A 115,343-nucleotide genomic window follows, 5' to 3' on the forward strand; every position below is an offset into this window, starting at 1 on the left:
TACTGCATTTTGTGGGAGAGTATGTCGTCGCCTTTCTTTAATCTGAAATCATTTCAGATTCTTCTAAAACCCTGTTTTGTATGAAACAGGGTTTTTTGTTTTTTATAACGTTTGAATGATTTTTAAATACTAAATTGAATATCAAATGCAGTTGCTTTATTTTTAATGCAAGTGATTCATTTTAATCTAGTTGGTTTTTATACTAATAAAGAAATAACATGAGTAAAGAAAATATAGTGGATATGACAAAAGGGCCAATTGCTCCACAAATCATCCATTTTACTTTGCCATTAATCATTGGTAATTTTTTTGTGCTAACCTATAGTGCTGCCGATTCGATAATTGTTGGTCGTTTTGTTGGTCCCAGTGCATTAGCTGCTTTAGGAGCGGCAAGTCCGGTGATGAACATAATGTTATTTTTAATTATTGGAATATGTTTAGGAATGTCGGTATTGATGGGTAATTTCTTTGGTGAAGGAAATATTGATAAACTGAAAAGTGTTATATCTACTTCAATCATAACAGGGGGTGTTTTTACTTTAGTACTTGTTATATTGGGTTTCTTTTTATCGCATTCAATTCTCTCTATAATGCAAACCCCGGCAGAAATTATAGACGATGCAACAAAGTACCTTAGGATTATTTTTATCGGTCTTATTTTTACTTTCATTTATAATATTTATGCTTGTACTTTAAGGAGTATGGGCAACTCTAAAGTTTCGTTGTATTTTTTAATAGTTTCTGCGATTTTGAATATCCTAATGGATTTATTATTTGTAGTTGTTTGGAAGCAAGGAGTAGAAGGTGCCGCTATAGCTACCGTTATTTCAGAAGCCATTTCGGTTATTTTCTGTGTTATTTACGTACGTGTAAAAGTTCCCTTTTTAAAATTTAAGAAAAATGAATTTGTTTTTGATCGTGTATTATTACGAACTATAATGAGTTATAGTTCTGTTGCAGCGATGCAACAAATTACATTGCATTTAGGAAAATTTCTTATTCAAGGTGCGGTAAATCCATTAGGAGTTGTAGTTATTGCCGCATTTAATGCTGTGACCCGAATTGATGATTTTGTAATGATTGTACAGCAAAACATTGGTCATGGTACCACCGGTTTTTTAGCGCAAAATAATGGAAAAGGGAATTCCATTAGAATACGAAAAGGATTTTTAGTTGGGGTAAAAATGCAATTTGTTTACACTGTTATTGCTATGATTATCATTTTTATTTTTGCAAAAGAACTCATGGCTTTGTTTACAGGAAAAGAAGAACAAGAGGTGGTAGATGAAGGAGTGAAATATCTTAGAATTATGTCCTGTCTTTATTTATTACCGGGTTTAACCAATATTATTCAAGGTTATTTTCGAGGTTTGGGTAAAATGAAAATTACCTTGAATGCTACGTTTATTCAAATTATTGTGCGGGTAATTTCGGCTTATTTAATTTGTTCTTATTTCGGAATAGAAGGTTTTGCATGGGCTTGCATGATCGGTTGGATTTTTATGCTGGCATATCAATTTTATGTTTTTAGAAAACTGTGGTTCAAAATATAAGTTGTGGTTATAAGATAAAAGAACTTTTTAGTATTACATTTATTGTGATAAAATCGATGGATTAATGAGAATTAGAATGGGTAAGTATATCTAGAAATTTTGCTATGAAAGAAACAAATAAAATTACAAAATCAAATTTACACCCTCGTAACTTGCATAGCGGTCATTATGACTTCGAGGAATTAGTAAAGCAAAATACCAATTTAAAATCATTTGTTTTTACCAACAATTACCAAATTACCACTATCGATTTCAGTAATCCTACTGCTGTAAAAGAACTTAATAAGGCTTTACTACAAACTTTTTATAATATTGAAAATTGGGATATTCCTCATAATTATTTATGTCCACCCATTCCTGGAAGAGCCGATTATATTCATTATATAGCCGATTTACTGGCAGAATCCAATAACGGTATAATTCCTAAAGGAGCAAATGTAACAGGATTGGATATTGGAGTAGGTGCTAATTGTATTTATCCTATTTTAGGAAATGCTCTTTATGGATGGCATTTTGTTGGAACAGATATTGATGCTAAGGCATTAAAAAATTCGGCAGAAATTATAAACAATAATGCTCATTTAGTCAATTCTATTAATTTACGTTTGCAATCTGAATCACGTTTTATTTTTAAAAATAATATTGATAATGACAGTCGTTTTTCTTTTGTACTATGTAATCCGCCCTTTCATAAATCGGCCGAAGAAGCTACAAAAGGTACTTTACGCAAAATAAGGAACCTTAATTCAAAAAAAACAACTGAAAAGATTTTAAACTTTGGTGGGAAAAGCAACGAATTGTGGTGCGAAGGGGGAGAACTTAAATTCATTACTGATATGATTTACGAAAGCAGAAAGTTTAAAACTAACTGTTTATGGTTTACCTGTTTGGTTTCTAAAAAAGAAAATCTAAAACGAATTTATAATGTCTTCAAAAAAGTAGAACCAAACAGAATAAAAACGATAGAAATGGCGCAAGGAAATAAAGTAAGCCGATTTGTAGCGTGGACTTTTTTAAACGAAGCAGAACATCAAAACTGGAAAATTTAATAGAAAATCTTAATTGATTGCATAATTCCTGAATGAGGAAATGCTGTGTTGAAATTATTGTATTTTAAAGGTAAATATTGAAACTTTTTAGGTAAAGATTAGGGTAATTTAGTAGAAATATAATTTTATTCCTATGCCTAAAATAGCCTTTCCTTTATTCTTATTATTTTTGATTGTCGGTTGTGCATCTTCTAAAAATCAAAAATTTGATGATTACGTTTTTAAAAATAAAAAAGAAAAACAAGTTTATATCGATTCCTATGATGCCTCTTTAAAAACGTGGGGTGTGGATTATGTAGAAGAAGATATTGTGACCGATTTTGGTAAGGCACATGTCATTCAAGCGGGACCTAAAAACGGCAAAAAACTAGTTTTATTACATGGTATGGACGCCAGTTCAACGATGTGGATTCCCAATATAAAAGCCCTAACTAAAAATCATCGCATATATGCAATTGATTTTTTAATGGAACCAGGAAAATCAACTCTAAAGTCAAAAGCTTTATCAAAAGAGGAAATTGTACAATGGTACTCTGAAATATTTAAGCATTATCAGTTGGAGAATTTTGAAGTAGTAGCTGCTTCTCGAGGAGGATGGATGGTAACTTTGCTCGCAATCACTAATTCCAATTCAATTAAAAAAATGGTGTTGTTAAGTCCGGCGCAAACCTTCGAATTTATTGATAAATTCGGGAAAACCAGTAATGCGCTTTTTCTAAAATTATTCCCTAGTGAAAAGAAATTTTATAAAACACTCAATACGTTTTCAACACATCCCGAAAAAATCAATTCGGTATATAAAAGACAGTTTTATTTGGCCAATAAATATGCAAAATCCAACACCAGTATGTTGCAAATGACGCCTTTTTCGGATGAAGAGTTGGCAAAAATTACAATTCCGGTTTTGGTTTTAATTGGCGATGAAGATGTAATCAATTCGGAAAAAAGTATCGAAAGGGCCGAAGAGTTACTTCCGAAAGGGCAAACAAAAATCATTAAAGATGCAGGCCATTTTTTATCAATAGATCAAGCAACAACTGTAAATAAAGCGATGTTGGATTTTTTAGATTAACCGAATTCTGCTAACGAATTCAAAGTTCGTATCTTTACCATTCTATTATTTACAGCTACTCACATGAAATTTCAAGTTGTTTCTGATTATAATCCAAAAGGCGATCAACCTCAAGCCATCAAAAAATTGGCAAAAGGAATTGAGGAAGAAGAAAAATACCAAACGCTTTTGGGAGTTACGGGTTCTGGAAAAACGTTTACCATTGCTAACGTAATTCAGGAAGTTCAGCGTCCTACTTTGGTTTTAGCGCATAACAAAACGTTAGCAGCGCAATTGTATTCAGAATTCAAACAATTTTTTCCAAATAATGCGGTAGAATATTTTGTTTCGTACTACGACTATTATCAGCCTGAAGCTTTTATGCCCGTAACGGGTGTTTTTATCGAAAAAGATTTATCAATAAATGAAGAACTTGAAAAAATGCGTTTAAGCACCACCTCTTCATTACTTTCGGGGCGACGTGATATTTTGGTCGTGGCCTCCGTTTCTTGCTTGTACGGTATCGGAAATCCGGTTGAGTTTCAAAAGAACGTGATTGCTTTAGAGCGCGATCAAGTTATTTCTAGGACAAAAGTGTTGCACAGTTTAGTACAAAGTTTATATGCCCGCACCGAAGCTGATTTTAATCCGGGCACTTTTCGAATTAAAGGCGATACCGTCGAAGTGTATCCAAGTTATGCTGATGATGCATACCGAATTCATTTTTTTGGTGATGAAATTGAAGAAATAGAATCGTTTGATATTAAAACTTCACAAGTTATTGAGCGTTTTGAAAAGTTAACGATTTATCCGGCCAATATGTTCGTGACTTCGCCAGATGTATTGCAAAATGCCATTTGGGAAATTCAACAAGATTTAGTTAAGCAAGTTGATTATTTTAAAGAAATTGGTAAGCATTTAGAAGCTAAAAGACTAGAAGAACGAACCAATTTTGATCTAGAAATGATTCGCGAATTGGGTTATTGTTCTGGAATTGAAAATTATTCGAGGTATCTCGATGGAAGAGAAGCTGGTACAAGACCCTTTTGCTTGCTGGATTATTTCCCTAAAGATTATTTAATGGTGGTAGACGAAAGTCACGTTACAGTTTCGCAAGTGCACGCCATGTATGGTGGCGACCGAAGTAGAAAGGAGAATTTGGTAGAATACGGTTTCCGATTGCCTGCAGCGATGGATAATCGACCGTTGAAATTTGAAGAATTTGAAGCCATGCAAAATCAAGTTATTTATGTTTCTGCCACTCCAGCCGATTATGAATTGCAAAAATCAGATGGGGTTTATGTAGAACAAATTATTCGTCCCACAGGCTTGCTTGATCCTATTATAGAAGTTCGTCCAAGTTTGAATCAAATTGATGATTTAATAGATGAAATTCAACAAAGATGTGAATTGGATGAACGTGTTTTGGTCACGACTTTGACTAAAAGAATGGCTGAAGAATTAGCCAAATATTTAACCAAAGTGAGTATTCGTTGCCGTTATATTCATTCTGATGTTGATACTTTGGAGCGAATAGAAATCATGCAAGATTTACGAAAAGGTTTATTTGACGTATTAATTGGTGTTAATTTACTTCGTGAAGGTTTGGATTTGCCCGAGGTTTCGTTGGTGGCAATTTTAGATGCCGATAAAGAAGGTTTTTTACGCAGCCATCGATCTTTAACGCAAACGATTGGTCGAGCTGCCCGAAATTTAAACGGGAAAGCCATTATGTATGCCGATAAAATTACCGACAGCATGCAAAAAACAATAGATGAAACCAATTATCGCAGAACCAAGCAAATTAATTATAATAGCGAGCATGATATTATTCCGCAAGCCTTAAATAAAAAAATAGAAAGTGCATTTACTAAAAATACTTTGGTAGATTATGAATTAGGAAATACACTAAATACTGCAGCAGAACCGGATACTACGTATGCTTCTAAGGCAGAAATAGAAAAAATGATTCGGGAGAAAAGAAAAGCAATGGAAAAAGCAGCGAAGGAACTTGATTTTCTGCAAGCGGCCAAATTGCGTGATGATATAAAAGCGCTGCAGGAACAGTTAACTTAAGGATTAAAGCTATTTATGAAACTTACTTTACACGCTTTTGATTTACCGCTAAAAGATACCTTTACCATTTCCAGAAAATCAATTGATAGTCAGCCGACTTTAATTGTGCAGCTTTCAAAGGACGGTTTTTCTGGCTTTGGAGAAGCGACTTCTAATCCGTATTATAATGCTACTATTCCCAATTTAATAGAAACGATTGAGAAAATTCGACCAGAAATTGAATCTTCTGAGGATTTGTCTCCTGAAAATTTTTGGTTTAAAATGAATGAATTGTTGCCTGATAATAAATTTGCGCTTTGTGCTTTGGATAATGCCTACACCGATTGGTATGCTCGTCGTCAAAACCTAAAATTATACGAATTGTGGCACTATAAAATGAAGACGAATCCCATAACGAATTATACTATCGGAATCGATTCTATCGAAAACATGATTCAGAAGATGAAAGCAAAACCATGGCCACTCTATAAAATTAAATTGGGCACCGCAGATGATTTAAAAATAGTGCAAGAGTTGAGAAAACATACAGATGCTATTTTTAGAGTTGATGCAAATTGTGCTTGGACTGTGGAGCAAACGATTCATTTTTCTGAAAAATTTAAAAAATTAAGCGTAGAATTTATTGAACAACCTTTAGATGCTGCAAATTGGGAAGGACAACGCGAAGTATTCCAACATTCTGTTTTGCCTATCATGGCGGATGAAAGCTGTATTTTAGAATCGGATGTTAGCAAATGCAAAAATTATTTTCATGGAGTTAATATAAAATTGATGAAATGTGGTGGCGTTACGCCTGCGCGAAGAATGATAAAAACAGCCAAAAAGTTACATCTAAAAACAATGGTAGGTTGCATGACCGAATCGACAATCGGAATTTCGATTATAGCGCATTTGTTACCCGAACTGGATTTTGTTGATATGGATGGTGCGCTGTTATTGTCTAAAGATATTGCTACAGGCGTTACGATTTCCAATGGTATTGTTCATTATAATACTGAAAATGGTTCGGGAACAGAATTAATTGCTTGATTTTTTAGCTCAGAAGAAATTGAAATTAGCATCTGAATTAACCTTACCTTTGTAAAAAATAAAAACGATGACCAATAACGATATTTTAAAAAAATTACGTGTGGCTTTAATGCTTCGCGATGATCAAATAGTAGAGATTTTAGAATTAGTAGATTTCAGAATTTCCAAATCGGAATTAGGCGCTTTTTTTAGAGCCGAAAATCATCCGAATTACATGGAATGTGGCGATCAAGTTTTGCGTAATTTTTTGAATGGTTTGGTGATTTATTTAAGAGGGACGAAGGAAAATCCTAAAAACCCTACAGATGTTTTGAATAAGCAAAAATCGGAAATCAAAAAAGATCATTCTCTAAAAGAAAAAAATGAATCGGATAAAAGCATAAAAAACAATTCTAAAAAGAAACCCACTTTTAAAGCTAAAAAGGCCACTCCTAAAATACAAGTTGTAGAAAAAGTAAAATTCAATAACGGAAAGAATAAAAAATCTTAAGGAAACTTAAGATTTTTTATTTTGTAATCGGTTTCGTTTTTCAATGTTAAAGTAAAGTCAATTCTTTATTTCCTCTATACTATAAATTAGTTTATTGCGTGTTAATCTGTATTTTTGTTACAAATTTTATTGAAAACATGAAAAAAAGTATTGCTTTGGTAACTTTCTTATTGGTTACCGCTTTTAATGTAAAAGCACAAGAACGACCAAAATTAGTCGTTGGAATTGTAGTCGATCAAATGAAAATGGAGTATTTATACCGTTTCTCAGATGATTTTTCACCAAATGGTTTTAAACGATTAATGGCTGATGGTTACGTTTTTCAAAACATGCATTACAACTATATGCCAACCTATACAGCTCCAGGTCATGCTTCTATTTACACCGGCACAACGCCTGCCACACATGGAATTGTGGGTAATGAATGGTTTAGCCGAAAACTAGGAAAAGATATGTATTGTACCGATGATGCAGCTGTTACCACAATAGGTGATGGCACGGCAGAAGAAGGTGCTATGTCTCCAAAAAACCTATTGTCAACCACCATTACGGATGAAGTTCGTATGGCTACCAATTTTAAAGGTAAAGTAATTGGAATTAGTATAAAAGATCGTGGTGCAATTTTACCAGCGGGTCATTTCGCCAATTGGGCCTTTTGGTTTAGTAAAACAGGATCCTTTATTTCGAGTTCTTTTTATGGTGCCGAATTGCCTAAATGGGTAACCAAGTTTAATTCTCAAAAAAACTACCTTCCTTATCTTAAAAAAGGTTGGGACTTATACAAACCCGAAAGCACTTACAACGAGAGTTTAGCCGATAACAACCCGTATGAAGGTAAGTTATATAAAAGCGAAACGCCAACAATGCCGTATGATTTGAAGGATATGTACGAAAAAAATGGACCGAGTATAATCAAATCGACTCCTTTCGGGAATGATTTATTGGCCGATTTTGCCAAAGAAGCTATTGCAAACGAAGATTTAGGAAAAGACAATATTACTGATTTTTTAACGGTTAGTTTTTCTTCAACGGATTATGTGGGGCATTTATTAGGGCCACGTTCTAAAGAATTACAAGATACTTATTTGCGTCTGGATCAAACGTTGGCTGACTTTCTAGCGTATTTGGATAAAACAGTTGGAAAAGGTAATTATTTGCTTTTTTTAACTGCAGATCATGCCGGAGCCGAAAATGTTAGCTATTTAAAAGATAACAAATACAACGTTTCTTATATTAGTCCAAAAGACATTCGTAATGGGTTAAAAGAATTTTCAATGCAAAAATTTGGTACCGATTTGTTATTGGATTATTCTAATTTTAATGTGTTTTTTAATAAAGAAATGATTAAAAGTAAAGGATTGGATTTAGCAATTGTTAAAAAAGAGTTTCAAAACTATTTGATGAAATTGGATTTTGTGAAACGTGTTTATTCAGAAGAAGAGATTTTGAATTCTTCTAGTGCTGATTATTATTTGAATTTTATTCGTAAAGGATATGATGGCACTCAAAATGGGGATTTGGTAGTTTTGGAGAAGCCAGGTTATTCAGAACACGGGGCTTTAGGAACCTCACACGGAACGGTATATAGTTATGACACACATGTACCTGCTATTTTTTATGGATGGCACATCAAAGCAGGCGAATCGTACAATAAAAAAGAAATTACTGAGATTGCGCCTACAATTGCCCAAAAAATTAAAGTGACTTTTCCGAACGGTACAGCAGCCAATGTTTTAGAAGAAGTTCTTGATAAATAAGAAAAAAATGATGATATAAAAAAGGGGAATCAAAATGATGTTGATTCCCCTTTTTTTATAACTATTTAGAGTTTTATACAGTGCCTACCGTTGTTGGCAAAGGAATTTGATTTCGTAATAAATCATCAAAAGTTTCGTGTGCACGAATTAAATGTCCTTCTCCTTTAATCCACAAAACTTCGGCTGGTTTGTAACGTGAGTTGTAGTTGGATGACATAGAGAAGCAATACGCTCCTGCATTTCTAAAACATAAAATATCACCTTCAGCAATTTCTGGAATTCTACGGTTGCTAGCAAAAGTATCTGTTTCGCAAATGTAACCCACTACCGAATAGAAACGCTCTTTTCCTTTAGGATTAGAGATATTTTCAATATGATGTTGTGAACCATAAAACATAGGTCGAATCAAATGATTGAAACCACTGTCAATTCCTGCAAAAACAGTTGATGTAGTTTGTTTTACCACATTTACTTTGGCTAAAAAGTAACCGGCTTCACTTACTAAAAATTTACCCGGCTCAAAAATTAAAGTTAGATCTTTACCGTATTCTGTACAGAATGCATTGAATCTTTTAGATAATTTTCTACCCAATTCTTCAATATCAGTTTCGATATCGTCTTTTTTGTAAGGAACTTTAAATCCACTTCCGAAATCTAAAAATTCAAGATTTTTGAAGTTTTTGGCAGCATCAAACAAAATTTCAGCAGCGTATAAGAAAACCTCAATATCCAAAATATCAGAACCCGTATGCATATGAATACCAACAATATTAATGTTAGTGTTCTCAACAATTCGAACCAAATGTGGTAATTGGTGTACCGATATACCAAATTTACTATCGATATGACCAACCGAAATATTTTCATTTCCACCCGCCATTACGTGCGGATTTATACGAATACATACAGGAGCATTTGGGTATTTAGCACCAAATTGTTCTAATATAGAAAGGTTGTCAATGTTGATTTGCACCCCTAATGCGGCAACTTCTTCAATTTCTTCTAAAGAAACACCGTTGGGAGTAAAAAATATTCTATCTGGTTCATATCCAGCGTGTAAGCCGAGTTGTACTTCTTGGATAGAAACTGTATCTAAACCAGACCCCATATCTTTTAAAAGTTGTAAAATAGCCACATTCGATAATGCTTTCATAGCATAATTAATGCGTAAATTTTCAACTTTAGAAAAAGCTTTGGTGAGTCGGTTATATTGGGATTGGATTTTTTCCGCATCATATACGTATAACGGAGATCCGAATTGTTCTGCTAATTGCAGTAAATCTTTTGATTGCATTTTTTGAGTATTTTCAGCAAATTTATTACTCTTTTGATGAACTGCAAACAAAAAAAAAAAAAATAACAAATTGTAACAAATTGTTCAGAAATAAACAACTTGTGAGCTTTTGTCATGTTTTTATAAAAAAAGCCTTTGATGTCAAATCAAAGGCTTTTACTGTTTTATAAATTATAGTGCAGGCAAATCACCATTTTCTTTAGTTGGTAAATCGGATTTACCCATTAAATAAATGTCTAATTGGCGAGCTGCTTCTCTACCTTCTGAAATAGCCCAAACAATTAAAGATTGTCCGCGACGCATATCTCCAGCAGTAAAAATATTTGGAACATTGGTTTGATAATTACTAGCTTTATAATTACTTCTAAAGTCAGTTTCCAATCCTAATTGTTCGCTGAGTGTTTTTTCTGGTCCTGTAAAACCTAATGCTAATAAGGCCAAATCACAAGGCCAAATTTTCTCTGAACCTTCAATTTCGACTAATTCAGGACGTTGACCTGGAACAATTTTCCATTCTACATTTACTGTTTTTAAAGCAGTCAATTTACCAGAAGCATCTTTTATGAATTCTTTGGTATTGATTAACCAGTTTCTTTCACAGCCTTCTTTGTGAGAAGTTGATGTTTTAAGTTGTAAAGGCCAATAAGGCCATGGAGTTGAAGCGCTTCTTCCTACTGGAGGTTTTGGCATAATTTCAAAATTGGTAACTGATTTCGCACCGTGACGGTTAGAAGTACCAACGCAGTCAGAACCTGTATCACCGCCACCAATAACAATAACATCTTTACCAGTTGCTAAAACTTGATTTTCGATTTTTTCTCCAAAAACCACTTTTGTTTGTTGGGTTAAGAAATCCATAGCTTGTACCACACCCTCCGCATCAGCTCCTGGCGTTGGCAAACCACGTCTTTCGGTTGCACCTCCACAAAGCATGATAGCATCAAATGCTTTTAAATCGTTGATATCATAATTAATACCAACGTTTGTATTTACTTTAAATGTAATTCCTTCAGCTTCTAAAATAGTCACACGTCTGTCAATAATTCCTTTTTCTAATTTGAAATTCGGAATACCATAACGCAATAATCCACCAATAGCATTATCACGTTCAAAAACAGTTACCGTATGTCCAGCTCTGTTTAATTGTTGTGCGGCAGCCAAACCAGCAGGTCCTGAACCTACAACAGCAACCGTTTTACCTGTTCTTGTTTTAGGTGGTTGTGGTTTAATCCAGCCTTCTTTAAAGGCACGCTCCACAATATTTTTTTCAATATTTTCAATTGAAATTGGATCTTCAATAATTCCTAAAACACATGCTTTTTCGCATGGAGCAGGGCATAAACGTCCTGTAAATTCAGGAAAATTATTTGTAGAATGTAAAATCCAAGAAGCTTTTTGCCATTCTTCTTGATAGACCATGTGGTTGAAATCTGGAATCAAATTTCCCAGAGGACAGCCACTATGGCAAAACGGAATTCCACAATCCATACAACGCGAACCTTGAGTTACAATTTCAGATTCGGATAACGGAATAGTAAATTCGTTATAATTTGTTACACGCTCTTTTACTTCAATATATGATTCGTCTTGTCTTTCAAAATCTTTAAAACCTGTTACTTTTCCCATTGTATTATGCTGTTAATTCTTCTACCATTTGTTCTTCTGTCTCTAAACGTTTAAGTGCTTTTTTGTATTCAGTAGGCATTACTTTTACAAAATTTTGCAAGCTGTTGTTCCAATCATTTAACAACGCCGCTCCTTTGCTACTTTTGGTGTAAAGAACATGTCTTTCAATCAATTCTTTCAAGTCATCAGCATCGCTGCCTTCTACTGTTTCAAATTCGATTGTTTCAGTATTGCACAATCCGTTTTTAAATTTGTTTTCTGGATCGTAGATGTAAGCGATACCTCCGCTCATTCCCGCAGCAAAGTTTCTACCTGTATTACCAAGTACGACAACTTTTCCGCCAGTCATGTATTCACATCCGTGATCTCCAACTCCTTCAACAACAGCAATTGCACCAGAATTACGTACGGCAAAGCGCTCTCCAGCGATACCGTTAATGTAGGCTTGTCCTTCAATAGCTCCAAACAAGCACACATTTCCAACAATGATATTTTTATCGGCCTCAAAAGTGGCTTTTGCAGGTTTTTTGATAATAAGTTTGGCTCCAGATAATCCTTTTCCTAAATAATCATTCGTATTACCCTCTACGGTAAAAGTCAATCCATGAGCACTAAAAGCACCTAAACTTTGTCCAGCAGATCCTGTGAAATTAATATTTAAAGTATCTTCTGGTAAACCTAAGTGACCGTAAATTTTAGAAATTTCGTTACTTACAATAGCTCCAACAGAACGGTTGATATTATTAATTGGATAGGCTAAAGTCATTTTTTCTTTTCGGTACAAAGCACGGTGAGAATCTTTTAAGATTTGGAAATCAAGAACGTTATCCAAACCATGATCTTGTTTCTCGGTGTTACGAACTACCATTCCTTTATAACTTGCAGGTCTGTGTAGGATAGAAGATAAATCCAATCCTTTTGCTTTATAGTGATCAATTGCTTTGTTAGCGTTAATCTTATGCGTTTGACCAATCATTTCTTCTAAAGTTCGGAAACCTAGTTGCGCCATAATTCCTCTTAATTCTTCCGCAACATAGTAGAAGAAGTTAATAACGTGCTCTGGAGTTCCTTTGAAATTTTTACGCAATTCTTTGTCTTGTGTAGCAATTCCAACCGGACAGGTATTTAGATGGCATTTACGCATCATAATGCATCCAGAGGCTACTAACGGAGCTGTTGCAAAACCAAACTCTTCAGCACCCAATAAAGCAGCAATCGCTACGTCACGACCTGTTTTTAATTGACCGTCACATTCTACCACAATACGGCTCCTTAGGTTGTTTAGTACCAATGTTTGTTGGGCTTCTGCCAATCCAAGTTCCCAAGGAAGTCCTGCGTGTTTTAATGAGGTTAATGGAGAAGCTCCTGTACCACCATCGTAACCCGCAATTAATACTACATCCGCTTTCGCTTTGGCAACACCTGCAGCAATGGTTCCTACACCAACTTCCGAAACTAATTTCACATTAATGCGCGCTTCTCTGTTGGCATTTTTTAAGTCAAAGATTAATTGAGCTAAATCTTCAATAGAATAAATATCGTGGTGGGGTGGAGGCGAAATCAATCCCACAAAAGGAGTCGAATTTCTAGCTTCGGCAATCCAAGGTAAAACTTTTTCACCTGGTAATTGTCCACCTTCTCCAGGTTTAGCACCCTGAGCCATTTTGATTTGAATTTCTTTAGCACTTGAAAGATAATGGGAAGTTACACCAAAACGTCCCGATGCAACTTGTTTAATAGCAGAGTTTCGGCTGTCTCCGTTAACATCTGGTTGAAAACGTTTTCTGTCTTCTCCACCTTCACCCGAATTGGATTTTCCTCCAATACGGTTCATTGCAATTGCTAAGTTTTCGTGTGCTTCTCTTGAAATCGATCCGTAGGACATCGCACCCGTTTTAAAACGTTTTACAATGTCAGTCCAAGGTTCCACTTCTTCTAACGGAATAGGATCCAGATTGTCAAATTCAAATAAACCACGAATCGTCATCAAATTTTTTGCTTGATCGTTTACGGTATTCGAATACACATCATAACTATCCTGATCACTCAAACGAACGGCTTGTTGCAATTTGGCAATTGTTGTCGGATTAAACATGTGTCTTTCTCCGTTTCTTCTCCATCGGTATTCACCACCAATGTTTAATCCCAAACGATTTGCTACTAACGTATCTGGGTAAGCATATTTGTATCTTTCTGTGATTTCTTTTTCAATTTCATACAAGCCAATACCTTCAATTCTTGACGTGGTATAAGGGAAGTATTTTTGAACAAATTTAGAGTTGAAACCAACAATTTCGAAAATTTGCGAACCTCTGTAAGAATGTAATGTCGAAATTCCAATTTTGTTCATGATTTTTAATAAACCAGAACCAATTGCTTTGTTGAAATTGTCAACCGCTTTTTGTTCGCTAATTCCAGTTATAAAACCTTCTTGAACTTGAACGCGAATGATTTCGTTAACCATGTACGGGTTGATAGCACTTGCACCATAACCGAACAAAGTAGCAAAGTGATGTGGTTCGCGAGGCTCTGCAGATTCGATAATGATATCAAAATAAGAGCGTTTTCTCAAACGGTTCATTTGGTGGTTCACATACGAACAGGCCAATAAAGATGGAATAGGAGCAAATTCTTTGTTTACACCTCTATCAGATAAAATAATGATATTGGTTCCTCTTTCAACAGCTTTGGTAATTTGAACAATGATGGCATCTAACGCATCTTCAAGACCATTTAAACCTTGCGCTTTTGGATACAAAATTTCAAAAGTTTCGGCTTGAAAATGTTCGATAGAGATGTTTCTGATTTTTTCTAAATCATCATTTGAAATAACGGGATTCTGAATTCTTAATTTCAGACATTGTTTGCTAGAGATGTCAAAAATATTACGGTCTTGACCTAAAGCCAAACTAATATCAGTAACAATTTCTTCACGAATACCATCCAATGGTGGATTGGTTACTTGAGCAAATAATTGTTTGAAATAATTCGAAATTAGTTGAGGACGATCAGACAATACGGCCAAAGGTGTATCGGTACCCATTGATCCTAAAGCTTCTTTTCCGCTTTGTGCCATTGGAGTAATGACGTCTTGTATGTCTTCAAGCGTATAATTAAATAAACGCTCTCTTGTTTTTAAATCGATAGTTTCAATTGGACATACTTCCGAAGTGGTAGGAACATCTTTTAAATGCAAACGATGTTGATTTAACCATTCTTGATAAGGTCTTTCCGAAACAATTTTACTTTTAATTTCTTCGTCGTTAATGATGCGTCCTTTGTTCATGTCTACCAAGAACATTTTTCCTGGCTCCAATCTTCCGTGACTTTCTACATCTTCAGGGTCTATATTGACAACTCCAATTTCAGAAGCCATAATTAATTTACCACTTTTGGTAACCGTGTAACGAGACGGGCGTAAACCATTTCTGTCCAATAAAGCACCAATGTAGTCACCATCGGTAAAAGGTACCGATGCAGGACCATCCCAAGGCTCCATAATACAAGCATTGTACTCGTAAAATGCTTTGCGCTCAGGTGACATAGTTTTGTGTTTTTCCCAAGCTTCAGGAATCATCATCATCATTACTTCAGGTAATGAACGACCAGTGTGTGTTAAAAGTTCCACTACCATATCCATCGAAGCAGAATCCGATTTTCCTGGTAAAATAATAGGGAATAATTTTTCAATTTGAGGTCCAAAAACCTCACTTTTCATGATTTCTTCACGAACACGCATTCTACTCACGTTTCCGCGTAAGGTGTTAATTTCACCATTTTGGCACATGAAACGGAAAGGTTGAGCCAATTCCCAAGTAGGCATGGTGTTGGTAGAAAAACGTTGGTGTACTAAGGCCAAACGAGTCACTAAATCAGATTGTTGAAGATCGGTATAATACGGACCGATATCTTCGGGCATTATTACTCCTTTATATATTATAGTTGTAGTAGACAAACTTGGAACATAAAAATAACTGCTTTGAGATATTTTAGAGTTGGCTACAACGTGTTCTGTAATTTTACGTCCGGCATATAATTTTGCTTTGAAAACATCATCCGAAATAGCGTCTTTTTTTTCAATAAAAATTTGTTCAATTTTAGGCTCAGAAGCCGAAGCAATTTCTCCCAATTGAGAAGAATCAACAGGAACTTCTCTCCATCCTAAAACAGAAAGTCCTTGTGCTTCGATTTCTTTTTCAAAAATTTCTTTACAAAAATCGTATTGATTTTCGATTTGAGGTAAAAAAACCATACCAACAGCATATTCTCTGGCAGCAGGCAATTCAAATCCACATACTCTCACAAAATAATCGTGAGGAATATCAATTAATAATCCAGCTCCATCACCAGTCTTTCCATCCGCACTTACGCCTCCTCTGTGTTCTAATTTGACCAGAATTTCGAGAGCATCGTGTATAATTTGGTTTGTTTTTTCTCCTTTGAGGTTACAGATAAAACCAGCTCCGCAGTTTTCATGCTCAAATTCGGGCAAATAAAGGCCTTGTTCTTTAACTTTCATTCTTAATATTTTTTTTTTACAAAAATAAAGATTTCGTTAAACATAATGCATCAAAAAGAGGGTAAGGGGTTAATTTTTACAGTTATATTAGAAAACACGTTATTAAACATCAATATTATTAAATATACATTCCTGTATTGATAAATTAACAAACAAACCAAATTACTTAGGATAATAAAATGAAATTTTAACAATAAAAGACTGTAAAATATTGACTTATTTTGCCGTTATTGATGCTTATAACTAACATTTTAATAAAGTTTAAGAAGCAATAAAAAAACATTAAATTAAAAAAAATCACAGTTCGATAGTTATATGTATAAATTCTAAAAAGATTTCTGATTTAAGTACATTTTTGCTACTTTTGTGGCACTTTTAATCTGAAAAATTCAGAACCAGACAAATTCTATATTATGAACATACACGAATATCAAGGAAAAGAGATTTTAGCAAGCTACGGAGTACGTATACAAAGAGGTATAGTAGCTAATAGTGCAGATGAAGCTGTAACTGCTGCAAAACAATTAACTGCCGAAACAGGAACAGGATGGCATGTAATCAAAGCGCAAATTCACGCTGGTGGTCGTGGTAAAGGTGGTGGTGTAAAATTGGCTAAAAATTTGGAGCAAGTACAAGAAATTGCTGGACAAATTATTGGTATGCAATTGGTAACCCCTCAAACTTCTGCCGAAGGTAAAACTGTTCACAAAGTTTTAGTAGCTGAGGATGTTTATTACCCAGGTGAAAGCGAAACTTCAGAGTTTTATGTGTCTGTATTACTAAACAGAGCTACAGGTCGTAACATGATTATGTATTCTACTGAAGGAGGAATGGATATCGAGGAAGTAGCAGAACATACACCACACTTAATTTTTACAGAAGAAATTGATCCTGCTGTTGGTTTACAAGGATTTCAAGCAAGAAGAGTGGCTTTTAATTTAGGTCTTTCTGGAAATGCTTTCAAAGAAATGGTTAAATTCATTGATGCTTTATACAAAGCGTATATCGGTTCGGATGCTTCAATGTTCGAAATTAACCCAGTTTTAAAAACATCTGATAATAAAATTTTAGCGGTTGATGCTAAAGTTAATATTGACGATAACGCTTTATACAGACAACAAAAAATCGCTGAAATGCGTGATGTTCGTGAAGAAAATCCAATTGAGGTTGAAGCTAAAGAAGTTGGTTTGAACTATGTAGATCTTGACGGTACTGTAGGTTGTATGGTTAACGGTGCTGGTTTGGCTATGGCAACTATGGATTTGATTAAATATGCTGGTTTTGAGCCTGCTAACTTCTTAGACGTTGGAGGAACTGCTGATGCAAAACGTGTTGAAACTGCTTTCCGTATTATCTTAAAAGATCCTAACGTAAAAGCAATCTTAATTAATATCTTTGGTGGAATCGTTCGTTGTGACCGTGTTGCTCAAGGTGTAGTAGATGCTTATAAAAATATGGGTGACGCAATTAAAGTGCCAATCATTGTTCGTTTACAAGGTACGAATGCAGAAATTGCAAAAGAATTAATCGATAATTCAGGAATGCCAATTTTATCTGCTGTAGCTTTCCAAGAAGCTGCTGATCAAGTTAAAGCTGCGCTTTCTTAATTTAAAGAATAACAAAATCCAAAAGCTGCCTTGTTTTATTATGAGGCAGCTTTTTTTTTTGTTTGAATATCAATTTGAGAATAATCAAAAGAGCTATTAATAAATAAATAGAGCAGTCTATTAGGTCAAATAGGTTCATACAAAAAAACCAAGTTCAATTTTTCTTGAACTTGGTTTTTTTGTATGCTAAATAGAAAAAATTATTTACTCAATCGGTGTAGTGTATAGGTCATGGCACTTAATAAAAAGAAAGCCATAATTTGATGAATTAAGCCCAATGCCAAAGGAACTCTGAACAATAAGGTAAAAACGCCTAAAGCAAACTGTAAGAATACAAAAACTACTAAAGTTTTAATTCCTTTTGTCTGAGTAGTGGATAGGGTGTACTGGTTGCTTTTAAAATACAAAAACAAAATCATGGCTACTACTACATAAGCAAAAGTACGGTGCACAAATTGAACACCACTTTGTCCTTCAATTAAACCTAGAAATAAAGTGGGTTTTTCAATAAATACCGAATCGTGAATAAATTGACCATCGCTCATCATAGGCCAGTGATTGTGAATTAATCCGGCATTTAATCCGGCCACAAAACCACCATAAATTATTTGAATTAATAAAACGACTAGAGCCACTCTAGCAATGTTGCGTAAGGGAATAATTCGCGTGTTACGTTCAGGATAAATCAAATCGAGAGCAACCCAAAGTGTGTACGCAAAGGTGATAAAGGCAAAAGTTAAATGTAATGATAATCGAAAATGACTCACATCAGGATTGTCTATCAAGCCACTTTTAACCATAAACCAACCTAAAAATCCCTGAAATCCGCCCATTGCCAAAAGGATAATACATTTTTTAATGGTTGCCGAATCCAATCGTTTTTTGAATAAAAAATAGATAAAAGGAACCAAGAAAACCAGTCCGATAATGCGGCCAATAAAACGGTGAAACCATTCCCAGAAATAAATAAATTTGTAGTCAGCTAGCTGAAAATCATTATGAATGTTGGTTTTTTGATATTCTGGAAATTTCTTGTACTCTTCAAAAGCGGCTTGCCATTTGGCTTCGGTTAAAGGTGGAAATGTATCGGTTACCAAATGCCAATCGGTCATGGATAAACCCGAATTGGTTAAGCGGGTAATACCGCCCACGACCACCATTAAAAATAATAAGACACAACCCGAAAGCAACCAAATGATTACTGAATTATCTGTTTTTTTCATTCTGCTAGGTGTTTTGCAACACAGGAATTGGTTATTTAATTTGTTTTAATCCTAATTTTTCAGCTTTCTTTTGCATAAAAGTGTAAGCAGCTTGATATTCATTCGGAATTTCACCTTCTAAAATGGCTTCTTTAATCGCTTCTTTCAGGATACCGATTTCTCGGGAGGGTTTTAAATCGTAAATGGCCATAATTTCTTCTCCCGAAATAGGCGGCTGAAAATTGCGAACATGATCTCGTTCTTCAACCTCCACCAATTTTTTGCGGACAATAGCAAAGTTTTTATGGTATTTTTTGAATTTGTTCGGATTTTTGGTGGTTATGTCGGCCTCGCACAATGTCATCAAATTATCGATGTCTTCGCCGGCATCAAATGCTAATCTGCGTACCGCGCTGTCGGTTACGCTTTCTTGCGCAATCACTATAGGGCGCGAACTCATAATGACCATTTTTTGTACAAATTTCATTTTATGATTAAGTGGCATGTGCAAACGTTCGAATATTTTTTTGACCATTTTGCCACCCAAAAATTCGTGGCCATGAAATGTCCAGCCTTGCTTTTTGTTGAATCGTTTGGTTGGTGCTTTGCCAATATCATGTAATAAAGCGGCCCAGCGCAACCAAACATCGTCTGTGTTTGGACAAATATTATCTACAACTTCGAGTGTGTGGTAAAAATTGTTTTTATGTGTATGACCTTCGATTTCTTCAACCTGATTTAAAGCGGTTAATTCGGGTAAAATAAGTTCTAAAAGGCCTGTTTTAAATAATAATAAAAAGCCGATGGAGGGTTTATCAGTCGAAAGGATTTTGTTGAGTTCGTCTACTATTCGTTCTCCCGAAATGATTTTGATTCGCGCTGCATTTTTAGAAATTGTCGCCAATGAATTTTCTTCGATGTTAAAATTCAGTTGATTAGCAAAACGGATGCCTCGCAACATTCGGAGTGGGTCATCAGAATAGGTAATGTCGGGATCAAGTGGCGTTCGGATGATTTTATTTTCTAAATCAACTAATCCATTGAAAGGATCTACTAACGCGCCAAAACTTTCTTTGTTTAAAGACAAAGCGAGCGCATTAATGGTAAAATCGCGTCGGTTTTGGTCGTCTTCTAAGGTGCCGTTTTCCACTACCGGATTACGACTTTCAAAATGATACGATTCTTTTCGAGCCCCTACAAATTCAATATCAGTATCTTCAAAACGCAACATGGCCGTACCGTAGGTTTTAAAAACCTGTACTTTTGGATTGTTAGGCAACAATTCCGAAACTTTTAGCGCCAAATCAATGCCACTTCCAACAGCTACAATATCGATATCTTTTTTAAAATCCCGTTTTAAAATATAATCGCGAACAAAACCACCGATAACATAACTAGATAAATTAAGTTCTTGAGCAGCTTGAGAAACGATTTCGAAAATTTTATGATGTAATGCCGGCTTGTAGTTCATTTTTAAAATTAGGAGTTGGTCCAAAATAACCCAAAATACTTCGAGTAAAATCGACTGCAAATTTACAACTTCCAATTGGCGAATTACAATTTATCAACTGGTTTTTTTTGATTTTAAGATATTTCTAACAGCTCTAGTTTTGGTTTTTATTTCGGTTTGTTTATTTCGCTATCAAACAAATCAATTGCAATACTGTTGGTTTGTGCTGTTCAATTTGTATTTTTGGTCGCATTGAAAACTGTATAAAATGAAAATTGTAATATCTCCCGCTAAATCTTTAAATTTCGAAAAAGAATTACCTACAAAACAATATTCGGAAGCCATTTTGTTGAAAGAAGCGCGCAAAGTACATAAGGAAATCAAACCTAAAAAACCGAAAGATTTAATGGAATTAATGTCGATTTCGGATAAATTAGCCGAACTCAATTGGCAGCGCAACCAAGATTGGAAAACGCCATTTACACCGGAAAATGCACGTCCGGCAGTTTATACTTTTGATGGGGATGTGTATACGGGTTTGGATGCTTATACAATTCCGGTAGATAAATTAGATGACTTACAACAGAAACTCCGAATTTTGTCGGGACTGTACGGATTCTTAAAACCTCTTGATTTAATGCAAGCCTATCGATTGGAAATGGGCATTAAATTACCAGTAGGCGAAGCCAAAAGTTTGCACGAATTTTGGAAACCCATCGTAACTAAAGAGCTCAATAAAGAACTAGCCAAAAACGAACTTTTTGTTAATTTAGCTAGTAATGAGTATTTCTCGGCAGTAGATGAAAAAAAATTAAAAGTTCCAGTACTTACACCAGAGTTTAAAGATTATAAAGATGGAAAACTAAAAATGATTAGTTTTTTTGCCAAAAAAGCTCGTGGTATGATGGTGCGTTATATTATAGATACCAACGCAGAAACCATTGAGGATTTAAAAGGATTTGATTACGAGGGCTATCGTTTTGATGCGCAGTTATCCAAAGGGAATAAGCTGGTTTTTACACGTTAAATTTTAGCTTTTATAAAAATCAAATAAGCCGTATTTTCCAATTAGGAAATACGGCTTATTTTTTTGAGGCTTAGTAAGCACTTAAATTAATGCATTGCGTCTGCAGGATTAATTTTATTTTTGCCCTTTTTAATTAAGAAAATAAAAGGGATGCACAGTAAAAACATAATTCCTAAATACCAAAATACATCTTGGTAGGACAATAGCGTAGCCTGGGTGATTACTTTATAATCGAGCGCTTGGTAGGCTTTGGCTAAAGCTTCGTTCATGGTGTATCCTTTTGACATAAAGCCCATTTGCAACCCATGAATGGTTTGTTGCACGTTATAATTGCTCGGATCTAAGTTGGTAACTAAATCCACTCTGTGATTTTGTGTTTGACGTGTTATAAAAGTGGTTATCAAAGCAATTCCGAATGAACCTCCTAATTGTCGAGTCATACCCGTAAAAGCAGCTCCTTCTCCGATTCCTTTTCCCGAAAGGGTAGATAAGGATAAAGTAGTAATAGGCACGAACAATAATCCTAAGCCGACTCCTCTTAAAATTAAAGGCCAAAACATATGTTCTCTTCCTGTATCACTAGTTAATACATTATGCATCATAAAAGTGAAGAAAAAGAAAATTAAAAAACCAGTGGCAATCATGTAGGCTTGAGGAATTCCTTTTTGAATCATTTTTCCGATAAAAGGCATCATAAAGGCAGTTGTTAGTGAACTGGGTATTAAGAACATACCAGCCTGTAATGCTGTCCATCCTAAAATGGATTGGGTATAAATCGGAATAACAAATGTAGAACCATATAATCCAAAACCTAAAATGAATGTTAAAATGGTTCCTATTCTAAGATTAGTATCCCGCAAAACTCTCAGGTTTACAATAGGATGCTCGAAGGTAAGTTCTCTCCAAATGAAAAATAATAGCGAGAAAACGGTAACCACAGCAAGAGCTACAATTAAACTATCATTAAACCAATCGTCTTGTTGCCCGTGTTCAAGTATAAATTGCAAGGAACCAATGAAAGCTGCAAGAAAAATAATTCCCAACCAATCTACTTGATTGGCTTTTAATTTATCACCGTATTTTGGACTTTTTACAAAGGACAAGGTTAATATAGTAGCAATAATTCCCAAAGGAATATTGATGTAAAATATATAAGGCCATGAGTAGTTATCAACTAAATAACCTCCTAAAGGTGGTCCTAGCGTTGGACCTACAATAACCCCCATTCCGTAAATAGCTTGCGCCATTCCACGTTTGGCTACCGGATAACTTTCGGTAATAATGGTTTGAGCTGTAACCAATAGAGCGCCTCCTCCCAATCCTTGAATAAATCGAAAAGCTACTAATTCCCAAATATTGGTGGCATTACCACATAAAAACGAAGTTACCGTAAAGACCACAATGGAAACGGCAAAATAATTACGGCGACCGAATTGTTGCGACAACCAACTCGTCATGGGTATTACGATTACATTTGCAATAGCATAAGCAGTAACCACCCAAGCCACATCGGTAAGTGTAGCACCAAGGCTACCACGCATATCGTTAAGGGCAACGTTTACAATTGTTGTATCGACAATTTCGAGCAATGCGCAAAGAACAGCAGTAATGGTGATAATCACCCTTCTAAAACCGTATTCTACTAAATCGTCATCTCCAGTTTGTACCATTTTGTTTTAGTATTGTTATGCTGTAGGGAAACTTTATATGTTTCCTACAGCAATAAAAATTATTTTAAATGCACGTCTACGTCAACATTCATTCCTGAACGAAGCAATTCGATTTTTTTAGGATCATTCGATTCGTCAAAATTGATTCGAACTGGTAAACGTTGGATGGTTTTTACAAAGTTTCCTGTTGCATTATCAGGAGGAAGCAATGAAAAACGAGCACCTGTAGCTGGTGAAAACGATGCTACAGTTCCTTTAAATTCGTAGTCAGGGTAAGCATCCACTTTGAGGCTTACTTTTTGTCCTACCACCATTTTGTTTAATTGGGTTTCTTTAAAGTTAGCTACCACCCAAGCTTCGGTGTTGTTGATGATGTAAAATAAAGATTGACCTGGTTGAACCAATTGACCTGGTTGAATATCAACTTTAGAAACTTGTCCGTCTATAGCAGCAGTTACCACGGTATACGATAAATTTAAATGAGCAACATCAAGCATGGTTTTAGCGCGTTGAATGTTGGCAGCAGCTACTTCGGTTTGTTTATCTGAGGCTTTCGATTTAGCTACGATCGCATTTTTTTGATACGAGCTGGCTTTTTGTTGTGCTTCTAAAATACGAACTTGTGCTTCTGCTTCTTGTTTAGCTGTTAAGGCATTTTCGTACTGTTGTTTAGTAATGGTATGTGTTTTATATAAATTACTATAACGATTAAAGTCGTTGGTTACTTGTTTCAAACGAATTTTAGCTGTTTCAATATTTCCCGATGCAGATTTGATGTTCGCATCCGAAACCGAAACGCTCGCATAAGCACTTCCAATATCAGCTTTAGCTGCGGCGTATTGTCCTTCGGCTCCTAATAAAGCTGCTTTGGCTTCTTCAATTTTTAACTGAAAATCTCTTTTGTCAATAGTAAATAAAGTATCTCCTTTTTTTACAAACTGATTGTCTTTTACATATACTTTATTGATGTATCCGGGAACTCTTGCAATAATCGGATTCATGTTTTTCTCAATTTGAGCATCGTCGGTTTCTTCATGTGCTAATGAGTGTAAATATTTGTATGTACCATAAGTTCCACCTAAGACTACCAATAGAACTAGTACGATTATAAATTTGGTATTTGATTTTTTCTTTTCCATGATGGTTATGATTATTTTTTAGAAATAGTGAAAGATTGAGAAATTTGTCCGGTTGCCGAAAGCAAATCGTAGTATTTTTGAATGATAGTGGCTTTAGAGACCGCTTTGTTAATTTGAGCCGTTAATTGGTCTACATCGGCTTCTAGCAAATCATTGGTATCTGCCAAATCATTATCATACTTGTCTTTTACAATTCGGTAATTTTCTGAAGCCTGAGCCAAAGCTTGATCGTATACGACATCTTGGTTAATAGCCAAGTCATAATCTTCAGCAGCTTTTTGAACCTGAACTTTAATATTGTCGGTTAAAATGGCTTCTGTTTGTTTCACTTCATCGGCCTTACTTTGCGCCAATCTTACATTATTGTTGTTTTTAATAATGCCCGATAAATCGTAAGTTAAACCTACTCCCACATTGGTAAGGTTAGTCGCTTCTACAAAATTTTTAATATCTAAAACCGCATAACCACCCAACAATACAATCGAAGGGTAATAATTTCCTTTTGCAATTTGAATGTTTTCTTCGCTGGCTTTTTCTTGTAAACGAAGTGCCTCTAAATCTTTTCTGTTTTCTAAAGCTACATTGGCATCCGACTGTAAAATTTGAGGTTGAAATTGATCTAAATCCGTTTCATTTACAGCGATTTTAGTATTTGGATCCATTTTGAGTAAGGTAACCAAATAATAATTTACAATGTTTAAATTGTTTTTAGCTTCGTCTACCGAAAGCTGAATTTTAGAAACCTGTAATTGTGCTTTTAACAAATCGTTTTTCGGTATAATACCGTTTTTTTCCAATTCGGTAAAATCAGTTACACGTTGTTGCGCGCTTTTTAAGTTTTCTTCCAGTAGCTCGACTGTTTTTTGCGCTTTGTACAAATTAGTGTAATATTTTACCACACGTACTGTTACATCTTCTTTTGTTTTCAAAGCATTGGCACTTTCCGATTCGTACAAATTGTTGTATAAATCGATGCTGTTTTGGATTTTAAATCCTGAAAAAACAGGTAAACTAACTCCAGCTTGCGCAAAGAAAATTTGATTCATTTTTGGAGCTTCACCAGAGGCTTCTCCGCCGCTACCCGAATCTTCTCCGGACTGATTTAACATTTTAATATTTGCCGTTGGAAAATATTGGTACTGCGACGATACTTTTAAATCCGGGTACTGCTTGTGTTTAGCATTTTCTAACTCGTATTTTGATGTGGCCACTTTTGTATCAGCAAGAGATGATTCGTTACTTTTTTCCCATGCCATGGTTACGGCATCTTGCAAAGAAACGGTTGTTTTCTCTTGGGCGGCAACTGATGTAATTCCGGCAAGAAATACACCAAAGAGCATAATTGAATTAATTTTCATAAACCAGGAGCGCTTTTATAGTTTGTTGAATGTGTTTTGTTAAATTGTTATTGATATAAGCATTGAACTTTTTCTCTGTTTTCAAATCCAAAAGTTCTTCGTAAAATTCTTTATTGATAAAGAAATTAAAATAAGTTCCTAAAATTGTTGGCGTTAATAACGGAATGACAATGTCTTTTCTAAATACCCCTTTTTCTTGCCCTTCTCTAATGATGCGCTCGATAATTTCGAGGTTATTCATTTTAATTTCGGTAAAAACTTTTTTTCTATCAGAACTTTTTTTGGAAGTCATTTCAAAGTGCATAATTCTGAAAACCCCTCTGTTACAGTTGATTCGGTTAATGTAAAGTTCGATTAATTTATTTACTTTATCAACAGGTTGTAAGTTTTCTTTTGATAAATTTTCAAGTTCTTGCTTTAAATCGGAGATTTTATAAAGAATTAACGATTCCAATAAACTTTCTTTAGAACCGAAATAATACGAAATCATGGCAATATTAATCTTTGCCTCTTTAGAGATGCTTCGTATGGAGGTGCCTTCAAAACCTTTTTCAGCAAAAAGTTTTTCGGCTACCTTAAGAATGTGGATTTTTTTTTCGTTGAGTTCGTTTGTTAACATCATTCTAATGGAAATCGATTACAAAATTAAACACTTGTTTAATTTAAACAGCTGTTTAATTTTTAATTAACATAATATTAACGTAGTTCGATAAAAACAAAAAACGCAACTCTTGTTGAAAAGTTGCGTTTGAATTTCTTAGGAAAATGAAAATTATAAAACGTGATGGGCTAATAATTTTTGCACTTCGTATACATTTACCGATTTGTTAAATTGCTTGCGAATACTCGGATTTTGCTCGCTCGAAACCCAAATTTTTAGCTCGGCATCCAAATCCAAAGTTCCGGCTGTTTCAATACTAAAACGCGAAATGCTTTTGTACGCAATCGAAGTATATTCAATTTTTGATCCGGTAATGCCTTGTTTGTCAACTAAAATTAAACGCTTGTTCGTGAAAATAAAAGTGTCTCGAATCAATTTAAAACCCAGTTCTATGGTTTCGGTATCGGTTAAAAGTTGCCCGTATTTTTTTAATAAATCGTCTTGATTTACTGTGCCAGCATTGCCCAAAAGAGCAGAAAATAGTCCCATTTTGATAATAATTATTGAAAGTTAAAACGTTTTAAAAGTACTGTTTTTTCTGATTTTTGATACCAATCGTTGTAAACTAATTCGAGTTCAACTACCGAAAATTTTCCGAATTCAAAATCGCGAAATTTTGCCATAGTCAATTCTAATTTTTCAATATTCGAAAGTGGTTCTTGATACCGGCAAACGGTACTATGGGCTGTTTCGAGTGTGTATCTTTTATTGATTGATTGTTTGAGTTTTGTTTGTTGGAAAGCCAGTTGCAGTGATGCCCTAATTTGTTGTAAAACATCCGAAGTTGGAAATCCTTGAATCATAATAGCCGAACTTGAAGCGGTGATACCTTTTAAATGAATTTCGAAAGGCGAAAATCTAGCTAGAGTTTCGGTTATGATATTGATGTAATTTTCGAGATCGATACTATTCAACTTAAAATTTTCTTCACAAGAAATGATCGAAAGAACCGTGATGTGTAAATCAGAATCGGGATAAAAATATTGTTCGTAATTGTCCCTTTGCAATTCGGTAATAAAAAGTTGGATTTGATTTCGTATGGTTTCAGGGAATCGCAGTAATAAGGTAAGACCAAATCGATTATCGTTTTTTTCTTTTAAAAAAGAATCTATTTGATAGTCATTTTTACGTAATCCGCTAACCGCATCTTCGTAGAATTGGTTGTATTTAGAAATCAAATCCAAAGGTTGTTAGTTTCGAATGGAACGAACAAAATCAGCTATTTTTTCATTTCCACTTTGGGTTAAATGTTGAATAAAAGCGCTTCCAATAATAGCTCCCTTAGCAAATTGCGTAGCTTGCTGAAAAGTTTCTTGATTGGAAATTCCGAAGCCTACAATTTGTGGGTTTTTTAAATTTAAATCGGCTATGCGTTTGAAATAATTTTCTTGAGTAGAACCAAAGCCACTTTGTGAGCCCGTTACGCTTGCCGAACTTACCATATAAATAAAACCATCCGAAACCGAATCGATAAAACGAATACGCTCGTCGGAGGTTTGTGGGGTGATTAAAAAAATATTCAATAATCCGTATTTTTCAAAAATGGCTTTGTAATTTTCGGCATATACATCTACTGGTAAATCGGGTATGATAAGACCGTCGATTCCAATATCTTGGCATTTTTGACAAAATTTTTCTACGCCATATTGCAACATCGGATTAAAATAACCCATGATAATCAACGGAATTTGCACTGATTTTCGAATGTCATGAAGTTGTTGAAACAAAATTTCGGTGGTCATTCCGTTTTCTAATGCTTTTGTAGAACTAGCTTGAATGGTGGGGCCATCGGCCAAGGGATCGCTAAAAGGCAATCCAATTTCGATTAAGTCGACCCCATTTTTTTCTAAATCCTGAATCAACGAAATCGTTCCATCCAGCGTAGGATAACCGGCCGAAAAATAGATAGAAAGGATTTTTTTATTTTCTTGTAATTTGGTTTTGATTCTGTTCATTTTGAGTGTTTTTTCAAAAGTAATCTTAAATAGAATAATGCATTAGGTGGTAATTACATACGCCCAAGCCTTGGTGTTCGATTGTAAGGTTACTTCAATGCGTTTGTAATGTCGGCCTTCGTAGGTGTCTACTTTTTCTAAATCGAAAGCACTAATTTCATATAAAATACCTTCAATTACAGTAGAAGCATCATCTGAAGGAACAATAATCGGGTATTCTTCCATGCCAAATTCTTCTTCAATACTGATTTTTTGAATGGCGTAACCGTGTAACGAATCGGGTGTTCCTTTTAATAAACGGCCAAATATGGTTTCTTGAATGTTTTTATCTTTTAATGTTCCGTATGCAAATAAATATTCCATAATCGATTTTGTAATATGTTGGTTATCATTTTTGAGTTTTTCAAAAGTAGACAGTTTACAGTTTGAAATACTCAATGTACGTGTTTAAATCTTTATCTCCTCGTCCAGAAAGGCAAATTACGACAATATCATCGGGTTTGAAACGGCGTTCTTTGAAAACAGACAAGGCGTGAGAGGATTCGATGGCCGGAATAATGCCTTCTAATTTACACAATTCCAAACCGGCTTGCATAGCATCTTCATCGGTAATCGAAAAGAATTCGGCTCTGCTCGAAGTAGATAAATACGCGTGCATAGGACCCACTCCTGGATAATCCAAACCAGCCGAAATGGAATACGGTTCAGTAATTTGTCCATCGGCAGTTTGCATCAAAAGGGTTTTACATCCGTGAATGATACCCATTTTTCCGAGTTTACTAGTAGCGGCACTATGACCACTGTGAATTCCTTTTCCGGCTGCTTCAACCGCAATAATGTTTACATCGGGTTCGTGAAGAAAATGGTAAAAAGTTCCTGCAGCATTACTTCCTCCGCCAATACAGGCTACCACATGATCTGGATTTTCTTTTCCTTCTTTTTCTTTTAATTGCCATTTGATTTCTTCCGAAATAATGCTTTGAAAACGTGTCACCATGTCGGGATACGGATGAGGTCCAATGGCTGATCCGATGATATAATGCGTATCTACAGGATTGTTAATCCAATCGCGAATGGCTTCGTTGGTGGCATCTTTTAAGGTTCTTGAACCCGACAGAGCGGCACGAACTTCGGCACCTAACATTTTCATTCGAGCTACATTTGGCGCTTGACGAGCAATATCAATTTCGCCCATGTAAACAATACATTCTAAACCCATTAAGGCACAGACTGTAGCAGTTGCAACGCCATGTTGTCCGGCGCCGGTTTCGGCAATGATTCTTTTTTTACCTAAACGTTTGGCAACCAAAATTTGTCCAATGGTATTATTTATTTTGTGTGCTCCTGTATGGTTTAAATCCTCACGTTTTAAATATATTTTGGTATTGTATTTTTCAGATAATCTTTTGGCAAAATACAACGGACTAGGGCGACCAACATAATCTTTTAATAACTGGTTGAATTCCGATTTAAACTCGGGTTCGTCCATTATTTCTAAATATTTACTGCGTAATTCCTCAACATTAGGATACAACATTTCAGGAATGTAAGCGCCTCCAAACTCGCCATAATAACCTTTTTCGTCAACGTTATAATTCATTGTGTAATTCTTTATAGTTTAAAGTTTCGGGTTTTAATTTTTTCTGAAACTCTTGTAAAAGTTGCTTGTTTTTTAATCCAGGTTCTATTTCAAACCTACTGTTAACATCAATTGCAAAAACAGGCAATTTAAGATTTTTTATCGTAGGTATTTCTTCTATTCCGATGCCTCCACTTAAAAAAAAAGGTTTTTGTGAGGGATATTTTTTTAAAAGATGCCAATCGAAGGTGGTACCGTTTCCTCCAGGTAATTTTCCTTTGGTGTCAAACAAAAAATAATCGCATACTTTTTCATAAGGTTTTAAAACATCAAAATTAAAATTTTCATCTACAGAAAATACTTTGATGATTTCTATATTTTCTGAAAGCTGTTGTTTAAGTGCTAAACAAAATTCAACCGATTCTTTTCCGTGTAATTGAACGGCTTGCAAATTGTATTTCGTAATTTTAGTAACGATGTTTTCAATGGTTTCGTTTACAAAAACCCCTGTTTTTTTGATGGTTTTGACCAACTCTGGAATTTCTCCTTCAAAATAACGAGCGGACTTTTCCCAAAAAATAAATCCCATGTAATCGGGTAGGAGTGCACCTACTTCAAGGATATTTTCAGGATGTTTCATTCCGCAAATTTTGAGTTTCATTTTTCTATGCTTTAGGCGATAAGCTTTAAGTTTTAGGCTTTTAGTACTTATGCTGAATTATTATTATGTGAGTTGCTCTAAGCTTATAGCGTCAAGCTTAAGGCTTACAGCCTATTTATGAATTCCGTTGCAGCCTGCCCGGCGTTATCTGTTTTCATGAAATTTTCCCCAATTAAAAAACCTTGGTAACCGTAAGGTTTTAATTCGTTGATGGCTTCAATAGAACTGATTCCGCTTTCGGAAACCTTTACAAATTCGTTCGGAATTTGAGAGGCTAATTCTTTACTGAAATCCAAACTTACATCAAAAGTTTTTAAATTGCGATTGTTCACTCCAATCATATTCAAGGAGGGCATAATCGATTTTTCCAGTTCTTCTTGATTGTGCACTTCTAAAAGAACTTCCAGTCCTAAACTTTGAGCAAATTCAGATAAGGATTTGATTTCTTCACGTGTTAAAACAGCGGCAATCAGCAAAATTAAGTCGGCTCCAAAAGCTTTTGCTTCTAATATTTGGTATTCGTCTACGATAAATTCTTTTCGTAAAAGTGGAATGTTTACTGAGGCTCGTGCCAAAAGTAAATCATCTAACGAACCTCCAAAATATTTGCCATCGGTTAAAACCGAAATACCACAAGCGCCCGCATTTTCGTATCCTTTTACGACTTCTTCTACTGTAAAACTTTGGTTGATAATGGCTTTTGAAGGCGAACGGCGTTTGTGTTCGGCAATAATTCCGGTTGAACTTGCTTGTAGTTTTTGACTTAACGAGATTGTTTTTCTTTCAAAAAAAACAGACGATTCCAATTGAGAAACCGGAATGATGGATTTTTTGAGAACAACTTCTCTTTTTTTATCGATGATGATTTTATCTAGGATGTTCATTTTTTTAAGTTACTAAGTTGCAGAGTTGCAAAGTTGCTAAGGTTTTGATTTGTTTGACAAAAATAATCAGTGTAAATCGGTGAAATTTGTGTTTACCGACTCAATTCTTTCAATTTATTTAAAGCCCCTAATCCTTTTCCTGAAAGTAAACTTTCTTTTGCTTTTTCAAATCCTTCAAAAGTCGTGCAGCCCGTTACGGTTGCAATAGCCATAGCGGCATTGGCGCACACTACATTATTTTGTGCTTCGGTACCTTTTCCAGAAATGATATTCATAAATATTTGTGCGGATTCTGTTACTGTTTTTCCGCCTTCGATATCGCTTTGTTGAATTAAATTCACGCCAAAATCCTCCGGATTTAACATGCGTTCGGTATCATGGGTGATGATTTTGGTTGGACCCGTTAACGAAATTTCATCATAACCATCTAATGCATGAATAATGCTAAAATCACTCTCGGTATTTTGATACAAATAGGCATACATACGAGCTAACTCTAAATTAAAAACCCCCAACAATTGATTTTTAGGAAACGATGGATTAATCATCGGACCTAAAATATTGAAAATGGTTCGAACTCCTAATTCTTTTCGAATAGGCCCTACGTTTTTCATGGCAGGGTGAAAAAGCGGCGCGTGCAAAATACAAATTCCAGCTTCTTCAACACATTTTTTTAGAAAACCTTCGTCATTGCTGAATTTTACTCCCAAACTTTCCATTACATTACTGGATCCCGAAATAGAGGAAACGCCGTAATTACCATGTTTGGCTACTTTTACACCCGCTCCAGCGGTAATAAACGAGGCCAAAGTGGATATGTTAAAAGTGTCTTTTCCGTCGCCTCCAGTTCCTACCAAATCAATGGTATTATAGTCAGATAAATCAATACGAAGGCATAATTCTTGAAGCGCTTCTCTAAAACCTGAAAGTTCTTCGATGCTGATACTCCGCATCATGTAAACCGTTAAAAAAGCAGCAATTTGACTCTGATTGTAATTTCCGTTTGAAATGTTAACCAATACTTCTTTCGCTTCTTCACGAGAAAGCCGTTCGTTATTGATTAATCTATTAAGTATGTTTTTCATTTTTTAAGTCTTAATGTCGCAAGTCAAAAGTCTTAAAGCCCTTGACTTTTGTAATTGGTGTTTGAGTTGATTTTTAAGTTTTAAAATGCTGAAAGCTTAAGTATTTAACTTTACAACTTTCAACTTTAAAACTTTCGGCTAACTTTTAAGCCAATTTTCTAAAATTTGTTTTCCGTTTGGTGTTAAAACACTTTCAGGATGAAATTGAACGCCTCGTACATCGTAAGTTTTGTGGCGTAACGACATAACTTGTCCGTTTTCTTCAAAAGAGGTTGCTTCTAAAACATCAGGCAAATTGGCGTTTACTACCCACGAATGGTAGCGTCCTACTTCAAATTCTTCGGCAATTCCATCAAAAAGACTTTCATCAGTAACTGATTTTTTTACTTTGGTCGCTACACCGTGATAGACTTTGTCTAGGTTGGATAAACTTCCGCCAAAAACTTCGCCAATGGCTTGTTGCCCTAAGCACACGCCCAAAATACTTTTGGTAGGGGCATAATACGCAATAACTTCTTTTAATAAACCCGCTTCATCCGGAATACCCGGACCTGGTGAAAGCAATATTTTGTCGAATGATTTTAAATCTTCCAATTCAAATTCATCGTTTCGGTACACTGTTACTTCACAATTTAAATCTTCTAAATAATGGACTAAATTGTATGTAAAACTATCGTAATTGTCTATGACTACTATTTTTTTCATTTTTTTATTTTTTATTGAAAAATTTAAAGATTGAAAAATTCTAATTTTCTGATAATCTTTAAATTCTTGAATCTTTAAATTAATTTTCACGAACGTATTTTTCAATTATAGTTCGGTTGATGCCTAATTTTTCTATTTTTTCAATTCCCTTTTGAATGAGAGTATCATTTTTAATATTGATGACAAATTCAAACTGATTATTTTCCCATTCTCTATTATTGAAAAATTCTAAATGTTCCGTGTAAATGCTATCTTTTAAACTGTATTTTCCGCCACCAGCAAAGAAAATCGCGGTACTGTCTTTTCCGTTTTTCAAATCATGATTGAAAAAAGCAAAATGAGTATCGTTGATAATTTTAATCATTTTGGTAGAAGCATCAAAAGTCGAATATGAACTGTCTTTTTCCGTAACCTCGGCCGAAATTAAGCGCCAAGTTCCTTTTAACGGAATATCATATACTTCTTTTTTGTTTTCGCAAGCCATAAATAATAAAATTGTCAGTAATAAATAAATGGTATTTTTCATTTTAAACATTAATATTATAATTTAAGCTTAATTCATCAGCACTTTTTCCTCTAATTCCCCAATTGTATAAAGGTGTTTCAAATAAAGTTATTTCAAGATCCATTGGAGTTATTTTTAATTGATTTTCTAATTTTTCAAAAAGCAATTGATAAAGTTTTTTTTTGCTTTCAATACTTCTTCCTTCAAAAAGACTAATTTCAATAAGAGTATGTTTGGTTGTTCTTCCTTCAAAATAAAAAAAACTATCTTCCTCTATGTAAATAAACCGATGAGCCTTTTTTTCTTTTGGAAATTGAAAAGATTCAAACATACATTCGCTCAGAATTTCTGATAATTTTTCTCTGATAGGATGAAGCACTTTATGAATCCCAAAAATTTTTATTTGTCCCATACTTAAATTTTTAAATCATTCAATTTTTAAATCCTCTCCGCCATATCAAGCGCTGTATTCAAGGCTCTTAACTTATTGTACACTTCTTGCATTTCGCTTTCTTCGTCGGAGCTTGCTACAATTCCGGCGCCTGCTTGACAGTGCAATTGATGGTTTTTACTTAAAAAAGTTCGAATCATAATGGCGTGATTAAAATTGCCTTCAAAATCCATAAAACCGATAGCACCTCCGTAGAAATTACGATTGGTTTTCTCGTAATCTTCAATTAATTGCATGGCGCGGTGTTTGGGAGCGCCACTTAGCGTTCCGGCAGGAAACGTATCGGCAACAACTTGCATCGTGATGGCGTTATCGTGCAAATGCCCTGTGACTTTTGAAACCAAATGAATAACATGCGAAAAAAACTGAACTTCTCTATAACGTTCTACCGTTACGTCATGTCCGTTTCGACTCAAATCATTACGCGCCAAATCTACCAACATAACATGCTCGCTGTTTTCTTTTTTATCTTCGGATAATTGTTTGGCTAGAACCGCATCCTGCTCATCATTTCCGGTTCTTTTAAAAGTTCCGGCAATCGGATGGATTTCGGCTTTTCTGTTTTTTACAATAATTTGGGCTTCTGGCGAAGAACCAAAAATTTTAAAATCGCCATAATCAAAAAAGAAGAGGTAAGGAGAAGGGTTAATGCTTCGTAAAGCTCGGTAAACATTGAATTCGTCTCCTTTAAAACCCTGTGTAAAGCGTCGGGAAAGCACCAACTGAAATACATCACCTCTAAAACAATGTTTTTTAGCTAAGGCCACATTATGCTTGAATTCTTCGTCGGTTAAATTCGAAAAACCTTCGCCATCTTTACTAAATTGGTATTCGGCAATATTGCGAGATTGCAGCAATTGTTCAATTTCGGCAATATTATTTTTTCCATCTACACTATGACAAAAAATATAAGCTTCGTTTTTAAAGTGGTTGATGGCAATAATATTTTGGTAAACGGCATAATACAAATCCGGAATAGACGTAGCCGTATCTTTTTTAGCAATGGCCACTTTTTCGAAATAACGAACGGCATCATACGAAATGTAACCAAACAAACCGTTGTTGATGAATTTGAAATCGTTTTTCTCAGTAGTAAACAAACGCGAAAAATCGTTAATAATGGCTGGAATATCCGATTCGGGCGTAATGTCCGTTTTTTCAGTTAAACCATTTGGGAATGTTTTGATAATGCTTTCATTCTCTATTTTAATACTGGCTATCGGGTTGCAACAGATGTACGAAAAACTGTTGTCGTTTCCATGATAATCGCTACTTTCTAACAAAAGACTATTGGGGAATTTATCACGGATTTTGAAATAAATACTAACCGGCGTATTGGTGTCCGCCAGAATTTGTTTGTATTGTGTTTTGAGTGAAATTGTTTTCAAAATACTTGTTTATTTATAGTTGTTAGTTGAAATTGAATGTAAAAAAAAAGGCTTGTCGTGATGACAAGCCTTTTAAATTTATAGTGTACTAATTATACCATAGGAAGCTTTGTTCACGACTATCGACGTAAATTGCTCCACCACCATGTATTGTTAGTAATTGTTTTCATAACTGCTTTTTATTGAGGACAAATATAGAAAGGTAAATTGAGTTATCAAACATAAATTTTCAAAAAAAATTACCGTTTCGGGTTTCTTTTGTTAGATTTTTTTGAAAAATACGTGGTTTCTATAGTTGTTTGGGCTATTTTAAATTTTAATTTCCGGCTAGCACATTGTTCATACGTAACCTAAAATCGGGTGTGTTTTTTAGGCTAATATCAGCAAATAAATCGGTTTTTTGAATGCTGGTAAAATCCGTTTTAAAAGAGTTAGCCGAGTACCAATTGTCTATTTCGGGGTTATATTCTGGGCTTTCGCTCACAATTTTTCCCGTGCAATTGTTAACCAAAACATCTTGCAGTTTTATTTTTCCTAAGTTAACCGACAAATACCCCATTTTTTTATCTAGTAGCATAAACGGACTGAATCCAGAAACAACACTATTGTTCAAAGATAATTCGCTTTTTTCTTTAATGTAAATGGCCTCGCGCACTAAACCTTGTTGGTTTTCTTCCATATTAACCAGTGTCATGTTGTTGGCCGTTATTTTGGTCATTTTTTGGGTAAAATCGGCATTTTCGGCTTTATCAAAGGAGTCAATTTCAAAACATCGGGAACCCGAAATGTCCGACGAAAAAGGGTATCTAATGGCAATACTATTGTTAATTTGGGCTTGAACGCCTTGCGTAAAATCAAAATCATCATCGGTAGTTCGGTAGGAAATTAAGTTATTCAAAATCACGTTTCCACCATAACATTCGAACGAATCGTCATTAGAAAAACTGATTTGAATACATTCCAATTTGGTTTTGTTACCGACTCCCGCCATCGATAAACCGTTTAATTCTTTCAACGCATTTAATTTTCTACCCGAGAATTCAATGCGAACATATTTTAAAATCCCGGAATTGTCCTCCGGATTTCCGCCACCGTACTGACTAAAAGCGGGTTCTAAATTGAAATCTAAGAATCCCATACCACCAATTTTATTGATAGGAGCTTGACCTAATAAAATAAGACCACCCCAATCGCCAGGTCTTCTATTGGCTGTGTTTTTGTTAGAAGTAAAAACGATTGGATCGGTTTCGGTACCTTCTGCTATTATTTTAGATCCTTTTGTTATCACCAATGTACCACAGGTTTTTTCGTCTCCTCGAATAACGGTACCAGGTTCAATTGTAAGTATAGCATTGTTGGTTACATACACAACACCAACTAGCTCGTAAGTGTTTTTTTTGTAAAGTGTGGTGTTTTTATCAATTACGCCCGCAATGATATTAGTGGCCTCGTTGTAATCGGTTTGCGCAGGTTTAAAATTGGTCCAAATATTCATCCAATTGGTGGCACCGAAAATACCTTTAGGTTGTTGTGCAAATAGCGTAACAGAAAAGAATAAGAAGAGCAATGTAGTGCGTAGTTTTGTAGTCATGGTAATGCCTATTAAAAAGATTATTTTTTTCGATTTTTAATTGGTTCAAAGCTAGACTTACAGTGTTAATGAATTTTAGTGACTTCGTTAGGAAAGTGTTAGTTAAAGTTTAAGAAGGTTATTTTTTATGTATTTGGTAGAAGAAAGCAAGCATTTTGTCGGCTTTTTACATAAAAAATCCCCCGATAAAAAATGTACCGAGGGATTTTTATTGAATTAGTAAGCTGGTTTTTTTGTCTTTTTTAGAAAACTAAAGAAACAGTTAATTCGAAGTCATCGTAAATCGTTTTATCACCTAAACCATCAAAGAAACTTCCTGAGTTGTATTTGATGTCGTATTTGGTACGATCTACTTTAAAGCTTGTAGTTGCGGTATTGTCTTTTACAGCAATTTCGAACGAAACTGGTTTGGTAATGCCTTTAATGGTCAAATCAGCAGTTACGGAATAAAGGTCTTTGCTTTTTTCAGAAATGGTTTTGAAAACCAATTTTGCAGTTGGAAATTTATCCGTTCCGAAAAAATCATCGGCTTTTAAGTGCCCATTTAATTTTTGTTGGTAATCACCTGATAAATCGGTTGCGTTGATGCTCGTCATATCAACAGTAAAGCTTCCGCCTTTTAATTTATTTCCTTTTAAAACGACAGCGCCATCTTTAAATTTTACTTCTCCAGAGTGTTCTCCCGTTACTTTTTTTCCTACCCAGTGGATAGTACTTTTGCTAACATCGATTTTTTTAGTTTGCGCGTTGGCGGTTACAGCTGTCACAGCTACTACGAAGGCTAATGCCAATGATTTCAAATTTTTCATTTTTGTCTGATTTTGATTGTTTGTAAATAATTTATAGGGTGATGAATAAATCCTGTTCTGGTTTGCGTACTTTTTTCAAGTGTTGCGTGGCATCTTCTTCGTGGCGATACCCAACTGTTGCAATAAGGCTTGCGTTAAGTCCAAGAGCATCTAGACCAAGAATTTCGTTTACTTTTTCAGGCGAAAAGCCTTCCATTGGCGTAACGTCAATTTTAAGTTCGGCTGCGGCATTTAACAAATTACCCATTGCCAAGTACGTTTGTTTAGAAGTCCAAATGTTTTGCGTTTCTTGTGGTAAACCTACAATTTTGTCTTTCATAAATGCTTGATAACCCGATAATGCCTCTAAAGGAATTTCTCTGGTTTTGCTGATGTTTTCTACGAATTGATCAATTTCGGAATCGCCAACACTTGTTTTATTAGCAAAAATAAGCAAATGTGAGGCGTCTACAATTTGTGTTTGTCCCCAAGCTGCAGGTTGAATTTGAGCTCGTAATTCCGGATTTTCAACGATGATGACTTTGTACGGTTGTAGGCCATAAGAAGAAACACTTAAACGGATAGCTTCTTTTAAGGAATTTAAATCGTCTGTTGAGATTTTTTTGGTGGCATCAAATCGTTTGGTGGCATATCGCCAATTTTGATTTTCTATAAAAGCGGTCATAAAAGATTATTTTAAAATTATAATGTTCGGTATTTTTCTAATAAAAAATTGAGTTGTTCTAGTTCGTCTTCTTGTAAATGTTGCGCAAATTCGTTTTCATGTTGATCTACTTTTGGATCCAGTTCGTTTAAAAGAGCCAAACCTTTTGCGGTGATGAGAACTTCAATTTTACGGCGGTTATCCGGACAAACATTCCGAGTTACCAATTCTTTTAAAAGTAATTTATCAACTAATCGAGTGGTGTTGCTGGTTTTCGCTAACATTCGTTCCTGAATCACACACATATTAGCCGGATTGCCTCGTTGACCTCTTAAAATGCGCAACACATTATATTGCTCTCCTGAAAGATCATACGGTTTCAAAATCTCATTAAAGCGGTCTTGTAATACGTTTTGCGTATACATAATGTTGAGAATCACTTTTTTGGGATTATCGATTTTTACGGTACTTTTTATTACATCTTCAATTGTCATAGTTGTATGTGTAACGTTTGTAGGTACAAATGTATAGCTTTTTATATTTGTATATACAAATGTTGATGTTAAAGTTTTCAAAAATAAAAAAACACTACAGGATTTGCAGTGCTTACGATTTATCTTATTGGTAAAAGTTTATTCCGGCAATTTATCTTTAAAATAACCATAACACCAAGTTCCCACGATAGCACTCAATAAGGTTATAATAATTACGGTAACTCCCGTTCCTATTTGGGCAAACAAAGGTCCAGGACAAGCTCCCGTGATGGCCCAACCCAATCCAAAAAGCAATCCGCCGTAAATTTGTCCTTTTTTAAAGGTTTTAGGCTGAATCTCAATTTTTTCTCCCGATAGGGTTTTTATATTAAATTTTTTAATGATAAAAACAGACAGCATGCCCGTTGCTACAGCGCTACCAATAACACCATACATGTGAAACGATTGCAAACGAAACATTTCTTGAATTCGGAACCAACTGATAACTTCGGCTTTTACAAAAATAATTCCGAATAAAATACCAACGACTAAATAGGGTATGTTTTTCATAATTTTTAGATTTAAAGGGCTAGTATAAAAGGTAATAGTAAATTGGCCATAATAAATCCGCCAATCATAAAGCAAATGGTAGCTACGAGTGAGGGCCACTGCAAGTTTGAAAGTCCCATAATGGCATGACCACTAGTACAGCCTCCTGCCCAACGGGTTCCAAAACCAACTAAAAACCCACCTACAACCATCAGGATAAACCCACGAAGTGTAAACAAACTTTCCCACGAAAACAAGTCGGTGGGTACTAAATTAGAATAATCTGTAACACCATAGTGTGCTAAGTCACTAGCCAATTCAGGTGCTACTTGAATGGGTTTTGGATCGGTCAAAAAAGAGGCAGCTATTACTCCGCCCAAGAAAATGCCGAAAACAAAAAATAAATTCCAGCTTTCCTTTTTCCAATCGTATTTAAAAAAGGTAATGTTAGCCGGAAGGCACATAGCGCAAATATGGCGCATCGAGGAACTAATTCCAAAAGCTTTGTTGCCAATTAAAAGTAAAACCGGAACGGTTAATCCGATTAAAGGCCCAGCGATATACCATGGCCAAGGCTGTTTGATGAGGTCTAGTAAGTTCATTTTTTATAAGAATTGCTTTTTTTTTAAAGATTCAAAGATTCAAAGATTTACAGGTTTATAGGCTAAGGTTTAGTTTTTTAAAAAACCTTTGTAACCCTGTACCTCTGCAACTTTGCACCTTATTTTTTATTCTTTTTACTTGGACAAACAAAATTAGTTTTTGGAATTTCCGTTTTAACAATAGCGTTAAAACCGCCTTCAATTTCTTTAAAATTTCGGAAGCCTCTCGCTTGTAAAATTGAAGCGGCAATCATACTTCGGTATCCACCGGCACAATGCAAAAAGAAGGGTTCTTTCGGATCCAAATCTTTTATCCATTCATTCAAAAAAGCCAAAGGTTTGTTATACGCTTCGGCTACATGTTCAGCATCGTATTCGGTCTCTTTTCGAACATCGATAACCAAACTGTCAGGAGTGAATTCCTGAGCAAAAATTTCCGGTGTAATACGATTAACCGTATCGATTTCGTTACCTGCTTTTTCCCAAGCTTCAAATCCACCGTCTAAATACCCTACGATATGGTCAAATCCCACACGGCTTAAACGCGTTACGGTTTCTTCTTCAAAACCAGGATTGGTAACCAAAATAAGCGGCTGGTTTACATCGGCAATTAACGTGCCTACCCAAGGCGCAAAATCGCCCGAAATACCAATGTTGATGGATTGCGGAATAAACCCTTTGCTAAAATCGCTGCTATTACGGGTGTCTAAAATTAAAGCGCCTGTTTCGGCTACAACGGCTTCAAAATCATTCACACTAATAGCATGTAATCCTTTTTCGAGTACCTTTTCAAAAGTAGTATACCCCTTTTTGTTTAGCGCGACATTCATACCAAAATAGGCGGGAGGCGGCAATAAACCATCGGTTACTTCTTTAATGAATTCAGCTTCAGACATATCTGCACGTAAAGCGTAATTGGTAGCTTTCTGATTTCCTATAGTAGAAACGGTTTCTTTACTCATATTTTTGCCACAAGCGCTTCCGGCTCCGTGCGCTGGGTATACCACTACATCATCGGGCAGCGTCATGATTTTATTTCGAAGGGAATGATATAAAATTCCGGCTAATTCGTCTTGCGTCATCGAAGCTGCTTTTTGAGCCAAATCAGGGCGACCTACATCGCCAATAAATAAAGTATCACCCGAGAAAATAGCTTCTTCTTTTCCTTTTTCGTCGAGCAACAAATAGGTTGCACTTTCTAAAGTATGTCCCGGAGTATGCAAAACTTTAATTATGTGATTTCCTATTGTAAAAGTTTGTCCATCGGTTGCTACAATGCAATCAAACTCGGGTGCTGCATTAGGCCCATATACTATTGGCGCTCCCGTGGCTTTGCTTAAATCAACATGACCCGATACAAAATCGGCATGGAAATGCGTTTCAAAAATATATTTCAATTCTACCTTATCACGTTCCAAACGATCCAAATAGGGTTGGATTTCGCGAAGCGGATCAATGATAGCGGCTTCTCCATTCGAAGTGAGGTAATAAGCACCTTGCGCCAAACATCCAGTGTAAATTTGTTCAATTTTCATAATTGATTGCTTAATGAGAGTAACAAAAATACGCTTGTTTTTCCTTAAAAAAGGTGACTTAGGTTACAGAGTCCTTTTTTTTAACGTAAAAAAACTCCATCCTTGAAAAATAGTAAAAAATAAAACGAAAAAAGAGTTCGGTTTGGTCAAAATGCCAAGGAAATCGGAAAAGAGAGCTAGTGAAAATAAGTATTATTTTTCTGAAATAAACACAAAAAACAGGATTCTCATTCGGAGATTAATGGGTAAATTTGTACGACCTCGCCAAATTAAAATAGCCAATATGGAAGAAATGCTCTTTTACGATCGAATGCAATTTGCCTTCACGATTACATTTCATTACCTTTTTCCGCAACTCACTATGGGACTTTCGCTCATCATTGTGTACTTTAAGTGGAAATTCCTCAAAACAAATGACGAACAATACAACCACGCCACTCATTTTTGGATGCGTATTTTTGCGCTGAATTTTGCAATGGGTGTGGTAACGGGAATTCCGATGGAATTTCAATTTGGAACCAATTGGGCCAAATTTTCCGAATTAACAGGCGGAATTATTGGGCAAACGTTGGCCATGGAAGGCATGTTTTCGTTTTTTTTGGAATCCTCTTTTTTAGGATTGTTTTTGTTCGGAGAGAAATTACTCGGGCACAAGTGGCATTTTGTTACCGGACTTTTAATTTGTTTGGGGTCATGGGCCAGCGGGTTTTTAATTATTGCAACCCATTCGTGGATGCAAAACCCAGTAGGGTACGAAATTCTGGAAAACGGAAAATTTGTACTGAATAATTTTCAAGCACTATTTCTAAATCCGTGGCTTTGGCCTTCGTACCTGCACAATCAAGCAGCTTCAATGGTAACGAGTGCTTTTGTGGTGGCAGGAATTGGGGCATTTTATATTTTAAATAAACAAAAAGTTGCCTACGGAAAATTATTCCTCAAAACAGGTGTTGTTTTCGGGTTGATTTCGAGTGTGTTGGTAGCGGTTCCTACAGGAGATTTACTGGCTAAAAATGTGGTGCGTTTCCAACCGGTAACTTTCGCAGCCATGGAAGGGATTTTTCACACCGAACAAAAAGGTTCTGAAATTGTGTTAATTGGTCAGCCCGATGTAAAAGATAAAAAATTAGATAATAAAATTGCGGTGCCTAATATTTTGAGTTTTCTAACCTATGGCAATTGGAATCAGGAAATTCAAGGCCTCGACCAATTTGAAGAAGATTTACATCCCACCAATATTTCGGGTTTGTATTATGCCTATCACATCATGGTTGGGCTCGGAACCGTATTTATTGGATTGATGTTGGTATCGCTTTTTCAGTTGATTAGAGGGAAATTATTTCAAACCAAATGGCTTTTATGGTCGCTTATGTTCATGATGCCGTTTCCGTATATCGCCAACACCACGGGTTGGTACACGGCCGAATTAGGAAGGCAGCCTTGGTTGGTTTTTAATTTATTGCGAACGGCTTCGGGTGCCTCGCCAACCGTATCTTCGGGAAACACGTTGTTTACCTTATTAGGTTTTATTGGCTTGTACCTACTGCTAGGCGTTTTGTTTTTACTTTTAGTGGGAAAAATTATTCATAACGGACCGCATAAAACTGCGGGACATTCAGATAAAATATAAATCATGGAGTTTTTTTGGTATGTTGTTTTAATGGGAATTTTGGCTATTTATTTGGTTTTAGATGGCTATGATTTTGGTGCAGGAATAATTCATTTGTTTTTTGCCAATACAGAAAAAGATAAAAAAGCAATCACCAACGCCATTGGTCCGTTTTGGGATGCAAACGAAGTATGGCTTATTGCTGCTGGTGGTGTTTTATTTTTTGCTTTTCCGACTTTATATGCATCTTCTTTTAGCGGATTTTATTTGCCTTTAATCATGATTTTATGGCTTTTGATTTTCCGAGCTATCGGATTAGAAATGCGCGGTCAGTTACACCATCCCATGTGGGAAAGTATTTGGGATAAAGCCTTCGGAATAGCAAGTTTACTTTTGGCTTTATTCTTTGGGATTGCCTTAGGAAATATTGTGAGAGGGGTTAATTTAGGGATGGTGCAAAATGGAGTAGCAACGCAAGAAGCGCATTATTTCTTTTTGCCATTATGGAATCCAACCTTTAGTCCGCAGGCAAACGAATTGGGAATTATTGATTGGTTTACCCTTTTTCTTGGAATTGTAAGTGTGGTAGCACTAACGATACACGGAGCCAATTGGATTATTTTTAAAACCAATTCCGATTTAAATCCCAAGTTAAAAAAGGTGGTTTTTAAATTGAATATGGTTTTGTTGGTTTTGGTATTAATTTCACTTCAAGTGTGGCATTTTATCGAAGAAGAACCGTTCCATAATTTTGTAGAAAATCCCATTCTTTGGTTTTTCCCGCTGTTGACTTTTGTGGGGATTTTGGGTTTGTTTAAGGTGAGAACTTTTCAAAAAGACGGTTACGGATTTCTATTTTCGACTTTGTTTTTAGTTGGCGGATTTGCTTCAACGGCTGTTTCTATTTTTCCGAATGTATTGCCTTCTACTAATAGTATAAACCCTTCTTTAACCATTTACAATACCGCGGCAAGCGAATACGGTTTAAACGCTGGTTTGAGCTGGTTTTTTATCGCTTTGTTTTTGGTAATCGTTTATTTTACGATTCAATACCGGGTTTTTAGTGGAAAAATGGATGATATTGGCTATGGCGAACATTGATATTTAGCGATATAAAAGCGATCAAAAGAAAACTTCTTTTGTAATAATATAAAATCCCATTAGTAAAACAAACCAGCCAAAAAGCGGTTTCAGTTTACTACCATCCATTTTTTGAGAAAGTTTGGTCCCTAAAAACATACCCAAAAATGCCATAGCAGCAATGCTAAGTAAAAAAGAGTATTCGATGGGAGTACCTATATATACATCGCCTAAAAAACCGATAGAGGAGTTTAATGCAATGATGAATAAGGAGGTGCCAACGGCTTGTTTCATGGGTAAATTAGCGAAAAAAAGCAAGGCTGGAATGATTAAAAACCCACCGCCTGCACCTAAAAATCCCGTTACAATTCCGACCAAAAAACCAATAAACGCTAATTTTCCATAATTGGTTTTGGCATGAGGTGTGGCGGTTACTTTTTTTCGAATCATGGATACCGAGGCCAAAATCATCAAGCCCGAAAAAACCACCATGATCAAAACATCTTTAGAAACCGAGTAGGAGGCGATTGTAAAGAGTGTATTGGCAATTTGAGGAAAAATAACTTCTCGAATGATTAGAATAGAAATGACCGACGGAATGGCAAAAAACAAGGCCGATTTGAGCTCTAAATTGCCCATTTTAAAATGACTATAACAGCCCGAAATAGAGGTGATGCCCACTATAAAGAGCGAATAACTCGTGGCCAAATCCGGATTAATCTGAAAAAGGTAAACTAAAATCGGAATAGTAAGAATAGAACCGCCACCGCCAATCAATCCTAAAGAAAGTCCGATAATGATAGAAGCCAAATAGCCGAGTAAAAGCATGTTGATTTTTTTTAACAAAGATGTAGTCTTCAACTCTTACCCACAGTAACATTTATCACATACCGTTTTGTTTAGACAGAATGTTGGGTTTTTTAACAGATGAAGTTTATTGGAGTAGTTCTATTTGATTGCGATTGAGTTTAACCAAACCACGTTGTTCCATTTTTTTGAGCAAACGAGAAACGACTTCTCTCGAGGTATTCAATTCGTTAGCAATTTCTTGATGCGAAAGCTTGATTTCTTGACAGCCACAAGCGTCTCGATGCCGCTTGATGTAAAACTCAAGTCGTTCATCCATAGAACGGAATGCAATGCTATCGACAACTTCTAAAATTTCTTCAAACCGATTTCGATACGATTCAATTACAAATTCGTACCAGCTTCTGTGGTGCATCATCCATTTGTCCATAGAAGGTAGCGGAATCATCAGTAAAGAAGCGTCTTCAACTACCTTGGCCATAATTTTGCTTTTTTCGTTTCTTGTAGCACAAATCATCGATAAAGCACAAGCTTGACCCGGTTGCAGGTAATACATAAAAAACTCATTACCGTCGTCGCCTTCTCGGTAAATTTTAATCTTGCCTTGAGTGACTAAGACCGTGTTTTTAATATATTGTCCGGTTCGCATTAAAGTAGTTCCTGCCTCAGCTTCTTGCAGAAACGCCTCTTTTTCTATTTCGGCAATCAATTCTTTCGAAAAGTTTGGAAATAATAAACTTAGGTTGGTGGGCATAAAAAGTGTTTTTTGAGTTATCGTAAAGATACTTCAAATTAAAGCAACAAAAAGTTAAAATTAGGGCATCTAAGCGGAGTTAATTAAAAAGGTTTAATTTTATATTTTCTATTTTAACAATGTTTTACTACTCTTTTTTTCATTTTTTCTAATCGAACTGAAAATTAATTGTATAAAGTAGTTTTACTAAAACGTTTTCATAGAATTATATAGTAATTTCGAATTTTGCCTTATTTTTTTTAACAGAAACATCGTAAATTTACAAAAAATATAAAAATTATGAATTTATCACAAGAAGACTGGGTTGCTCAGTTAGCAGCTGACGAAAATGCAGTAGTACTTGATGTACGAACTGAAGACGAATTTAATGACGGTTATATTGAAAATGCAATCAATATCGATATTCATAAAGGGCAAGGCTTTATTTATGAGCTGGAGCAATTGGATAAATCTAAAAATTACTACGTATACTGTCGTTCTGGTGCTAGAAGTGCCAAAGCATGCCAAATTATGAACGAACTAGAATTTGCAAATGCCTATAATTTATTAGGTGGAATTCTAGATTGGGAAGGCGATGTAGTAGAACCATAAAAGAGAGGCCAAGAGCCTCTTTTTTCGTTAACGATCAATAATAACCAACAAATTATAACGAACCAATGAATGTAATTCCCGAAGAATATAAAATCATAGACCCCATAATGCAAGATACCTATCTTGTAAATGGGGAGTTAAAAAAATGGACAGGGCAAACCACGCCTGTTTTTTCTACTATATCTTCTACCGAAAAATACGCCCCAACTTTATTAGGCGCTATTCCGTATATGGGCGAAAATGAAGCCAACGAAGTGGTAGAAGCAGCAACAGCAGCCTATGATAAAGGTCAAGGTTTATGGCCGACAATGAAAGTAGCCGACCGTATTAAGTGCATGGAAAATTTTGTTTTTCAAATGAAGGAAACCCGTGCTGAGGTGGTGAAGTTGTTAATGTGGGAAATCGGTAAATCACTACCCGATTCGGAAAAAGAATTCGATAGAACGGTAGAATATATTTACGATACCATCGAAAGTTACAAAGAACTCAATACCCAAAGTGCACATTTTTCGAAGGTACAAGGCGTGAATGCTATGGTGAGAAGAGGTCCGTTAGGTGTAGTATTGTGTTTAGGACCTTATAATTACCCTTTGAATGAAACCTTTTCGTTGTTGATTCCGGCCTTAATTATGGGGAATCCCGTTATATTCAAACCAGCTAAGCATGGGGTATTGTTAATCACACCTTTATTAGAGGCTTTTAGAAGTAGTTTTCCAAAAGGTGTAATTAATATTGTGTACGGTAGAGGTCGCGAAGTGGCTTCTCCTATAATGAAATCTGGTAAAGTAGATATTTTGGCCCTTATTGGAAATAGTAAATCGGCTATTGCTTTACAAGACCAACATCCAAACAAAAACAGATTGCGGTTAATTTTAGGTTTAGAGGCCAAAAATCCAGCCATTATTTTGCCAGATGCCGATTTGGATTTAGCCATACAAGAATGTGTTACGGGTACCTTGTCGTTTAACGGACAACGATGCACGGCGCTTAAAATTTTATATGTGCACGAATCAATTGCAGCCGAATTCAACAAACGTTTTGCGGAAAAAGTTGATAGTTTGACTTTTGGAAATCCGTGGGAAAAAGGCGTTGCCTTAACACCTCTTCCAGAGAAAGAAAAACCGGCATATATAGAAGAATTGATAGATGATGCTACAAGCAAAGGGGCTTCGGTTATCAATGAAAAAGGAGGGTTGCAAACGGAAAATTATATTTTTCCGGCAGTGCTTTTCCCTGTTAATAAAGAAATGCGTGTGTACCATGAAGAGCAATTTGGACCGGTAATTCCAATTTTAACCTTTTCGGATATTCAAGAACCCTTGCACGATATGGCCGAATCTAATTACGGTCAACAAGTAAGTTTGTTCGGAAAAGATATCAAAACCATCGCACCTTTAATTGATACTTTAGTGAATTTGGTGTGTAGGGTAAACTTAAATAGTTCGTGCCAACGAGGACCAGATGTATTTCCATTTACGGGTCGAAAAGATTCGGCGGTAGGGACTTTAAGTATTCACGATGCGTTGCGTTCTTTTTCGATTAGAACGTTTGTGGCATCCAAAGACAACGATTATAACAATCAAATTTTGCAAGAATTACTAAACAGTAGGGCTTCAAATTTTGTCAATACCGATTATATTTTATAATACTTGTAGTGTTATTTAATAGGCCTCATCTTAACGGATGAGGTTTTTTTATGCTAAAAAAGGAATCCAATACAGATTCCTTTTTTGTTTGTTTATGCAGTCTTTTTGTTTAAAATTTAAAACCAAGGGTAAAGTTCGAAATGCCTGTTTTAATTTCGTTAGGCGAATCATCTAAATCGCTTACACCAATTAAATAACGATAATCTAAAGTAAATTTCCATAAATCAACTCCAGCTCCAGCAATGACACTGCTGTTGTTTTTTTTGAAATCAACCGGACTTGCGTTATTATTAGCATCAATACTGCTGTAGTTTTTCCAGTTGTAGCCACCAAACAAACGAACATTTCCTAGTTTGCCCAACGGAAGGATTTTAAAACCAGCTAATAAAGTGAAATCAGTTCCTGATAAATCGTATTCGGTTTTACCAAAACCATCATTTACGCTAAATTGTGTTTTACCAAAACCAATTTCACCTTGTCCATAAAAATTCAACAAATTAACACGGGCAAAAGCGCCAAATCCAATCGTGGTATCGGCACTGTCATCGGCGTAGCCTTTGGTTGAAATGTTGGTACTGTTGGTAGAAATTTGTGGCCCAAATTGGATCAATTGAGCAAAACTGGTAGCAGAAAAACAAAAAAGCGCTACGGCAAGAAATTTTTTCATAAAGGGAGTGCTAAATTAAAAGTAATTATAAACGCGTAAAATTAACGCATTATTTTGTAGTGTCTCTTATTTTTTTGTAGTTCTTTTCGTGATTTTTGTGAAACTCGAAATAAGGTAGTTTAGGACTAAAAAAACTATTGTGCTATTAAGGTGACTAAGTCATGAGGTAAAAAATAACCCAAGTACTTATTAAGTGGGCACTTGGGTTAAAAATTTAATTTTCTAAAGTGGCATCAACCGAAATCCGTGTGTCAAGCAATTTGCTAATAGGACAATTAATTTCGGCTTCTCGTACACTTTGGTTGAAAACATCATCGGGAATTCCAGGAATTTTAGCTTTCAGAACCAAATGAGAATTGGTTATGGCACCGTCTTCAAAAGTAATGTAACATTTTGTTTCAAGCGTGTCGGCTGTAAAACCTGCTTCGTTTAAAACAAAAGATAACTTCATAGTAAAACAGCCCGAGTGAGCTGCGGCAATTAATTCTTCGGGGTTAGTTCCCTTTCCTTCTTCAAAACGGCTTTTAAACGAAAGTGGCGTTTCTTGTAAAACGGTGCTTTCGGTAGTAAGGTTACCATTTCCTTCTTTTCCAGTTCCGTGCCAAACGGCAGTTGCATTTCTTTTCATAATCGTATATATATTAAGGTGATACTTTTTTCTTTTTTAAAGTTAGAAAAACCATTCTTATTTAAAGTATTTGAAAAGCTAAAAAAGACACGATAGTAAGATTATATAAACATGAAATAAAATTCTATAAGGCAAAGCATCGACTTATAACCGAATTTTGGACTGAAACTAAAATAAAAGAAAGATGAGCACCACAATAGCAACAGTGAAATTTTCAAATTTTGAAAAACAATATATTAAAAGAGTACAATATTTAATGGCGTTGGTAGATGAACTTAAAAAATCACGTTACCGATTAATTACCGCTTCTCAACTTCATAATAGCGAATTGTATTTTGAATTAGCCAAAAATCGAATTGTGAGCATCATCCAATTGCAAAATCAAATTAACAAATACAGCAAACCTATTTTAGAGGCAGCCTATAAATTGAATTTTGAACAAGAAGATTTGGATGCGGAAGAATTTCAAAATAAAGAATTCACTATTATCAATGCGTTAGACGAAACACAATTAATAGATTTGTATCAAAAAGCTATAACCGAATTACCGTTACCTTCTCATTTAGAATTATTGTTGTGCCAACAATTAGTTTCGATAGAACAAAGTATATTAGCCTTGCAAGACTAGGACTTACACACCTTAATAATTTAGAAATCATAGCTGTTCATTTTTTGAACGGCTTTTTTTGTTTGCAATAGAAAGTATATATCGCGTATAGTGTTAAATTTTAACATTATTTTATTTACTTCTATCCTTAAGATGCTAAAAAGAACCACCTTTGAAATCTAATATTAAGTATTTTTCAATGAATGGAGTCTCTAGCGTTAATTTTTTATTAAATAAATATCGTTTCACAGTATTATCAAATGAAATTCTCGTTTTTTTTAAAATTTTAATTGCATAAATCATATAAAATCTTTGGTTTTTTTTTGATATATATGGTTTTGTTATGAAATTTTTAAGAGAATGCATTTTTTATTTCAAAAAAAACTTTATGTTTGTGTAATCGATTGCATCAATTACGCAAACGTTGTAATTATTTATTCATTAAAAAATCAAATACACACAAATTTAAAAACAACAACTTAAAACCAATTAATAACAACTTAAAGAGTAAACAATGAATTTAAAAGGATTATTTGAAAAAGGAACTAATTATTGCGCAGCTATAGTTCTGTTTTTAAGCCTATTGATGAGCACTCAGATTTATGCTCAGGGTCAGGTAGTAGGAGGTACTGTTAATGACGCGGGAGGCTTAGGCTTGCCAGGGGTTAACGTAGTTGAGAAGGGAACTACTAACGGAGTTTCTACCGATTTTGATGGAAAATACGAAATTAAAGTTTCGAACCCAAAAGCAGTTTTGGTATTTTCTTTCATCGGATTTAAAACACAAGAAATTCCAGTAGGAGGAAAATCAAATGTGAGTCTAGTTTTAGAAGAAGATGCTAATACCTTAAATGAAGTTGTTGTTGTTGGGTATGGTACTGTAAAAAAATCAGATTTGACAGGAGCGGTTGCTACTATTTCAGGAAATGATTTGAAAAAGGTTCCGGTTGCCAATGTGGCCGAAGCATTAACAGGTCGTATTGCTGGGGTGCAAGTACAATCTACAGAAGGTTCACCTGATGCGGAAATTCAAATTAGGATTCGTGGTGGAGGTTCTATTACACAAAGTACCTCTCCTTTAATTATTGTTGATGGATTTCCGGTAAACAGTATGAATGATATTTCATCATCGGATATTGAAACCATGACAGTTTTGAAAGATGCTTCTTCTACGGCTATCTACGGTTCTCGTGGTGCTAATGGAGTTATCATTATTACTACTAAAAAAGGTAAAGATGGTAAAATGGCTGTAAGTTTCAATATGTTCTACGGAATGAAAACGATGGCGAATAAAAAAGATGTATTGTCTCCAGAGGATTATACCAAATGGCAATACGAATATGCATTATTGTCGCAAACAACGAATCCAGTAACGTCTAATCCGCCATCATATACTAAATATTTTGGAAATTGGGAAGATCATGATTTGTATGAAGGGTTACAAGGTGACGATTGGCAAGAGCAAATTTTTGGGCGTACAGGTGAGGTTCAAAGCCGTGATTTAGGAATTCGTGGAGGAAACGATAAATTAAATTACAACTTCAATTACGCGCATTTTGATGAAAAAGCGATTATGATTGGCTCTAAATATAGAAGAAATAACTTATCGTTAGCTTTAAAAAATAAAGTAAACGACAAAATAGATTTAGCCTATACGATTCGTTATTCAGATACAGAAATTAATGGGGGAGGTGTTAATGAGAAAAATGAAGCGTCTGCATCAGATTCACGTATGCGTACCATTATAGGTTATGCACCAATTCCGGTTCCAGGATTAACATCTGGTACAGTGAATACCAACGAAGATGATCTTTTGGTGAATCCATTTGCTTCTATTTACGATAACGATCGTGAACAATTGCGAAAAAACTTCAATATGTTAGGTGGTTTTGGTTGGGAAGTTGCTGAAAACTTAAAATTGCAAGTAGATTTAGGTTTGGATAATTATATGTATCAAGACTATCGTTTTTACGGACCAACTACCTACTACGTGCGAAATGCTCCACTAGCTGAAAATCAAGGAGCACCTGCAATGATTATGAGTGATCGTAAAGACAGACGTTTTAGAAATGCGAACACTTTAAACTATGATTTCAAAAAAATATTGGGAGAAAACCATCATTTAACAGCATTGGTTGGAGAAGAGTCTATTAATTATACTTCAAATGAGGTTACTAATACCGTTCATGGTTATCCAATGTCATTTGATTTCGATCAAGCTAAGCGATTAACTACTCAAGGGACGCCTTTCTCGGTTGAGAATTTTTATAGTGCTGATGATAAATTATTGTCATTTTTTGGACGTCTAAATTATGATTATAAAGAGAAGTATTTGTTAACAGGTACGTTCCGTGCCGATGGTTCAAGTAAATTTTTAGGTTCAAACCGTTGGGGGTATTTCCCTGCTTTTGCAGCTGCATGGAAAATTTCAGAAGAAGATTTTTTGAAAGACCAAACCTGGTTAAGTCAATTAAAAATTAGAGCAAGTTATGGTGAGGCTGGAAATAATAACATCCCAACTGGACAACAAGTACAGTACTATTATGGTTCAAACACGGCTTGGATTAATGGTGTAGGTAGTTTTTACGCACCTTCAAAAGTAATGGCAAATCCAGATTTAAAATGGGAAACGACTATTACACAAAACATCGGTTTGGATTTTGGATTTTTTAACAACCGTTTGAGCGGTAATGTCGATTTATATAAAAATTTAGTTCAAGATTTGTTACTTAATTACCCAATTGGAGGAGTTTATGATACACAATATCGTAATATGGGAGAAAATCAAAATACTGGTGTCGAAATTGCTTTGAATGTAAATGCAATTCAAAAAGAAAAATTTGGTTTAGATTTTTCATTTAACATTGGTTTTAATAAAAACAACGTGAACTCGTTGGGTATTATGAATGATTTCGGAACTCCTTCTGGATGGGCTTCAACTCAAATTGGTAGTGATTATTTAGTGCAAGTAGGAGCTCCAATTGGGCAAATGTACGGGTACAGAAATGACGGTCGTTACGAAGTGTCTGATTTTGACTGGAACGGAACAACCTATACATTGAAATCGGATGTGGCAAATGCTTCTTCAGTGGTAGGAACAGTAAGACCAGGAACTTTGAAATTAAAAGATTTAAACGGTGATGGTGTTGTGGATACAAGCGACCAAACTATTATTGGTAACGCAAATCCTAAAACATACGGAGGTTTTGTATTAAATGCAAATGCGTATGGTTTTGATTTGATGGCTGCTTTTAATTTCAGTTTAGGAAATGATGTTTACAATGCGGATAAAATTGAATTCACTACCACGCAAGCAGGAGGAAATGGTCAATATAAAAATCTTATTACAACAATGGCAGATGGTAACAGATGGACTAATTTAGATCCTATTTCAGGTGAATTAGTTTCAGATCCTGTTGCTTTAGAAGCCCTGAATGCCAATACGACTATGTGGTCACCTTATATGAGAAGTAACATTTTTAGTGATTGGGCTGTAGAAGATGCTTCATTCTTGCGTTTGAATACCTTAACCTTAGGTTATACAACTCCAGAGTCGTTTACGTCAAAAATGGGTATAAACAAATTAAGATTTTACATGACGGCAAGTAATGTGTTTGTAATTTCAGATTACTCAGGCTCTGACCCAGAGGTGTCAACTAGAAGAAAAAATAACCTTACACCAGGTGTTGATTCGTCTCCATATCCAAGAAGCAGACAAATGATTTTTGGAATGAACCTTAATTTTTAATTTTTAAATTGCTTTCAGAATGAAAAATAAAATAATAGTAGCAGGATTAATCATTTCAAGTCTCTTTACTTCTTGTCAGGAGTTCGGCGAAGATTACTTAGAAGCACCTGCACAATCAACTACAGAAGAATCAGTATTGTTTTCTGTTCCAGAATTAGCAGCAGGGGCAGTAGATGGAATTAAAGTTCCATTTGCAGAAACCAACTCATATAGAGGTCGTTTTTTACCATATTACGGTTTAAATACCGATATTGAGTGGTATGCAACGTCACAAACAGCGGGAGATAAAGCCGATTTGTGTGTGTACGACGCCAAACCAAACAATACAGAAATGAATACAACCAATAATGCTTGGGCTATGATGTACCAAGGTATTGAGCGTGCGAATTTATGTATTCAAGGATTGCGTTTGTATGGCGATCCACAACCAGGGAATACCATGGGACAATTGCTTGGGGAAGCACTTACGTTAAGAGCAATTTATTATGCTGATTTGTTGAAAGCATGGGGTGATGTTCCAGCTCGTTTTGAACCAACTACAAACGCTACTTTATATCTGCCAAAATCAAGTCGTGATATCATTTACAAGCAATTAATTGCAGATTTAGGTGAAGCGTCTAATTTAGTAGCTTGGCCAAATGAAACTACGTATACCAGCACAGTAGAGCACGTAAATAAAGTTTTTGTGAAAGCGTTTAGAGCGCGTTTGGCAATGGTGGCTTCAGGTTACCAACAATATCCTGATGGTGTTCGCAGAAGCACGGATCCAGAATTGTCGGTTGCCAATATGTACAGTTTAGCACTTAGCGAAGCGCGTCAAGTAATTCAAAGTGGTCAAGCGCATTTAGAGCCTACTTTTGAAGGATTATGGAAAAAATACAATCAAGAAAATACGAGCGCAGGTGGCGAGTCTTTATGGGAACTTCCTTTTGCTGACGGACGTGGACGTATGTTGTTTACTTTCGCTGTAAGACATACTGCAAATGACCAATTTCACGCCAACGGAGCTAACCGCGGTGGTGTAGCTGGACCTCTACCATTTGTATTCTATGATTACGATCAAGCAGATACTCGTAGAGCGGTGACTTGTGTGCCTTACAAGTGGGGAGCTCCTGTAAATGGTATGGCTAAACAAGAATTAGGATCTTTGGATACTTGGTATTTTGGTAAATACCGTTATGAGTGGATGACACGTTTTGTAACTTCAACTAATGATGATGGTGTTAATAAAATGTACATGCGTTATGCAGAGGTGTTGTTTATTGCTGCGGAAGCTGCTAATGAATTAGAAGGACCAGCTGCAGCTGCACCTTACTTAAAACAAATCAGACAAAGAGCTTTTGCAGCGGCAGACCAAGCTACTAAAGTGGACGCTTATGTAGATGCGTTAACTTCTAAAGATGCTATGTTTAATGCTATTGTGGAAGAGCATAAGTTTGAATTTACAGGTGAAATGGAACGTAAACAAGCTTTAATTCGTTGGAATTTATTAAAAGTAAAATTAGACGAAGCAAAAACCAAAATGGCTGATTTAAAAGCACGTACCGGTACTTATGCTGATGTGCCTAAAACGTTATACTACAAATACAATACAGACGATGTTTCTTTAATCGTTTTTGGTTTAAATCGTGGAGAGGTTACTAACCCAGGAGCTGATTATACGTCAGTAACTTGGGATAAATTAGAAGATACCAAAATTAATTCCCTGTATAAAGCAGGTGTTGATCCTAACAACAGACAATTTTGGCCAATTTGGCAAAATTTCCTTGATTCAAGTAACAATAGCTTAACTAACGATTACGGTTATTAATCTTTTAAAAATAAAGTAAAATCATAAGCATATAAATTATGAACGGAAAACATATATTGAAATACCTAACCGCAATCCTACTAGTAGTAGGATTGGCAGTTAGCTGTGAAAGTTATAACGAGCCATTATTGGATGGATTGGGTAACAGCAGACAGTTTTCGCCTACGGATGTAACGGCTAAGATTAGAAATCAAACCAATGTCGAATTGAATTGGATGACCCGCGAGAGTGATGATCACTATGTGGTAGAATTCAGTGCCGATGACACTACGTTTGGAACCATTTTTAAAACCGTAGAAGTGACGGCTGCCCAATTGCCAGTTACAGTAGCTTTAGAAGGAGAAACGTTATATTCTATTCGTGTTAAAGCGGTAAGCGCTTCTGGTTTAGAAGATTCAAAATGGACAGTGGTTACAGCAACTACGCTTTCAGAACAATTATTCTTGCCTATTCAAGATACCGATATTGCGTCAAAACAAGCTACTTTACGTTGGACTGCAGGAAGTAATGTAACTAAAATTGTAGCTAATCCAGGTGAAATTACGCATATCATTACGGCTGAAGAAAAAGCGGCAGGTGTAGCTGTGGTTACAGGATTAAGCCCAGAAACCAACTACCAAGCCGATTTATTTAACGGTACTAAAAGACGTGGAGCTACTACCTTTACAACAGGTGTTGATATCGGTGATGGAATCTTAGTTAAAAATGATCAAGACTTGATTGATGTTGTTAAAAATGCTACTTCAGGAGCTAAACTATTCTTAGAACCTGGAGAGTATAAAACGTTAAATGCAGATAATACGTATAGTACAGAAATAAAATTTGATAAGTCTATCACAATTAGTGGTATTCCGGGCAAAGAAAAACCTTTGTTACGTTATAAGTTTACTGCTGAAGCAGGAGTGAGTAATGTTTCTTTGTTAAATCTTGAGTTAGATGGTAGAATTTATGGAAAAGAAAATAAACTTGAAAATATAAACAATGCTGCATTACTAACGCTTACTGGAGCTGGAAGCAATTATTCAGATATACTTATTAGCGGTTGTAAAGTTCATGATTATTCGAGAGCTTTAGTGTCGGCAAGTAATGCTACCCTCTCTAAAATTGCATCCATAACTGTTGAAAATTGCGAAGTAACAAATGTAAATACAAATGCAGGTGCAGATTTTATTGATGTAAGAACTGCTTATGTGGCTAGCATCGTACTAAAAAATTCAACATTTAATGCTTGTTCAGAGGATAGAGATTTTATCCGTGTAGATGCTGCTAAAGATTTAACAGCAACAGGACTTACTACAAATGTGTTAGTTGAAAGTTGTACGTTAAATAATGTTTCAAATTCGCCAAAATTGACAGATCCTGTCGCTACGGCACCTAAACGAATTTTGTACGTTCGTTTTGATAAAAATGCATCCGTATTAAAAAATACATTAATAACTAATACCAATGCAATTCATTCTAATCAAACAACTACTAACATGCCAGTATTTGCTGTTAATAATTATTTTAACGCAACTAATTTTCAGAATACAGCAATTGGTAGTAACAAAGTTGATGGAACAGGTACAACTTTAAATCCTGGTTTTGCTAATGCTGCCAATGGTGATTTTACAATCAGTAATCAAGATTTAAAAGACAATAAAGTGGGTGATCCACGTTGGATTAAATAAGTTCTTTTTAAATTTTTATAAAAAAGGTGTGTTCTCTAACGGGAACATGCCTTTTTTTTACCCTTCATAATTTTAAAAATAGGAAAAATGAAATCTAAATACGGTCTACTAAGCGTCTTTTTTTTGGCTTTAATCTCCTGTTCCAGTGATACACCCACTGAGGAAGTGCCGACTACCATTACGGTGGAAAGTCTCACAGTGCAAGGCAGTGACATCACCACTGGAACAACCACACAACTGGCTGTGGTAGTAAAACCTGATAATGCAAATGATAAGTCTATAGTTTGGAAATCCTCAGATACATCCGTTGCGAATGTCTCAAACGAAGGATTAGTAACCGCAACTAAAAATGGTTCCGTTACCCTTACAGCTACTGCCAAAGACCAAGGTACGGTACAAGCTTCTAAAACCATAATTATTTCAAGTTTTACACCGGAAGCCCCAAAAGCCGACTTTACAGTCAATTCGACGGCTGAATTACTAGTGGCTTTAAATACGGTAAAAGCGGGGCAAATTATCGAAGTTAACGAAGGAACATACCCGATAACAACCCGAATCAACATTACTACTTCTGGCTTAAGTGATAAAAAAATCACCATCAGAGGTATAGAGGGAAAGGGACGCCCAAAATTGGATTTTTCAGCCATGAGCGAAGGTTCTTCCAATCAAGGCATCGTGTTAAAAGCGGATTATTGGTATTTTAAAGGAATCGATATTTTTCATGCTGGCGATAACGGCATGCAAATTACCGGCAGTAACAATACCATCGAATTCATGACTTTTTCAGAATGTGCCGATTCAGGACTTCAACTAGACAATGGGGCTGCTAATAATTTAATTCTGAATTGCGATTCGTTTTTTAATGCCGATTCTTCTTTAGAAAATGCCGATGGTTTTGCGTGTAAATTAACCGCGGGTTCTGGAAATAAATTCGTAGGCTGTCGCGCTTGGCAAAATCTGGACGACGGTTGGGACGGTTACCTTCGAGGAACGGATAACATTACCACCACTTACGAAAATTGCTGGGCCGTAAAAAATGGGTATTTGAAAACGGGTTCTAAGGGAGAAGGTGATGGCAACGGATTCAAAACAGGAGGTAGCGATGATAAATTATTAAAACACAATGCCAAATACACCAATTGCATTGCAGCTGGAAATGTTGCCGACGGATTCGATCATAACAGCAACCGTGGCGACGTGACCCTCTACAATTGTTCGGCTTATGATAATGGTAGAAATTATTCATTCAGTGCAACAAATCCGTTAAACAAACTCATCATTAAAAACTGCAATACGTTAGGAGCCTACGGAACAACTTTGGCAACTACAGTCGAAACCACCCATAACAGTTGGTTAATCGGAACCACAGTAACGGCATCCGACTTTAAAAGCGTAGACTATACGGAATTACTAGCAGCCAGAAAAGCCGACGGTAGTTTGCCAGATGTAAATTTCTTTAAACTTAACGCAAACAGCAATATGATCGACAAAGGAACCGATGTAGGCTTGCCTTTTAAAGGCGCGGCTCCCGATCTAGGTGCTTTTGAGTTCTAACCAAACAAACACTGCTTAGCTGACCACTAAGCGGTGTATAAAAATCGAGACTATTAACTATTTATAAACCAAATTCATTACAATTATGAAAAAAAATTATTTGTTTTTTCTGTTGTTGATTCTAAATGCAATCCTAGTGAGGGGGCAAATTACGAATACAACAACCTATGATTTTACAGATGGTACTATTATTGCTGCCAAGCAGAGTGCTGATGGTAAACTGACTTTAGGAGGTGCCTATATTTGGCACAACAGTGACCCAAAAGGTTACGGATTAAATTTAAAAGAAAATCAAGAAATCAATATTGCTGTTCCAGGAAGCTGTACAATACGCTTTGTAGGATCACAATATTCGGGTTTAAAATTAACCGGAACAGCGGGTGCAGTTAACTTAGGTACGCAAGTGACTAAAGTGGTTAATGATAAAGTAGATGCCTATGATTTTGTATATTCAGGGGTAGCTGCGGTTTTAAATTTTAAAGCGGTAGCAGGTACGGGTGGTGATATTTACCTGCCAAAACTGGAAGTGATTCCGGCGCAATTGGGTAAAGATTTTACAACCGCGGGCAAAAATATAACATACACTTATGATTTAAGAGATTCAAGCATTATTCCAAGTACATACCCAGGTAATAACTATGAATTGGGATTATTTAAAATTGAGGCGGGTTGTTGTAATGCATACAGTTTAAATGGAACACAACACGGGATTGTTTTTAAAACAGGCAATAAAATAACGCTTAAAGTAGCTGGAAATAGTTACATTAGATTAGCAACAGATCAATATTCGGGGGGAACCATTACAGCATCCAGCACAACAGGAGCTTTTGATGTTACTTCAAAAAGCAATACAGGTACAACGTTTAGTACAGCTGCTCCTAAATATGTTGATTTTCTGTATGTAGGTACTGCTGGTACGGTTACGCTTGAAAGTTTTGGAGGAACAAACTATCTACCCTATATAGAAGTTTCTCCTGTTCCTTATGATGTTTCGTTGGCATCCTACAAACAGAAAACGGGTACTATTACAATAAACGGAACTACAATTACACTCCAATCAGGAGCTGATGCAGCTTCTAATGCTACGGTTACCCTTAGTTCAGGGACTTTAATTAGCGCTACTAGTACGAAGGCTTCTATACGAATTAACTTGGGTGGTGCAGCATTAAGCTCCCTAACACCTACAGTAAGTGGCGACATAGCATCGGCAAGTATCGTAAACGATGTATTAACAGTAACCTATACGGAAAACGCTACAGACCCGAAATCGTATGAAATTACCATAAAAGATAATAGTGTGGTGGCCAATCCCGAATTCGGAAAATCGTATGCCTATAATTTTGCGGATGCCTCAGAGATGCCTCAAACTTCTTATACGACTTTACGTTACAATACCTATGTAACCAAAGATGGGTTGGTTGCGATCAATAGCAATACAACCAACGATGCTATAAAATTTGGCTTTCATGATGCAACTCATGGAGGTGTTTTTTATTCGGGTAATTCCTTTGATATTGCGGTAGCTGGTAATGCAACCATCACCTTTGTGGCTTGTACTTATGGCTCTTCCGATGCTGTTTTGGAATTTAGAGATGCAAATAATAAGCTTTTAGAAACCATTAAGGCGCAAAATAAAGGCTTGGCCGATGCACAACCGTTTAGTTTTTCGTATACGGGACCTAAAGGAATTATTACAGCCAAATTGGTAAGTACTGCAAGTCCTGCAGGAGAAATTTACCTCCACAGCATGAACGTAGAAAATGCGGCCGAAATAATTGCTTCTAACGGGAAAATTGATGTTTGGGATTTTGGGGCTAAGCAACTGTCTGCCGACTTGTATAATAATAAATTGACAGAAACTGCTATTAACGATTGGTATCCTAAATCAGTAACGACAGGTAGTACTACGAATACGTTGCCTTCTTTTTCTGCTGGTGTTTTAAGCTGGGTAGGAGGTACAAATGACCGTTTGCGCACAGCCAATACTAATTTAACACGTTTTGATGATACTTTTTCAGGTACTGCTGATTACCAAGGAAGGGTGTATGTAAACGCTTCCGCTGCGGTAGGTCGCTATATGAGTTTGACATTAAGTGCCGATGATGAAGTAACCATAATTGCAAAAACCGACGACAAGGGGTTAATTAACTTTGAATATGTGGGTAACCCTGCGGAACAAACTGATAAGCTTGCCTTGTCTTCCACCATAACGGAACTTAAATTTGTAGCAAAAAAAGCAGGTACGTATCACATTTTTGATACACAAAATAAGCCAAGTTATTACAGGATTTACAGAAAAGATGCCTCTTACGCAAACCTTACCGGTGTAATTGATTTGACGCAAGCGAACGGAATTCCAGCGAACTACAATGTGCTTTTTACCAACGAAGCTGGAAAAGTATTTAATGCTACGGTGGCATCAGGTAATTATTCAGTAAAACTTCCAATTGGATATACGTATAAATTAAGCCTGGCTAATGCCAATGGATATGTGATTGATAACGAAACTACTTTACAGGTAACGCCAACTACAACCAATTACAACCTCATCATTAAAAAAGTGGCGTTATTTACAGTAACCGGTAATGTAGTAGGCTATGAATTGGATCCTTCTAAAGTGGTCTTGACCTATACACCCGATGTAATGGCAAATAAAATCTATGTACCGATGCCGGTAGTAAATCCCACAACGGGAGCATATACGGTCGATCTAGAACCCAATACACTTTATACGATTTCAGCACAAAACGTAAACGATTTCGAGATAGTACCCAATACCATAACTATTACAGATAATACGACGAGAGATGTGTTTTTTAGACTTAAACAAAAGTATCCAATCGCTATCAATACCACAGGCTTGAATGAGACACAATTGGAAAGTTTAAAACTAAAATTTACCAATTTAAACGAATCGGGTTATGCATATGAGTTCAATACATTATCAGAAGTAGCATTGCGTAACGGTACATACAGTATAACGGCTACAGGCTTAAACAGTAGTGAGGTTGTAATGACGTTAACCTCTAACCTTAAAGTTGCCGATGCAGCGACAATAAAAACGCTTGATTTTGTACCGCCGCCAGCAACAGCTGCTATAGGTTATATGCCAGTGATTACAGTAGGAAAAGACAAATCTTACAAAACGATTACCGAAGCATTGTCGGATGTTAAAAGAATGACCCGCACCGCTACCGAGCGTGTGACCATCATGATCGATCCTGGGAATTACGAAGAAATGTTGGTAATCAACCAGCCAAATGTGACCTTGAAAAACGCGGCAGCTACGCCAAGTATTGCCTTGGCAAATAAAGGGGTCGACATTGATCCAAATGCGGTGCGTATTACATCCTACTACGGACATGGATACAACTATTACAGTATGTCAAACGATCAAAAATGGCATGCTGATGTGCTAAAAGTAAACAAAGAAAATGGTTCTTTGAGCTATGAGAACAAAGGTTCAGGAACTACAAACGGATCTTACTGGAATGCAACCGTAGTGGTTAGCGCTAGCGGATTCCAAGCAGATGATATCATTTTTGAAAATTCCTTCAACCAATACATTTCCAAAAAAGAATCAGAAGATGTAGTGGTAATGTGGGCAACAGGAGGTAAAGGTATACGTCCTACCAATGCAGGAAATACCGCTGTACAAAACAAATCGTTTGTAGAAAGAGCAGCCGCCTTGTCGATTTTAGACAATACCGATAAAGTAATTTTAAACAAATGCCGCGTAATTGGTCGCCAAGATTCTTTCTATGGAGGGAAAAAAGCCAGAGTAGCCATTTACAAAGGGGTGATGATGGGAGGTACTGATTATATTTTTGGAGGTATGAATGCGGTTTTTTATAAATCAGATTTAGCTATGAACACCAGCGAAGATAACAACGATGTGTCCTACATCACGGCAGCACAGCAAGATGCAGGAAGAGGATATTTAATGTACGAATGTAAGGTGACTTCGGCACTTCCAGGTACCGAAACTGCTTCGGCTTATCGCTCTAAACCGGGTTATTTTGGAAGACCTTGGGCGGCTACAACCAGTGAGGTAGTGTTTTTTAACACAACAATTGAAACTTCTGACAATCCAAGTTTTAACGGACAATCATTGATTGTGCCAGTAGGATGGAATAATGGTTTAGGTGGAGAATCTAAGAAAATGTACGAATACGGTACAAAAGAACTTTCAGGTGTAAACAACCAAGCCACCAGAGCAAGTTGGGCTACAACCTTGAGTACTATAACGAATAAAACAACAGCAAATCCTACCTTGGCCGATGGTACCGAAATTACCACACTCAATTTTACACAAGGTAATGACGGTTGGGATCCTTTCGATAGTTTAATAGCGGCCGATGTACTAGGAACCAAATCCTACCAACCCACAACCCAGGTGCAAGTGTATGCGTTAAAAAACCGCATTGTGGTTTCGAATGTGAAAGAGGCGACTACAGTAACGCTGTACAACTTATCTGGAGCCTTGGTGAAAACCATCACCACTTTTTCGGATACCGAATTTGAATTCAAAAAAGGAATTTGGATTGCCGTAATCAACGCACCCGACGGTCAAAAATCGGTTAAATTGATAACACACTAAGTATCCTTTTTATAAAAATGCAAAGCTGCATGGAGAAATTCCTGCAGCTTTTTTTATATGTGTACTGTGCTAAACTCCTTATTTTGTTAAGAGCATGCGGTATTGGGATAATTAAAAGACTAAAAATTATAATATCATAAAAAAAATGAAAAATTAGTACGAAATGATTTGTTACTTTAAAACACAAAGATTACTTTTATGTAATCGATTACGTATTATATTTAACTAAATTAAAACCTATTTTATGAAAAGAAAATTACTTTATTTATTTACTGCAGTGTTGTTTACAATGGTTGCAAATGCACAAAGAGTTTGGGATATTAGCAATAACGATACTTCTTGGCCAGTGAGTGCTTCTGCCTATGCTTCTGGAGCTATTGATGGTTTATCTTTTGTTACTGGATCCGGATTTGGGATAACATCAAATAAACCACTAACTTGGACAGACGGCTATGTTTCAACAAAAGAATTTAAGTCGGGAGGATCTAGTGCAGGATTCGCAACTAATTTACCTACTACTCGCTATTTTTCTTTTCCAGTAACTGGAGCAACCACTATTAAAGTGTGGTTTAGAGTAAACGGCGCTAACGGTCGTAGATGTTTAATAAGCGATGGAACAACTCTGTTAGCTGAAGCTACAACAGAAAATGTAGAGGATGCAATGCTTTTGAGTTACAATTACACAGGTGGAGCAGGAACAATTTACATATTTTCAAGTGCTGCAATCAATTATTTTAAAATTGAATCAACAGATGCTGCATTAGCAACAGCAAATTTCAACAAAGCAGAAGTTGCCTCAGTATACACAAACGGAAGTCAAGTATACGTAACCAATTTACTATCAGAAACGGCGGTAAAAGTATACAGCTTATCAGGTGCTTTGGTAAAATCAGCTAAAACAGCTTCAGATGTAAGTTTCGCTTTAAAACCAGGTGTGTACATCGTAAAAGCAGAAGCAGCGGAAGGAAGCAAATCGGTAAAAGTAGTGGTGAACTAAAAGCCCGAACGATATAAAATAAATCTAAAAATCCAAGACTATCTAGTTTTGGATTTTTTTTATTTTAGTCTTTTTCCTCAAATAGTAAAAACAAAAAAACGAGTGCTACTAAAAGTAACACTCGTTTTTACTACTAAAATGTAAAAAATCTTATTTCTCTTTGGCGTTTCGCATAAATTCTTCCGCTTTGTCCACCATGTTTTTACTTCCACAGAAAAACGGAACGCGTTGGTGCAATTCGGTAGGGACAATTTCCAACAATCGGTTTTCACCATCCGAGCATTTTCCACCGGCTTGTTCGGCCAAAAAGGCCATTGGGTTGCCTTCATACAACAAGCGCAATTTTCCTTTAGGGGCTTTGCTACTAGTTGGGTACAAATAAATGCCACCTTTAATCATGTTGCGGTGAAAATCAGAAACCAAACTACCAATATAACGAGAGGTGTACGGACGGTCTTCTTCTTCCGATTGACAATATTTAATATAATCTTTCACGCCTTGCGGAAAATGGATGTAATTTCCTTCGTTTACCGAATAAATTTTTCCGTTTTCAGGAAATTGCATATTGGGGTGCGATAAATAAAAAGTACCTAAAGCAGGGTTCATCGTAAAGCCGTTCACACCATGTCCCGTTGTATAAACCAACATCGTCGACGTGCCATAAATTACATAGCCCGCAGCTACTTGGTTGATGCCCGGTTGCAAGAAATCTTCCAACGTTACCGGAGTACCAATAGGCGTAATGCGTCGGTATACCGAAAAAATGGTACCCAAAGACACATTCACATCAATATTAGAGGAACCATCTAAAGGATCCATCAATAAAACATATTTGTTGTTGTGGCTGTTGTCATTTCCTTGTACGGTAATAAAATCGTCGTTTTCTTCTGAGGCAATTCCACAAACAATTTCGCGATTAATTAACGTCTGAATAAAAACGTCATTGGCATAAACATCCAATTTTTGTTGGTCTTCTCCTTGAATATTTTGAGCACCTACACCGCCAATGATATCGACCAATCCGGCTTTGTTGACTTTGTAGTTGACTACCTTCGCAGCCAAACGAATCGAGTTGATGATGCGGGATAACTCACCCGAGGAATATTGAAAAGCTTGCTGGTTATCGATGATAAACTCACCTAAAGTTTTGTTGTGTTTGTTCATGTTGAAAACAATTGTGTTTGGTTCTACAAATATCGGATATTTTGGTTAAAGTTGGTTGTTCGATGAACGGTTTTCTTTAACATTTTATCGTTAAAAATTGAATTTTACAGCATTTTTAGCAGAATTTACAGAAAGCAACCACTGATAATTGTGTTTTTTACACATTTTTTTGAAAAACCGACTTAATAGTAAAATTCACAAAGCTATTGCGTTAAAAATAAAGTATTTAGCGGCAGGATAGGTGTGAGAAAAGCAAGAACTTTAGGTTGTAAATACGAAGTTGAACTTAAAAAACAAAAGTGATGATAGACGCAAGAATTAAAAACGAAGCGCAATACGAAGCCCTACGCGAAAAAGGCTATAGCAAACAAAAGGCAGCTCGAATTGCCAATACACCCGATGCAGGTAAAAAAGGAGGAAAAGCAAAACCATACGAACAATGGACAAAAAAAGAATTGTACCACCAAGCCGCTAGAGTGGGTATTTCGGGTCGATCAAAAATGAAGAAAGCGGAATTGATTGAAGCCTTACGACACAATTAAAAAAAGTAAAAAAAAATGCGGTTTTAGAGAGCTTCTAATACCGCATTTTTTTTTTTGGATAGCGTACTTGTTTACGATTTCAATTTTCCTTTTTTGGCAGGCAACAAAAGGGTTTTATTATGATACACCATCGGACTCATAGTGGTTTCTACTACTTTAGTAATGGATTTAGTATGTTCTTTCACTAAAACAAAAGCGGTTCCGGTGGGTTTTAAATAAGACGCACTAATCATATTTTTGCCTTTTGAAGTATAGGTTTCAATCAATAAACGTGCAGAAAGATAACACACAGTCGATTCGGCACCCTGATTCAAATTAATATTTTCCTTTTCCAAACCATCATAACAACCGCCCGTAATCGGATTATATAAAATTTGTTTTAAATGGTTTTTACCCAAATACCAATCAAAAGCCAATTTTAAATAACGTTTGTATAAAGGATCATGGAAAGTTTTGTAAAACAAATCCAAGGTATTCATCATATAATAGGCTTCAATTGGTTGTTCGCCATATTCATACGGAATGGCATTTTTTTCGTGCCATCCCTGATTGCTAATAATTTTCAATTGGTTATCCGTGTACATTTTATCAATTAAAAAATGCAAGGATTCCAACGCGATTTTTTTGTATCGACTCTCATCAGTAACCAAATGAGCTAGCAATAAAGCTTCGGGCAATACACTGTTGGCATAAGTCAATTTATTTTCGTACCATTTCCAATTGGCCACAGCGGTATGTTCGTACAACGCCGCTATTTTATCGGCACGATCTTGAATGAGAGCCAATAATTTTGGGGTGGGAGTCACTTGATACAAAGCATATAAGCCTTTTATAGCAAATCCCATGGCGCGAGGCGATTGCAATTGGGCCACATACGACAAGGCTTTATTCAGGCAAGCCGTGGCGCGATAGACCATAGAAGAAGGAAGAGTTTTAACGGTGTTCAAACGCATCAAAGTCCCTAGTGCCCATACGGCGCGTCCGTTGGCATCTTCCAAATTTTCGTGCTCGTTTCGTGCTTCAATTTGGTTGTGTTGGTCAATATAATTTGTGAAATTTCCTTCTGGTAATTGGCATCGAATAATGAAATTCAAATACGTTTTCAAATAGTGCAAATCCGCTTCGTCGTCGTGTAATTGATAATGCTTCACCATAGCCATTAAAGCACGAGCATTGTCGTCAATAGTATAGCCGGATTCTAAATCGGGTTCCGAAATCTGACAAAACTGTATCATCCCCAAATCAGTAGTCATACGTTTTAAGTGATTGATATTGATTGTAGGGTAGGTGATTTTAGTTGAAGCCAATCCTTTGGCAATTTTTTGATAAACAGATAAATGTTTAAGCGCCGTATTCTCCCATGAGGTTTTAGTTGTGGCGGCATAAGCATTAATGGCCATATTGCGACGCAAATTAGCATCCGACAACAAACGAAGTGTAGCCTCGGCAAATTGATCGGCGTTTTGAATATCTGCCAAAATTCCAATATCCGAAGTTAAACATTCTAACGTATGCGGAATCCTACTAGCCACGATAGGGCAAGAGCAACTCATGGCATACGAAAAAGTACCACTAACCGCTTGATTGGGGTCTTTAGAAGTAAACAAATAAATATCGGTTGCTTTCAAATAATCCAATAGTTGATTGGTTTCGAGGTACTCATTAACAAAACGTACATTCGATTCCAGTTTTAAATCGCGAACCAGTTTTTCTAGTTTTAAGCGGTAATGATCCACACCGTCGGTAATCGTATTGGGGTGGGTTTTGCCCAAAATCAAATACAACACATTCGGGAATTGCGGTACCACTTGCGCTAAGGCCTGCAATCCTGTTTCGATGCTTTTTCCTTCGCCCAACAAACCAAAAGTAGCCAGCGTCAAACGGTCTTCCAATTGCAATTTGGCTTTGGCTTTGGCCGTGGTTTCATAATCTACTAAATGTGTTCCATGCGGAATAACCGTGATTTTTTCGGCCTTAATGGCGTAATCCTGAATTAAAATGGCTTTCGATTTTTCGGTCATGACAACCAAAGCTTCGGAATAACTGCACAACAATTGCGTAATCGCTTTCAATTGCGGATTCGGATTCGGCAATACCGTATGAAATGTAAAGGCAATGGGTTTTTGCAAAGTGGTGATAAAATCGAGTAAATAAGCGCCATATTCGCCGCCAAACAAACCAAATTCATGCTGAATATGAACCAATTCCACTTCTGGATCTTGATTAATCGCTTCGGCCACGCGGCTATAAGCGGCTTGGTCTTTAGATGGAATATGGTAATCGGCTAAGTCTGAAGCTTCTCCGTTAAAGGTAATTTCACAAATTTCACAACGAATGCTTTTGTCGTAAATTTGAGTAATGGCACGAAGTGTATCTTCGGTAAAAGTGGCAATACCGCACTGCGTAGGCGGAAAGGTAGACAGGTAAACTATTTTTGATTTAGGAGTTATCGTTTTCATTTTTAATTGCTTTTAATTGGTTGAGTAATTCATCGAATACAATCGAAGCCACGGCAATTTCATCATCAGCGGCTCCGTAATAAATATATAAGCGGTCATCAAATAGGGCAGTCCCCGTTGGGAAAACCACATAATTTACATAACCATGTTTTTCGTAATATTCACTTGGGGAAATAATAGGTTCTTCTAGTCGAGCCAAAACTTTCATCGGATTCTCCAAATCCAATAAGGCCGCACATGCATGGTACACCAAACCACGAGCTCTTTTTTCGGTAGCGTGGTAAATAACCAACCAACCATCGGGTGTTTCTATAGGAGGGCAACCAGCGCCAATGTGACTTGTTTCGTGTGGAAATTTAGGCGACAAAACCGTGTGGTCGTCCAGATGACGAATATAATCGGCCCAATAATCTCGGGTTAAATCTTCTAATTTGTCAACCATAACCAATTGGATGGCGGGTAACAAACGGTGGAAAAAAACAAGTTTTCCTTGAATGCGCCGCGGAAAAAATACTACATTTTTATCCCAAACATACACCTCGTCGTTGCTCACACAATTCAAATTAGGATGGTGTTGTTGATGGTGTTTCAAATACAACGCATTCGGATCGTCGTTTTGTATCTCACGTCGGTTTAACAAAAGATGGTATTCAATTGCGGTAAATTTGGGGGTAATAATACCTTTTTTTTCAAAATGAGGCAGTTCCTTACTCGTGGCCAAAGCCCCAAAAGCATTGATGCCATCGTAGGCGGCATAAGATAAATAATAGGTATCGTCTATTTTAGTAATACGAGGATCTTCCACCCCATGACTTTCATATATAAATTCAGGCGACACAAGCGGTTGCGGATCCCTGCGAACCAAACGCAACGGGCCATCAAACTGGCAATACCCAATACTGGAAAAATTACCAATATGAGCCGCACGATAAAACAAATGAACCGTGTTGCCCTCCTGATAAACCGCCGGATTAAGTACACCCAAATTTTCAAAATCCAAATTCGTGCGTTTCAAGATAACCCCATGTTTAATAAGTGTTTTCATAATCCAATTCTTTACTGCTAAAGGTACTCTCCGTTTTCACGAAAAGATAACGCAATCGGAATTTTGATTAACTCATTTGGATTTAGAAAAGATAAGGCGTTAGGTTAAAATTGATAATTGATAATTCATAGATTGACGGCTTATAGCTTAAAGCCTATTGCTTAAACCTAAAGCCTAAAACCAAAATCAGAAATCAAAACTGCTTTAGAAAACAACCTCCCACAATCGACCCATTATCCTCTTTTAACAAGTAATTGATTTTTTGAACCAAATTCAAAAACCCTTAAGAATTTTCTATTAAATTGCAGTTCAGTTTTCAGATTGATCTTCCAAATAATGGTTTTTTGTTCTGAAGAATAAGTAGTATCCGATAGTTGGCGGTAATACGACCGCTGACAACTAAAAAATGAAAAATATAAAATAAAAATTTAATAAAATGAAAGTATATAAATCAAAAATTGGAATGGAATTGGTAATACCTATTTCAGTATTATTTAGCTGGATAATTTATACATCTGTTATGGAAAAAAAATGGATGGCTTTACTTATTATTATATTAACATCAGCTTTTATTTGTTATACTTTCCTATCTACAAAATATACAATTGAAAAAGAAAACTTAAATATTAAATGTGGTTTTTTTGTAAGTAAAAATATTGAGATTAAAACAATCCGAAAAATTTCCGAAACGCATAATATATTGAGTTCGCCTGCCGGTTCAATTGATAGATTAGAAATAGTTTATAATAAATTTGACAGCATTCTTATTTCTCCAAAAGACAAAAAACGATTTCTTGAAGATTTAAAAATAATAAACCCAGAGCTGGAAATTAATTATAGAAAGAATAAATAAAAAAGAAAATATCTAATCTTTAAAAACTTGGTGAATAATAAGTACTACCGCCAACACACGTCTTGCGCCATTTGCGAATTTATTGGAATTACCGTTTTTTATCGTATTTTCATTTAGCCGAAAATACTCGTCTTCGTAAGTCGCAAACGGCGCAAGGCGCGAGAACGTTAGTGGGAAGCTAAAAGAACAGAATTTAATGAAATATATAATTAAAATACCTAAACCCTGTAATGAAAATTGGAACAAAATGACTCCAACAGAAAAGGGTATGTATTGTCTAAATTGTAAGAAAGAAGTTCTTGACTTTACAGGTTTTTCAAATCAAAAACTTGCCAAAAAAATAAATCAAAATAAAAATATTTGTGGACGATTTTTACCTTCACAAATCAACACAGAACTGAACTATAAAAAAACAAATCAATTTCAAAAAATTGGAATTTTATTTGGACTTTCTTCATTGTTTTTAACTTCACCTCTTTTTGCTCAACCAAAAACAGTAAACATTGAAATAGTCGAAAAAAAGCATACAGAAGAACTTACTAAGCAAAATAATTATATTGAAATATACGGTATAGTTACCGATGAAGCAGGACCACTCCCTGGAGCAAATGTAAGTCAAAGTAATTCAAACAATCACACTTCAACTGATATTAATGGAAATTTTATAATTAAAATCCCTATTCAAGATTTTGACAACAAAGTTTTTTTAAAATTTCAATTTATTGGTTTGAAAGAAATTGAACAACAAGTATTTAAAAAACAAGAAAAACTAAACATTAAACTCAATACTGATGATGCGCTTATAGGAGAAGTAGTCATCGTAAAAAAACAGAATATTTTTAGACGAATTGGAAACCTGTTTAAATAATGTAGCCTGCCACTAACAGCCGTTACAATCGATTTGCGGATTTAGTGGAATTATCGGTTTTTTATCCTATTTTCGTTTAGCAGAAAATACTCAGTTTCAAAACCCGCAAACCGCTTGTAGCGGCAAAACGTTGGGCGAAACATCAAAAAAAATAAAAACCGAAATGAAGAAAATATTTCCCACAATTTTATTTTTTATTTGTTTTATTAAAACTTGGTCACAAGAATATAAATCACCAGAATATCAAAAAAAGAAATTTGAAGAAGCGAATGAATATTTAAAAAATTCAGATGTTTTTAGCGCTGCTGGTGTTTTTCAATTTGTAAATGAATTAAATCCAAATAACGAATTGGGAAAAATTTCTCTCAAAAAGTCAGACTCATTAAGACCAATTGCACGCCAAAAATTAAAAGAAAGTTTAATTGGCACTTGGAAACTTAATAGAACTGGTTCAAATTGGGGATTTGAAAAAATAAATGATACTATTAATGATAAAATATTAATTGTAAATGAAAGTGAATTTAAGTTTTACGAACAAAACATCAAAACTAAAAAACTAAAACTGATAAAATCCGAAAAAATTAAATTTTCAAAAAGCATTCACGAAAAATTTTATTCTTATGAATTTGTATTTTCTGACAACAAAATTTGGCATATTAGTAAAAATGAACAAAGTGGTGAATTGAGACAAGTGAATACTGGTGAGGAAAATAAAGATGGAAGAACCGAAATAGTTTGTGGAAATTTGGAACTTATCTATACCGAAATAGAGACTTTAAAATAGATTCATCGCCCAATACACGCCTCCTATGTAAAACACGATTAAGTTATTAACAACTTTGAAGTAAGGTTTATATGTCGTTTTTTTTTCGATTTCAATATTCCGTAATATGGCTTGTTGGTAAGGTAGGCAACTAACTTTTGTCCGCCTAAGGCTAGGACATAAAAGTTAGGCTCACTTTACCAATCATGCCACGAATTATTTCTTTCTTTTTAAATTCTTAAGGCTCCTGCTCCGATTACCCTGAATAGCATCCGTGCCTAACATATTTCCATGAAAACGACAGTTTTTTTAATGCTATTAGTAAAAAAGCCAAATCTCCCTGCTGGTGCAATCGTCTAGCTCATGAATAATATCACTTGAATTATGTGATAAGTACCTATTTACTTCTGTTGACATAATAAAGCGTTCGCAACGTGGCTCATTCTTGTATACCGCCATAATGCTACATTTACATTACAAAAGACAGTATTATCTTATTCATAATTGCCATTGACATCATCTCATTGAAAAAAAAATAATTTTAGCTTCAACAGGTTGGCATAGTGCTATCGTTACGGGGGGATATACGCGCCGTTAAGTGTCTTTTTTATCTAAAGAATTATATCGTATTTATTTCTGTAAAAGTAGTTGACTTTGCTTTTTTTAAAGGTAGTAGTTTTCGATAACTGGCAGATCGCCATAGCCATTCAATCGGACCATAATTATATTTTGAAAGCCACCATTTACTTATAAACAATTGAAGAATAAATACAAAAACTGCTAAACAAAAATAAAACCAATAAGGCATTTTATCTCCAATTCCTAAGCCGATTCCTGAGAATATAAATACGCCTAAAATATTTTGTGCCATATAATTTGTCAACGTCATTTTTCCTCCATAGCTAAAATAACTGAAAATAGTTTTTAGTTTACCATTAGTATATAATAAGCAAATTCCTGAAGCAATAAAAACCATTGTGCTTAAAACGAGCCAGAAATAAGGAATGAAAAAAATCAAAATATCGAATCTCTTATAGAAAATAATTAGATTAAATGAGGAGAAAATAATAATCGATATTATTAAACTTAACCAAAATGTTCGTTTTAATAATTTTTTATATTCGTTTAAGCGATTAAAAAAATCTATTTTTTGAAGTAAAAAACCTAGAAGCATGCACGCAAACATTAACGTATGTACAACAATTGCATATCCTGGAATAATCATCTCATCGTAAAAGGAAGCTAGTAGATTAAAGTTGAATAAATCAAACCAGTTTCCTGAATGATATAATTTTAAATAGGCTGGGTTTGTAGTTATTCCAACAGGATTAAATTCGATACCATTAACATAAGCAGTTAAAAAAGGAATGCTAATTATTAGAATGCTACAAATTAAGATTAATGTTTTTGAAGGAAGTCGGTAAAAGAGTAACATTAAAAGACCTAAAACAGCATAATCTTTTAAGATGTCACCGTACCAAAAAAGGGAGTTAATAAAAGCAAATAAGAAGAGTAATACCATTCTCCAAGAAAAAAACAGAATTGGATTTTTACCTTTGGCAACGATATTATTTATTAAAATTGCAAAACCGTAGCCAAATAAAATGGACAATAAAGTCCATGATTTTGCTGAAACTAAATATTCATTAACAGACAGGAGTATTTCAGATATAATACTTTGTTTTGTTTCGTGCGGTACACCAATTGTTTGAAAAGCGGAATAATTTCCAATAGCAACTCCTAAAATTGCCCAGCCTCTAAGGATATCAACAATAACTGTTCTTTTGCTTTGTTCGATGGGTTGGTGTTTTTTTTCCATTGTACCAATATTTTTGAGATTAATAATGCAATTTTAGATGAATTTAAAAATCACTTCTAAAATGTTTTGCTTATTGTAAATAAAAATCTTTGTTTTTATGGCAAATTTCAAATTAAATAAGGCTAATAAATAAAACTTACTTATTTTTTATTGTCTTATTATTAAGTGTGTAAGTATTTGATTTTTAATCAAAAAAAAAATAAAAGTAATCAATTTAAAAATTTAATTTAGTTTTTTGTTACATAAAATATTATAAATATTTTTCAAGATTTTTATTTAGCTGTTAAGAATATCCAATCGTTATCCCGCTGAATCCATGATCTCGCTCCTGAAGAGCTTCACTTAATTCATTTGATAATTATAACGATTTGTAATAAACCCGATTGCGCGGAATTACATTCCGTGCTCCGTAAATTAAAACACCACTTTTCTGGAAGTATAAGTGTAATGAACATAAAACGAGTATTTTAAACCATGTTTGTAAACACTTTGGTAACCTAAAATGTATGTTCTGGTTTTTTTTAGCAGTGAAAAGAAACAAAAAAAGGACAGAAAACCGATTTACATCATTATTATTATTATTCTAACTCTCGATTAACAACCAGTTTATTTTTTAAACCAATAAGCAAAAACCTAAAGAATTTTCTGTTAAATTGCAGGTCGATTTTCAGATTTATCTTGCTGGATTGAGGTATTGGCCTGAAATGATAAGTAGTATACATTAATTATATGCCATTTTAAAACAGCACTGTGCAAAGTATAACTAAAATTATTCTCATTCTTTTTCTTTTGACTTTGATTTCGTGTAATAGAAAAACAGAAGAAGAAAATCCTATTAAATATTTCGAATTTAGTTACGGCGATACTTTTGGCTCAAGTTTTACAATGGTATACAAACCTAAAGACAGTTTATATATTAGACAACATTGGTCGTCAAGTGAAGTTTTTGACAGTTTAAATATACCACAAGGCAAAACGAATTATTCAGCTAAAATCAGTGAAAGTGACGAGCAAAGCTTAGTGAAAGTTATTTCAAAACTGAAACTTAGAACATTAAAAAATGAATATTTTGAAGATTATAGCGACGGTCGAACTTATGCAATATTTATAAATAATGATTCAATAAAAAAGCTAATTAAGGTTCATAGCCATAATGCTCCAAAAGAACTAGATAGTTTAGCAGGCTGGATTTATCAATTGAAACAAAAATTAAAACTGAAAAAAACTGAAAAAGAACTGAATTTTAAAAGTGCAGAATATGTACTTCCTCCGCCACCGCCACCGTCAATAGAGAAAAAAAAGGGCATTTAACAGCCGTTTGTCTTATTGCGGATTTAGTGGGAATATCGTTTTCAAAACCCACAAACCGGTTGTGGAGTCAAAACGTCATCAGAAACTATTCCGTGAAATCAAGGATATTCGCACATGAAGAAACAAACCGAAAATTTTTATATTATTACTGGCGGACCAGGAGTTGGAAAAACTACTTTATTGAAAGAGTTGGAGAAAAGTGGATATGAAATTGTGCCTGAAGAGGCTAGAAAAATAATTAAACAACAGGTAGAAGCGGAAGAAAATGGACTTCCTTGGAAAGATAAAAAGCGGTACACCGATTTGATGTTTAATGTTTCTGTAAAAACATATTTAGAGATACAATTATCAAACAAAAATTCTATTTACTTATTTGATCGTGGAATAATAGACTCAATTTGTTATGCAGAAATGTGTAAATTGAATATTTCAGAAGAAATGAATAAAATAGCAATCCAATGTGTTTTTAATAAAAATGTTTTTATACTTCCACCTTGGGCTGACATTTATGAAAATGACCAAGAAAGAAAACAAACTTGGGAAGAAGCGGTATATACTTTCGAAAAAATGAAAGAGATTTATAAAAAATATGGTTATAATATCATCGAAGTACCTAAAGATACTGTTGAAAACAGAAAGAAATTTGTGCATGAAGTAATAGAAAATAATAACCGAAAATTATAGCCCCGGTCTACAAGGAGTTCTTTTTGTTCTCTGAAAATTTTGCAAATGTCTCCGACTTCAAACACATTCCATAGGTACACAACAACCCAAAACCATCAACAACCAACAATCCACTCTAATCAGGGAGTTCAGAACCATCTCACAACTCACAACTCACAACTCACAACTCACAACCCACAACTCACAACCCACAACTCACCACTCACCATTCACCATTCACCATTCACCATTCACCACTCACCATTAAAAGCTCATTTCCCAAAAAACACATTTATCCCTTCAAAATTGTGATTTTCGCCTTTAACCTATACATTTGTAACCTTAACAATGTGATAAATGGAGCTGAAACTGAACAAACCCATCTGCTTTTTTGATTTAGAAACCACCGGAATCGATATCGGAAAAGACCGAATCGTCGAAATTTCCATCCTAAAAGTATTTCCAAACGGCAATAAAGAAAGTAAAACGTGGTTGGTAAACCCGACCATTCCCATTCCGCCGCAAACCACCGCGGTGCACGGCATAACCAATGAAAAAGTGGCCAACGAGCCTACTTTTGCCGAGTTGGCATCACAAGTATACCAAATGATCAAAGACAGCGATTTGGCAGGATATAATTCGGATCGCTTTGATATCCCGTTATTGGCAGAAGAACTTTTGCGAGCAGGCGTTGATTTTGATATGAAAAACAAGGTATCGGTGGATGTGCAGACGATTTTTCACAAAATGGAAGAACGTACGCTAAGTGCGGCTTACAAATTTTATTGTGGCGAAAGTCTCGAAAATGCCCATTCTGCTGCTGCAGATACCTTGGCAACATATGAAATTTTAAAAGCACAATTGGATCGCTATACCGATTTGCAAAACGATGTTAAACAGTTATCCGAATTCACAACACGGAAAAAAATAGCCGATTTTGCAGGGATGATTGCCTACGACAAAGATGGAATGGAAGTATTTACCTTCGGAAAACATAAAGGTAAAAAAGTAGAAGCCATCCTCGAATCCGAACCTGGTTATTTCAGTTGGATGCAACAAGCCGATTTTCCCCTGTATACCAAAAAAGTACTAACCGCTATTAAGTTAAGGAAGCTGAATACGAAGTAGCTGAGCTTCAGAGAAGCCAAGTTACTAAGTTGCAAGAAGCTTAGGTACTTAGAGGTTTAGAAACTCAGAAACTTAGAGGCTTAGAAACTCAAAAAATATGAAAATCATTTGCATCGGGCGAAATTACGCCAACCACATAACAGAACTGCAAAACGAGCGCCCTACGGAGCCGGTTATTTTTATGAAACCGGATTCGGCTATTGTACTCAAACAACATCCGTTTGTGATTCCCGAATTTACACAGGAAGTGCACCACGAAGTAGAAGTATTGGTGAAAATCAATAAAGTAGGGAAGTACATCGAGCCGGAATTTGCACATAAATATTACGATGAAATCGGACTTGGAATCGATTTTACTGCCAGAGACTTACAAGCGCAACTCAAAGCAAAAGGATTGCCTTGGGAAAAAGCCAAAGCCTTTGATGGTTCGGCTGTAATTGGCGATTTTTTACCGAAGGAGCAATTTAGTTCCTTAGAAAATATTACTTTTGAATTGACCAACAATGGGAATACCGTGCAAAAAGGGAATACCAGCCTTATGTTGTGGAAAATTGACGAATTGATTTCGTATGTATCGCAATTTTTCACACTCAAAATAGGTGATATTCTTTTTACCGGAACTCCTGAAGGAGTGGCCAAAGTACAACCCAACGATGTGTTGGAAGGATTTTTAGAAGGACATAAATTATTCAGAATACCAGTAAAATAATGGCTTTAAAATACAATCTATCCAAAGTGTACGCGCTTTCCGATAATGACCCCGAATTTGTAAACCAAATTTTAACCCTTTTTGTAACCGAGGTTCCCGAGGATTTATTGCAAGTCAAAGAAGGAATCAAAAAGAAAGATTACAAACACGCCTATGCCTACGCGCACAAAATTAAGCCCACACTTGATTTAATGGGACTCAATGTGGCCTTTGAAGAGATTCTGCAAATTGAAGCTTGGACCAAATCAGAAGGGAAAAAGAAAGAGATTGAAGAAACCTTCAAAAGTGTGCGTCATCAAGTGAAAGAAGCTGTCAAAGAAATCAAAAAAGATTTTGATTTGAATTTGGATTAAATCCATTTTTAAGAAACAGCATTTGCATCTAAACGTAATTCCTAATTACAAGCTTTAAAGTGACATTTTTAGTTTGAAAAGAATTTATTTTCCAATAGCCTAAAAAAATATGAAAGCAGCCATTGTGACCATTGGAGATGAAATTTTAATTGGTCAAATTACCGATACCAATTCGGCTTATATTGCTCAAGCCTTGGATAAAATTGGCATTGCCGTAGTTCAACTCCTTTCTATTGGAGATGATCAAGAGCAAATTATAGATACTTTTGCGCGTTTACAAAACCAAGTAGATTTGGTAGTGGTAACCGGTGGGCTAGGGCCTACTAAAGATGATATTACCAAAAAAACGTTTTGCAAATACTTCGATGATGAATTAATCGTAAATCCAGAAGTCTTAGCGCATGTAACGCAACTGCTAGAGGGGATTTTCAAAAAACCGATTACACAAATTAATAAAGATCAAGCTTTGGTGCCTTCACGTAGTAAAGTGTTGCACAACGCGGTAGGGACGGCTCCCGGAATGTGGATGCAGAAAGAAAACACCGTTTTTGTTTCCTTACCAGGTGTACCTTACGAAATGAAACACTTGATGGATGAGGTGTTGCTTCCTAAAATCATCAAAAACTTTGAACGTCCTTATATACTTCACAAAACGCTTATAACTTATGGTTTGGGCGAAAGTTTACTGGCCGAACGTATAGAAGAATGGGAAGACCAATTACCCCCAGCAATTAAATTGGCCTATTTGCCGAGTCCAGGTTTGGTACGCCTGCGTTTATCGGCTCGCGGTACAGATGAAGAAATATTGCGCAACCAACTAGATGTTCAAATTGCTCAGTTAAAACCGATACTGCATGATATAGTGGTGAGTTACGAAGCGGAAGAAGCTTTAGAAGTTACGGTTTTGAGAATCTTACAAGAACAAAATAAAACCATCGCAACCGCCGAAAGTTGTACGGGAGGCAAAATAGCAGCAACCCTTGCTTCGGTGCCAGGTTGTTCTAATAATTTCAAAGGGGGAATCGTGGCCTATGCAACCGAAGTGAAGATTGATTTGTTGGGAGTCGACCAAAATACAATTGAAAAACATTCTGTCGTGAGTATGGAGGTAGCACGCGAAATGGCCCTACAAGCACAAAAAAAATTTAAAACGGATTACGCTATTGCCACTACCGGAAATGCAGGTCCGTCCAAAGGCGATTCCGATGCGTCGGTCGGAACGGTTTGTATCGCTATTGCGACCCCAAATGAAGTGCTAGTTGAAGTATTTAATTTCGGACAACCCAGAGAAAAAGTAGTACAGCGCACTGTAGTTAAGAGTTTGGAAATGTTGCACAAAGAAATTTTAAAAAATGTGCCGTAATTTTTTGTCACATCGTAATTTTTTCTTTTCTTTGCACCCTGATTTTGATTAACGATAAAAGATAAAGTATAATGTCAAGAGTTTGTGACCTTACAGGTAAAAGAGCGATGGTAGGAAATAACGTTTCTCACGCTATGAACAAAACTAAGAGAAAGTTTTCTGTAAACTTAGTTAAGAAGCGTTTTTATCTTCCTGAAGAAGATAGATGGATTACGCTTAGAGTAGCAGCATCTACGATAAAAACAATTAATAAAAATGGAATTTCAGCTGTTTTGAAAAAAGCACAAGCTGAGGGATTTATCAAATAATTCTTTTTCCAATATAAAATATAGAGCAAGATGGCAAAGAAAGGTAATAGAATCCAAGTAATTTTAGAATGTACTGAGCACAAAACTTCAGGTGTAGCAGGAACTTCAAGATATATAACAACTAAGAACAAAAAAAATACTCCAGACAGATTAGAGATTAAAAAATTCAATCCAATCTTGAAAAGAGTTACTGTTCATAAAGAAATAAAATAATTCGTCATGGCAAAGAAAACCGTAGCATCGTTACAAACAGCATCTAAGAGATTATCAAAAGCCATCAAAATGGTAAAATCTCCTAAAACCGGAGCTTATATTTTCGTAGAATCGATCATGGCTCCTGAATTGGTGGATGAGTTCTTGAAAAAGAAATAATTACATTTACAATTTATAGAAAAGCTACTTTCCTTCGAGAGTAGCTTTTTTATTTTTATATTTACCCTGTCAAAACCAAATGCGCAACGAAGGGCTATTTTCTTCATTATTAATACAAAGGAACTATGAGTTTTTTTAAAAAATTATTTTCATCTGAAAAAAAGGAGACTTTAGATAAAGGATTGGAAAAATCAAAAACGACCTTTTTTTCAAAATTAAGTAAAGCGGTCGCCGGAAAATCAAAAGTAGATGATGCGGTTTTAGACGATTTGGAGGAAATTTTGGTCGCTTCGGATGTAGGGGTTGCCACGACGCTGAAGGTAATCGAACGCATCGAAAACAGAGTAGCACAAGATAAATATTTAGGAACTGACGAACTCAATCAAATTTTAAGGGAAGAAATCGCGGCCTTACTTTCGGAAACCCATTCAGGGGAAGCAACCGAATTCGAAATTCCAAAACAAAACAAACCCTACGTGCTAATGGTGGTAGGGGTGAATGGAGTAGGAAAAACCACTACCATCGGAAAATTGGCCTACCAATTTAAAAAAGCGGGTCATAACGTGGTACTTGGAGCAGCTGATACGTTTAGAGCGGCTGCCATTGATCAATTGCAAATTTGGGCCGACCGCGTTGGAGTGCCTATTGTACGTCAAGAAATGGGTAGTGACCCAGCTTCTGTCGCTTTCGATACCTTGCAATCGGCCGTAGCACAAAATGCCGATGTGGTGATTATTGATACTGCCGGTCGTTTGCACAACAAAATCAATTTAATGAACGAATTGGCCAAGGTAAAACGCGTCATGCAAAAGGTGGTAGCCGATGCGCCACACGATGTGTTGTTGGTATTAGATGGATCAACCGGACAAAATGCCTTTGAGCAAGCCAAACAATTTACAGCTGCCACCGAAGTGACTTCTCTAGCGGTAACCAAGTTAGATGGTACGGCAAAAGGAGGGGTGGTAATTGGTATTTCCGATCAGTTTCAGATTCCAGTAAAATACATTGGAGTAGGGGAAGGAATCGAAGATTTACAAGTTTTTAATAAATACGAATTCGTAGATAGTTTTTTCAAATAAGATCATATATGCCTTTTTCTGCTTTTAATAAAATCCAACCCATAACTTTGTATTTTGCTAGTATAGTTTGTTTTGTAATAGCCAATATCGGAAAAGAGACAAGTCTGACTACATATTACCTGTTTTTAGGTTTCGGACTCGTCCTTTTTTTGGGAGGTCTTTTAATGAAATTGAAAAAATAAAAAGGATTTTTTAGTTAAATACGCAATGCAGTTCTCGAAATTTTCATGGGTGGATTCCCGAAGAAAACCACTGCTAAAATAGATTGCCAATGAAAAAAATAGCAACTTCCCTACTGTTGGTGTTGGTCTTTATAGGATGTCAACAAGGCGTTACCAAAACCGACATCACCAAGTTAAATGGCTATTGGGAAATAGAAAAAGTGGTACGACCGCAAGGCGAAGACAAAGTTTACGGAATTAACGAAAGTTTTGATTATTTTCAGGTCGATACAGCAGGTATCGGCATTCGCCAAAAAGTGATGCCGCAATTAAATGGTCGTTTTTTAACGAACGACACGCACGAAGATGTACGGGTCAAATGGCGACAAAACAAAACCTATATCGATTACAAAACGGGTTATGCCAAGTGGTCCGAAGAAATTGTGAAGCTAACCGATACCGAATTGGTTCTTAAAAACGACCAAGACAAAGAATACCATTACAAAAAAACCGAAAAAATAGACCTATTAGGAGATGGCAAAACGAATCCGTAATCAAAGTACCATTAGCGAGGTGTTGCAGGAAATTATTCAAGTCAACAAACTGCAACCCGGCATGGATCAAATCGACGTGAAAGAAGCCTGGCGCCAGCTCATGGGCAACGGTGTAAATACCTATACCCAAAACGTAGTCCTAAAAGGAAACACCCTCTATGTCGAATTAACTTCGTCAGTTCTTCGAGAAGAACTCACCTACGGCAAATCCAAAATTGTTAAAATGATAAACGAACACCTCTCGCGCGACGTAGTGAAAGACGTAGTACTTCGCTAAAGTTTCTTAGGTTTTAGGAATTGTTATTGTGAGTTTTAATTTTAGATTTTCTGATTTCCGAGTTTCAGCTATCTGCTAAAATCTTTAAATCATTAAATTTTTCAATTCACAATCACTCCATCTCCCTATCAAAGGCATATCAAAGGCATATCAAAGGCATAGATAAAGCATGAAAATCACCATATTTAGTGAGGTCGAAAAACACCTTATCAGGAGTGTAATACATTTGTAATTTTAATTTACTTTTTTGACTACGATTAGCAAACCGAATGAAGATTTTGATTAAGTTTACTAAAAAAAAACCAACGTTATGCAATCAAAATTAATCTCAATGGCAGTGTTTGCACTGCTACTAGCTTCTTGCGGAAGCAAAAAAGCAGCACCGACAGCACCTGTTACTACTACAGAAGCAGTAAGTAATGAAATGGCAAAAGAAGTAGTGGCCGGGCAAAACTTATACGAAAACAATTGTGGAAAATGCCACAAATTATACGCTCCCACCGAATACTCCAAAACCGATTGGAAGCCAATTTTACTTCGTATGCAAAAGAAAGCACATTTAGATGATACACAAATGGCCAGCATTGGAACCTATATCCATTCGAAATTATAAAACACAAAGCCGTCTACTCGACGGCTTTCTTATTTCCATTTGATGTTGCAACCCATGCTAGGCATTTGTTTAGCAGGTGCAATACGGTTGTATAGTAAGGCATCGATGGCATTTCGTAAGTCGCTCCCACTGGACACAATACCGTTATTGGGGCGCGAATCATCGAGTTGCCCACGATAAATCAACCGATCTTGACTATCAAATAAGTAAAAATCGGGTGTGCAAGCGGCATCGTACTGTCTTGCGACGTCTTGGGTCTCGTCGTATAAATACGGAAAATCTACCTTGTAATGTAAAGCCCATTCGGTCATTTTTTCTGGACTATCTTCTGGATATTTTAAAGCATCATTACTGGAAATCCCCACTACGCCAATGCCTTGTACGCGATAATCATTGGCTATTCTAACAATTTCGTCAATTACATGAATGACATATGGGCAATGATTACACATAAAAATCACTAAAGTTCCCCTGCTTCCTTTAATATCTTCGTAAAATAAATGATTGTTGGAGTTGGTGTCTTTTAAATAAAAATTAGGAGCTATCGTGCCTAGTGGCAACATTTTAGAAGCAGTTAGTGACATGGCTATTTTTTCTTTAAATAATGGCAATAAAAATTAATGCAGTTTACATATAAAAGTAAGGAATTAAAACCTTAGGTGTTCTTTGTTCATAAGTTCTTTTTTTAAGTAATACGAAAGAAGTGTTGCGTTAGAGGTGACATTGCTCTCAATTTAAGACCTTTGTTAGCTTGTAATCGGTTAGAAAATACAGCTTTCGTGCTATTTCTAGCGATAAATAATGTAATTTTGCACTCCAATTTATAAAAGTATGAGAACCAAGTCTTTAAAAAAGAACAAAATCAATGTTATCACCCTTGGATGTTCTAAAAATGTATATGATAGCGAAGTCCTAATGGGGCAGCTAAAAGCAAGTGGAAAAGAAGTAGAACATGAAGCTCCAGTAGAGAGAGAGGGCAATATTGTGGTGATAAATACCTGCGGATTTATTGATAATGCCAAAGCAGAGTCGGTAAACATGATATTGGAATATGCCGATAAAAAAGAAAAAGGATTAGTCGATAAAGTTTTTGTTACAGGTTGTTTGTCTGAGCGTTACCGTCCAGATTTGGAAAAGGAAATTCCAAATGTAGACCAATATTTTGGCACAACCGAATTGCCTCAATTACTTAAAGCGCTTGGCGCCGATTACAAACACGAATTGTTAGGAGAACGCTTAACCACGACACCTAAAAATTATGCGTATTTAAAAATTGCGGAGGGTTGTGACCGTCCTTGTAGTTTTTGTGCAATCCCTATTATGCGAGGTAAACACGTTTCGCAACCTATTGAAAAGTTGGTGAAAGAGGCAGAAGGTTTGGCTCGTGATGGGGTTAAAGAATTGATTTTGATTGCACAAGATTTGACATACTATGGTTTGGATCTTTATAAAAAAAGAAATTTAGCCGAATTATTAGAAGTTCTAGCAAAAGTAGAAGGTATTGAATGGATTCGTTTGCATTATGCTTTTCCAACAGGATTCCCAATGGATGTGTTGGATTTAATGAAAAAAGAGCCTAAAATCTGTAATTATATTGATATTCCGCTTCAGCATATTTCGGATAGTATTTTAAAATCGATGCGAAGAGGAACTACACAAGCGAAAACGACACAGTTGTTAAAAGACTTCAGAGCAGCGGTGCCAGGCATGGCTATTCGTACCACTTTAATTGTAGGATATCCTGGAGAAACTCAAGAAGATTTTGATATTTTAAAAGATTTTGTGCAAGAAATGAAATTTGATCGTTTGGGTTGTTTTGCCTATTCGCATGAAGAAAACACCCATGCGTATTTGCTTGAAGATGATGTGCCAGATGAGGTAAAGCAAGCCCGTGCCAATGAAATAATGGAATTGCAATCGCAAATTTCGTGGGACTTGAATCAGGAAAAAATTGGCAGAACTTTTAAATGCATAATCGACAGAAAAGAAGGTGGGCATTTTGTTGGTCGTACCGAGTTTGATAGTCCCGATGTAGATAACGAAGTTTTGATAGATGCTTCTAAATTTTACCTAAAAACAGGCGATTTTGCAACTATAAAAATTATTGACGCTACGGAATTTGATTTATACGGAGAACCTGCTTAAATTTACTTTCGATTTTAATTTCATCAATCCAAGTTAATATGAATACAACTGCACGATTTTTAGTAGTGTCCATGCTTTTTAGTGGGTCTTTTGTTTTCGCTCAATACGGAAATGGATATGGCTATGGAAACGGATACGGCAATAATGGCTATGGAAGTGGCCGAATGGGAGGGATGCAACAAAGTATGGGGCAACAATCTTCAAAACCCAAAGAGATTCCGGTTGAGGAAACCGTGGCTAAAATAATGGAAGATTTATCGCCTGCCTTGTCTTTAGATGGTTTGCAAGAAGTGGCCATCGGTAATGTTTTAATTGAAAGTATGAATGCACAAGGTGTTTTGATGAAAAATGAAAGTTTAAGTCAAGAGGCCAAAATGGAGCAATACAAATCATTAGCAGAAAATACCAATAAAGTAATTAACGGTTATTTGAGTCCAGATCAGCAGGAAAAATACAAAGCTTATTTAGAAGATTCTAAAAAAAGCAAAAAATCTAAAAAGAAAAAGAAAGAATAAATTGATTTTGTTTTCGTTGGTATACTTAAATAGATAAGGTAAATTATGAAAAATTACATTAGTGCCGTTTTTATGGGTGTTGTATTGGTTTCTTGCGGAAGTAAAAAACCTTACGTAGAAAGTGAAAAAGCATATAAAGTTCAATTAGAAGCTTATAAAAAACAAATATCAAGCATGCAGGCGGCGCAATTGTCGCTTCAAGAGCAAGTTAGCGAACTGTATAAAGAGTCTACAAAAGATGAATTAACTCGTTATAAAGATTCTATAACTTTAAAAAAGCCGGTTACTTTGCCTTACGGAATTAAATCGGAATGGGTAAGTACAGTAAATTTCAATCTTAGAAAACCCAATTATATCATTATTCATCATACAGCACAAGATTCATTGGCTCAAACAGTAAAAATGTTTACCAATCCCGACCGTCAGGTTAGTGCGCATTATGTAATTGGCGATGATGGAACTGTGGTGCAAATGTTAAATGATTACCTAAGAGCTTGGCATGCAGGTGCCGGAACTTGGGGAAAAGATACCGATATTAATTCGGTTTCTATCGGAATTGAATTGGACAACAATGGCTTCGAGCCTTTTTCTCTGAAACAAATTAATAGTTTATTGGCGTTATTGACAAAACTGAAAAAAGAGTATAATATTCCGACTCAAAATATTTTAGGCCACGCCGATATTGCGCCAACTCGTAAACAAGATCCAAGTGCTTTATTTCCTTGGAAGGCATTAGCTGCAAATGGTTTTGGATTGTGGCAAGACGAAATTTTAACTGAAGCGCCTCTTGATTTTCAAGTAGAACCGGCTCTGCGAATTATTGGATACAGCACCAAAAATTTGAATGCGGCTATTTTGGCTTTCAAAAGACATTATATTCCTGAAGAACCCGATAGCGTATTAGATCGTAAAACCATTAATACAATTTACTCCATCTATAAAAAACAACCTTAACTTTTAAAGGGTTACTTCTATAAAAATGCAAACGGCTTTATTTTTAAGGCCGTTTTTTTTTGTTTCTATTCATTGGAAATAAATTAGGTGAATATTATACAGACCGAGTAAAAGTCAATGTTTTCTAATTAAAAAGGATAGTTTATGGTTAGAGAAAATAGTCTGATTGCATTCTTTTAAAATAAGCAAACAATGATACTATTTCAGTGTGTGAATTAATTTGGAAAAGGCTATAAAATAAAAAACTGCCGAGAGATAATCTCGACAGTTCAAAAAAAAAAATACCATTCTGAATGTTAGAACGAATATGTCTTGGCAATCACATTTTAAATGTGAGAGCTTATAGGTTAGATTAGAAGCCGTATACTAAAGCAACTAATACTTGAGAAGCCGATTTAGCAGGGTTTAAATCTGAATTTACGAACATTACTTTATCTGAGTTTGAGTCAAGTCTAAACTCCGGGATAATCGTCAAACCACTTACTTTATAGTTTGCAGAAAATGTTAAAGCTGTTACGTCTGTATCCAATGAGCCTTCTTTTGATTTGAAGTACTCGCCACGAAGTCCTAAAGCAAAAGCATCGCTAAAAGCATAAGATGGGTACAAAGCAACTCCAGTATATCCTTGGTCGCCGTCGTTAGAAAAATCAGCAGCATTTAAACCTAACTTAAACTCATCTGTAATTTGAAAGTTAGCTGTTAAATCAAAAATAGTTCCGCTCACCGATCCATCCATAAAGTTGAAATAAGCGCTAATGGCGTCGTTAGTAAAAGACAATTGTCCTCCAACCGCATTTAAACCTTTTACTGGGTCTGCGTTGTAATAATTCCAAGAGTCATTAAATACACCTACCATTAAACCAAAATGATCCGAAATAGCATAATTTGCTTTTACTCCAGCGTTTTGGAAAGGCCCATTGGTAAACAAATAAGAAGTAGAATAGTGGAAGTTAGCTACTGGCGAAATTACTTCGTATCCAATATAAGTTCCCATATAACCTGCTGTGAAACTTAATTTATCTGTTACAGCGTAGCTAGCATATAAGTTTTGAATGTGGAATGAATTTGCTCCATTACCTTCGTTGTATGTATTATCGGAGTTTGGAATCGATTGGTATTGTCCTCTTGGTCCAAAAGATACTTCTCCCATAAAAGAAATTCCTTTAATGGTTTTTGAAAGTGCAACATCTAACATACCCAATGAAACCGAATTTTGGTCGGTAGCAAAACTGGTTGGGATGTTACTCACTTTTGAAAAATCGTATTTATAATATAAGTCTCCAGATCCTGATATTTTTAAAGGTGTTGTTTCTGGTGTTTCCTCTTGAGCAAATGTGTAAAAACTGGTTAAGAATAAACTCGAAAGTAATAAAATCTTCTTCATATTAATTTTTTTTGGTTTGTAAATGATATTTGGTTATTTCTGTTTTTTAGTTAATATTCAATTAGGATTTTTTTTCTAATCGGGTTTTGGTACTCTTTTTTTTGATGGTTTGGTTGCCCTTTTTGAATCATTAACTTGAAGCGAATTTATTAACTTTTAAAAAAGATTGAATATTTTGAAACGATTATTTGATTGAGAATGGAAAGATTTACGGATTACTAAAAAAGCAATATTGAAATCTAAATATTCTGTATTTATAGGTTGCTTTTTTATAATTATTCTCAAATAAAAAAGAGGGGTTAAATTATAAAAATGTAGTAAAAAGCAAAACTACCCCCTAAAAAATACAGTATATTTTACTTTAAAACGTTTAAAATGCAGTTTGACCCCTAAAAAAAGTACACTGAGAGTTTATATTTTGTTTTTTTAAAAAAGTAGTTGATTTTGAAAGTTGATACTTTCTTAATATGTTGTAGTTAGTTTTTTTTAGATTTAAAATTTAGCCTTTTTCAGAAAGCAAAAAAGGCCTTATTCTAATTGAATAAGACCTTTTTTAAAAGTTCAGGAAAATTTTCTCTGATTATTTTTTGGCTAATGCTGCGCTCATTTCCATTGAAATGGCCGAACGTTCCATTTTTAATTTGCCCGACATGGTTTCGATGATAACGGTTGTCTCAGCTAATTCGGCAACTCTACCGTGAAGTCCGCTTTTGGTAACTATTTTATCGCCTACTTTTAGGCTGCTTTCAAATTCTTTTTCGCTTTTAGCTCTTTTTTGTTGTGGACGAATCATAAAGAAATAGATTACCGCAAACATTAATAAAAACGGTGCAAACTGTGTTACTTGTTCCATAATATAGATTTCTGTTTTAGTTTATAATTTTACATTAAACCGCGACCGGTTTTTAGCATTCTTTTGCTAGCTTCTAAATCTTTCACCAAGCTGTCTAAAATTCCGTTGATAAAGATACTACTCTTTGGAGTCGAATATTCTTTGGCTAGTTCTAAATATTCATTCAATGTTACTTTTACCGGAATCGATGGAAATTTTAAAAATTCGCAAATGGCCATCTTTAATATAATGGTGTCAATTTCGGCAATACGGTCGGTATCCCAATTGGGAGTTTTACCGTCGTATTCTTTAGCGAGTACTTTTTCGTTTAAAACGGTTTTTCGAAACAAATCTTTAGCAAAATCTTTGTCTTCGGCATCCTTATATAAACGAGGCACTCTAAATTCGCCTTCTTCCGAATTTTTTAAAGCTTTTAATTGTTTGATGATTTGTGTATTTACCACCGGAATATCATCAACCCAAGTTAATTTATCGTCTTCTAGGTAATCGTATAATTTTTCGTTAGGTACAATAACTTCCGAAAATAAGTCAATGATAAATCGTTTGTCTTCCTCGAAAGTGTTTATGTTGTTGCTCATGTATTTTTGATACAATTCACTTGCTTTAACTTCTTTTAAAAGTAAAATGATATAATCGTCGTTAAGTGACCAGTTGTTGATTTTTCGGTTTTCTAACGCAATACTTAACGAGTTGTTCTCGGCTAGAATTTGAAAAACTTGATTTTTGATGAATTTTTCATTTGGATTGCGTTCTGCAGCAGTGGCCAAATGTTTTTTGCTGGATAGGTGTAAAAATTCGGCTTCTTTTTTACAAATTTCGATTAACGAAGAAACCATAATAAGGTATAAGTCCTGAATGCTGTCTATGCTGTAAAAAAGAAATTTTTCTTCTTTTTCTAGATTGTCCGATCCATTTTGATGCATGGCATAAATGGTTTGCATTACTTTTAAGCGAATGTGTCTTCTGTTTACCACTTTGTAAGAACTTTTATTAAAATTAGGCTGCAAAAATAAACATTTCTAATTGCATATTAAAATATATGATTCATAAATAAAATTAAAATAAGGTATAAAAGCAAAGCCAGTCTTACTGAGGACTGGCTTTGGTGTACTAATTCAAAAGTATTTTATGATTTATTTCATCTATTAAAGTTTATTGTTTTCTAATTTTCGTGCATCAATTCGGTTTTGCGCAATTGTCAAAGCGGCTTGATGTGTAGTGCAGTTGTTTTTTTCGGCAAAATCGATGATTTCCAACGTGGTGTTGTAGATATTTTCGGTTTTGCTCATGATTTCTGCTTTTCCGTAATGCGCTAATTCAGCATAAACATTGATGATACCACCGGCGTTAATCAAGAAATCGGGTGCGTACAAAATGCCTTTTTCGGTTAGCATTTTCCCATGAATAGTTTCGTTCGCCAATTGATTGTTTGCAGCTCCGGCAATTACTTTTGCTTTCAATTTGTGAATGCTCTCTTCGTTTAAAGTAGCTCCCATGGCACATGGCGCATAAATATCAACATCGGCTGTGTATAAATCAAGCCCTGTATAAATAGACGCATTGTATTTTTGAGCCACATTATATAATCTCTCTTCGTTAATATCGGTAATGGTTACTTGAGCTCCTTCTTTTGTCAAATAGTCAACTAAAGCTTCACCCACATGTCCAATTCCTTGTACTAAAACTTTTTTGCCCTCTAAAACATCCGAACCAAATTGGTGTTTTGCAGCTGCTTTCATGCCAAGAAAAACCCCATAAGCTGTGATCGGAGAAGGATTTCCAGATCCGCCTTTTTCTTCCGAAATTCCAGTTACGTAAGGTGTCACTTCTCTTACAGTATCCATGTCTTTGGTTTCCATACCCACATCTTCTGCGGTAATGTATCTTCCACTCAACGAATGAACAAATTCGCCGAACTTACGCATTAATTCAGGTGTTTTTTGAGTTTTAGCATCGCCAATAATTACGGCTTTACCACCTCCAATATTCAAACCTGTAATGGCTGATTTAAAGGTCATTCCTCTTGAAAGACGTAAAACATCATTCAAAGCTTCCCATTCGTTGGCATAATTCCACATTCTGGTACCGCCCAAAGCTGGTCCCATAACCGAATTGTGAATGCCAATTATTGCTTTTAAACCTGTATCTTTGTCGTTGCAAAAAACAATTTGTTCGTGATTGTCGAAAGAAAGCTGACCAAAAACGGGATCCATTTTTTCTAATTCTTTACCGGAAGTAAAAGTTGCATTCATAGCAGTTGGTTTTTTTAAGTGAGTTAATTTGTGAATTCGTTAAAAATGCATTTCAAAAGTACTACAAAAATGAATATATGCTAATATTTTTGTGTTATTTTGTTGATATGATAATGTGTTTTGGTGTTTTTTGAATGCATTTTTTATTCATTAAGCGTTAAAAACCTTTTAAAACAAAACTATATTGATCCTTTTTATCACATAAAAATGAAAGAATTACGTTATTTAGACAAATACTTTATAAAATATAAACTCCATTTTTTAGCTGGAATTTTTATCACCATAATCGCACAAATTTTCTTTTTATTTACACCAAAACTAATCAGTCAATCCTTTGAAGCCATTGAAGGTTTTGCTAAATCTGATTCGATTTCGGTTGAAGTTATCAAAAGTGAATTGGTTTCGAATATTTTATTGATTATACTAACAGCCATTATTGCCGGATTTTTGACCTTTTTGATGCGCCAAACTTTGATTGTGATGTCGCGTCATATTGAGTTTGACTTAAAAAATGAAGTTTTTCAGCAATATGAAAATTTAGCGCAAAATTTTTACAAACAAAACCGCACGGGAGATTTAATGAATCGCATTAGCGAAGATGTTTCGAAAGTCCGAATGTACGTTGGACCTGCAGTAATGTACACCATCAATACGTTAATTCGTTTTGTTATTGTACTGATTTATATGTTTAATGTTTCGCCTAAATTAACTTTATATACCATTCTGCCTTTGCCCATTTTGTCATTTTGTATTTTTAAATTGAGTAACGAAATCAACAAACGCAGTACTACTTTTCAGCAATATTTATCCAAAGTGTCGAGTTTTACCCAAGAAATTTTTTCGGGAATTCGAGTAATAAAAGCCAATTCATTAGAAAACCAGCATCAAAATAATATGATTGATTTGGCTAACGAAAGCAAGGCTAAAAGTCTGGATTTGGCAAAAGTACAATCGCTTTTTGGACCTTTAATGATTGCTTTAATTGGTATTAGTAATTTGGTCGTCATTTACAGTGGCGGTGCAATGTATATTAACGGAAGTATTTCGAGTATCGGAACTATTGCCGAGTTTATTTTATACGTTAATATGTTAACTTGGCCAGTGGCCTCTTTGGGATGGATTTCATCGATGATTCAAGAAGCCGAAGCTTCTCAAAAACGATTAAATGAATTTTTGAAAATTGAACCCGAAATTACCAATACAAACGAAGCATCGTCCGAAATTCAAGGCGCCATTGCCTTTCATGACGTGAGTTTTACTTATGATGACACGAAAATATTGGCTTTGGATAAGGTTAGTTTTACTGTTGAAAAAGGCGAAACATTGGCAATTTTGGGTAAAACAGGTTCCGGGAAATCGACTATTTTGGCGCTCATTTCGCGATTGTATGATGTAAGTAAAGGAAGCATTACCATAGACGGAATTGCTATTCCCGATTTAAATTTAAACGATTTACGAAACAGTATTGGTATAGTGCCACAAGATGCTTTTTTGTTTTCGGATACCATAAAAAACAACATCAAATTTGGTAATCAATCAGCAACAGATGAACAGGTGGAACAAGCCGCAAAAGCAGCCGTAGTGCACGATAATATTATGGGGTTTAACAAACAATATGATACGGTTTTAGGGGAACGCGGTATTACGCTTTCGGGCGGACAAAAGCAGCGTGTTTCTATAGCAAGAGCTATTATTAAAGATCCCGAAATTTTACTTTTTGATGATTGCTTGTCGGCTGTGGATACCGAAACCGAAGAAACCATTTTGAATAACCTGTTTGAAATTTGTAAAAACAAAACCACTATAATTGTGAGCCACCGCATTTCGTCGGCCAAAAATGCAGATAAAATTATAATTTTAGAAGACGGAAAAATAATACAGCAAGGTTCTCATAATCAATTAATAAATCAGGAGGGCTATTATTCGGCCTTGTATTTAAAGCAACTTTCGGAAAAAGAATTACTTTAAATGTTGGATAATAGATAATTTTTTATGATTTTTGATTGCTATTAAATATAAAATGATAGAAAGATTATGAGAGAAAATGACCTATTAGAAAAAGAAGAAATCTTTTCTAAAGTATTACGTGCGGGCAGAAGAACGTATTTCTTTGACGTAAGAGCTACTAAAGCTGACGATTATTATATCACGATTACGGAAAGTAAAAAATTTACTGAAGAAGATGGTTCTTTCCATTTCAAAAAACACAAAATTTATTTGTACAAAGAAGATTTTAGTGCTTTTGCCGAAATTTTAGGCGATATGACTTCGTATGTTTTGAATCACAAAGGAGAAGAAGTTATTTCTGAAAGACATCAAAAAGACTTTAAAAAAGACACTATTGGAGGCAAAAATGAAGAGTTTGTTACCGAAACTTCTTCGTTTACCGATATTGACTTTGATGATATTTAATCTTTCTTTAGATAAAAATACAAAGCCCTTCTTTTTTGAGAAGGGCTTCTTTTTTGTGATTATTTTTTGTTTTTAGTGAGATAATAAATCGGAATACCGGTTAGCATAATTAAAACACCCCATCCACAAGTTGCCCATTTGGTAACTAATAAAGCAATACTCAAAGCACTTGCAAAAACAACATATACCATTGGAATAAACGGATAACCGAATGCTTTATAAGGGCGTTCCAGTTCAGGTCTTTTTTTTCTTAAAATGAAAATGCCGTAAATAGTTAAAATGTAAAAAATCAATACAATTATAATTACAAAATCCAATAAAGCACCGTAGGTTCCTGTTAAGCATAAAACCGAAGCCCAACCGCATTGCAGCCATAATGCCCAAGCTGGTACATTGTGTTTGTTTAAAACACCCGCTTTTTTAAAGAATAATCCATCTTGAGCCATGGTATAATATACACGCGCTCCCGCCATAATAAGTCCGTTATTACAAGCAAATGTCGAAATCATAATCATAATAGCGATGATGAGTGTTCCCATATTTCCTAAAATATTTTCGGCTACTACTACGGCCACACGGTCGTATTGTGCCGTAGCAATGGCATCAAAAGAAACTACTGAAACATACATTAAATTGGTTAAAACGTACAACGAAGTGACTATAAAGGTTCCTAGAAAAAGACTCAGTCCTACATTTTTTTTTGGGTTTTTAATTTCGCCAGCTATAAAAGTAACACCGTTCCAAGCATCGCTAGAAAAAAGAGCTCCCACCATTGCCGCTGCAACTCCCGAAATAAAAGCACTGCCACTAATCGATTTCCAAGTAGAAGTTGTGATGTCAAAATTACGAGCTTGCCAGGCATTGGCCCAATTCGCGTCCCAAATGTTTACTTTTCCTGCCCATGACAGTCCAAGTACAATCAAACCTAAAAGGGAGGCTATTTTGATAATCGTTAAAACAGTTTGCATTACTTTACTGTTTTTTACGCCCAAACTGTTAAGATACGTTAAACCCACAATAGTTACAATCGCCAATATTTGCGCTACATTGACTTGAAAGTTGCCTATTGAAAAAAGAATGTTGTGCTCTCCTAAAGGCTCGTACAAATAAGCAGAAAACTTAGAAAAAGCCACGCCAACTGCCGCAATGGTGCCCGTTTGTATCACGGCAAAGAAACTCCATCCGTACAAAAAAGCAATCAATTTGTTGTAGGCTTCTTGTAGGTATACGTATTGGCCGCCTGCTTTTGGAAACATGGCACTCAATTCGCCATAACTCACTGCTGCAATTACGGTTACAATACCCGACAGTATCCAAATTAAAGTGAGCCAACCCGCAGAGCCAACTTGCCGCGCTATATCGGCACTTACAATAAAAATTCCGGAACCAATCATGGAGCCTACGACTAACATGGTTCCGTCAAATAAGCCGAGTTCTCTTTTGAAAGAAGTTTCTGTTTTTGTGGTATTCATTTGCGTTAAATTTGTCTTTAAAGATACTTATTTATCAGAAGCTGCAAGAAAAGCAAAATCGATTTACTTTGTTTTTTTTCGAGAAATCCCTTCCGAAAATCCAAAATCAAATTGCTTCATTTTAAAATCAAAGGATACAAACAAAATATAAAAGTCTTATTTTGCAATCTGTTTGTAAGTTTTATTTGAAACTGTAATGAGAAAAAAGATAGTAATTTTTTTAATTTCTTGCTTCGTTTGTATTTTGTATGGCTCGCAATTACAGGCGCAAAACTTGTTTTTCGAAAAAATTACAGGTCAAGAAATTGACCCGAGTACTTCCATACACGGAATTGCCAAAGATGCGGTTGGCTTTATTTGGTTTGGAAGTTGGAACGGCGTTTACCGCTATGATGGCAAAACATTCGATTATTTTTATCACAATCCGAACGATCCCAATTCCTTACCTAATAATCGCATTCGCAATATTGTATCAGATGCCAAATTTGGGCTTTGGTTTTTGACTTTCGATAAAAAATACAGTCGTTATCATTATGATACCCAATTTTTTTCAGTTGTTCCTAAAAGCCAAGTTCCAAAGCTTATTATCGCAAAATTGGATGCCAATTCGAATGTCTTAAATCACGATAAAATTATTAAGGGCAAACGTTATTTTTTGTCGGGTCACTTGCTTACTTCGTTGGATTTGAGTACTAAAAAATCAATTCATTATACCGCCAACATCAACCTTCCCGGGTATTTGTTAGACGATTATATCACTACTTTTTTTATTGATGATGAACAACTCATTTGGATTGGCACCCGTAGCGGCGATATTTATAAAGCAAATCCCAATCGAAATCCCTTTACCCTTCATTACAGTTATGTTTCCAAAACCGAAACGACCAAATTGGCTACTGTTCGGGCTATTTTAAAAGTAGCTAATCAGACATGGTTGGGTACCGATGAAGGTGTTTTAATTTACAATAATTATGGTTCGCTGGATGCACATCATCCTTTTTACCGTTCGAATAGTCAAATGAAACAGGTGCGGACTTTGGTGCAAGATCCTAACGGTGCCATTTGGATTGGAGGTGTAAATGGATTGGAATGTTACGATTTAAAAAGTAATAGTACGAGAGCTATTATAAATAAAAACCAAGCGCCAAATTTAGAAACATGGTCGGTTTTTGCTATGGAAGTGTATGAAAAAAACACGCTTTGGGTTGGTTTGTATAACGGATTGGCGCGAATTCAATTATCGGATTTTAACATTACGTATTTTGATTTAGAATCGGTTATGAACAACCGAAGCGTGATGGCGATTGTATGCGATAAACAAAAGCTTTGGTTAGGAACAGAAGGCAATGGTGTTATTGGTTTATCACTCGATTCAAAACTCGATTTGATTCAGAAAAAAACGAATGCCGATTTTTCTGAATCAATTCAAAAGCAAATGACAGGTAAAATAGTGTATGCCTTGTATCGAGATCAAAAAGGCCTGCTTTGGGTGGGTACTACCGAGGGTTTGTACACCTTAAATACCCAAATAAAAAACAGTAATTTCAAAACATTCCCCTTACATCTTACATCTCAAAATCCCTACATTTCGGCCATTACCGATGATGCAGAAGGGAATTTATGGATAGCGCATAAAGAAGGAATTTCGAAGATTGAGAAATTATCGGGCGAAGTTTATAATTATCAAAACAAAGATAAATTTGGCTCTTGGCGCTTTTTAGAACGTGCTTTTTACAAAGATACCAACCAAAATAGGCTCTACTTTGGTTCTAAAAATGGTTTTGTTTCGTTTGATCCACAGCGTATAAAAACCAGTATTAACAAACATCGGTTGGTTTTAAAAACGTTGTATGTCTCCAATCAAAAAGTAGTTCCGAACGATACACTTTGGGGAAAACCTATTTTAACTCAATCACTTTCGGATACTAAAAAAATAATTTTAGATTATGAAAATAGTAGTTTTACTATTGAACTGGCTTCTTTTAATTATTTCGATACACAAAAAGAAGTTTTTGAATATCAGTTAGAGGGCTACGATGACAATTGGATTACAACCACCTCGCCTCATTTGGTTTTTCATAAAATTCCACCCGGCAAATATACTTTAAAAATCAGAGATAGTTCGAGTCCCAAAACTTCAGCAGTAACGTATTTAGCTATACAAATTCAATCGCCTTGGTATGCGCCTTGGTGGTTTAAATTGGTAGCATTTTTATTTTTAGTTGCTTTGGTTTATTGGATAGTGCGGCAAATTTTATATCGCAGTAAATTACAAAATCAAATTCAGCTAGAGCGTCTCAATGCCGAGCAGCAAGAAAGAATTGCGAAAGAAAAACTAGCCTTTTTTACCAATATTTCGCACGATTTAAAAACGCCATTAACACTTATTGTAGACCCAATCAAACAATTGCAGCGACAAGATATATCGGTACAAGACAAGAAATTGTATTTTGATATTATTCAACGAAATCTGCATTATTTAACCAAGCTAATTCATCAATTATTGGATTTTAGAAAAAGCGAATTGGGCAAATTAACCTTTAATCCGACTACGCAAGATTTTACATTGTTTATTCAAAATGGTTTGGCCAATTTCCAATGGATTGCCCAACAACGAGAAATTGCGTTATGTTTAGAAATCAAGGATTCGCCTTTATTTGCTGTATCCGATTTTGATAAAGTGGAGCAAATTCTCCTTAATGTTTTGTCGAATGCTTTGCAATACACGCCCAATGGAGGTCAAGTTATGGTATCGGTACAATTGAAAGAAGCAAACGAAACGATTGAATTGCTGGTGGAAGATAACGGAATTGGCATTGCCGCAGCCCAATTAACCCGAATTTTTGAGCCTTTTCATAACGAGGGGCCGCAACCGTTTCATGGTCATTCGTCTGGAATAGGTTTGTCGTTAACACATAGTTTGGTGCATTTTTTAGGCGGCACTATTTCAATAGAAAGTATTGAGGCAAAAGGAACCAAAGTGCGTATCTCACTGCCTTTTGTGGCCGCTTCAAAACCAGAAAAGACAATTGTTGATTCTTTCGAAGAATCCGAAATGACGGCTTTAGAATTGGATGAGGAAATCTCTGCTAAAGACAAAAATCAACCTACTATTTTGATCGTGGAAGATAATCCTGATGTACAATTGTATTTGCAAACCGAGTTACAAAAACACTATACGGTTATTCAAGAATATAATGGAAAAAAGGGACTTGAATCGGCTTTGCAACACATTCCCGATTTAATTATTTCGGATGTTATGATGCCCGAAATGCAAGGAACCGAATTGTGTAAGGCAGTTAAAAACAACGAAAAGACCTGTCATATTCCGCTTATTTTATTAACCGCAAAAGCTGCTGAAGCACATCAAATTGAGGGGTATGAGTTGGGAGCCAATGCGTATGTAATGAAACCGTTTAGTGTGATGGTTTTACAAGCGCAAATCAAAAGTCTGTTAGACAACCGAAATGCGATCCTAAGTCGTCTGTCCGAAATTTTAACTATTCAAAAGTTACAAGACGAATCCCCAACATTGGATAAATTGTTTTTAAGCAAAGTAGTGGAGTTGATCCAATTCCATATGGGAAAAACCGATTTTAATCCAGAAGTTTTGGCTCAGGAGTTACAAATTAGTCCACGACAATTGTATCGAAAATTGAAAGCAGTTAGCGGTTGTACCGTGCATGAATTTATAACGAAAGTCAAGATGGAACAAGCCGCCGAATGGCTTAAAAACGCTACTTGGTCGATTGCCGAAATAGCCTATAAACTTGGTTTTTCGGAACCTTCCAATTTTTCAAGAACTTTTTCGAAGCATTTTGGTTGCAGTCCGTCTAAATATTTGAAATAAAATAGAAACACTTTATTTTTTCTAAATTAATTTTTTGAACAATTCCGTATCAAAAATGCTGAAAAGGCACGGAATGATTGGTAGTGGCAGGTTTTGATAACTATTGTTTTTGCTCTTTACTTTACTTTTGAATCTCTAATCATCCATATTAACCCATGCTTTTAAAAGCACTAATCGTAATTAATCAGTATTAAAATGAATTGGAAAAAAGTTCTAACAGTCGTTTTTTGTATAGTATTACAATACCAAGCAAAGGCACAAAGTACCGATGCAAATCAGGTGAAATTTAATTTTAACTATGGTTGGAAATTGAATGTTGGCGATATCGAAGATGCTAAAAACACCCATTTTGATGATACCAAATGGAACAGTGTGAATTTGCCTTATGCGTGGAATCAGGCAGAGGCATTTAAGGTTGATATTTCGCATTTATCAACTGGCATTGCTTGGTACCGCAAAACTTTTCAATTACCTAAAGGAACGCAGGATAAAAAGATTTTTATTGAGTTTGAAGGTGTCCGCCAAATGGGTGAGGTATATGTAAATGGTGCTTTTGTTGGCCGACACGAAAATGGAGCAATGGCTTTTGGATTGGATATTACTCCTTTTGTAAAAGCGTTTCCGGAGCAAAATACCATTGCGGTAAAAACCGATAACGACTGGAAATACAGAGAAAAAGCATCCAATTCTCCTTATCAATGGAACGATAAAAACTTCAATGCCAATTACGGCGGAATTCCGAAAAACGTATTCCTTCATATCAAGTCGAAAGTCTATCAAACCCTGCCATTGTATTCTTTTTTAGGTACAACAGGGACGTATGTTTATGCCACTGATTTTGATATTGCTCAAAAAAAGGCGGTCGTACATGTAACTTCTCAAGTTAAAAACGAAAATACTACAGCGGTTAAAGCGCATTTAAAAGTTAGTTTGAAAGATAGAGAGGGCAAAGAAGTAGCTAGCTTTTTAAGCGAAACAATCACTTTAGCGCCAAACGAAACTAAAGATTTAAAAGCATCTAAAGCTATACAAAACTTGAATTTCTGGAGTTGGGGTTATGGCTATTTGTATACCGTTACTTCGGAATTGTTGGTCGATAACAAGGCGGTTGATAAAGTGGATATTCGAACTGGATTTCGTAAAACAGAATTCAAAAACGGAATGGTGTATTTGAACGATCGCGTTATTATGATACACGGTTATGCACAGCGTACGAGTAACGAATGGCCTTCGATAGGAATGTCGGTTCCGGCTTGGTTGAGCGATTATTCGAATAGTTTAATGGTAAAAAGCAACGGAAATTTGGTGCGTTGGATGCATATTACGCCTTGGAAGCAGGATGTCGAATCGTGTGATCGCGTGGGGTTGCTTCAAGCCATGCCAGCGGGCGATTCGGAGAAAGACGTAACGGGTAGACGTTGGGAGCAACGTACCGAATTGATGCGCGATGCCATTATTTACAACCGAAATAATCCTAGTATTGTGTTTTATGAGTCAGGAAACGAAAGTATTTCGGAAGAGCACATGCGAGAAATGCTGGCTATTCGAAATCAATACGATCCTCATGGCGGCAGAGCTATAGGAAGCCGGGAAATGCTTGATAGTAAAGTGGCCGAATACGGAGGCGAAATGTTATACATCAATAAAAGTGCTCATATTCCGATGTGGGCTACCGAGTACAGCAGAGATGAAGGCTTGCGTAAATATTGGGACGAATTTACGCCACCGTACCACAAAGAAGGAACAGGCGGAACGACTCATGAAAATGTAAACGGAACCAAAGTGGCCGATGCCAGTGCCTATAACCACAATCAGGATGCACACGCGATTGAAGATGTCGTACGCTGGTTTGATTATTGGGAACAACGACCAGGAACCGGAAGTCGTGTGAGTTCGGGTGGAGTCAATATTATTTTTAGTGATTCGAATACGCATTACAGAGGGCAGGAAAATTACCGAAGAAGTGGCGAAGTAGACCCCATGCGCATTCCGAAAGATAACTTTTTTGCACATCAGGTTATTTGGGATGGTTGGGTAGATACCGATACACCTAAAGCACATATTATTGGACATTGGAATTATGAAAAAGGAGTAACCAAAGACATTACTGTGGTTTCTACCGCAGCTGAAGTTGAATTGTTTGTAAATGGAAAAAGTCTCGGTAAAGGCATACAATCCAAACGATTTCTTTTTACGTTTAAAAATGTAACTTTTCAACCCGGTGTAATCAAAGCTATTGGTTTTAACAACGTCGGAAAACAAGTTTGTGAAAATGAAATTAAAACGGCAGGTGAGCCTTATGCCTTGAAACTTACTTCTATTGAAAGACCAGGCGGCATGGTCGCAAATGCAAATGATTTGGCTTTGGTACAAGTTGAGGTGGTCGATGACAAAGGAAATCGTTGTCCGACAGCTATGGATATGATCGATTTTGATGTACAAGGTGAGGGGATTTTTGTAGGTGGAATTGCGCAAGGTCCTGACAATTACATCGCTTCAAAAAATCTTCCTGTAGAATGTGGGGTAAATAGAATTTTTGTGAGAGCAACGGCTGTTTCAGGAGAAATTATGGTGAAAGCTACGGCCAATAATCTTAAAAGTGATAAGTTGACTATTAAAACGGTTCAAACGGATTTACAAAAGTTGTCTTCTGTTTTACCATCGGATAATTTACCTTCTTATTTAGAAAAAGGGCCAACACCTAGTACGCCTTCTTTTGAGAAAGTGAGAAATTCGATAAAAATTGTTGCAGTAAAAGCCGATGCCAATCAAGCCGATGCAGAAAAAAGTTACGACGACAACGAAATGACCGAATGGACGAACAACGAAGGTGTTGCCAAAATTGAATACGAATTAGAACGAAAAGCCACACTTAATCAAGTTGTGTTGAAATTAGCAGGATGGAGAAGTAAAAAATACCCTATTAGCATTTTAGTAGACGGTAAAAAAGTATTTGAAGGGATTACGCCAACCAGTTTAGGCTATGTAACTTTAGATGTAACGCCCACAAAAGGAAAAAAAGTAACCATACAGTTAATGGGCACTTCTAAAAACAGCAACGATATTAATTTAGTCGAAATCACCGGAAAAGTAGATGAAGGCGGTTTGAAAAAAGGAAATTCAAAAATGCCACAATTGCCCATCGTTGAGGTTGAATTTTATGAAGCTGTTAAATAAAAAGGAATTTTAAAATTCAAATCAAGATTTAAAATAAAGAGCACTAACTTTAAATTAAAACCTTTGTTAGTGCTTTTTTAGTTAGAATGCCTATTTTAGATTTTAAAAAATATTTGATGAAATACCTTATCACGATTTTTAGTTTGATTTTTTTGATTCAATCCAACCAAGCTTTTAATCTCCAAAAAAAGAAATCAGAAGAGAAAGGAGCTTTTGAAATTGTAAGTAGCCACTCGAAAGCCGTTATTTTATACGATAAAAAAGGCTCTCCGTTAGATTCGATTGTGGCGAATTTGTTAGCAGAAGATATTTTCAAAGTAACACAATACAAACCCCAAGTGCTTACCGAAGTTAAACAAGCAAATGGCAATGTAATTGTTATCGGAAATATCGGTTCAGAATTGATCAAAACCTTTGTTAATAAAAAATCGGTTACGGCTGCTTTTTTAAAGCAATGGGAAAGTTATGTGTACAGAACGGTTCTCAATCCGAACAAAAAAATTAAAAAAGCCTTTGTAATTGCAGGAACTAATGCAAGAGGAACGGCTTTTGGTGTTTTTGATTTGTCTAAAAAAATAGGCGTTTCCCCTTGGAATTGGTGGTCTGATGTTCCGGTGGTTTCTCAAAAGGAATTAGTGCTTTCGCAAGAAGATTTTCAATCGAAACCTCCTTCGGTAAAATTCAGAGGAATTTTCTTGAATGACGAAGATTGGGGTTTACAACCTTGGGCAGCCAAAACTTTTGAACCCGAAACCAAAGATATCGGACCTAAAACCTATTCTAAAATTTTCGAATTGTTGTTACGCTTAAAAGCCAATACCGTCTGGCCAGCCATGCACCCGAGTACCAAAGCTTTTTTTCATTATCCGGAAAATGCAAAAATGGCGACGTTGTACGAGATTGTTTTGGGAACTTCGCATGCCGAACCGATGCTTAGCAATAATGTGGACGAATGGAATGAAAAAATCATGGGACGTTTTAACTACAAAACCAATAAAGATAATGTCTTTAAATACTGGGAAGATCGTGTAAAAGAAGCCAAAAATATTGATGGATTTTATACCATTGGCATGCGAGGTGTGCACGATAGTGGTATGGAAGGGGTTAAAAATAACGATGAGGCGATTGCCGTTTTAAACGAAGTGATTCAAGATCAAAGAGGTTTATTGCAGAAGTATATTAATCCAGATGTGGCAAAAGTCCCGCAGGTTTTTACGGTTTATAAAGAGGTTTTAGACTTGTATAAAAACGGTTTGAAAGTTCCCGATGATATCACCTTGGTTTGGACCGATGATAATTACGGTTACATTCGTTCATTGAGTAATGCACAAGAACAAAAGCGTTCGGGAGGAGCGGGTGTTTATTATCATATTTCCTATTGGGGTCGACCTCATGATTATTTGTGGTTGAGTACCACAAATCCATATTTGATTCAGGAAGAGATGATGAAAGCCTTCAATTTGAATAATAAAAACATTTGGATTTTGAATGTAGGCGATATTAAACCAGCCGAGTACAATACGCAATTGTTCATGGATATGGCTTTTGATGCAGGTAAATTTCAGGAAACCAAAGCCATAAAGGAGCATCAAAAACAATTTTACACCGAGATTTTCGGAGATAAAAACGGTCAACAAATTGGCGATATTCAATCGGAATATTACCAATTAGCCTTTGAACGCAAACCCGAATTTATGGCATGGAGTCAAACAGAACCTACAACTCCAATTTTTAATACGGCCTATAATCCCTTAGTAAATGGTGATGAAATTCAACAACGCCTTGATGCTTACGCAAAAATTACTCAGGAAGTTGGAGGCATCGAAAAGCAATTACCAGAAAATCTACAGAGTGCTTTTACGCAATTAGTAGGTTATCCGGTTAAGGCATCGGCAGCCATGAATGCTAAATTTTTGTATCGAGATAAAGCTTTGGTTTACATTCAACAAGGACGTAAAAGTGCTATTTTATACAAAGAAAAAGCAAATGAAGCTTATGAAAACATTGTGAAATTAACGAAAGATTATAATGAATTGAACAACGGAAAATGGAACGGTTTTATGGATATGAAACCTCGTAAATTACCCGTTTTTGAGAATCCTGAAATCAATCTAAATACGGTTTCTTCTAAAGAGATTATAGGGGTTAGTGTGGAAGATACACTGACTACAAAAGAAGGAATTCAAATATTACCAACATTTTATGTTAAGGATTCGGTATCACATTTTATTGATGTTTTTTTTCCAGAAAGTAAAAATGCCTCGTTGAAGTGGAAGTTCAAGTCATTGCCCAATTGGATTAAAGCTAGTGCCTTATCAGGTCTTTTTTTTCCAGATGATAATGTGCTTTTAGAACAAAGAATTCAACTTTCCATTGATTGGAAGAATTGGGAAAAAGCCGGAAAACCAAATGCTGGAAATGTAATGATTGAGGGAGATGGTTTTGAAAAAAAGATTCAACTTACTATTTCTGATTCCTATGCCAATGTACCTCAAAATGCTATTGTCGAAAAAAACGGAACGGCGGTCTTGTATGCAGATAGTTTTGTGAAAAATCTACCTTTTGGAAATTTAAAATGGGCGTTGCAAAAAGGATTTGGACATTCAAAATCGGTAATGCAAGCCCAACCTTTAACCAATCAAATTTTACCAGATGATAAAAAAACAGCCGTTTTAGAGTACGAATTGTTTACCGAAACTAATAACGATAAAGCCTTGTTGAGTCTTGTTGCTATTCCGACTCATCCCTTAACAACTGATGGTGATGTTAGAGTAATGGTACAATGGAATGAGGAATCCATTCAAATGGTGAATTTTAAAACCGAAGGGAGAAGCAAAACCTGGAAAGAAAATGTATTCCGCAACAAAGCGATTCAGTACATAAAAGTTCCCATTAGACGAAAAGGAAAACAAAAGCTGAAAATATTTATGGTCGACGCGGGCGTGTTGTTGGATTATATGGTTTTACAAACCAAGCAAAATACTTTTCCTTATAAATTGCCAGAAGAAACGCGTCTTAAAAATTAAATATGGGTTCGTTTTTGATAAAATAAAAATCTAAAGAAAAAGCATTCTGAAAATTTTCAGAAGGCTTTTTACTTTATTTTAAATCCGAATTTTGTTTAATAATTTTGATTCACATCAAAAGCTTCTAGATAGTCGGCTACACGTTTTACAAAATTTCCGCCTAAAGCGCCATCAACAACACGGTGATCATAACTGTGCGTTAAAAACATTTTTTGACGAATTCCGATAAAATCACCTTCAGGAGTTTCAATTACAGCTGGCACTTTTCGAATGGCACCTAAAGCTAAAATACCTACTTGCGGTTGGTTGATAATCGGCGTACCAAAAACACTTCCAAACGAACCAATATTGGTAACGGTGTACGTTCCGCCTACGGTATCATCGGGTTTTAATTTGCCATTTTTTGCACGATTTCCCAAATCATTAACGGCTTTTGCCATGCCAACTAAATTGAGTTGATCAGCATTTTTTATAACTGGAACAATTAGATTTCCGTTTGGTAATGCCGCCGCCATTCCTAAATTTATGTTTTTCTTTTTGATGATGTAATTGCCATCTACCGAAATATTCATGCCCGGGAAATCCTTCAAGGCTTGCGCTACCGCTTGCATGAAAATAGGAGTGAAAGTTAGTTTTCCGTTTTCTCTTTTTTCAAAAGCTACTTTGTTTTTATCCCTCCATTTTACAATGTTGGTCACATCAACTTCTATGAACGATTGTACGTGGGCTGAGGTTTGTAAGGAAGTTGTCATGTAACCCGAAATCAACTTTCGCATGCGGTCCATTTCTATAATTTCGTCGCCACCATTTACCGAAACGGGAGCAGGAGCTTCAGGAGTTGGTGTATTTTGAACCGGTTTTGCAACGGCTGGAATTGCTTCTTTTCGGTTTTCAACATAGTTCAAAATATCTTCTTTGGTAACTCTACCGTCTTTACCGCTACCCGAAATTTGCTCCAATTCGGCTAGGCTAATTCCTTCTTCTTTGGCAATATTTTTAACCAAAGGCGAAAAGAATTTATCCGAATCAGAATTTGCTACAGGAGCAATACTATTTTCTTGTACTTTGTTGATGGTTTCTTCAATTTCGATGGCTTCAGTCGGAACGTTTTCTGTAATTGTGATATCGGTTGCTGTCGCTGTTTCAACTTCGTCTCCGCCTTCAATTTCAAGTATCGCAATCGTTTGGCCTACTTGAACCAAATCGTCTTTCTTAAATAACAGTTCTACCAAGACACCCGAAACTTCGCTTGGTACTTCGCTATCTACTTTATCGGTAGCTACTTCCACGACAGCCTCATCTGCTTCAATTTTGTCACCCACTGCTTTAAGCCAATTGGTAATTGTGGCTTCGGCAATGCTTTCTCCCATAGATGGAAGTTTTAATTCAAATTTTGCCATATTTTTAGTTTAAAAGGTGATTTCGATATTTGTGTTGCGAAATTAATCAAATAATACATTTAAAATTATATTAATTGCATTATTTTCATAGTTGAATCACCTGTCCTCTATCGGTACTTGAGTCACTTCCAATTAAAAAATTGGTGTTTTTAGGTAAGATTTTAAACGTAAATTGCTGGTTGTGTTTGGATTCTAAAAAGGCAATCGTTTTTTTAAAACTCAAATACGCATTGTCTATTAAAAATTCAACCGGTTTACCTTCAAATTCTTGGCACGAATTTACCATTTTTTCCTTTTTTAAATCATAAAATGCGACTTTATTTTGTAATCGATGCTCTAAAATTGCGGGTAATTCGGGGTTTTGCGAATAGTAAAAATATTTTTTTGGGGCTTTTACGGTTTTCTTTTGTGGTTGCCATCTTTTAAAAATCGAAAAAAAATAGATGCCTGTATTCATAAATAAACCAAACCAAAACGGAATTTGAAAGTGTTTTTTATAGAAAAAAGTCATGGCTTCTTGAAACCGTAGCATGTAAGAGGCGTCTTTTAAAGTGCTTTCGCCTTTGTAATGAATAACGGAGGTGTCGGCAAAATAATAATTTTTTTTACGTTGTAATAAAGCGCGATAGGAAAGGTCGATATCATCGGCGTACATGAAACAATTTTCATCAAAACCGTTTAGATCGTTGTATAATTTTTTTTCCATAACCATAAAAGCGCCGACCAAAATAGGTACTTCACCCGATTGATTTTCGGAAAGATGTTGCGCATAATATTGATTGAAATTGGTACTATTTGGGAAAAATTTATAGAGCGCCGTCACTTTAGTAAAAGCCACCCAGGGCGTAGGAATTCCTCTTTTACTTTCGGGTAAAAAAGCGCCTGTACCGTCAATGAGTTTGCAGCCTATAATTCCCAAATCGGTTTGATTTTGGGCAAAATTCAAGATTTTAATAAAGGTGTCTTCGGCTACGACGGTATCGGGATTTAAAATGCAGAGGTATTTGCCTTTTGTATGGGTTACACCAATATTATTGCCTTTTGGAAATCCCGCATTCGATTGGTTTTGAATGCATTTGATGTGCGGAAATCGTTCTTGCATCATTTGGCAACTATCGTCGGTTGAATTATTATCGACCACAATGATTTCGGCTTCGAGATTTTCGATTGCCTTTTCAACGCTAATCAAACATAATTCTAAAAAATAACGAACATTGTAATTGAGGATAACGACAGATAATTGCATATTGTTTTCAAAAAGGCGAAAGTTAAAAATTTTCGCTTAATCCCAAACGCAACGACCAGTCATTTTTACTAATTCCGAAGTCTAATGCCACATTGGTTTTATTTCGTTTGTTCCATTTGAGGCGCAATCCGGTTCCAACAGCGGGATTCCATTTTGAAAACCAATATTTATTTAATTCTGATACTGACGAAACATTGCTAAAAAAAACCGCACCTAAAAAACCGTTTCTCGAAATATCGGTTCGGTATTCTCCTTCAAAATACAATAAGGAGTTACTTCGAAATCGGTTTCGGGTAAAGCCACGACCTGTTCGGCCTTGTCTGTCCCAACCAATACTTGGTAAATCTAAATAATGCGGACTGCCGGCAAAAGTGGCCCAATAAAAAGCGCGATACGCTATTACTTTATGTCGTTCATCGCTAAGCGAATGGTATTTGCGGGCATCAACATAAAGGGATTGCCATCCTTTTTTATTAATTCCACCATTGGTATTTACGCGATAGTCAATTTCTAAATAATGTCCCTGCGAAGGATTAATAATGCTTTCTCGGGTATCGGATAAAATTTGAAGCGCCAATCCGAACGAATTTACATCATCATAATTGCCATTCATGTAGCTTTCATAATCTGTTTGTCCCTCGATTTCTTTTTCTTCAGAAATATTTTGGTAATTATCGAGTAAAACACCGCCACCTAATCGGAAACTTCTCCAAACCTTACGTGTAACAAATTGATAAAAGCGCCATTGTTTGTAATCGAGTATCGATTGTTCTTCGGTAGTATTGTGATTTCCTAATCCAAAAGTGGGTTGCGGATAAATTAAAAACCGATAGTCGCCAATAAAACTGTATTTGTTTTCATTGGTATAGATATAGGACTGAATCGGAAACATATATTGTTTGTTAAATGTAAAAGAAGGTGCAAAAGTAATTTGCGACATTCTGGTTTTTTCATGGTCTTCTCCTAAATAAAAAGAAGTCATAAACGAAACAATTAACCCTGTATTGGCTGTACCATCAACCGGCACAGGTAAAAAGGAGTACGCTACTTTTTTGTTATTTAATTGCGTGGTGTCTTTTTTGTTAAAAAGTTCGCGTAAAATATCTGTAATATCCCGACTGTTTACCAATAAAGAATCTATTTTTTGGGCGTTGCTCTCAATGGAGTTAAAGAGAGCGAGTACTAACAGGATATGTAAAAGATATTTCATAAAGAGGCATATTCGGATACATACAAAAGTAGGATTTATTTTAAAAAATTATTTTATTTGAATCGATTAATGTTATATAATTACTACTTGATTAATCGGGTAATTGCTATTTTAAACCTTATATTTGATTTCAATTTAAACCATGTCAAAATCGATTTACATTCTTCTATTCCTTTTTTCGGTCTCCCTGTATAGTCAAAAAGTAAAACCGAAAACCATTGCTGTACTTTCGGATTCTATTCGCGAAACTTCGGGTTTAATTGCTTTTGATGGTTTACTTTGGACACACAACGACGATCATGATACCACTTTGTATGGTTTGGATACCTTAGGAAAAATAAAAAAGCAAGTCCGATTAACCCAGGTGCAAAATCAAGATTGGGAAGAAATAAGTCAAGATGCCGAAAATATCTATTTGGGTGATTTTGGCAATAATTATCAAGGAAATCGAACCAATTTGCATATTTTAAAAATTGCGAAAAAAACTTTTTACGATGCGCAACCCAAAATAGATACTATTTCTTTTCGGTACGAAAATCAAACTGATTTTTCGGCTGTAAAACCCAATTCAACCGATTTTGATTGTGAGGCCTTTGTGGTGACAAACGATTCCGTTTATTTGTTTACCAAGCAATGGAAATCGAAACAATCGAATGTTTATGTTTTGCCCAATCAAGTTGGCGATCATATTGCCAAACTGAAAACGACGCTACCGGTTAAAGGTTTGATAACAGGCGCTACAAGGACTACAGATGGGGAAAATGTCATTTTATGCGGCTATTCTAAAAAAGGAAAACCTTTTTTGTATTGGTTACCTCATTTTTTTGAAGGTCATTTTTCTGAAACCAACCTGAAGCGAATTCGGTTACAATTACCTTTTCATCAAATAGAAGGGATTGCCACTTTTGATGGTTCTCGATTTTATTTGACAAACGAAAAACTGATTCTTAAACCGATAATAAATGTTGCGCCACAACTATATGAAGTAGATTTAAGTTCTTTTTTAAAGCTATAAAATCGGATTTAAAAATCGTTTTCCAAGGTCTACATTTGGCCAAAAAAGGGTTTCCGAAAAAGTGTTTTCAAAATGATTCCAATCTAACTTTTGTTTGTTATCATCTCTTTGGGCAAGAAAAAAAGCAATCAAATCGGTTGCGGTAAAAACAGTTTTAAATTCTGGTCTGAGTTCGGTATCATTTCTAAAACATACATTTCCGGGTTCATATTTTTCTATAAAGGTTAGCTGTAGTTCGGTTTCGAAAAAAGAAATTACACTTGTCGGAATCGGAAATAAGGAACTCCAATTGCTCTTTTTTCCTTCCTGTATCGCTTCATAATAAGCGTTTAGTTTGTCCAAAAAGTCTTGTTTACTCATGATTTGGCAATTTCTATAAAGATACAAATTCTCATTTTTTTTAAGACTGCTTGTAACCTATCTTTGCAACGGTTTCAATTTACTAATGCAGCACTGCATCATATCCTAAAACATGAATTATTTATCAGTAGAAAATATATCCAAATCTTTTGGTGAACGCGTTTTGTTCGAAAATGTTTCGTTCGGAATTAATAAAGATCAAAAAATTGCTTTTATTGCCAAAAACGGTTCCGGAAAAACCACCATCATGAGCATTATCAATGGTTTAGATGAACCCGATACCGGTCAAGTGGTACTTCGAAAAGACATTCGTATGGCTTTTTTGTCGCAAGAAAATAATTTGCAAGACGAACTGACTATAGAGGAAAGTATTTTTGCTTCGGATAATGAAACGTTGAAAGTGATCGAAGCTTACGAAAAAGCATTGGAACATCCGGAAGACGAAGAGGCTTATCAAAAAGCTTTTGATGGTATGGACCAACATAATGCCTGGGATTTTGAAACGCAGTACAAGCAAATTTTGTTTAAATTAAAGTTGGAAGATTTTAAATTGAAAGTTAAAAATCTTTCGGGTGGACAAAAAAAGCGTCTTTCGTTGGCTATTATTTTAATTAACCGTCCCGATTTGCTTATTTTGGATGAGCCTACCAATCACTTGGATTTAGAGATGATTGAATGGCTTGAAAGTTATTTTGCCAAAGAAAACATCACCCTTTTTATGGTAACGCACGACCGTTTTTTCTTGGAGCGTGTTTGTAACGAAATTATCGAATTGGATAACGGCAAAATTTACCAGTACAAAGGCAACTATTCGTATTATTTAGAGAAAAAAGAAGAGCGTATTGCCTCTGAAAACGCATCGGTTGATAAAGCCAAAAATCTTTTTGTGAAAGAATTGGAATGGATGCGTCGCCAACCCAAAGCCCGAACAACCAAATCCAAATCACGTCAAGATGATTTTTACATCATCAAAGAAAAAGGCCAAAGTCGCCGAAAAGAGAATGCCGTAGAACTCGAAATCAACATGGAGCGAATGGGAAGTAAAATCATCGAATTGCATAAAATTTCTAAAAAATTTAAAGACCACGTCATTTTAGATAATTTTAGTTTTGATTTTCAAAGAGGCGAACGTATCGGAATTATTGGTAAAAACGGTACCGGAAAATCTACTTTTTTAAATCTTTTAACCGGCACTTTGCCTTTGGATAGCGGTAAGGTTATCAAGGGCGAAACCATAAAAATTGGTTATTATACCCAAAGCGGAATCAATCCGAAACCAGGACAAAAAGTTATTGATATCATTAAAGAATACGGCGAATATATTCCGTTAGCAAAAGGGAAAATTATTTCGGCCGGACAGTTATTGGAGCGTTTTTTATTCGACCGAAAAAAACAACACGATTATGTAGAAAAATTAAGTGGTGGCGAATTAAAACGTTTGTATTTGTGTACGGTTTTAATCCAGAATCCGAACTTTTTGATTTTGGATGAGCCCACTAACGATTTGGATATTGTGACATTAAATGTTTTAGAAAGTTTCTTGTTGGATTATCCGGGGTGTTTGCTTGTGGTTTCGCACGACCGTTATTTTATGGATAAAATTGTAGATCATTTGTTTGTTTTCAGAGGGCAAGGCGAAATTGAAAATTTCCCTGGAAATTATTCCGATTTTAGAGCCTACGAAGACAGCGCCGATGTAACGCAAAAGGAAGAAAATAAAGCCGAGAAAAAAGTGTGGAAACAAAATAATCCCGCAGGAAATCTCACGTTCAACGAGCAAAAAGAATTTCAAAAAATAGAAAAAGAAATTAAAGAGCTTGAAACGCAAAAAGCCCAAATTGAGCAATTGTTTTCTGATGGAAAAATTGCCGATGATGCCATCGAAAAAAAGGCTAATGAACTCCAAAATATCATTACCAAAATAGAACAAAAAGAAGAACGTTGGTTCGAACTTTCGGCCAAAATGGAAGGTTAAACTCCAAATTTGATTTAGTTCTTTTTTTCATACAATTTAAGCAGCAGGCTCCTCTTTTTTGGGAGCCTCTTTTTCTTCTTTTTCTTTCTTTAATTCCTCTTTTTTAGAAGAAATCATAATGCCGAACATCATAAATAAAGTAGTTAGCACAATGACCTGAATGATCAAGGATTTGTTAACCAACGGAATTTTTAACGAAGCATCTAACGATAAAAACAGCAAAATTGTAATTAAACCACGAGGAGCCACAAACAATAACGGCATTAACGGCATTTTAGAAAGTAACAGTTGCACAGCTCGTAAAGCAAAAATTATGGCAACAATTCCCAACGCCCAAATAAAAGTATCTGGATTTAAGATTTCGGACGTTTCCAGCAAATAGCCAAATAACAAAAAGAATAATGCACGAATTACAAAAGCTGCTTCGATATTCAATTCTTTGAATTTTTCGACCTCTTTGGATAAGGATTCCGGACGAAAACGCTCACTCCATTTGTAGCGCTTCAATTCATCAAAATTGTTAATGGATAAACCGAAAATCAAAATGAAAAACAAAGCCGGCAAATGGTACATTTTCGAAATTTCGTAAATCAAAATAATCAATAAAATGATGGGAACAAACTTAATGTGGTGGTCAATTTTATTTAATAAAAAGGATAATAAAACGGTCGCCAAAAACGAAACGACGATGATAATTAAAATCTGCAAGAAAAAATAACCAAAAGTGGCCGTTCCAAAAGTGGTGTTATACAAAATGAAATTGAAAAGAATTACCCCAAAAATATCAGACAAACTACTTTCGTAAATGACAAATTCTCTTTTGCGTTGACTTAAATTCCGTACACTCGGAATGGCAATTGCGCTACTAATTACACAAAACGGAATAGCATTGGATAAACAGGTTTTAAATGGATAACCTCCGTAATAATGAAACAGATAGGCTACAATAAATGCCATGGCTAATAGCGGCAAAAAGGCTCCCAAAGAGGATTTTTTAATCAAATCGATTTTGGATTGGTTGAGTTCTAATTCTAGCGAACCTTCCAACACAATTAAAATCAGTCCGATGGTGCCCAAAATGGGTAAAACGTACGAAAAATCAGGAAGGTCTATAGCCAATAAGTCGGTAATTTGACGCACACCCCAACCCATTAAAAGCAATAAAATAACCGATGGGATTTTGGTTTTGGAAGATGTTAAATCAAAAAGATACGCTACCAAAAGTAAAACGCAAAAAGTAATTATTATAGTCATATAGTCAATTTCAATTTTACAATCAAAGCGGTTACTACTTTTGCAAACGCTTTTAATAAACATGTAATATAGCACTTTTCGGGCTTATGCGCATCTATTTTTAACTTTTTGATGTGTTTTTTTATGGATTGTATTCGGCTTAAAAAATGGCTGTTTTGCTGGAGGCTGCAAAAAGCAGAATGGAATTGGAAGTTGTCTAACGGATTCTAAATAGTTACTTTTGCCAAAATGTGATTCCGGAAAACCTGTCCAATTTTTCAATGAAAAGCGTATTCGGAACAAATAATAACCTAGAAATCCCAAAAAATGGCGTTTATAAAACTCTTTGATTTTTCGCAAAAAGTAAATTACAAAGTCGAAATTTTAGCTGGCTTAACCGTAGCCATGACGATGATTCCCGAATCCTTGTCTTTTGCTATTTTGGCTGGTTTTCCACCACTTGTTGGCCTGTATGCGGCCTTTATTATGGGATTGGTAACGGCTATTTTTGGAGGACGTCCGGGTTTGGTTTCGGGTGGAGCAGGGGCAACAGTTATAGTTTTAATAGCCTTGATGAAATCGCACGGATTAGAATATGTTTTTGCGGCGGTAGCATTGGCGGGCGTTATTCAAATCTTGGTTGGCGTTTTTAAATGGGGTAAATTTATTCGGTTGGTGCCACAACCCGTTATGTTTGGGTTTGTAAACGGTTTGGCAATCGTTATTTTTATGTCGCAACTCGAACAATTTAAAACTATAGTAAATGGCGAAAGTATGTGGCTAAGTGGAAATCCGCTGTACACCATGCTTGGATTAGTCGCTTTAACAGTTGGAATTGTATTGCTTTTTCCGAAAATAACCAAGGCAATTCCGGCTTCGTTGGTAGCCATTTTAATTGTGTTTGGAGTGGTTTTAGGCTTTGGTATCGAAACCAAAACAGTGGCCGATATTGCCTCGGTAAGTGGTGGTTTGCCTCCTTTTCATATTCCTCAAATCGAATTGACTTGGGAAACCTTTCAACTTATTTTTCCCTATGCTTTAATTATGGCTTCGGTGGGTTTAACCGAGGGTTTGCTAACCTTAAATTTGGTTGACGAAATCACGAAAACGAAAGGCAACAGCAACCGCGAATGTATTGCACAAGGAAGCGCAAATATTTTAAATGGTTTTTTCTTCGGGATGGGAGGTTGCCCCATGATTGCCCAAACATTGGTTAATTTATCCGCCGGTTCACGAGCTCGTTTATCGGGTATTGTGGCTGCACTTACTATTTTGTTGATTATTTTGATAGGTGCGCCTGTTATCGAGCGATTGCCAATGGCAGCTTTGGTAGGCGTTATGATTATGGTGGCTATTGGAACCTTTGAGTGGATTAGCTTTAGCATTATCAATAAAATGCCCAAACACGATATTTTTGTGGGGATTTTAGTTGCCCTAATTACCATTTTATTACACAATTTGGCTTTGGCCGTTTTAATTGGCGTTATAATTTCGGCTTTGGTTTTTGCTTGGGAAAGTGCCAAACGGATTCGTGCCAAAAAATATGTGGATGATAAAGGAGTAAAACATTATGAGTTGTACGGTCCGTTGTTTTTTGCTTCTACTACAGCTTTCATGGAAAAGTTTGATGTGGCTAATGATCCGAATGAAATCATCATCGATTTTGCCGAAAGTAAAATTTCGGACATGAGTGCAATCGATGCCGTTCATAAAATTACG

Annotated in this window: 95 protein-coding genes (1 of these 95 running past the window's edge); 48 read left to right on the plus strand and 47 right to left on the minus strand. The window is 35.6% G+C overall.

Annotated features, from left to right (window positions below; all coding sequences use genetic code 11):
- Nucleotides 1-218: 218 nt before the first annotated feature.
- The 7 genes from I5M07_RS08320 to pafA all read left to right on the plus strand — a co-directional run bounded on the left by I5M07_RS08320 (nucleotide 219) and on the right by pafA (nucleotide 9,005).
- Nucleotides 219-1,553: an MATE family efflux transporter gene (locus tag I5M07_RS08320; protein WP_200105787.1), complete on the plus strand. Its 1,335-nt coding sequence runs from the start codon at nucleotides 219-221 to the stop codon at nucleotides 1,551-1,553.
- A 104-nt stretch (nucleotides 1,554-1,657) separates the two neighbouring features.
- On the plus strand, nucleotides 1,658-2,602 hold the full coding sequence (rlmF, locus tag I5M07_RS08325) for a 23S rRNA (adenine(1618)-N(6))-methyltransferase RlmF (protein ID WP_200105788.1): 945 nt from the start codon (nucleotides 1,658-1,660) through the stop codon (nucleotides 2,600-2,602).
- A 133-nt stretch (nucleotides 2,603-2,735) separates the two neighbouring features.
- Nucleotides 2,736-3,674 carry an alpha/beta fold hydrolase gene (locus I5M07_RS08330; protein WP_200105789.1) on the plus strand — a complete coding sequence of 313 codons (939 nt, stop codon included), beginning with the start codon at nucleotides 2,736-2,738 and terminating at the stop codon, nucleotides 3,672-3,674.
- Between the two features lie 63 nt (nucleotides 3,675-3,737).
- Entirely contained in the window at nucleotides 3,738-5,729 is a 1,992-nt protein-coding gene (uvrB, locus tag I5M07_RS08335) for an excinuclease ABC subunit UvrB (RefSeq protein WP_200105790.1), read from the plus strand.
- 15 nt (nucleotides 5,730-5,744) lie between these two features.
- Nucleotides 5,745-6,758 (plus strand): dipeptide epimerase, encoded by a 1,014-nt coding sequence (locus I5M07_RS08340; RefSeq protein ID WP_200105791.1) that lies wholly within the window; start codon nucleotides 5,745-5,747, stop codon nucleotides 6,756-6,758.
- Nucleotides 6,759-6,825: 67 nt separating this feature from the next.
- Nucleotides 6,826-7,248 carry a DUF1456 family protein gene (locus I5M07_RS08345; protein ID WP_200105792.1) on the plus strand — a complete coding sequence of 141 codons (423 nt, stop codon included), beginning with the start codon at nucleotides 6,826-6,828 and terminating at the stop codon, nucleotides 7,246-7,248.
- A 137-nt stretch (nucleotides 7,249-7,385) separates the two neighbouring features.
- On the plus strand, nucleotides 7,386-9,005 hold the full coding sequence (pafA, locus tag I5M07_RS08350) for an alkaline phosphatase PafA (protein ID WP_200105793.1): 1,620 nt from the start codon (nucleotides 7,386-7,388) through the stop codon (nucleotides 9,003-9,005).
- A 73-nt stretch (nucleotides 9,006-9,078) separates the two neighbouring features.
- Here pafA and lysA read toward each other — a convergent pair whose 3' ends face one another.
- From lysA to gltB, 3 genes are all read right to left on the minus strand, one after another.
- Nucleotides 9,079-10,299 carry a diaminopimelate decarboxylase gene (gene lysA, locus I5M07_RS08355; protein ID WP_200105794.1) on the minus strand — a complete coding sequence of 407 codons (1,221 nt, stop codon included), beginning with the start codon at nucleotides 10,297-10,299 and terminating at the stop codon, nucleotides 9,079-9,081.
- Between the two features lie 171 nt (nucleotides 10,300-10,470).
- Nucleotides 10,471-11,925: a glutamate synthase subunit beta gene (locus tag I5M07_RS08360; protein ID WP_200105795.1), complete on the minus strand. Its 1,455-nt coding sequence runs from the start codon at nucleotides 11,923-11,925 to the stop codon at nucleotides 10,471-10,473.
- A 4-nt stretch (nucleotides 11,926-11,929) separates the two neighbouring features.
- Nucleotides 11,930-16,444, minus strand: a complete 4,515-nt coding sequence (gene gltB, locus I5M07_RS08365; RefSeq protein WP_200105796.1) for a glutamate synthase large subunit — start codon at nucleotides 16,442-16,444, stop codon at nucleotides 11,930-11,932.
- Nucleotides 16,445-16,857: 413 nt separating this feature from the next.
- Here gltB and sucC point away from each other — a divergent pair, with 413 nt between their 5' ends.
- Entirely contained in the window at nucleotides 16,858-18,051 is a 1,194-nt protein-coding gene (gene sucC, locus I5M07_RS08370; protein ID WP_200105797.1) for an ADP-forming succinate--CoA ligase subunit beta, read from the plus strand.
- A 200-nt stretch (nucleotides 18,052-18,251) separates the two neighbouring features.
- Here the strand turns inward: sucC and I5M07_RS08375 are convergent, their stop codons facing one another.
- A complete protein-coding gene (locus tag I5M07_RS08375; RefSeq protein WP_200105798.1) occupies nucleotides 18,252-19,274 on the minus strand; it encodes a COX15/CtaA family protein in 1,023 nt (340 codons plus the stop codon).
- Between the two features lie 31 nt (nucleotides 19,275-19,305).
- Nucleotides 19,306-20,724, minus strand: coding sequence for a CCA tRNA nucleotidyltransferase (locus I5M07_RS08380; RefSeq protein WP_200105799.1), 1,419 nt, complete (start codon nucleotides 20,722-20,724; stop codon nucleotides 19,306-19,308).
- Nucleotides 20,725-20,971: 247 nt separating this feature from the next.
- Between I5M07_RS08380 and yaaA the strand changes: the two genes are divergently transcribed.
- A complete protein-coding gene (gene yaaA, locus I5M07_RS08385) occupies nucleotides 20,972-21,730 on the plus strand; it encodes a peroxide stress protein YaaA (protein WP_200105800.1) in 759 nt (252 codons plus the stop codon).
- Nucleotides 21,731-21,816: 86 nt separating this feature from the next.
- On the opposite strand, the gene I5M07_RS08390 is transcribed toward yaaA, so the two are convergent.
- The 23 genes from I5M07_RS08390 to I5M07_RS08500 all read right to left on the minus strand — a co-directional run bounded on the left by I5M07_RS08390 (nucleotide 21,817) and on the right by I5M07_RS08500 (nucleotide 41,973).
- On the minus strand, nucleotides 21,817-23,400 hold the full coding sequence (locus I5M07_RS08390; protein WP_200105801.1) for an MDR family MFS transporter: 1,584 nt from the start codon (nucleotides 23,398-23,400) through the stop codon (nucleotides 21,817-21,819).
- Between the two features lie 59 nt (nucleotides 23,401-23,459).
- Nucleotides 23,460-24,539, minus strand: coding sequence for an HlyD family secretion protein (locus tag I5M07_RS08395; protein WP_200105802.1), 1,080 nt, complete (start codon nucleotides 24,537-24,539; stop codon nucleotides 23,460-23,462).
- Between the two features lie 11 nt (nucleotides 24,540-24,550).
- On the minus strand, nucleotides 24,551-25,897 hold the full coding sequence (locus I5M07_RS08400; protein WP_200105803.1) for a TolC family protein: 1,347 nt from the start codon (nucleotides 25,895-25,897) through the stop codon (nucleotides 24,551-24,553).
- Nucleotides 25,887-26,519: a TetR/AcrR family transcriptional regulator gene (locus I5M07_RS08405; RefSeq protein ID WP_394369049.1), complete on the minus strand. Its 633-nt coding sequence runs from the start codon at nucleotides 26,517-26,519 to the stop codon at nucleotides 25,887-25,889. The genes I5M07_RS08400 and I5M07_RS08405 overlap by 11 nt, the downstream gene beginning before the upstream one ends.
- A 150-nt stretch (nucleotides 26,520-26,669) precedes the next feature.
- Complete coding sequence (locus tag I5M07_RS08410) at nucleotides 26,670-27,047, minus strand: PH domain-containing protein (RefSeq protein ID WP_200105804.1); 378 nt, start codon at nucleotides 27,045-27,047, stop codon at nucleotides 26,670-26,672.
- Between the two features lie 11 nt (nucleotides 27,048-27,058).
- On the minus strand, nucleotides 27,059-27,742 hold the full coding sequence (locus tag I5M07_RS08415; RefSeq protein ID WP_200105805.1) for a 2'-5' RNA ligase family protein: 684 nt from the start codon (nucleotides 27,740-27,742) through the stop codon (nucleotides 27,059-27,061).
- Between the two features lie 6 nt (nucleotides 27,743-27,748).
- A complete protein-coding gene (gene trpA, locus I5M07_RS08420; RefSeq protein WP_200105806.1) occupies nucleotides 27,749-28,513 on the minus strand; it encodes a tryptophan synthase subunit alpha in 765 nt (254 codons plus the stop codon).
- A gap of 42 nt (nucleotides 28,514-28,555) precedes the next feature.
- Nucleotides 28,556-28,876: a gamma-glutamylcyclotransferase family protein gene (locus I5M07_RS08425; RefSeq protein ID WP_200105807.1), complete on the minus strand. Its 321-nt coding sequence runs from the start codon at nucleotides 28,874-28,876 to the stop codon at nucleotides 28,556-28,558.
- Between the two features lie 55 nt (nucleotides 28,877-28,931).
- A complete protein-coding gene (gene trpB, locus I5M07_RS08430) occupies nucleotides 28,932-30,113 on the minus strand; it encodes a tryptophan synthase subunit beta (protein ID WP_200105808.1) in 1,182 nt (393 codons plus the stop codon).
- Nucleotides 30,103-30,753, minus strand: a complete 651-nt coding sequence (locus tag I5M07_RS08435) for a phosphoribosylanthranilate isomerase (RefSeq protein ID WP_200105809.1) — start codon at nucleotides 30,751-30,753, stop codon at nucleotides 30,103-30,105. Before I5M07_RS08435 ends, trpB begins: the two co-directional genes overlap by 11 nt.
- A gap of 104 nt (nucleotides 30,754-30,857) precedes the next feature.
- Nucleotides 30,858-31,637 carry an indole-3-glycerol phosphate synthase TrpC gene (trpC, locus tag I5M07_RS08440; protein WP_200105810.1) on the minus strand — a complete coding sequence of 260 codons (780 nt, stop codon included), beginning with the start codon at nucleotides 31,635-31,637 and terminating at the stop codon, nucleotides 30,858-30,860.
- A gap of 92 nt (nucleotides 31,638-31,729) precedes the next feature.
- A complete protein-coding gene (gene trpD, locus I5M07_RS08445; RefSeq protein WP_200105811.1) occupies nucleotides 31,730-32,722 on the minus strand; it encodes an anthranilate phosphoribosyltransferase in 993 nt (330 codons plus the stop codon).
- Between the two features lie 138 nt (nucleotides 32,723-32,860).
- Nucleotides 32,861-33,427, minus strand: coding sequence for an anthranilate synthase component II (locus I5M07_RS08450; protein WP_200105812.1), 567 nt, complete (start codon nucleotides 33,425-33,427; stop codon nucleotides 32,861-32,863).
- Nucleotides 33,428-33,506: 79 nt separating this feature from the next.
- Nucleotides 33,507-33,953, minus strand: coding sequence for a hypothetical protein (locus I5M07_RS08455; RefSeq protein WP_200105813.1), 447 nt, complete (start codon nucleotides 33,951-33,953; stop codon nucleotides 33,507-33,509).
- 1 nt (nucleotide 33,954) lies between these two features.
- A complete protein-coding gene (locus tag I5M07_RS08460) occupies nucleotides 33,955-34,344 on the minus strand; it encodes a tautomerase family protein (protein WP_200105814.1) in 390 nt (129 codons plus the stop codon).
- Between the two features lie 26 nt (nucleotides 34,345-34,370).
- The gene (locus I5M07_RS08465; RefSeq protein WP_200105815.1) at nucleotides 34,371-35,771 is read right to left on the minus strand and encodes an anthranilate synthase component I family protein; all 1,401 of its coding nucleotides are present in this window, start codon (nucleotides 35,769-35,771) and stop codon (nucleotides 34,371-34,373) included.
- Nucleotides 35,772-36,087: 316 nt separating this feature from the next.
- The gene (locus I5M07_RS08470) at nucleotides 36,088-37,362 is read right to left on the minus strand and encodes a hypothetical protein (RefSeq protein ID WP_200105816.1); all 1,275 of its coding nucleotides are present in this window, start codon (nucleotides 37,360-37,362) and stop codon (nucleotides 36,088-36,090) included.
- A 242-nt stretch (nucleotides 37,363-37,604) separates the two neighbouring features.
- Nucleotides 37,605-38,171, minus strand: coding sequence for a YceI family protein (locus I5M07_RS08475; protein WP_200105817.1), 567 nt, complete (start codon nucleotides 38,169-38,171; stop codon nucleotides 37,605-37,607).
- 31 nt (nucleotides 38,172-38,202) lie between these two features.
- Nucleotides 38,203-38,835 (minus strand): NAD(P)H-dependent oxidoreductase, encoded by a 633-nt coding sequence (locus tag I5M07_RS08480; protein ID WP_200105818.1) that lies wholly within the window; start codon nucleotides 38,833-38,835, stop codon nucleotides 38,203-38,205.
- A gap of 17 nt (nucleotides 38,836-38,852) precedes the next feature.
- Nucleotides 38,853-39,308, minus strand: coding sequence for a MarR family winged helix-turn-helix transcriptional regulator (locus I5M07_RS08485; RefSeq protein ID WP_200105819.1), 456 nt, complete (start codon nucleotides 39,306-39,308; stop codon nucleotides 38,853-38,855).
- Nucleotides 39,309-39,446: 138 nt separating this feature from the next.
- Nucleotides 39,447-39,857 (minus strand): DUF6691 family protein, encoded by a 411-nt coding sequence (locus I5M07_RS08490; protein ID WP_200105820.1) that lies wholly within the window; start codon nucleotides 39,855-39,857, stop codon nucleotides 39,447-39,449.
- Nucleotides 39,858-39,868: 11 nt separating this feature from the next.
- Nucleotides 39,869-40,438 carry a YeeE/YedE family protein gene (locus I5M07_RS08495; RefSeq protein WP_200105821.1) on the minus strand — a complete coding sequence of 190 codons (570 nt, stop codon included), beginning with the start codon at nucleotides 40,436-40,438 and terminating at the stop codon, nucleotides 39,869-39,871.
- A 119-nt stretch (nucleotides 40,439-40,557) separates the two neighbouring features.
- On the minus strand, nucleotides 40,558-41,973 hold the full coding sequence (locus tag I5M07_RS08500) for an MBL fold metallo-hydrolase (protein ID WP_200105822.1): 1,416 nt from the start codon (nucleotides 41,971-41,973) through the stop codon (nucleotides 40,558-40,560).
- 283 nt (nucleotides 41,974-42,256) lie between these two features.
- On the opposite strand from I5M07_RS08500, the gene I5M07_RS08505 reads away from it, so the two are divergent.
- Both I5M07_RS08505 and cydB read left to right on the plus strand, forming a co-directional pair.
- Complete coding sequence (locus I5M07_RS08505) at nucleotides 42,257-43,603, plus strand: cytochrome ubiquinol oxidase subunit I (protein ID WP_200105823.1); 1,347 nt, start codon at nucleotides 42,257-42,259, stop codon at nucleotides 43,601-43,603.
- A gap of 3 nt (nucleotides 43,604-43,606) precedes the next feature.
- Nucleotides 43,607-44,683 (plus strand): cytochrome d ubiquinol oxidase subunit II, encoded by a 1,077-nt coding sequence (gene cydB / locus I5M07_RS08510; RefSeq protein ID WP_200105824.1) that lies wholly within the window; start codon nucleotides 43,607-43,609, stop codon nucleotides 44,681-44,683.
- Nucleotides 44,684-44,704: 21 nt separating this feature from the next.
- On the opposite strand, the gene I5M07_RS08515 is transcribed toward cydB, so the two are convergent.
- Together I5M07_RS08515 and I5M07_RS08520 are read right to left on the minus strand one after the other, a co-directional pair.
- Entirely contained in the window at nucleotides 44,705-45,490 is a 786-nt protein-coding gene (locus tag I5M07_RS08515) for a sulfite exporter TauE/SafE family protein (RefSeq protein ID WP_200105825.1), read from the minus strand.
- Between the two features lie 106 nt (nucleotides 45,491-45,596).
- Complete coding sequence (locus I5M07_RS08520; RefSeq protein ID WP_200105826.1) at nucleotides 45,597-46,223, minus strand: Crp/Fnr family transcriptional regulator; 627 nt, start codon at nucleotides 46,221-46,223, stop codon at nucleotides 45,597-45,599.
- 279 nt (nucleotides 46,224-46,502) lie between these two features.
- Here I5M07_RS08520 and I5M07_RS08525 point away from each other — a divergent pair, with 279 nt between their 5' ends.
- Both I5M07_RS08525 and I5M07_RS08530 read left to right on the plus strand, forming a co-directional pair.
- Nucleotides 46,503-46,814: a rhodanese-like domain-containing protein gene (locus tag I5M07_RS08525; RefSeq protein ID WP_200105827.1), complete on the plus strand. Its 312-nt coding sequence runs from the start codon at nucleotides 46,503-46,505 to the stop codon at nucleotides 46,812-46,814.
- A gap of 65 nt (nucleotides 46,815-46,879) precedes the next feature.
- A complete protein-coding gene (locus I5M07_RS08530; RefSeq protein WP_200105828.1) occupies nucleotides 46,880-48,460 on the plus strand; it encodes an NADP-dependent glyceraldehyde-3-phosphate dehydrogenase in 1,581 nt (526 codons plus the stop codon).
- Nucleotides 48,461-48,569: 109 nt separating this feature from the next.
- On the opposite strand, the gene I5M07_RS08535 is transcribed toward I5M07_RS08530, so the two are convergent.
- Nucleotides 48,570-49,127 (minus strand): outer membrane beta-barrel protein, encoded by a 558-nt coding sequence (locus tag I5M07_RS08535; protein WP_200105829.1) that lies wholly within the window; start codon nucleotides 49,125-49,127, stop codon nucleotides 48,570-48,572.
- Between the two features lie 214 nt (nucleotides 49,128-49,341).
- On the minus strand, nucleotides 49,342-49,755 hold the full coding sequence (locus tag I5M07_RS08540; RefSeq protein WP_200105830.1) for an OsmC family protein: 414 nt from the start codon (nucleotides 49,753-49,755) through the stop codon (nucleotides 49,342-49,344).
- Between the two features lie 184 nt (nucleotides 49,756-49,939).
- Here I5M07_RS08540 and I5M07_RS08545 point away from each other — a divergent pair, with 184 nt between their 5' ends.
- From I5M07_RS08545 to I5M07_RS08575, 7 genes are all read left to right on the plus strand, one after another.
- Nucleotides 49,940-50,383, plus strand: coding sequence for a hypothetical protein (locus tag I5M07_RS08545; protein WP_200105831.1), 444 nt, complete (start codon nucleotides 49,940-49,942; stop codon nucleotides 50,381-50,383).
- Between the two features lie 493 nt (nucleotides 50,384-50,876).
- Nucleotides 50,877-54,110 (plus strand): SusC/RagA family TonB-linked outer membrane protein, encoded by a 3,234-nt coding sequence (locus I5M07_RS08550; RefSeq protein ID WP_200105832.1) that lies wholly within the window; start codon nucleotides 50,877-50,879, stop codon nucleotides 54,108-54,110.
- Between the two features lie 19 nt (nucleotides 54,111-54,129).
- Nucleotides 54,130-55,920 (plus strand): RagB/SusD family nutrient uptake outer membrane protein, encoded by a 1,791-nt coding sequence (locus tag I5M07_RS08555; protein ID WP_200105833.1) that lies wholly within the window; start codon nucleotides 54,130-54,132, stop codon nucleotides 55,918-55,920.
- A gap of 38 nt (nucleotides 55,921-55,958) precedes the next feature.
- A complete protein-coding gene (locus I5M07_RS08560; RefSeq protein ID WP_200105834.1) occupies nucleotides 55,959-57,590 on the plus strand; it encodes a DUF5123 domain-containing protein in 1,632 nt (543 codons plus the stop codon).
- Between the two features lie 87 nt (nucleotides 57,591-57,677).
- The gene (locus I5M07_RS08565) at nucleotides 57,678-59,144 is read left to right on the plus strand and encodes a right-handed parallel beta-helix repeat-containing protein (RefSeq protein WP_200105835.1); all 1,467 of its coding nucleotides are present in this window, start codon (nucleotides 57,678-57,680) and stop codon (nucleotides 59,142-59,144) included.
- Between the two features lie 85 nt (nucleotides 59,145-59,229).
- Nucleotides 59,230-63,744, plus strand: coding sequence for a pectinesterase family protein (locus tag I5M07_RS08570; protein WP_200105836.1), 4,515 nt, complete (start codon nucleotides 59,230-59,232; stop codon nucleotides 63,742-63,744).
- 244 nt (nucleotides 63,745-63,988) lie between these two features.
- Nucleotides 63,989-64,741 (plus strand): T9SS type A sorting domain-containing protein, encoded by a 753-nt coding sequence (locus I5M07_RS08575; RefSeq protein WP_200105837.1) that lies wholly within the window; start codon nucleotides 63,989-63,991, stop codon nucleotides 64,739-64,741.
- A 150-nt stretch (nucleotides 64,742-64,891) separates the two neighbouring features.
- On the opposite strand, the gene fbp is transcribed toward I5M07_RS08575, so the two are convergent.
- Nucleotides 64,892-65,905: a class 1 fructose-bisphosphatase gene (gene fbp / locus I5M07_RS08580; protein WP_200105838.1), complete on the minus strand. Its 1,014-nt coding sequence runs from the start codon at nucleotides 65,903-65,905 to the stop codon at nucleotides 64,892-64,894.
- A 302-nt stretch (nucleotides 65,906-66,207) separates the two neighbouring features.
- Here fbp and I5M07_RS08585 point away from each other — a divergent pair, with 302 nt between their 5' ends.
- On the plus strand, nucleotides 66,208-66,447 hold the full coding sequence (locus I5M07_RS08585) for a DUF7218 family protein (RefSeq protein WP_200105839.1): 240 nt from the start codon (nucleotides 66,208-66,210) through the stop codon (nucleotides 66,445-66,447).
- A gap of 71 nt (nucleotides 66,448-66,518) precedes the next feature.
- On the opposite strand, the gene I5M07_RS08590 is transcribed toward I5M07_RS08585, so the two are convergent.
- Both I5M07_RS08590 and I5M07_RS08595 read right to left on the minus strand, forming a co-directional pair.
- Nucleotides 66,519-68,906: a glycosyltransferase gene (locus tag I5M07_RS08590; protein WP_200105840.1), complete on the minus strand. Its 2,388-nt coding sequence runs from the start codon at nucleotides 68,904-68,906 to the stop codon at nucleotides 66,519-66,521.
- Nucleotides 68,887-69,951, minus strand: a complete 1,065-nt coding sequence (locus I5M07_RS08595; protein WP_200105841.1) for a glycoside hydrolase family 130 protein — start codon at nucleotides 69,949-69,951, stop codon at nucleotides 68,887-68,889. Before I5M07_RS08595 ends, I5M07_RS08590 begins: the two co-directional genes overlap by 20 nt.
- Before the next feature lie 436 nt (nucleotides 69,952-70,387).
- On the opposite strand from I5M07_RS08595, the gene I5M07_RS08600 reads away from it, so the two are divergent.
- From I5M07_RS08600 to I5M07_RS08610, 3 genes are all read left to right on the plus strand, one after another.
- Nucleotides 70,388-70,804, plus strand: coding sequence for a PH domain-containing protein (locus tag I5M07_RS08600; RefSeq protein ID WP_200105842.1), 417 nt, complete (start codon nucleotides 70,388-70,390; stop codon nucleotides 70,802-70,804).
- A gap of 247 nt (nucleotides 70,805-71,051) precedes the next feature.
- Nucleotides 71,052-71,672, plus strand: a complete 621-nt coding sequence (locus I5M07_RS08605) for a carboxypeptidase-like regulatory domain-containing protein (RefSeq protein WP_200105843.1) — start codon at nucleotides 71,052-71,054, stop codon at nucleotides 71,670-71,672.
- Nucleotides 71,673-71,835: 163 nt separating this feature from the next.
- On the plus strand, nucleotides 71,836-72,456 hold the full coding sequence (locus I5M07_RS08610) for a hypothetical protein (RefSeq protein WP_200105844.1): 621 nt from the start codon (nucleotides 71,836-71,838) through the stop codon (nucleotides 72,454-72,456).
- Between the two features lie 598 nt (nucleotides 72,457-73,054).
- On the opposite strand, the gene I5M07_RS08615 is transcribed toward I5M07_RS08610, so the two are convergent.
- The gene (locus I5M07_RS08615) at nucleotides 73,055-74,254 is read right to left on the minus strand and encodes a DUF418 domain-containing protein (protein WP_200105845.1); all 1,200 of its coding nucleotides are present in this window, start codon (nucleotides 74,252-74,254) and stop codon (nucleotides 73,055-73,057) included.
- Nucleotides 74,255-75,004: 750 nt separating this feature from the next.
- On the opposite strand from I5M07_RS08615, the gene I5M07_RS08620 reads away from it, so the two are divergent.
- The 13 genes from I5M07_RS08620 (at nucleotide 75,005) to I5M07_RS08680 (ending at nucleotide 83,145) form a co-directional block, all read left to right on the plus strand.
- The gene (locus I5M07_RS08620; RefSeq protein WP_200105846.1) at nucleotides 75,005-75,565 is read left to right on the plus strand and encodes a DUF6438 domain-containing protein; all 561 of its coding nucleotides are present in this window, start codon (nucleotides 75,005-75,007) and stop codon (nucleotides 75,563-75,565) included.
- Nucleotides 75,566-75,679: 114 nt separating this feature from the next.
- Nucleotides 75,680-76,249 (plus strand): AAA family ATPase, encoded by a 570-nt coding sequence (locus tag I5M07_RS08625; protein WP_200105847.1) that lies wholly within the window; start codon nucleotides 75,680-75,682, stop codon nucleotides 76,247-76,249.
- Nucleotides 76,250-76,585: 336 nt separating this feature from the next.
- Complete coding sequence (locus tag I5M07_RS08630) at nucleotides 76,586-77,356, plus strand: 3'-5' exonuclease (RefSeq protein WP_200105848.1); 771 nt, start codon at nucleotides 76,586-76,588, stop codon at nucleotides 77,354-77,356.
- Between the two features lie 97 nt (nucleotides 77,357-77,453).
- The gene (locus I5M07_RS08635) at nucleotides 77,454-78,065 is read left to right on the plus strand and encodes a fumarylacetoacetate hydrolase family protein (protein ID WP_200105850.1); all 612 of its coding nucleotides are present in this window, start codon (nucleotides 77,454-77,456) and stop codon (nucleotides 78,063-78,065) included.
- Nucleotides 78,065-78,418, plus strand: coding sequence for an Hpt domain-containing protein (locus I5M07_RS08640; protein ID WP_200105852.1), 354 nt, complete (start codon nucleotides 78,065-78,067; stop codon nucleotides 78,416-78,418). Before I5M07_RS08635 ends, I5M07_RS08640 begins: the two co-directional genes overlap by 1 nt.
- Nucleotides 78,419-78,527: 109 nt before the next feature.
- Entirely contained in the window at nucleotides 78,528-79,781 is a 1,254-nt protein-coding gene (locus I5M07_RS08645; protein WP_200105854.1) for a competence/damage-inducible protein A, read from the plus strand.
- Nucleotides 79,782-79,852: 71 nt separating this feature from the next.
- Nucleotides 79,853-80,089, plus strand: coding sequence for a 50S ribosomal protein L28 (rpmB, locus tag I5M07_RS08650; protein ID WP_200105856.1), 237 nt, complete (start codon nucleotides 79,853-79,855; stop codon nucleotides 80,087-80,089).
- 30 nt (nucleotides 80,090-80,119) lie between these two features.
- The gene (gene rpmG, locus I5M07_RS08655; RefSeq protein WP_017495179.1) at nucleotides 80,120-80,302 is read left to right on the plus strand and encodes a 50S ribosomal protein L33; all 183 of its coding nucleotides are present in this window, start codon (nucleotides 80,120-80,122) and stop codon (nucleotides 80,300-80,302) included.
- 6 nt (nucleotides 80,303-80,308) lie between these two features.
- Nucleotides 80,309-80,461 (plus strand): DUF4295 domain-containing protein, encoded by a 153-nt coding sequence (locus I5M07_RS08660; protein ID WP_200105858.1) that lies wholly within the window; start codon nucleotides 80,309-80,311, stop codon nucleotides 80,459-80,461.
- Nucleotides 80,462-80,586: 125 nt separating this feature from the next.
- The gene (gene ftsY, locus I5M07_RS08665) at nucleotides 80,587-81,540 is read left to right on the plus strand and encodes a signal recognition particle-docking protein FtsY (RefSeq protein WP_200105860.1); all 954 of its coding nucleotides are present in this window, start codon (nucleotides 80,587-80,589) and stop codon (nucleotides 81,538-81,540) included.
- A gap of 271 nt (nucleotides 81,541-81,811) precedes the next feature.
- Nucleotides 81,812-82,255, plus strand: coding sequence for a hypothetical protein (locus I5M07_RS08670; RefSeq protein WP_200105863.1), 444 nt, complete (start codon nucleotides 81,812-81,814; stop codon nucleotides 82,253-82,255).
- Complete coding sequence (locus tag I5M07_RS08675; protein WP_200105871.1) at nucleotides 82,236-82,532, plus strand: DUF721 domain-containing protein; 297 nt, start codon at nucleotides 82,236-82,238, stop codon at nucleotides 82,530-82,532. The genes I5M07_RS08670 and I5M07_RS08675 overlap by 20 nt, the downstream gene beginning before the upstream one ends.
- Nucleotides 82,533-82,842: 310 nt before the next feature.
- Nucleotides 82,843-83,145, plus strand: a complete 303-nt coding sequence (locus tag I5M07_RS08680) for a cytochrome c (protein ID WP_200105873.1) — start codon at nucleotides 82,843-82,845, stop codon at nucleotides 83,143-83,145.
- Between the two features lie 29 nt (nucleotides 83,146-83,174).
- On the opposite strand, the gene I5M07_RS08685 is transcribed toward I5M07_RS08680, so the two are convergent.
- Complete coding sequence (locus I5M07_RS08685) at nucleotides 83,175-83,729, minus strand: thioredoxin family protein (protein WP_200105875.1); 555 nt, start codon at nucleotides 83,727-83,729, stop codon at nucleotides 83,175-83,177.
- A gap of 247 nt (nucleotides 83,730-83,976) precedes the next feature.
- On the opposite strand from I5M07_RS08685, the gene rimO reads away from it, so the two are divergent.
- From rimO to I5M07_RS08700, 3 genes are read left to right on the plus strand one after another with little or no spacing between them, the layout of a single operon-like run.
- Nucleotides 83,977-85,290 (plus strand): 30S ribosomal protein S12 methylthiotransferase RimO, encoded by a 1,314-nt coding sequence (gene rimO, locus I5M07_RS08690; RefSeq protein WP_200105884.1) that lies wholly within the window; start codon nucleotides 83,977-83,979, stop codon nucleotides 85,288-85,290.
- Nucleotides 85,291-85,328: 38 nt separating this feature from the next.
- A complete protein-coding gene (locus I5M07_RS08695; protein ID WP_200105886.1) occupies nucleotides 85,329-85,805 on the plus strand; it encodes a hypothetical protein in 477 nt (158 codons plus the stop codon).
- Nucleotides 85,806-85,850: 45 nt separating this feature from the next.
- Nucleotides 85,851-86,759: an N-acetylmuramoyl-L-alanine amidase gene (locus I5M07_RS08700; protein ID WP_200105888.1), complete on the plus strand. Its 909-nt coding sequence runs from the start codon at nucleotides 85,851-85,853 to the stop codon at nucleotides 86,757-86,759.
- Between the two features lie 352 nt (nucleotides 86,760-87,111).
- Here I5M07_RS08700 and I5M07_RS08705 read toward each other — a convergent pair whose 3' ends face one another.
- The 4 genes from I5M07_RS08705 to I5M07_RS08720 form a co-directional block, all read right to left on the minus strand.
- Complete coding sequence (locus I5M07_RS08705) at nucleotides 87,112-88,143, minus strand: porin (RefSeq protein ID WP_200105890.1); 1,032 nt, start codon at nucleotides 88,141-88,143, stop codon at nucleotides 87,112-87,114.
- A 580-nt stretch (nucleotides 88,144-88,723) separates the two neighbouring features.
- On the minus strand, nucleotides 88,724-88,996 hold the full coding sequence (gene yajC, locus I5M07_RS08710; RefSeq protein WP_200105897.1) for a preprotein translocase subunit YajC: 273 nt from the start codon (nucleotides 88,994-88,996) through the stop codon (nucleotides 88,724-88,726).
- A 29-nt stretch (nucleotides 88,997-89,025) separates the two neighbouring features.
- Entirely contained in the window at nucleotides 89,026-89,937 is a 912-nt protein-coding gene (gene nusB / locus I5M07_RS08715) for a transcription antitermination factor NusB (protein WP_200106368.1), read from the minus strand.
- Between the two features lie 204 nt (nucleotides 89,938-90,141).
- Nucleotides 90,142-91,248: a Glu/Leu/Phe/Val family dehydrogenase gene (locus I5M07_RS08720; protein WP_200105899.1), complete on the minus strand. Its 1,107-nt coding sequence runs from the start codon at nucleotides 91,246-91,248 to the stop codon at nucleotides 90,142-90,144.
- A gap of 207 nt (nucleotides 91,249-91,455) precedes the next feature.
- On the opposite strand from I5M07_RS08720, the gene I5M07_RS08725 reads away from it, so the two are divergent.
- Together I5M07_RS08725 and I5M07_RS08730 are read left to right on the plus strand one after the other, a co-directional pair.
- On the plus strand, nucleotides 91,456-93,216 hold the full coding sequence (locus I5M07_RS08725) for an ABC transporter ATP-binding protein (protein ID WP_200105901.1): 1,761 nt from the start codon (nucleotides 91,456-91,458) through the stop codon (nucleotides 93,214-93,216).
- Between the two features lie 66 nt (nucleotides 93,217-93,282).
- Nucleotides 93,283-93,660 carry a PUR family DNA/RNA-binding protein gene (locus I5M07_RS08730; protein ID WP_200105908.1) on the plus strand — a complete coding sequence of 126 codons (378 nt, stop codon included), beginning with the start codon at nucleotides 93,283-93,285 and terminating at the stop codon, nucleotides 93,658-93,660.
- Nucleotides 93,661-93,719: 59 nt separating this feature from the next.
- Here the strand turns inward: I5M07_RS08730 and I5M07_RS08735 are convergent, their stop codons facing one another.
- Nucleotides 93,720-95,132: an APC family permease gene (locus I5M07_RS08735; RefSeq protein WP_200105910.1), complete on the minus strand. Its 1,413-nt coding sequence runs from the start codon at nucleotides 95,130-95,132 to the stop codon at nucleotides 93,720-93,722.
- A gap of 196 nt (nucleotides 95,133-95,328) precedes the next feature.
- Between I5M07_RS08735 and I5M07_RS08740 the strand changes: the two genes are divergently transcribed.
- The 3 genes from I5M07_RS08740 to I5M07_RS08750 all read left to right on the plus strand — a co-directional run bounded on the left by I5M07_RS08740 (nucleotide 95,329) and on the right by I5M07_RS08750 (nucleotide 105,185).
- On the plus strand, nucleotides 95,329-98,982 hold the full coding sequence (locus I5M07_RS08740) for a hybrid sensor histidine kinase/response regulator transcription factor (RefSeq protein ID WP_200105912.1): 3,654 nt from the start codon (nucleotides 95,329-95,331) through the stop codon (nucleotides 98,980-98,982).
- Nucleotides 98,983-99,177: 195 nt separating this feature from the next.
- On the plus strand, nucleotides 99,178-102,159 hold the full coding sequence (locus I5M07_RS08745; protein WP_200105913.1) for a glycoside hydrolase family 2 protein: 2,982 nt from the start codon (nucleotides 99,178-99,180) through the stop codon (nucleotides 102,157-102,159).
- Between the two features lie 116 nt (nucleotides 102,160-102,275).
- Entirely contained in the window at nucleotides 102,276-105,185 is a 2,910-nt protein-coding gene (locus tag I5M07_RS08750; protein ID WP_200105915.1) for a glycosyl hydrolase 115 family protein, read from the plus strand.
- A gap of 95 nt (nucleotides 105,186-105,280) precedes the next feature.
- On the opposite strand, the gene I5M07_RS08755 is transcribed toward I5M07_RS08750, so the two are convergent.
- The 3 genes from I5M07_RS08755 to I5M07_RS08765 all read right to left on the minus strand — a co-directional run bounded on the left by I5M07_RS08755 (nucleotide 105,281) and on the right by I5M07_RS08765 (nucleotide 109,041).
- Nucleotides 105,281-106,585, minus strand: a complete 1,305-nt coding sequence (locus tag I5M07_RS08755) for a dihydrolipoamide acetyltransferase family protein (RefSeq protein WP_200105917.1) — start codon at nucleotides 106,583-106,585, stop codon at nucleotides 105,281-105,283.
- Between the two features lie 85 nt (nucleotides 106,586-106,670).
- Nucleotides 106,671-107,831 carry a glycosyltransferase family 2 protein gene (locus tag I5M07_RS08760; protein WP_200105919.1) on the minus strand — a complete coding sequence of 387 codons (1,161 nt, stop codon included), beginning with the start codon at nucleotides 107,829-107,831 and terminating at the stop codon, nucleotides 106,671-106,673.
- A 22-nt stretch (nucleotides 107,832-107,853) separates the two neighbouring features.
- Complete coding sequence (locus I5M07_RS08765; RefSeq protein ID WP_233622000.1) at nucleotides 107,854-109,041, minus strand: BamA/TamA family outer membrane protein; 1,188 nt, start codon at nucleotides 109,039-109,041, stop codon at nucleotides 107,854-107,856.
- A gap of 142 nt (nucleotides 109,042-109,183) precedes the next feature.
- Between I5M07_RS08765 and I5M07_RS08770 the strand changes: the two genes are divergently transcribed.
- Nucleotides 109,184-110,056 carry a T9SS C-terminal target domain-containing protein gene (locus I5M07_RS08770; RefSeq protein WP_200105921.1) on the plus strand — a complete coding sequence of 291 codons (873 nt, stop codon included), beginning with the start codon at nucleotides 109,184-109,186 and terminating at the stop codon, nucleotides 110,054-110,056.
- Here I5M07_RS08770 and I5M07_RS08775 read toward each other — a convergent pair.
- A complete protein-coding gene (locus I5M07_RS08775) occupies nucleotides 110,051-110,416 on the minus strand; it encodes a hypothetical protein (protein WP_200105923.1) in 366 nt (121 codons plus the stop codon). The two genes, I5M07_RS08770 and I5M07_RS08775, sit on opposite strands and share 6 nt — an antisense overlap.
- A 112-nt stretch (nucleotides 110,417-110,528) precedes the next feature.
- Here I5M07_RS08775 and I5M07_RS08780 point away from each other — a divergent pair, with 112 nt between their 5' ends.
- Nucleotides 110,529-112,391, plus strand: a complete 1,863-nt coding sequence (locus I5M07_RS08780; protein ID WP_200105929.1) for an ABC-F family ATP-binding cassette domain-containing protein — start codon at nucleotides 110,529-110,531, stop codon at nucleotides 112,389-112,391.
- A 36-nt stretch (nucleotides 112,392-112,427) separates the two neighbouring features.
- On the opposite strand, the gene I5M07_RS08785 is transcribed toward I5M07_RS08780, so the two are convergent.
- Nucleotides 112,428-113,645, minus strand: coding sequence for a cation:proton antiporter (locus I5M07_RS08785; protein ID WP_200105931.1), 1,218 nt, complete (start codon nucleotides 113,643-113,645; stop codon nucleotides 112,428-112,430).
- A gap of 306 nt (nucleotides 113,646-113,951) precedes the next feature.
- On the opposite strand from I5M07_RS08785, the gene I5M07_RS08790 reads away from it, so the two are divergent.
- A protein-coding gene (locus tag I5M07_RS08790) for a SulP family inorganic anion transporter (protein ID WP_200105933.1) crosses the window boundary here: on the plus strand, nucleotides 113,952-115,343 show its 5' portion. It continues 141 nt past the right edge of the window; only the first 1,392 of its 1,533 coding nucleotides appear in the window; it begins with the start codon at nucleotides 113,952-113,954; the stop codon falls past the right edge of the window.

The organism is Flavobacterium agrisoli, assembly GCF_016522065.1.
In the GTDB taxonomy this organism is placed as follows: domain Bacteria; phylum Bacteroidota; class Bacteroidia; order Flavobacteriales; family Flavobacteriaceae; genus Flavobacterium; species Flavobacterium agrisoli.

What these genes read in the sequence shown, in the direction of transcription:
- I5M07_RS08320 (WP_200105787.1), top strand. Translation starts at nt 219, where the DNA reads ATGAGTAAAGAAAATATAGTGGATATGACAAAAGGGCCAATTGCTCCA.
- rlmF (WP_200105788.1), top strand. Translation starts at nt 1,658, where the DNA reads ATGAAAGAAACAAATAAAATTACAAAATCAAATTTACACCCTCGTAAC.
- I5M07_RS08330 (WP_200105789.1), top strand. Translation starts at nt 2,736, where the DNA reads ATGCCTAAAATAGCCTTTCCTTTATTCTTATTATTTTTGATTGTCGGT.
- uvrB (WP_200105790.1), top strand. Translation starts at nt 3,738, where the DNA reads ATGAAATTTCAAGTTGTTTCTGATTATAATCCAAAAGGCGATCAACCT.
- I5M07_RS08340 (WP_200105791.1), top strand. Translation starts at nt 5,745, where the DNA reads ATGAAACTTACTTTACACGCTTTTGATTTACCGCTAAAAGATACCTTT.
- I5M07_RS08345 (WP_200105792.1), top strand. Translation starts at nt 6,826, where the DNA reads ATGACCAATAACGATATTTTAAAAAAATTACGTGTGGCTTTAATGCTT.
- pafA (WP_200105793.1), top strand. Translation starts at nt 7,386, where the DNA reads ATGAAAAAAAGTATTGCTTTGGTAACTTTCTTATTGGTTACCGCTTTT.
- lysA (WP_200105794.1), bottom strand. Translation starts at nt 10,299, where the DNA reads ATGCAATCAAAAGATTTACTGCAATTAGCAGAACAATTCGGATCTCCG.
- I5M07_RS08360 (WP_200105795.1), bottom strand. Translation starts at nt 11,925, where the DNA reads ATGGGAAAAGTAACAGGTTTTAAAGATTTTGAAAGACAAGACGAATCA.
- gltB (WP_200105796.1), bottom strand. Translation starts at nt 16,444, where the DNA reads ATGAAAGTTAAAGAACAAGGCCTTTATTTGCCCGAATTTGAGCATGAA.
- sucC (WP_200105797.1), top strand. Translation starts at nt 16,858, where the DNA reads ATGAACATACACGAATATCAAGGAAAAGAGATTTTAGCAAGCTACGGA.
- I5M07_RS08375 (WP_200105798.1), bottom strand. Translation starts at nt 19,274, where the DNA reads ATGAAAAAAACAGATAATTCAGTAATCATTTGGTTGCTTTCGGGTTGT.
- I5M07_RS08380 (WP_200105799.1), bottom strand. Translation starts at nt 20,724, where the DNA reads ATGAACTACAAGCCGGCATTACATCATAAAATTTTCGAAATCGTTTCT.
- yaaA (WP_200105800.1), top strand. Translation starts at nt 20,972, where the DNA reads ATGAAAATTGTAATATCTCCCGCTAAATCTTTAAATTTCGAAAAAGAA.
- I5M07_RS08390 (WP_200105801.1), bottom strand. Translation starts at nt 23,400, where the DNA reads ATGGTACAAACTGGAGATGACGATTTAGTAGAATACGGTTTTAGAAGG.
- I5M07_RS08395 (WP_200105802.1), bottom strand. Translation starts at nt 24,539, where the DNA reads ATGGAAAAGAAAAAATCAAATACCAAATTTATAATCGTACTAGTTCTA.
- I5M07_RS08400 (WP_200105803.1), bottom strand. Translation starts at nt 25,897, where the DNA reads ATGAAAATTAATTCAATTATGCTCTTTGGTGTATTTCTTGCCGGAATT.
- I5M07_RS08405 (WP_394369049.1), bottom strand. Translation starts at nt 26,519, where the DNA reads ATGATGTTAACAAACGAACTCAACGAAAAAAAAATCCACATTCTTAAG.
- I5M07_RS08410 (WP_200105804.1), bottom strand. Translation starts at nt 27,047, where the DNA reads ATGGGACTATTTTCTGCTCTTTTGGGCAATGCTGGCACAGTAAATCAA.
- trpA (WP_200105806.1), bottom strand. Translation starts at nt 28,513, where the DNA reads ATGAACAGAATCAAAACCAAATTACAAGAAAATAAAAAAATCCTTTCT.
- I5M07_RS08425 (WP_200105807.1), bottom strand. Translation starts at nt 28,876, where the DNA reads ATGGAATATTTATTTGCATACGGAACATTAAAAGATAAAAACATTCAA.
- trpB (WP_200105808.1), bottom strand. Translation starts at nt 30,113, where the DNA reads ATGAATTATAACGTTGACGAAAAAGGTTATTATGGCGAGTTTGGAGGC.
- I5M07_RS08435 (WP_200105809.1), bottom strand. Translation starts at nt 30,753, where the DNA reads ATGAAACTCAAAATTTGCGGAATGAAACATCCTGAAAATATCCTTGAA.
- trpC (WP_200105810.1), bottom strand. Translation starts at nt 31,637, where the DNA reads ATGAACATCCTAGATAAAATCATCATCGATAAAAAAAGAGAAGTTGTT.
- trpD (WP_200105811.1), bottom strand. Translation starts at nt 32,722, where the DNA reads ATGAAAAACATACTTAATAGATTAATCAATAACGAACGGCTTTCTCGT.
- I5M07_RS08450 (WP_200105812.1), bottom strand. Translation starts at nt 33,427, where the DNA reads ATGAAAAAAATAGTAGTCATAGACAATTACGATAGTTTTACATACAAT.
- I5M07_RS08455 (WP_200105813.1), bottom strand. Translation starts at nt 33,953, where the DNA reads ATGAAAAATACCATTTATTTATTACTGACAATTTTATTATTTATGGCT.
- I5M07_RS08460 (WP_200105814.1), bottom strand. Translation starts at nt 34,344, where the DNA reads ATGGGACAAATAAAAATTTTTGGGATTCATAAAGTGCTTCATCCTATC.
- I5M07_RS08470 (WP_200105816.1), bottom strand. Translation starts at nt 37,362, where the DNA reads ATGACTACAAAACTACGCACTACATTGCTCTTCTTATTCTTTTCTGTT.
- I5M07_RS08475 (WP_200105817.1), bottom strand. Translation starts at nt 38,171, where the DNA reads ATGAAAAATTTGAAATCATTGGCATTAGCCTTCGTAGTAGCTGTGACA.
- I5M07_RS08480 (WP_200105818.1), bottom strand. Translation starts at nt 38,835, where the DNA reads ATGACCGCTTTTATAGAAAATCAAAATTGGCGATATGCCACCAAACGA.
- I5M07_RS08485 (WP_200105819.1), bottom strand. Translation starts at nt 39,308, where the DNA reads ATGACAATTGAAGATGTAATAAAAAGTACCGTAAAAATCGATAATCCC.
- I5M07_RS08490 (WP_200105820.1), bottom strand. Translation starts at nt 39,857, where the DNA reads ATGAAAAACATACCCTATTTAGTCGTTGGTATTTTATTCGGAATTATT.
- I5M07_RS08495 (WP_200105821.1), bottom strand. Translation starts at nt 40,438, where the DNA reads ATGAACTTACTAGACCTCATCAAACAGCCTTGGCCATGGTATATCGCT.
- I5M07_RS08500 (WP_200105822.1), bottom strand. Translation starts at nt 41,973, where the DNA reads ATGAAAATTGAACAAATTTACACTGGATGTTTGGCGCAAGGTGCTTAT.
- I5M07_RS08505 (WP_200105823.1), top strand. Translation starts at nt 42,257, where the DNA reads ATGGAAGAAATGCTCTTTTACGATCGAATGCAATTTGCCTTCACGATT.
- cydB (WP_200105824.1), top strand. Translation starts at nt 43,607, where the DNA reads ATGGAGTTTTTTTGGTATGTTGTTTTAATGGGAATTTTGGCTATTTAT.
- I5M07_RS08515 (WP_200105825.1), bottom strand. Translation starts at nt 45,490, where the DNA reads ATGCTTTTACTCGGCTATTTGGCTTCTATCATTATCGGACTTTCTTTA.
- I5M07_RS08520 (WP_200105826.1), bottom strand. Translation starts at nt 46,223, where the DNA reads ATGCCCACCAACCTAAGTTTATTATTTCCAAACTTTTCGAAAGAATTG.
- I5M07_RS08525 (WP_200105827.1), top strand. Translation starts at nt 46,503, where the DNA reads ATGAATTTATCACAAGAAGACTGGGTTGCTCAGTTAGCAGCTGACGAA.
- I5M07_RS08530 (WP_200105828.1), top strand. Translation starts at nt 46,880, where the DNA reads ATGAATGTAATTCCCGAAGAATATAAAATCATAGACCCCATAATGCAA.
- I5M07_RS08535 (WP_200105829.1), bottom strand. Translation starts at nt 49,127, where the DNA reads ATGAAAAAATTTCTTGCCGTAGCGCTTTTTTGTTTTTCTGCTACCAGT.
- I5M07_RS08540 (WP_200105830.1), bottom strand. Translation starts at nt 49,755, where the DNA reads ATGAAAAGAAATGCAACTGCCGTTTGGCACGGAACTGGAAAAGAAGGA.
- I5M07_RS08545 (WP_200105831.1), top strand. Translation starts at nt 49,940, where the DNA reads ATGAGCACCACAATAGCAACAGTGAAATTTTCAAATTTTGAAAAACAA.
- I5M07_RS08550 (WP_200105832.1), top strand. Translation starts at nt 50,877, where the DNA reads ATGAATTTAAAAGGATTATTTGAAAAAGGAACTAATTATTGCGCAGCT.
- I5M07_RS08555 (WP_200105833.1), top strand. Translation starts at nt 54,130, where the DNA reads ATGAAAAATAAAATAATAGTAGCAGGATTAATCATTTCAAGTCTCTTT.
- I5M07_RS08560 (WP_200105834.1), top strand. Translation starts at nt 55,959, where the DNA reads ATGAACGGAAAACATATATTGAAATACCTAACCGCAATCCTACTAGTA.
- I5M07_RS08565 (WP_200105835.1), top strand. Translation starts at nt 57,678, where the DNA reads ATGAAATCTAAATACGGTCTACTAAGCGTCTTTTTTTTGGCTTTAATC.
- I5M07_RS08570 (WP_200105836.1), top strand. Translation starts at nt 59,230, where the DNA reads ATGAAAAAAAATTATTTGTTTTTTCTGTTGTTGATTCTAAATGCAATC.
- I5M07_RS08575 (WP_200105837.1), top strand. Translation starts at nt 63,989, where the DNA reads ATGAAAAGAAAATTACTTTATTTATTTACTGCAGTGTTGTTTACAATG.
- fbp (WP_200105838.1), bottom strand. Translation starts at nt 65,905, where the DNA reads ATGAACAAACACAACAAAACTTTAGGTGAGTTTATCATCGATAACCAG.
- I5M07_RS08585 (WP_200105839.1), top strand. Translation starts at nt 66,208, where the DNA reads ATGATAGACGCAAGAATTAAAAACGAAGCGCAATACGAAGCCCTACGC.
- I5M07_RS08590 (WP_200105840.1), bottom strand. Translation starts at nt 68,906, where the DNA reads ATGAAAACGATAACTCCTAAATCAAAAATAGTTTACCTGTCTACCTTT.
- I5M07_RS08595 (WP_200105841.1), bottom strand. Translation starts at nt 69,951, where the DNA reads ATGAAAACACTTATTAAACATGGGGTTATCTTGAAACGCACGAATTTG.
- I5M07_RS08600 (WP_200105842.1), top strand. Translation starts at nt 70,388, where the DNA reads ATGAAAGTATATAAATCAAAAATTGGAATGGAATTGGTAATACCTATT.
- I5M07_RS08605 (WP_200105843.1), top strand. Translation starts at nt 71,052, where the DNA reads ATGACTCCAACAGAAAAGGGTATGTATTGTCTAAATTGTAAGAAAGAA.
- I5M07_RS08610 (WP_200105844.1), top strand. Translation starts at nt 71,836, where the DNA reads ATGAAGAAAATATTTCCCACAATTTTATTTTTTATTTGTTTTATTAAA.
- I5M07_RS08615 (WP_200105845.1), bottom strand. Translation starts at nt 74,254, where the DNA reads ATGGAAAAAAAACACCAACCCATCGAACAAAGCAAAAGAACAGTTATT.
- I5M07_RS08625 (WP_200105847.1), top strand. Translation starts at nt 75,680, where the DNA reads ATGAAGAAACAAACCGAAAATTTTTATATTATTACTGGCGGACCAGGA.
- I5M07_RS08630 (WP_200105848.1), top strand. Translation starts at nt 76,586, where the DNA reads ATGGAGCTGAAACTGAACAAACCCATCTGCTTTTTTGATTTAGAAACC.
- I5M07_RS08635 (WP_200105850.1), top strand. Translation starts at nt 77,454, where the DNA reads ATGAAAATCATTTGCATCGGGCGAAATTACGCCAACCACATAACAGAA.
- I5M07_RS08640 (WP_200105852.1), top strand. Translation starts at nt 78,065, where the DNA reads ATGGCTTTAAAATACAATCTATCCAAAGTGTACGCGCTTTCCGATAAT.
- I5M07_RS08645 (WP_200105854.1), top strand. Translation starts at nt 78,528, where the DNA reads ATGAAAGCAGCCATTGTGACCATTGGAGATGAAATTTTAATTGGTCAA.
- rpmB (WP_200105856.1), top strand. Translation starts at nt 79,853, where the DNA reads ATGTCAAGAGTTTGTGACCTTACAGGTAAAAGAGCGATGGTAGGAAAT.
- rpmG (WP_017495179.1), top strand. Translation starts at nt 80,120, where the DNA reads ATGGCAAAGAAAGGTAATAGAATCCAAGTAATTTTAGAATGTACTGAG.
- I5M07_RS08660 (WP_200105858.1), top strand. Translation starts at nt 80,309, where the DNA reads ATGGCAAAGAAAACCGTAGCATCGTTACAAACAGCATCTAAGAGATTA.
- ftsY (WP_200105860.1), top strand. Translation starts at nt 80,587, where the DNA reads ATGAGTTTTTTTAAAAAATTATTTTCATCTGAAAAAAAGGAGACTTTA.
- I5M07_RS08670 (WP_200105863.1), top strand. Translation starts at nt 81,812, where the DNA reads ATGAAAAAAATAGCAACTTCCCTACTGTTGGTGTTGGTCTTTATAGGA.
- I5M07_RS08675 (WP_200105871.1), top strand. Translation starts at nt 82,236, where the DNA reads ATGGCAAAACGAATCCGTAATCAAAGTACCATTAGCGAGGTGTTGCAG.
- I5M07_RS08680 (WP_200105873.1), top strand. Translation starts at nt 82,843, where the DNA reads ATGCAATCAAAATTAATCTCAATGGCAGTGTTTGCACTGCTACTAGCT.
- I5M07_RS08685 (WP_200105875.1), bottom strand. Translation starts at nt 83,729, where the DNA reads ATGTCACTAACTGCTTCTAAAATGTTGCCACTAGGCACGATAGCTCCT.
- rimO (WP_200105884.1), top strand. Translation starts at nt 83,977, where the DNA reads ATGAGAACCAAGTCTTTAAAAAAGAACAAAATCAATGTTATCACCCTT.
- I5M07_RS08695 (WP_200105886.1), top strand. Translation starts at nt 85,329, where the DNA reads ATGAATACAACTGCACGATTTTTAGTAGTGTCCATGCTTTTTAGTGGG.
- I5M07_RS08700 (WP_200105888.1), top strand. Translation starts at nt 85,851, where the DNA reads ATGAAAAATTACATTAGTGCCGTTTTTATGGGTGTTGTATTGGTTTCT.
- I5M07_RS08705 (WP_200105890.1), bottom strand. Translation starts at nt 88,143, where the DNA reads ATGAAGAAGATTTTATTACTTTCGAGTTTATTCTTAACCAGTTTTTAC.
- yajC (WP_200105897.1), bottom strand. Translation starts at nt 88,996, where the DNA reads ATGGAACAAGTAACACAGTTTGCACCGTTTTTATTAATGTTTGCGGTA.
- nusB (WP_200106368.1), bottom strand. Translation starts at nt 89,937, where the DNA reads ATGCAAACCATTTATGCCATGCATCAAAATGGATCGGACAATCTAGAA.
- I5M07_RS08720 (WP_200105899.1), bottom strand. Translation starts at nt 91,248, where the DNA reads ATGAATGCAACTTTTACTTCCGGTAAAGAATTAGAAAAAATGGATCCC.
- I5M07_RS08725 (WP_200105901.1), top strand. Translation starts at nt 91,456, where the DNA reads ATGAAAGAATTACGTTATTTAGACAAATACTTTATAAAATATAAACTC.
- I5M07_RS08730 (WP_200105908.1), top strand. Translation starts at nt 93,283, where the DNA reads ATGAGAGAAAATGACCTATTAGAAAAAGAAGAAATCTTTTCTAAAGTA.
- I5M07_RS08735 (WP_200105910.1), bottom strand. Translation starts at nt 95,132, where the DNA reads ATGAATACCACAAAAACAGAAACTTCTTTCAAAAGAGAACTCGGCTTA.
- I5M07_RS08740 (WP_200105912.1), top strand. Translation starts at nt 95,329, where the DNA reads ATGAGAAAAAAGATAGTAATTTTTTTAATTTCTTGCTTCGTTTGTATT.
- I5M07_RS08745 (WP_200105913.1), top strand. Translation starts at nt 99,178, where the DNA reads ATGAATTGGAAAAAAGTTCTAACAGTCGTTTTTTGTATAGTATTACAA.
- I5M07_RS08750 (WP_200105915.1), top strand. Translation starts at nt 102,276, where the DNA reads ATGAAATACCTTATCACGATTTTTAGTTTGATTTTTTTGATTCAATCC.
- I5M07_RS08755 (WP_200105917.1), bottom strand. Translation starts at nt 106,585, where the DNA reads ATGGCAAAATTTGAATTAAAACTTCCATCTATGGGAGAAAGCATTGCC.
- I5M07_RS08760 (WP_200105919.1), bottom strand. Translation starts at nt 107,831, where the DNA reads ATGCAATTATCTGTCGTTATCCTCAATTACAATGTTCGTTATTTTTTA.
- I5M07_RS08765 (WP_233622000.1), bottom strand. Translation starts at nt 109,041, where the DNA reads ATGAAATATCTTTTACATATCCTGTTAGTACTCGCTCTCTTTAACTCC.
- I5M07_RS08770 (WP_200105921.1), top strand. Translation starts at nt 109,184, where the DNA reads ATGTCAAAATCGATTTACATTCTTCTATTCCTTTTTTCGGTCTCCCTG.
- I5M07_RS08775 (WP_200105923.1), bottom strand. Translation starts at nt 110,416, where the DNA reads ATGAGTAAACAAGACTTTTTGGACAAACTAAACGCTTATTATGAAGCG.
- I5M07_RS08780 (WP_200105929.1), top strand. Translation starts at nt 110,529, where the DNA reads ATGAATTATTTATCAGTAGAAAATATATCCAAATCTTTTGGTGAACGC.
- I5M07_RS08785 (WP_200105931.1), bottom strand. Translation starts at nt 113,645, where the DNA reads ATGACTATAATAATTACTTTTTGCGTTTTACTTTTGGTAGCGTATCTT.